The following is a 114444-nucleotide window of genomic DNA, read 5'->3' as shown; positions in this document are numbered from 1 at the left end:
CGACCCGCATCTGGCACGCAAGGCCGCGGCAGACCGGCCGGACGATGTGCGCGGGTGCATTTCCTGCAACCAGATGTGCTGGGGCCGCCGTTCACGCGACTACTGGATCAGCTGCCTTATCAATCCCTCGGCAGGACGCGAGTTTGAATGGGGCGGTGACCGGTTCACGGCCGCCGCCATCAAAAAACGGGTACTTGTCGTCGGCGGCGGTCCCGCTGGCCTCGAGACGGCACGCGTTGCCGCCGAACGGGGTCACGACGTGGTGCTGGCCGAAGCCTCCAGCAGACTGGGCGGGAACTTTCTGCTCGCCGGGCTGCAGCCGCGCCGGGGGCAAATCCTCGACCTTCTTGGCTGGTATGAGCGCCAGCTCAGCAAGCTGAATGTCGACATACGGCTGAACACCTATGTCGAGGCATCGGAAATCCCCTCATTCCAAGCCGACACCGTCATCCTGGCCACAGGGTCGGTGTCTCCAGAAACCGGATTTCAGAAGGCGCTGCCGGCAATGCCGAGCCTGCCAGGCATCGAAAAGGGCAATGTCTTCTCGATCGAAGCCGTGATGGCCCGCCATGCGCGACCCGGCAAGCGCGTGCTTTTGCTCGACGAGGGCGGAGGCTGGCGCGGCGGTGGCACAGCCTGGAAACTTGCCGAGGATGGCCATCAAGTGACCATTCTCACGCCCGATCCGCTGGTCGGCAAGGAACTGCAGCGGACAGCTGCCGATTTCCCGCTGCGACGGACATTGCGCCAGCTTGGCGTCAAATGGTTCGTGGACGTCAGCGTTCTGGAGTGGCACGGGGACGGCGTGACCGTCGTCGACCACAACACCCGTGAAGAAAGTTTCGTACCGGGCGATTGCCTTGTTCTCGCAACCACCAACGTGGCGGCGGATTGGCTGGCGAAAGAGTTGAAAGGCACATCGCAACCTTTCACGGAGGTCGGCGATGCCGCCGCTCCACGCCAGGCGCCCTACGCATTCCACGAAGGGAGGAAGGTCGCCTTGCGGCTGTGATAGGCACGCTAGACGGGCCGGATCGATCCAGACAAGCGAAAGACGACGATAGTTACTATGATTAGCGATCCCTCCGAAGCCGGTCTGTCGCTACTTGATGATGCCAATCTTCTTACGATCGATGGTGACGAATACTGCGCAAACGAGAACCGTACCCTTGACGATATTCTGGAGGTATGGATCGACACCGGTCATGTTCATGCCGTTCGACAGAAGCGTGATGATCAGAACGCCAAGCGCGGTACCAACAACACTGCCCACGCCTCCGGTTAAAGGCGTTCCGCCGACCACGACGGCAGCAATGACATCCAGTTCAAGCCCTTCCCCGAGCTGCGCTGTGGCGGCCATGGCGCGCGCGCCCTGCAGCAATCCCGCGATGCCGCACAGGGCCCCGAGAAGCACATACATGTAGATTTTCACGCGGGCGACCTGAATGCCGGTCAAGATGGCGACGCGTTCCCCACCGCCGATGGCGCGGACCTCGCGTCCGAACACCGTCCTGTTGATGATGCCATAGGCAAGGACCATCAGCACCAGGCCAATGATCACCGAATTGGGAATGCCCAAAGTACGTTCGGCATAGGCGTTGAGGAATTGCTCGTCGTCTATCGACACTGGAGCGCCGCGGGTGAACAGAAGCACGATGCCGCGATACACCACCATCGCCCCCATGGTGGCTATGAAGGACGGGACCTTGCCCTTGGCGAGGAGCACGCCATTGATCAAACCGGCAACCGCACCAACAGCAATGGCCGGAATGATTGCCGCAGCGCCGAGACGATCGGCCGTCAAGGCCGTTGCCAATGCCGCGAGGGCGACGATTGAACCGACCGAAAGATCGATCGAGCCCGCCATGATGACGAAGGTCATGCCCAGCGCCGCGACCAGCAGCACAGTGCCCTGCTGAAGCACGATGAGAAAGTTGCTGAAGGTGAGAAAGCGCGGCGACGACAGAGAGAATATGACGACGAGCAGAACGAGCATCGCGAGCGGAAAAGTGCGCTTGAGGAGTTCGAAGCTGCTCGCGCTGCGGATTTTTTCGCCGCTTGCGCTCGGCGTCATGGCGGTGCTCGCGGTCTCGTTTGTGTCCATGGTCAGGCCATATGTCCAATGATGTCGTGTTCGGTGGCATCGGCTGCAGTCTCGATGCGATGCGTGACATGTCCTTGCCGGAGCACCAGCAAGCGGTCCGACATACCGATCAGTTCAGGCATGTCTTCCGAAGAAAGGATCACGGCGAGGCCTTCCGCCGCCTTCTGCCGTATGATTCGATAGATCTCCGTGCGAGCGCCGATGTCGACGCCGCGCGTTGGGTTGTTGAGCAGGAGCAGGCGTGGCTGTACGGCCAAGCATTTGCCAATCACCACCTTTTGCAGATTGCCTCCCGAGAGAGAACGGCAGGACGCGTCGATGCTCTGCGTCTTGATTCCGATCCGAGTGATGAGATCGGCCGCAATGGCGATGGCAGCGGGGCGGTCGAAGAATGGCCCATGCCGGGGCGGGCGGACCATCACCAGATTGTCGAGGACACTGAACTCAGCGATCAGCCCTTCATTGTGACGGTCGCCGGGCAGATGGGCTACGCCCTGCCGCCAAGCATCAGTCGGGCTCGATGGCGCGAATGGAACATCCGCAAGCCTCATCGTGCCGTGGCCTAAAGGCAGGTCGCCGCAAATGGCTGCGAACAGCGCTTCGGCGCCAGCGCCTTTCAATCCGGCAAGGCCGAGGATTTCGCCGGCATGAACATCCAGGCTGACGCCGTTGAGTTCGCGCCCAACGGCCACGTCGCAGGCTTGGAAGACAACAGGGCCCCGCGCGGGCTTGCTTGGGTCTGCCGTCAGACGAGACGGATAGATACCTTTCGCGAGGTCGCGTCCCACCATGCGGCGATGAATCTCATTGGGCTCGATCTCGGCTGTACGATATGTTCCGACATATTGCCCATCCTTCAGGATCGTCAGTCCATCGGCGACGGCAAGCACCTCGTCGAGATGATGAGAAACGAAAGCTACGGTCATCCCCTGAACCTTGAGTTCGTTGATGACGCCAAGGACCGCCTGAACCTCGCGGTGATCCAGATAGGCGGTGGATTCGTCGAGGAGGAGAATTTTCGGATTTGTAGATAGAGCTCGGGCGATCTCGATGCATTTCAGCTCGCCGAGATTGAGGCGGCCTGTGTCTGCAGAGACTGGTATTTGCGCGCCGATCCGCTCGAGGATCGCTTGCGCCGCCGATTCCATACGTCTGCGATCGATGAGACCGAGGCGACCGGCGAACCTTCGCAGGCGATCGATAAAGATGTTTTCAGCAACCGACAACGACCGGTTGATCGTGATTTCCTGGTAAACAAGCGACACACCAAGGGCCGCCGCACCGCTGACACTCTGTGGGGCATATCGTGCTTCGTCCAGCGTCATCACGCCGCTGTCAGGCCGTTCGGCACCGGCGAGCATCCGCAGGGTCGTCGATTTGCCAGCTCCGTTTTCGCCGACGATGGCGTGAACCATACCAGGCAGAAGCACCACCGACACGCCATCCACGGCACGTGTCTGGCCGTAACTCTTGCGCAGATCGCTCGCGGTAAGCGTCATGGATCGAATACGTCCAATGCCCTGGGAGAAGCCTGCCCGCAACCGTGCGGTTGCAGGCAGGCCGAACCTTGCGTTCAGTTGCTGTATTGCATCTCGAAAACGGCTGGCTTGGCGTCCTTGTTGTAGAAGCGGGAGTGCTGTCGGAAATCATAGGTGGGCACTCCGCCCGGAAAGTCCTTTTCAAACTGCGCAACGCGATCCTTGGTCAACGGCAGCAGCTTCAGCTTGACATTGTCAGCGCCCGCGGGAACCGGAACGCCCTTGATCTGGTCGAAGAGGGCGACAAGGGCGAAGCCGCCCTGAAGCCAATGACCGCCGATGTCGAAGAGCAGATCGCCGGACTTTACCGCTTCGACATTCTCAGGGTTGAGATCCATTCCGACGACCATGACCTCCTTCCCCGGCGTTTTCCCGTGGTTCTTGAGAGCGGCCATCACGCCGGTCGCAGTGCCGCCGTTCGCAGCCCAGACGCCGGTGATCTCCGGATTCCCCTGGAAGAGCGATTCAAATGCCGTCTGCGAAGTATCACGGACGAAATTGCCATCGACCTCACCAGCGACACGCACATCGGGAGCTTCCTTGAGAGCGTCTTCCAGACCCTTGCGACGATCAATGGCGACCGAGGTGCCGGCGGTGCCGTTGACCACGCCGATCACTTTTTTACCGTCCGGCCCGGGCTTGATCGCAGCGAACAGCGCCTTGGCCATTTGGTATCCGGCGTCTTCATCGCTCGGCCCGATAAAGGCGATGTAGTTTGGGAAACGCTCGGTTTGAGGCGAAAAATCCGGGTAGCTGTCAGTGAGGATGACCGGTATGTCGGCTTCCTTCGCCAAGGTAAGTCCACGAGCGGCAGTGGCCCAATAGGGCGTGAAGATTATGCCATCGACTTTCTGGGCCACCAGATCCTCGAGCGACTTGACCATCTGGTCGGGCTTGTTGTCGGCGTTGAGCACGACGAGATTCACGCCGAGTTCATCCGCTCCCTTTTTCATGAAGGCGACATAGCTGTTCCAGAATTGCGCATCCAGGGTCGGCACGACAACGCCGACCGTGGGGCCGTCGGCAGCGACAGCCGCCGTTGACAAGAAGGCCGCAGCAGCGACGCCGATGACGGCCGATTTCAGCCTAGACAAGAAAAACATGGTTCCTCCAACCCGGTTCGCAATGGAGCCCACTGGCCCTTTGCATTGCTGATTCATTTAGACTTTTTGACCAGAACTGCTCGTTCTCCAACCACCAGATGACGACGATTGACGACACTTGATTACCATATGCGGTCAAAATCAGTCAAAATAATTCTAAGTCAGCCAAAAACGATAGCAATTCGCCCACCAAGGTGACAAATCATTGGGCTCGCCTGAGGGATTCGTGATATTCGCGATGCAGAGCGCTGTGATTCAGGCGAGCGCGTTGCGACACCATGCGGAGATGCGAACGTGGCAAGGAATGTTCGAAAATCAGCGGCGGAGGACATGGCGCCTGTCGTGTCCGGCGGGTCATGGGAAGACGACGGCGGGCGCGGACGGGTCGATCTGATTCCGGCCAAGCGTCACGCCTTCATTCTCGAATGCCTGAAACGAGAAGGAGCCGTCGGCGTCCAGGAACTCATCGATCTCATCGGCGCGTCGCCTTCGACGATCCGTCGCGATCTCGAGACGCTTGAAAGGCAAGGAGCGTTGGAGCGAACGCATGGCGGGGCGATGCTTCAACGCACGGAACTGGCCACCTTCGAGCCGGATCTCGCCACTGCAGCGCATTTCGCCAGGGCCGAGAAAGAGGCCATAGGCGCTGCCATGATGTCGGAGCTTCGAGCTGGCCAGAGCGTCATTTTCGACGCAAGCACGACCGTTCTGGAAGTCGCCCGCGCCATCGCTGCGGCGCCTATCCCGCTTACGGCCGTGACCAACAGCCTTGCGATCGCGCAGATCCTTGCACCTGTGCCGGAAGTACGCCTGGTCATGCCTGGAGGCACCTGCAAGCCTGGTTCGCTGACCCTTATCGGCCAGCCTGGCGAGAATTTCCTGCGAACCATTCACGCCGACATAGCCATTCTGGGGACGCATGCCATCACCGGCGACATGCTCACGGAGACCTCCCTGGAGGTTGCGGCAATGAAGCAGGCGATGATCGCCGCGGCGCGCCGCGTCGTCGTGCTTGCCGACCATTCGAAGTTCACTGCGCCCAATTTTTGCACCATCTGCCGTCTGGCCGACATCCACCAGATCATTACCGACGAGGGCATCGATCAGGCTCACCTCACCAATCTTCGAACGCTCGATGTGGACGTCAGGGTCGTGCGCGTCAGCCGTTCGGGTTCTTCAGTTGAGCGCTCTTGAGGCTATGGATATCCGGGTCGTCGCGGACGACCTGACCGGGGCCCTGGACAGCGCGGTTTCCTTCGCATCGCCTGGGAATGGCATTGGGGTCAGCTGGCAGCTGGACCGTACGTTTGCGGGGCGTATGGCTATCGATGCCGCCACCCGGGAGGGGCCAGTGGCGACGGCCGTCGAGCGACACCGGACGCTTGCGCCATGGCTTGCCGCCGGACACCTGAGTTTCAAGAAGATCGACAGCCTCTTGCGCGGCCACGTCATCGCCGAAATCGAGGCCTGCATCCTCAACGGGGCGTACCAGCGCGTTGTTCTGGCACCTGCGTTCCCATTTCAGGGACGTGTTACGCGCCTTGGGCGCCAATGGCGACTCGATCAACCCGAAATGGTAGGTCCCGACCTTGTTGCCGGTCTAGGCCAGCGCTTTCCGGCTGGGCGTTCAACACCAGGGTCACGCCCAGTTGATTTCATCACACTCTATGACGCCGAAACGGATGCGGACCTGGACAAGATCGTCGCGACGGTGCCGGAGGGCGCGACGTTGTGGGTCGGTACTGGCGGCTTGGCGGCGGCACTTGCACGGCACATGAATGCGCCACACAAGCCTGTTCCTGCGTTTTCCGCCCCATTCCTGGCCCTTGTCGGCACAAATCATGAGGTCACGGCGGGACAGGTAGCCCTCTTTGCCGCCAGGCATGCAGATGCGCATATCGTCGTGGAACACGACGTCGACAAAGCGAAAATGCGTTTGGCGAAACGGATGATGCGCGGGGAGCCGTCGGCTGTCAGCGTCGTTGCATCGGGCGATCGCCACGTCGTGGCAGATCATATCGGCAAGGTGTTTGCCTCGCTTCTCGCGGGCTTGCCAAAGCCCGGCACCTTGCTCGTCACTGGCGGTGAAACATTGCGATCGGTGTGCGACAGCCTGGGTGCCGTCGAACTCACGGTCGAATGCGAGATTGAGCCAGGGCTTCCGGTTTCCAGAGTCAAAGGCGGCGTTTTCGAGGGGCTAGCCACAATTTCGAAATCTGGCGCATTCGGCGACAGTGCCCTGCTCTGCAGGCTCGCGGCTCTCGCGCGTCGCTGATCAAGACAATCGCCGGCCAAGCACCGGCGGGTCCATCCCCGCCGGTCAAATGGCGTCAAACGATGTCTCAGCAGCCGAATACACCGGGATCGCACCCACGGAGAGGCAGGCAAACAGCCGGATTTTCACCATTCAGGTGATTACGAATGACTGAAAAAGAAAACTATTGCGCATTCATGGTTAGAAGGATTAGAAGATGATCACAATTGACCGATTAGGGGCGTTTATGTCTGGTCCAAGACTCGGCATCACAATGGGTGATCCTGCGGGCATCGGCCCTGAGATCATCGCAAAGGCATGCGCACGGCTGAAACCGCGCCTTGCCGAAGGATCGTTGTCGCTTCTCATTATCGGCAGCGTCACCGCGATGCGTGCAATGGAGTCGATTTCCGGGCGCATCGAGGAGGAAGATCCGTCGGCTTCCGCCGCTGGGACTTTTCCGCCTGTAGCCCTTCTCGAAGCCGGCCCCGAACGGACACCCATTGAAACGGGCGTCATGTCGGCCGAAGGCGGGCGCCTCGCCTATCTGGCGATCGAAAAAGCTGTTCGCCTTGCACAGGCCGGTTCAATTGCAGGCATCGTCACGGCTCCCCTCAACAAGGAAGCGCTCAATCTGGCCGGCTATCACTATGCCGGTCACACCGACATGCTGGCAGATCTGACAGGCGCCCGCGATTCCGTGATGATGCTGGCCCATGGCGACTTTCGCGTCAGCCATGTCTCGACCCACGTAGCGCTCGCACAGGTTCCGTCGAAACTGACCGAACCTCGGTTGCGGCGGGTAATCCAGTTGACGGTCGAGGCGTTGCACGGCCTTGGCATTGCCCATCCCCGCATTGCGATTGCCGCGCTCAATCCGCACGCCGGCGAAGGCGGCATTTTCGGTCGTGAGGATATCGACATCACGACCCCCGTCGTCGCTTCCTACACGCCCGCCGATTTTACGGTGTTTGGGCCTGTTCCGGGCGATACGGTTTTCGTCAAGTTGCGCGCCCGCCAGTATGACGCGGTGGTCGCGATGTATCACGATCAGGGCCATGTCCCGGTGAAACTGCTCGGCTTCAACGTCGATCCCGCGACCGGTCAGTGGAAGGCGCTCTCCGGTGTCAATGTCACGCTCGGCCTTCCGATCATCCGCACCTCCGTCGATCACGGCACGGCCTTCGACATCGCCGGCAAGGGCATCGCCAACGAGGACAGTCTTATCGAAGCGATCGAGTTCGCGGTCCAAATGGCCGCGGCAAAATCCAACCCTTAGGCGTCGGCACGCCTGCAACGCACGCAGAAGCGGATTGAACCATGGCTGTAGAAGACAAAAAGTCCCATCTCATGTTGATCGACGGGAGGTTTGTCTCCGGCGAAGCCGGCACGCGCCCGGTGATCAATCCGGCCAACGGCAAGGCCTTTGTCGACGTGCCCGAGGCAAGCCCAGGTCAGGCTCGCCAGGCGATAGAAGCCGCCCGCAAGGCGCAGAAGGCTTGGGGGCTCAAATCACCTCTTGCCCGTGCGGCGATCATGAAGCGGATCGCGGTCTTGATCCGGCAGAACGCCCGACACCTGGCCGAGGTGGTGGTCAGGGAACAAGGCAAACCGATCAATGAAGCAATAGGTGAAGTCGGCGGCGCGGCCGAGTTCTTCGACTACTACGCCGAGTTTGCCCGTCGCATTCAAGGTGAGATCCTGCCATCCGACTATGCGGGAGAGCAGGTCTGGATCCAGCGCGTGCCTGTAGGCGTCGTCGCCGCCATTATTCCGTGGAATTACCCGAGCGCCCTGGTCAGCCGAAAGGTGGCGCCCGCCATGATCGCCGGCGACACCATCGTCCTCAAGCCGCACGAAGACACGCCACTATCGGCACTCGAAATGGGTCGCATCTTCGTCGAAGCGGGCGTGCCCGCCGGCGTGGTCAACATCATAACAGGACGAGGTGAAACCATAGGCGAAGTGCTCTGCACGGAACCCGGAATCGACCTCATCACCATGACGGGAAGCGTGCCGACCGGCAAGCGCATCATGGCCAACGCTTCGCGCAATCTGACGCCGGTTTCGCTGGAGCTCGGCGGCAAGGCGCCATTCATCGTCCTGGCCGATGCCGATCTCGACCTGGCAGTGCGTTCGGCAGCCACCTCGCGCTACATGAATTGCGGACAAGTCTGCATCTGCAACGAACGCACGCTCGTACATCGTTCGATTTACGATCAGTTCGTCACGCGCTTCGTGGAATTCTCCAAGTCGCTCGTCGTCGGTGATCCGATGCAGGCAAACACCGATATCGGCCCCAAGGTCAGCCGTGAGGAGTTGGAAAAGGTCGAGGCGGTTCTTGCCGAAGCCGTCGCAGGTGGCGCCAGGCTCGCTCTCGCCGGTGGCCGCCCGACCAAGGCGCCGATCGATGGCGGCTACTGGCTCAATCCGACCGTATTGACCGATGTGACGCCCGACATGCCGATCATGACGCGCGAAATCTTCGGCCCGGTCGTGCCGATCATGCCCTTCGACACCTTCGAGGAAGCGGTCAGCATCACCAATGCCAGTCGCTATGGCCTGTCGGCCTATCTTTTCACCAATGATCTGAGCCGCGTCATGAACGCCGTCAACGAGGTTTCGTTCGGTGAGATCTACGTCAACCGGATTGGACCGGAAATGCTGCAGGGTTTCCATGTCGGCTTCCGCGAAAGCGGACTGGGCGGTGACGACGGCGTGCATGGGCTCGAGAGCTACATGCGCAAGAAGACGGTCTACGTGAATTACTCGGGTGCCGCCACGGCGGCATTGATGCCTTACGGGCGCTGACACCGCCCAACCAGCACGACCAGCCAGGTCGCCACCCGGCCGATACGGCCGTTTCATATGATCGGGAGGAATGAAATGCACTATCGTGGAGTTATGGCGGCCGCTTTGGCCGTGGCGCTGTCAGGAATGGCCGCATCCTCGGCGATCGCCGATGACACCATTCCACCTGAGGCAAAGGCCTTGCTCGAGCCGCTGCCCCTGTCGCCGAGGGGCCAACCCGTCCCGGGCTTTCCGGACGGCCCGCCGGCGGTGTCGCCAGATGTGCTAAAATTTTCGGCCGACGACCTTGCCAAGCTCAAGGCCGGAAAGTTCACCGCAGGACTGGTGATGCATACCATGGATGCGGGCTGGCCCCAGTTGCAGGTCGCCGGAATCACCAACACACTCAAGGACTTTGGCATCGAAGTTGTCGGAACCACCGACGCCAAGTTCCAGCCCGGCCAGCAAATCAGCGATCTCGAGCAGATGATTGCCCGTAAGCCGGATGTGATCTTCTCGATCCCGATCGATCCGAAGTCTGAATCCGAAGCTTACAAGAAGGCGGCAGCGGCCGGCATCAAGCTGGTTTTCATGGACAATGTCCCGGTCGATATGGCGCCGGGCAAGGACTATGTGTCCGTCGTCGCCTCCGACAATGAGAAGAACGCCTATTTCGCCGCGCAGGAACTTGTAAGTGCGATTGGCGGCAAGGGCGAGGTCGGCGTCATCACGCTGGTTTATGACTATTACTACTCCGTTGCGGCCCGCAAGGTCGGCGCACTGAAGGCCTTCGGCGAACATCCCGACATCAAGGTCGCGGATGTCGGCACCTTCACCGCGCCGGAGAAGGCCTACGAGGTTGCCACCGCCATGTTGACGGCGCATCCCGACATGAAGGGCATTTTCGTTGCCTGGGACACGCCTGCCCAGCAAGTCGTGGCCGCGGCCAAGACACTCGGACGCGATATCGTCGTCACCACGAATGACATCGCCGCGGACAGCGCGCTGAACGTTGCGCGTGGCGAATTTCTGGCCGTAGGCGCGCAGCGTCCCTACGACCAGGGCGTCGCCGAGGCCAAGGCGGCCGCGCTTGCGTTGCTTGGACATGAGGTCCCGCCATACATTTCGGTGCCGACATTGCGCGTCAAGAAGCTCGACCTCCTCAGTGCCCTCAAGCAGGTCACAAAGGAAGATGCGCCGGCTTCGGTGGTGAAAATCTGCAACGGCGGGTGCTTCTAGCTCCTTCTTTCGCCGGCGGGCCGCAGCAGTCCGCCGGCGCTCCCCGAGCGATCGAGAAATCGTCATGCCCGAAGTGACAACTTCAACGTCCCAGAACGCTATCGTAACGATGCAACGCATCGGCAAGTCGTTTGGCGCCAACCGCGTTCTTTCGGACATCTCGTTCGATGTCATGGCCGGTGAAACGCATGCACTGCTCGGCGAAAACGGCGCGGGCAAGTCGACGCTCATGAAGATTCTCATGGGAGCGTATCGAACGGATGAAGGCCGGATTCTGTTTGACGGACAGGATGTCACCGCCTTGTCGCTTCGAGAGAGGATCGATCGCGGGATCGCGATGATCTTCCAGGAACTGAGCGTCTTGCCGAACCGTTCGGTTGCCGAGAACCTCTTTATCCTTCGCGAGCCCCTCGCCTTTGGCCGGCGTGTCGACAGCAGAAAAATGGTTCGCGACGCTCGGGCTTTGATCGAGCGCTATGCATTCTCACTCGACGCTTTGGCGCGGGTGGGCGATCTGGCCTTCGCCCAACGCCAGATGGTCGAGATCCTCAAGGCGATTTCGCGGGGCGCCAAGCTGCTCGTGATGGATGAGCCGACTTCATCTCTGACCATCCACGAGGAGGAAACGCTCTTTCGCACCATCGGCCAGCTCAAGCAGAACGGGATCGGCATCGTCTACATCAGCCATCGCATGGCCGATGTGCTGCGGCTTTCGGATCGCATCTCGATCATCAAGGATGGACGACTGGTTGGCCCGCTTGATCCGAGCAAGACATCCATCGAAGATATCGCCGCGATGATGTCGCGGCCAAAGGGCCAGACGCCTTTGCCAGCCGCCGCAGCGCCCGCGACGCGCCGTCCGGCAACGGCTGCGGGAACCCCTGCCCTGGAAGTCAGCAATCTTGCCACGTCACGCAAGCTGGATGGCGTATCGCTTTCGATCGACCCAGGTGAGATCGTCGGCCTTGCCGGGCTTGTCGGCAGCGGACGGTCGACCTTGGCCAAGGCCTTGTTCGGCGTCCTTCCCGATGTATCGGGCGACATCGCCGTCGCGGGTGAACCGGTTCGGCTGGGCAGTGTCACCGGGGCCATCGCTGCCGGTATCGCGCTTGTTCCGGAAGACCGCCGGCTCGAAGGTCTTGTAGGCGGGCGCTCTATCGAGGAGAACCTCTCGCTTCCCCGCCTTTCCGATTTCTCGCTGGCGGGTCCGTTCGGGCCGATGGCGAAGGCCCGGATGACGGCTCTGTTCAGACAATGCCGAGACGATCTCAATATCCTGTGTCGCGGTCCCTTGCAGAAAGCCCAGGAACTTTCGGGCGGCAATCAGCAGAAGATCGTCTTCGCCAAATGGCTGGCAATGAAACCGAAGCTGTTGATCCTCGACGAACCCACCTCGGGCGTCGACATCAATGCCAAGCGCGATATGCGCGAACTTGTGCGTCGTACAGCCGGCGAAGGCGTCGCCGTGCTGCTCGTTTCTTCGGAACTCGAGGAACTCCTGGATCTGTCCGATCGCATTCTTGTGATGGCGGATGGACGGATCACGCGCAGCATCGGTCAAGCGCATGACGAGACAGGACTTCGCGCGATGCTGCAGGCCGAGGCCGCCAGACAAACCAGCATACGCGCCCAGGGAGTTGCAGCATGAACCAGTCGTCGATGCCCTTGCGCGCAAGTGCAATGAATTTCTTACGCGATCACATCACCTATGTAATCTTCCTGGCTATCACCCTCTATTTCGTCCTGTTTGCTCCCCACTTCGCTTCTGTCTCAACTGCAGGCGCGGTTTTGCGCATCACAGCCATCGTCTCCGCAATGGCGATCGGCATGACGTTCGTGATCATCTGCGGTGAAATCGACCTCTCGGTCGGATCCCTCGCCAGCTTTTCAGGGATGATCGGAGCGCTGTTGCTCGAGCAGAATGTCCCGACCTATGTCGCCGCAGTTCTGGTCCTGGGCGCCGGCGCGGCGATAGGAGCGACCTCGGGCATCCTTGTTACAAAATTGCGCATTCCCTCGTTTCTCGTAACGCTTGGCATGCTCTCCATCTTTTCCGGATTGGCACTAACGATCACCGGCACTCGGCCGGTGTCTATTGTCGATGATGATTTTTCGAACCTGTTCTGGAACGGCAGTTTTCTAGGCATCCAGGCGCCAATCTGGTGGACCATCGTCCTGACCGCGGGCGGCTACTATCTCTTGCACCAGATGCCCTATGGCAGGCGTGTTTATGCGACTGGCGGAAATGCCATAGCCGCCCGCTTTTCCGGAGTGCGCACGGACGGCGTCAAGATCTTTGCCTTTGTCCTGTCGGGCATGACCGCGTCCCTTGCAGGCATGATGCTCGCGGCCCGCTCGACGGCCGGCAATCCCAGCCTGGGAGCGGGTCTTGAACTCGACGTCATCGCGGCCGTGATCATAGGCGGGACAAGTCTCTTCGGCGGCTATGGATCAATTGTCGGTTCCGTCGTCGGTGCAATCTTCATTGGAATTCTCGGCTTTGGTCTTCTCGTGCTCGGTCTTTCCACCAGCATCCAGGAGGTGATCAAGGGAGCCATCATCATCATTGCCGTCTCGTTGAACCGGCGTTGAAGGCAGCAGAACCCATGATCCGACCATGTGCGCTCATTCCAAGAATTCGGCCTCCGCGGCGGTAACTGCGGGGGGATCAATTTGAAAACCGGCGATGGTCGCCGACAGACGGGAGGAAAATGAAATGAAAAGACGTATTGCACTTCTGATGATGGGCGCTCTTGCAGCATCCACCGCAATGTTCACAAGCGCCTGGGCGCAGGACACCTACAAGCCCGACTGCTACGCTTCTGCGCCAGACAGTGCTTCGGTGATCTCGTATCCGAAGAAGTCCGGGCCCTACAAGATTGCCTTGGTCAACGGCTATGTCGGCAACGATTGGCGTGCCAACTCCATCCAGACCGCCAAAGCCTGGGGCGCCCGTCCCGAGAACAAGTCCAAGCTGTCCGAACTGAAGATCATATCGGTAGGCAACGATTCCACGGCGCAGATCTCTGCGATCGACAACTTCATCGCCGCCGGCTACGACGCCGTGATCATCAATGCCGTCAATCCCACCGCCTTCGACGCAGTCGTGAGGCGTGCCAAGCAAGCCGGTGTGGTGCTGGTCACCTATGACAACGTCCTCGATTCCGACCAGGTCGTGCAGATCAATGAAAACCAGGTCGAACTGGGCCGGATCAAGGCGCAGGCCGTGGTCGATGGCATCAAGGCCAAGAAGGGCAATGTTTCGGGTCAGGTTCTGGAAATCGATGGCGTCCCCGGCAACAGCGTCGACCGCGACAACCAAGCGGGCTTCAGCGAGGTCTTCTCCAAGTACCCCGATCTAAAGGCGGTCAAGGTCGAGGGCGACTGGGACGTGGGTACGGCGTCGAAAGTGACGTCCGACGCCATCGCCACCAACGGCAATTTTGACGGCATCGTTGTCCAGGAGGGCTCCGTTGGCGCGCTCGAGGCGCTGGCCGCAGCGAAGCACCCGGTCGTCCCGGTCGGCTTCGACGCCGGCAACGGCACGCGGATGCTGGTCAACAAAGGCAAGTACCCGGGGATCACCGCCGCCCAGGCGCCGGCGTTGGCCGCGATGGCGCTGGAGGCCTCGGTCGTGCTGCTGGAAGGCAACGCGCTGCCCCAGAAGGTTTTCCTGCCTATCCCGCAGAAGAACAATGCGGACCTGGCGGAGGGCCAGGATTTCTACCCCAACCTGCCTAAGACCTTCTACACGGCCACCGGCTTTCCGCAGTGCTTCCCCGTATTCACGCCGGATGAGCTGAACGGCCAGACGGCCGATAACGCCAACTAGGCAATGACACACGAACCTGGCCGGCGTCTGCGCCGGCTAGGTCGACGGCAGGGAGCGCGCATGGCCGACCGCTATGTTGAACTGAAATCGGTGTCGAAATCCTACGGTGGCGTTCCGGCGTTGACCATGGTGGATTTCCGCTGCGAGCCGGGACGCGTGCACGCCATTCTCGGCGAAAATGGCGCCGGCAAATCAACACTGATGAAATTGTTGGCCGGTGTCATCCAGCCGGACTCAGGAACGATCTCCATCGGCGGGCAGACGGTGCGCTTTTCCTCGCCGCGCGAGGCGGCCGAACAGGGCACTGTCTGCATGTTCCAGGAACTGTCGCTGATGCCGCACCTTTCGGTCGGCGACAACATCGTGCTTGCCGCCCCACGCACCCGGATGGGATTGATCGAGCGCGGCGTTTATCGTGAGGCGCGCGAGGCGCTGGACCTCGTAGGGGCCAAGTCGATCCCGCTCGGCGCCCGAGTCTCGGGCCTGTCGCTGTCCGAACGCCAGCTTGTGGAAATCGCCAAGGCCGTGTTCCGCAAGCCCAAGCTTCTTATCCTTGACGAGGCGACCTCGGCGTTGACCAGCGAACTCGTCGAAACGGTGTTCGGTGTCCTCAGAATGCTGAAGGAGCAGGGCGTCGCGATCCTTTTCATCTCGCATCGCATGCACGAGGTCGACGCCATCGCCGACCGCATATCCGTCTTCCGCAACGGCAAGCATATCGAGACCTTCGACGTCGGCGCGCGCACGACCGATGAGATCGTAGGCCTGATGATCGGCCGCTCGCTGGAAGAGCTGTTTCCGCCGCGCCGCCCGCCTGTGCCCGACACGGCGCCGATCGTTCTGGATGTGTCGAACGTCAGTTGGCAAAGCCAGCTTGTCGACGTGTCGCTTGCCGCGCGCGCCGGCGAAATCGTCGGGCTCGGCGGTTTGGACGCGCAGGGACAGCAGCAGGTCATGCATGCTGTCTTCGGTGTGCTGCGCGGCGTGACGGGCCGCATCACGCTCAATGGCAAGCGACTGAATGGTCTGCAGCCGCCGAGGGTGAAGCAATCCGATATCGGTCTGGCGCTCGTGCCTGAGGATCGCAAGACCGAAGGGTTGATCCCCAGCATGTCGGTGGCGCAAAACCTGCGCTTGGCGTTTCTCGGGCGCGCCCCCTTCGGCCTGCTCGACCTGAACGGCAACAACGAGGCCCGGCTCCAAGAACTGATCGAACGGCTGGCACTGACCTACGGTTCGCTCGACGACCCCGTCTCGACGCTGTCGGGCGGCAACCAGCAGAAGGTGGTGCTGGCCAAATGGCTGGTGTTGTCGCCCAAATGTCTGCTGCTGATGGACCCGACACGCGGCATTGACCTGCCGACCAAGGCTCAGATCTACAGGCTGCTCACCGACCTGGCGGCCGAGGGGATGGCTGTGATCCTGCAATCGACCGACTATGAGGAACTTATCCACTTGTGCGACCGGGTCTATGTCTTCTACCGGGGCAGTGTGGCCAAGGAACTAAAGGGCGATCAGCTATCCGCCGATGCGCTCATCGCCGCCTCGATGAACGTGCACCTTCACGCTGAGGCCCGAGCATGATGACCTGGCTACGCCAAAACGCAAAGGAAGCGATTGCTGCGCTCGCGCTGGTGATACTTTTCGCCGGCTATATAGCCATCCATCCACGCGGCTTTTCAACCTATGTGGTTACCATCTGGTCGAACCAGGGGACATTGCTTGGGCTTGCCGCGATCGCTCAGTTCTTTGTGGTTCTGGTCAAGGGAATCGATCTGTCGGTAGGGTCTATTATTGCGCTGACCAACGTGGTGGCCTCGTTCCTTCTCAATGGATCTCCGACCTCGATTGCCCTTGGTATGATTGCAGTGCTGGCCGTCGGGGTGGCTTGCGGGCTGGTGAATGGGATCGTGGTTGTCTATGGCCGGGTGCAGCCTATCGTCACCACCCTTGCGACGGGTGGCATCTTCGGCGGCATCGCTCTGCTTCTGCGGCCTACGCCCGGAGGCAGCATCAATGAGACGATGTCAGATGCGCTCACCTATGCAGTGGCGGGCGCCCCGGTCTCGGCGATCATTCTTGTCATCGTTCTTGTCGCTCTGATGGTCCTTCTGCGCCGGTCGGACATCGGTCTCGGCCTCTATGCTGTCGGATCGTCGGAACAGTCGGCTTACATGACCGGCCTTCGCGTGAACCGGCTCAAGCTCATCGCCTACGGCAGCAGCGGCTTTATCGCGGCCCTTGCCGGCATCTATGTCAGCATGGTCACGCTTACTGGCGATCCCAATATCGCGCCGTCCTACACGCTGAACTCGATCGGCGCCATCGTGTTGGGCGGAGTGGCGTTGAGCGGTGGCGTCGGCAGCCCCATCGGCGCCGTTATCGGTGCTTTGATCCTCAAGACGATCTCGTCGCTGATGTTCTTCTCCGGGCTGCCGCCGTTGGCGCAACCGTTCTTCGAGGGATTGATCCTCGCAACCGCAATTGCACTCGGCGCGCTCGGCGTTTTCCGGGTGCGCAGCCGGCTTGAGTTGTACCGCTGATGACTGATGCAGCCGCACGAAGCGCTACGTCCTACAAATCCCGTCGCTGGCTAAGCCGGGACCACGTATCGGTCCTGCTGATTGCGCTGGGCTGCGTCGCTCTGCTGTTGGGCGGTTCGCTGTTGTACCCCGGCTTCCTGAAGCCCGGCTACATTCTACAGCAGCTTCAGATCGCCGCCTTTCTTGGTATCATCGCAACCGGTGCCATGCTGGTGATCCTGCTGGGCGAGATCGACCTTTCGGTGCCGTGGACGATCACTGGCACGGCGATTGTCGTCATCTCGGCCTCTGGCAGCTCCAATCCCGTGATCGCCAGCCTGGCAATTCCGCTGGGCCTATGCTTTGGGATGGGTGTTGGGCTCTTGAACGCCATCGGTGTTGCCGTTTTTCGCGTACCCGCGATGGTCTGGACGCTAGCGGTCAACGCCATGCTGCTTGGCGCCACGGTTTTCTACACCGGAAACAGCCGTCCCAACGGCGAGGTCCCCTGGCTGGCGACGCAGGCGGCGATCGGTCGGACCTTCGGCATCCCCAACGCCTTTCTCGTATGGCTCGGTGTCGCCGTGATCACAGTCTGGATGCTCCGGCGTACCGTCTATGGCAACTACCTCTATGCACTGGGCAATTCGCGACGTGCAGTGTTTCTTGCCGGGGCGCGGGTGCGTCTGGTAACAGTGGCGACCTTCGTCCTTGCCGGAGTGTTTTCGAGTTTCGGCGCTATCCTGCTGCTCGGCTACACCAACCAGGCCTATCAGGGCATGGGCGACCCTTATCTTATGCCGGTCATCTCGGCTGTGGTGGTCGGGGGAACCTCCATTCAGGGTGGTCGAGGGAACTATGTCGGCACCTTCGCCGGTGCGATCTTCATCACGCTTCTGTCGTCGATCCTTTCGGTGATGCAGATGCCCGCTGCCGCGCGCGAGATGATCTTCGGTGCGATCATCCTGGTCATGCTGCTTGTCCACGGTCTCACCAATAAGAACCAGGACATCTGAACGCTCCTGGCGGAGCCGGAAGCTGCATGTCGCCAATCCGACCTACAGCAGCGATGTGTTCACCGATCGCCGGCCTGAAAAACTGGAGCAGCCTCCTTTGCCGCGGCAAGCGCTCCCCAGATCCTTGATGGTGTCGCCGGCATTTCCAGTTGCTGAACACCCATCGGCAGCAGGGCATCCTTGATGGCGCTCATGACCGCGGGCAGCGCGCCCACCGTCCCGGCCTCGCCCGCTCCCTTGACACCAAGCGGATTGGTCGTGGTGGGGACGGAATGGCTTTCGACGTTGATAGAGGGAAGATCGTCGGCGCGAGGCATGCCGTAGTCCATAAACGACCCCGTCACGATCTGGCCGTCCTCGCTGTAGACGACCTGCTCGCTCAATATCTGTCCAGCACCCTGGGCAACGCCGCCCTGGATCTGTCCCTTGACGAGCATCGGGTTTATCAGCACGCCGACGTCGTCGACGACGTTATAGGCGACGATGTCGGTCATGCCCGTCTGCGGATCGATTTCCACTTCGCAGATGTGGCATCCATTGGGATAGGTGGCCTGCTCGAGCGCAACGATTGCCGTCTCCTGAAGGCCGATTTCCAGTCCCAAAGGCATTCTGGACGGCACGAAGGACGCGATCGCTACCTCGGCCAGGGAAATGTTCCGGTTAGTGCCGGCAACTGAAAAATAGCCATCCCTGAATTCAATGGCACTTCCCGGCGCATTCAGCAGGTGTGCTGCGATGAGGCGGCCTTTCTCGATGACCTTCTGCGTCGCGCGCACGAAGGCCGCTCCAAACGCCATCATGGTTCGCGATCCGAATGTTCCGCGCCCGTGCGGCACGGCGTCGGTATCTCCAAAGATGATTTGCACGTTCTCGCACGACAATCCGAGGAACTCCTGCGCCATCTGGAGGTAGGCAGTCTCATGACCCTGTCCCTGCGAATGGCTGCCGGCCAGGATCGTCACATTGCCCGACGAATCGAAGCGGATTTCCGCGGACTCTTCGAAAGGACGCTCGAATGGTCCGCCGGCGATCTCGATGACGCAGGCGATGCCGATTCCTCGCAGAAAACCGCGGGCTTTTGCGTCCTCCCGGCGTTCCTCGAACCGGCCCCAGTCGGCGGCGGCGACACATTTGTCCATGACGGCCTCGAACTCGCCGCTGTCATAGGTAAACACAAGCGGGGTCCTGAAAGGCATTGCGCTTGCAGGGATCATGTTCAGTCGCCTGATCTCGACCCTGTCAATGTTCAGCTGTCGAGCCGCCTTGTCGATGATCTGCTCTATGCAGAACGACGCCTCGGGGCGGCCCGCGCCACGGTATGGGCAGGTCGGCAGCGTGTTGCTGAAGACGCCGCGCACGACCACGTCGAAGGCAGGGGTCGTGTACTGGCCGGCCAGTCCGCCGATATTGTTGGTCGGCGAGTGAAGCCCATTGGATGCGACATAGGCTCCGAGATTGGCCAAAGTCGAAACGCGAAGACCCAGGAACTTGCCGCTCTCATCCAGGGCAAGAGATACGTCGGAGACGTTGTCGCGTGATTGATGGTCGGACAAGAAACCCTCCGACCTCTCGCATATGTGCTTGACCGGGCTGCCGACCAGTTTGGATGCCCACAGCACAAGAATGAGTTCGGGATGCAGACTGGCCTTCATGCCGAAGGCACCGCCAACGTCCGGCGCGACAATCCTGAAACGGCTTGGTGGCAGACCGAACACCTGAGCGATCTCGCGGCGCATCGCATGAGGCGACTGCATGCCGGCGTAAAGTGTGAATCTCTGCGTTCGTCCATCGAACGCGCCCAGGGCCGATCGCGGCTCTAGCGCGTTAGTGGCGACGCGGCTGATGACGAAACGCTCCGACACGACATGAGCCGCCGTGGCGAAGGCGGCGTCGCAGGCCGACGTGTCCCCGGATCGTTGCTCGAAGCAGATGTTGCTCGGCTGTGAGGGCCAAACGAGCGGGGCATCGAGGTTCGCCGCTTCGGCGGTGTCGACCACGAAGGGCAGGCTTTCGTACTCGATTTCAATCAGCTCTGCCGCATCTTTCGCTTCGTTGAGCGTGTCGGCGACGACGGCAGCAACCGCGTCACCGACGTGGCGCGCGCAGCCGTCAGCCAGCGGAAGGTATGGTGGAACGAAACTCGGCTGGCCATCGGGCTGATTGCGCCGCACCCGCGTTGGGAAGGGATGAAAATTTTCTGTCGCCATCTCCTCGCGCGTGAGCACCGCCCTGACGCCCGGCGCGCTTCGCGCCTGCGAGGCATCGATGGAAACGATCCGCGCCGCCGCATGGGGCGAGCGGACGACGACGAGATGAAGCACCCGCGAAAATTCGGTCGACACGTCGTCGGTGTATCGGCCAAGGCCGCGAATGAGGCGCAGATCCTCCTGCCTTTCGACGGATGCTCCGATGCCGCGATTTTCCATCAGCTGTTTGCCTCTTATACCGTCATGGTCGGCTCGGGATGCCGTTACGGCGTAGCTGCGGTCGAACGGCCCTGCTTGGCGCTCGTGACACCCTCGCGCGAGCGTTCGTGATGCAGGAATGGCCGCTGAAGCAGGGAAAAACCGGAATTCACAAGCGACGTGACCGCAAAGATCACAACGATCACTGCGTACATCGCGCTGATGTTGAAGGCATCGGAATAGTGGATCAGGCGCGCACCCAGACCGATATTGGCGTAGGCGATCTCGGCCGAAAGCACGCCGATGATCGACATCGCTATGCCGAGTTGGAACCCTACGAACAAGGGGCGCAACATGGCAGGGAGATAGATCATACGGCCCATTTGCCAGAGACTCAGATTGAAGCTGCGCCCGACATTCAGCAGCGCCTTGTCGATCAGGAGGAAGCCGGTGATGGTGCTGAAAACAACCGGAAAGAAGGCCGACATGGCGGCCTTGGCGATTTTCGATTCGATGCCCAATCCGAAGACCAGAAACAGGATGGGCAGGAAGATTATCTTGGGCGTGCTTCCGAGGGCATGGATGTAAGGCTCGAAGGCCCTGCGCATGAACGGATTCGAACCGAGCCATATGCCGACCACGACAGCGATAGCCGACCCCGCAAAGAAGCCTGTGAAGGATTCGAAAAGGGTAATCGCCAGGTCGCGATAGAAAGTCGCGTCGCCGAATTCGGCCACAAGTGCGCTCAAGACCGCCAGCGGCTGCGGAACAACGCCTTGGTAGAGCAGTCCCGATATGGCGATTGCCTGCCAGAACGCGAGCAGGAGGACGACGGTGGATATCCTTATCACAGCGACTTTGGACAAGAACGTGGTTCCCGAGGAGGGGATGGCGATTCTCATGTCACCTCACAAGCTTCTCGAGCCTGTTGACGATTGCGTTTGCAAGGATGCTGACGAGCGCAATGGCGATGATTGCGGTATAGGTGCCTATGACGTCGAAGCGGTAGTAGCGATCGGACACGATGCGCCCTAGGCCGCCGGCATCGACGAGATATTCCACCGCTACAATGTTGATCAGCGTGTAGAGGAGCCCGAGCCGGATTCCGGCGAAGATTGTGGGCGCCCCGCTAGGCAGGATGATCTGGCGGAATATGGCAGCGTCCGAAAGACTGAAGCTTTTCCCGACCTTTATCAGCGTTTCGGGAACGGACATGAAGGCCGCCCTCACATGCGTGATAATGGGAATCACGCCCGAGGCGAAGCCCATGAAGATCAGGGTGAAATCGTTCCTTCCGAAGATGACCATGAAAAGTGGGTAGAGAAGAAAGATCGGTGCCGCGAACAACGCCGCCAGCCAGCCTTCGTAAGCCAGCCCAAAATCGCGATAGCGGTAGAGAAAGTAGCCTAGCGGCACCGCAGTGCAGATCTCCAGGATGAGTGCAGCGCCGACCAGGGCAAAGGTCAGTTCTGCGCCGTGGAACAATTCGGCGCGCAGGTCCCCCACGAAGAGCCCGGCAATGGCATCGCTCGGCCGAGCAATGATCACCGGCGAGACGATATCCAATCGCACCAATCCTTCGACAATGGCCAGGGCCACCAGCACGCTGGCGATCCCGAACAGGGTCGCGGGATCGAGTGTGCGGGAAATGATCCTTCCGATACCATACCGCGGCCGGCGTCCATCCGGGCGGCCGCCGCCAGCGTTTCCCGCGGTGACTGCGGTCACCGACGTCGCGTTGTCCGGTCCTGCGGAATTTTCCTTCACCAAAGACATTGCGGGCTGATCATCCGGTTCAAGCAGGAGACCTCCTAGTGATGGTTGAGCCATTCGAGGCTGGACCCTTCTGACGAGTCGATGGTGATGTCGAGAAGGTAGCAGTGGCCGGCCTCGACCGCGTTCAGCCCGCGCTCAATGGCAGCGCCAAGATCGGCAACATCCGCGACGGTTGGTTCAGATGAGAAGCCGAAATCCCTGGCGATGCCCGGAATATCGATGGGCGGATCGTCTATGCGTTGGCCGATCCACTTGTTCTCCACGGGTCGGTTGCGCTGCTTTGCGACCGATTCCTGTTGCACCTCGTCGGTGTAGTAGCTCCGGTTGTTGGCGACGACGATCAACACCGGGATCTTATAGTGGGACGCAGTCCAAAGCGCGGTCGGTGAGCCCAGGAACTCGCCATCTCCCATCAGGCCAACCGCCAGTCGGTCCGTGTCCTTCAGGGCCAGCGCCGTCCCGATCGTCATGCCCGGGCCCGAGCCGACACCCCCGCCACCGTCATAGCCCAGGTAATCGAGCGGTTCGTGGAAGACGTAGGATCCGGCCGGCCAGTTCAGCGGCACGCGCGCCAGGCATAGTTTGCGCTCTCCGCGTGCCGCCGACAGCGCCATGCCGATATCCTCGAGGCGCGGTGTGCCCTTGCTGCGTCGTTGACCGGACCGTTCGGCGGGGCTCGGCACCGGATAGGGCGTTCGCTGCATGCCCAGCCGCTCGAGTGCATCCGAGAGCGGCCTCAGCAGGGCGTCCGGATCGACAGCCACGCGCAAGTCCGCGCCGACCAGTCGCTGGTGATCGCCAGACCATCCATTGTGGACGTGGTGGTCGATGGAAACTTGGATCAATTTGGCCCGGTGCTTTCCGTCCACGGCAGCCTGGCGCATGACATCCGCGGTATCGCCCCAATCCAGGCTGAGGACGACATCGGCTTCGGCCAGAATCTGCCGGTTCACCGGCGTCAGGAAGAGGTCGGGCGGCGCGCCGTGAAGCGGATGGTCGGTCGGAAAGCTGGCACCCATCCTGAGGTCGGTGATGACGCGGGCGTCGAGCAATTCGGCGAGACGAATCCTTTGTTCCCAATCTTGCGGCGAACGCGAGGCGCGGCCGACCAGCAATACAGGTTTCCGCGCGGCGACGAGCAGACCGGCAATCTCGCCGATCGTCTCATCGGCAGCGCGCGATGGCGCGGGCGTGCGGAACAAGTCGAAATCCGGAAATTCCACGTTGCCGGTCAGCGCATCTTCCTGCAGGCGCCGATCCAGCGCGACATAGGACGGCCCGCAGGGCGCCGTGCAGGCCGACATGTGGGCGCGCAACATTGCCTCGACGATGGCGGCGGGCGACGTCGGCTGGTCGTCCCATTTGACGAAATTGCGGATCAATGCGCCCTGGTCGCGGCTGGTGTGTAGCCAGTCGATCCAGTTGCGACGAACCGCGGTGTCGACCGCGCCTGTTGCACCGAGCATCATGATCGGCACACGATCGCACCAGGCATTGAATATCGACATCATGCCGTTCATCAGCCCGACATTGCTGTGCAACACCACGGCCATCGGGCGACCCGTCGCCTTTGCATAGCCATGCGCAATAGAGACGACGCTTTCCTCATGAAGCGCCAGCAGCATCGCCGGCGACTCGTTGGCGAGATAGTTGATCAGACTGTCATGCAGGCCGCGAAAGCTCGATCCGGGATTGACGCATACATACTCAATCCCAAGCCGACGGAGCATCTCGGCGGCAACGTCGCTCCCCCAGACCATCCGGGCGTCTTGAGCGGGAAGCGGAATGTCGGGTGTCATTTGAGGTCCCTGCCGTCCGTCAAGCGAACGTTTCGACGATGGTTTTGATGTTGGTGTGCTCGAGTAGCCCCTCAATCCCGGCTTCTCGGCCCAGGCCACTGTCGCCAACGCCGCCGAAAGGTGCTTCGGGCGCCGTCACGGTCACACCGTTCACAGCGACGACTCCCGCTTTCAGCCCATCCGACAGAACTGCGGCGCTGCGGTGAGAACGCGTGAATGCATAGGCGGCCAAACCGTAGGGAAGGCTGTTTGCCCTTTTCAAGACTTCGCCCAAATCGTCGAACGCTACGATCGGTGCGACAGGGCCGAACGGTTCCTGCTGCATCACGTCGGCGCCATCGGGGACGCCGGTCAGAACGGTGGGCGAATAGAAAAAACCGCGATTGCCGACGCGGGCGCCGCCGGCGGCCACCTGCGCGCCGCGGTCGACGGCATCCTGCACGAAGCCTTCCATGGCCTCCAATCTTCGACGGTTCGCCACCGGCCCCATCTGAAACCTGTCTTCCGCGCCGTCGCCGACGGTGATCTTGGCTGCCGCTGCAACGAAACGCTGCGAAAAGTGCTCCATGACCTCGGACTGGACGAAGAAACGTGTCGGTGCCGTGCAAACCTGTCCGGCATTGCGGAAGCGGGCCTTGACGCATTGTTCCACGGCGCGATCCACATCCGCATCGGCCATGACGATCGCCGGCGAGTGGCCGCCAAGTTCCAGCGTCACCTTCTTCAACGCGCGCGCTGCCATCTGCGCCACATGTTTCCCGACCGCGACAGATCCCGTCAGGCTGACCTTTTTGATCACAGGGCTGGAAATGAGATAGTCGGAAATCTCGGCAGGATTGCCGAAGACGATATTGACGACATCCTTCGGGATCCCGGCTTCAAGGCACAGCCGGCCCAGAATGACTGCCGCGCCAGGCGTTTCCTCGGACGGCTTCAAGACGACCGAGCAGCCCGCCGCGACAGCATGCGCGATCTTACGGGCCGCCATCATGCAAGGGAAATTCCAGGGCGAGAATGCTGCGACTGGCCCCACCGGCTCATGCGTGACAAGGATCCTGCTATCTTCGTAGCGGGATGGAACCACTCGCCCATAAATCCGGCGCGCCTCCTCTGATAGCCACTCGATAAGTTCAGCGGTGGCGGCAACCTCGGCCTTTGCCTCCGTAAGCGGCTTGCCCTGTTCGGCTGTGATCGTCGGCGCGAGAAGTGCTGCATTCTCACGGATCAACGTCGCAAAGCGCCGCACGACCTTGGCGCGCTCCTGCGGCAAAACCTTGCGCCACATGACAAATCCGAGTTCCGCAGATTCCAGCGCGCGATCCAGGTCGGCCATCACTGCGACAGGAAGGCGTCCGAGTTCGACTTCTGATGCGGGATTGACAACTGCCAGCGTCTCGCGCCCGCTGCCCTTGGTCCACTCTCCTGCAATCAGGTGCGCGAGCTGATCATGCATGGCTTGTTCCTCAGACCAAACGATCTTTGAGATGGTAGAAAGTGCTGAGCTCATGCGTGGGTCCGATGACATCGGCCTTGCGCACGTAGCTGGCGGTCAGCTGCGAAAAGTCATTCACGCCCAGGAGACCCAGGGCGTTGATGATCTCCCGCTCGATGAGTTCCAGGCAGCGCACCAGACCCGCTTCACCGCCAGCGGCGAGCGCCCAGCCCTGAAGACGACCGATCGCCACAGCACTGGCGCCAAGGGCAACGGCTTTGATGACGTCGGTGCCTCGCAGAAAACCGCCGTCGACAATCAGTTCCGCCCTGCCCTTCACGTGCGGCGCGATTTCGGCCAGCGTGTCCAGCGCACCCAGGCAATGGTCCAACTGGCGTCCGCCATGGTTGGAAACATAGAGCGTGTCGACGCCGCGTTCGATCGCCATCTGGGCATCCTCGGCCGAGGCGATCCCCTTCAGTATGAAGGAGCCATCCCAGAAATCCCGAATCCGGGCCATCAGATCCCAAGTGATCGCTGCCTGCAGATGACGGTCCTTCTGGGCCTTCACACTGGGCGGCAACCACCGGTTCATAAGCTGGCGCTCGCGGATTCCGTAGTAGGCGGAATCGACCGTCAGCGCGAGCGAGGTGTAGCCGGCATTCTTCACACGGCTAAGGATCGCCTTCACCCAATCGAAATCACCGCGTACGTAGAGCTGGAAGATCTTGGGCTCGTCCGTTGCTGCGGCGATCTCTTCGAGCGACGGCTCGGTTATCGAGCTGATAATCGGGATGGTTCCGAAAGCCGCGGCCGCACGTGCCGCACTGACACCGCCGCCGACAGATATCGCCTGCAGCGAACCGATCGGCGCCAGCAGCACGGGAATCCGGACCTTGTTGCCAACGACCGTCGTCGACACATCGATCTCGGACATGTCGCGCAAGACGCGAGGAATAAAGGCGTAGCTGTCGAGTGCGTGCCGGTTGCGTCGCATCGTCATTTCCGATTCCGCGCCGCCGGTCAGATAGTCCCAGACATCCTGGGTTAGATTGCGCCGTGCGAGCGTCACGATTTCCTGATTGCACGTAAATTCGCTCACATTTCCCTCGCTACACCCGGCAGACTTGCTCTTCTCTTGACACTGCGGCCCCTCAGTGAAGGGACGTCGCTTCCACCTCGGCCACTGCGGCGGCGAATATGCGTATCCCTTCCCACAGGTGAGCCTTCGTGGTGACCAGCGGCGGCATAAGACGAATGGTCGAACCATAGCGACCACACGCCATGACACGTACGCCGAGCTGCTCGCAGCGCTGGAGGATCGCTCCGACCCGTTTGGCGTCGAGGGGCGTGCGGGTCGCCTTGTCGGAAACGAGTTCAATACCGATGAAGAAGCCACGACCGCGCACATCGTCCATGAACCGGCTTTTGGCGGCAATTGCGGTCAACTCCGCCTTCATTTCGGCCCCCACGATGGCCGCGCGACCAATGAGGTCGTCCGCGGGGTCGGTCAGGATTTCCAGGTTGGCCAGCGCGACGACGTTGGCGACAGCATTTTCAGCAGCAGTTAGAACCTGGGAGCCGAGTGGAAGTTTGTCTCGATACCGCTCGTGAATCGTGAGGCCGGAAAGGGGCATATCGCCGCCGATAGCCTTGGCCCATACGACCATGTCGGGAACAATGCCGAAATGCTCGCTTGCCCACATCTTGCCAGTCCGCCCGCCGCCCGCTTGCACTTCGTCGACGATCAGCAGAATCCCTTTCTTGGTGCAGGTCTCGCGCAACATCTGCATGAATTCGACAGGCGGATCGATGTAGCCGCCGTCCGCTTGCATGGATTCGATGATCACGGCCGCGACGTCGTCGGCGCCCGTGTTCGGAGTGGTGAGCTTGTAATCGAGGTACTTGGCACAGCGCACCTCGCATTCCGGATAGCGCAGGTCGGCGAAGCAACGGTAGCAATAGGCATACGGCATGTGGATTGCGCCCGGCATCAGCGGACCGAACCCAGCCCTGAAGTTCTCGCGGGTGGTGAGTGCCAACGATCCATGGAATACGCCATGGTAGGCTCCCTCGAAGGCGACAATCTGTGACTTGCCGGTGATCGCCTTGGCAAATTTTAGAGCCGTTTCGATCGCACCCGAACCGCTCATCCCGAACCAGGTGAAGCATTCGTCGCGCAAACCGCGCGGCATCGTCGAAGCCAGTTTCTCGGCCAGCGCAACGGTTGTCTCATTGATCAGGCCGGCCGAATGCATCAACTTTTCCGACTGGCTTTTGATCGCAGCCACGACCTTTGGGTGGTTCCGTCCCACGCTCGACACCGCAACGCCGGCGGACATGTCGAGGAAGATGTTGCCATCGGGATCCTGGATTCCGGCGCCCTTGCCGCCCTCCACAACCAGGCGCCCGCGAACGGAAGGCCTGGTGGGACTCTGGGCTTTGAGAGCCCGCTCGATCAGCGTGCGTGCGATCGGTCCCGGAAATTCGTTGGTTACGATCCTCGGCATGATCGGATAGGACAGGGCTGCCAAGCTTTCTTCCGAAATCATCAAAGCGCTCCACTTTGTTACCGCCAGACCGTGCGGCGGCTGGCAACGACACGATTGGCCACAGCCGAGTTATTGCCAGACGACGACTTGAGGCGGGTTGATCGCGCCATAGACTGACTTGTTGCCGAGGATCTCAAAGGCATCGGGAACCTTCTCAATCCCCTCCAGTTTGTGCGTGATTGTCGGCTCGATCTGCACTCGCTTCGAGGCGACCAAGTCGATCGCGTATCGCACCATCTTCGGGGACGGCAACCGGCGTCCGTAAACGCGCAACCCCTTCTTCTCGATCAGGCCGTAGACGACCTCGGTGCCCACTGGCAGATGGCCGACCTCCATGATGCGGCCTTCATGCCGCAGCATCTGGAGTCCCTGCTGGAATGCGTCTGTGCCGGCATGCCCCTGCTCGCGGCTGCCACCGGCACACTCGATGACCACGTCGCAGCCAAGGCCATTTGTCGCCTCCATTACGGCAGCGACCGGGTCGGTCGTAGTCACGTTGACGGTAATGTCGGCGCCGAGCTTTCTTGCCAGCTCCAACACCGGCTCGCGACGCGCCATGGCGATAACCTTGCCTGCCCCCGCGGCGCGCGCAACTTGGAGCGAATCGAGCCCCATGGGCCCGAGCCCGATGACCGCGACCGTGTCGCCCATGGATATGCCCACGCCCTCGATTGCACCGACGATCGACACGAGAGGCTGAAGGGCCGCGCACTCAAAGTCCGACACCTCATCGGGAACCGCAGCAAGCATCCGCGCCGGCGCCGCAAAATACTCGGCGAGACAGCCGGGCGTATCTTCGCCGACGTTGATGACCGATCGGCAGAGCGTAGACAGTCCAGCATTGCAATATTTACAACCGCCGCACGGAACGCCGCGATGGTAGAACACGCGCTCGCCAAGCTTGACGTTCTCGACACCCTTGCCGACCTCGACGACCTCAGCACAGAACTCATGCCCGAAAAGCGGGACCGGGCGCTGCTTGGCAAACATAGCCTTCAAGGTTTCGTGCCCCGAAACCGGCAGGCCGCGAAACTCGGCCACTTCCGTCACGGACAATTCCAGCACGCGCGTTCGCAAAACCACCCAGCCAGGATCCGCCGATGGCATGGGCGCGTCTTCCAACCGCATATCGTTAAAGCCATAGGACAACCAGGACTTCATTCTCGCACTCCGTCGTTGGTGGGATTAAACCCTGTCTGCCAATTTAGGTCAATCAAAAAGCTACATAATTAAGCTATTTAATTATTATTTCTACGAGGACTGAACTGCGGTCCACCATCTGCATTGCGCTTCAACCGCGCGGCGACGCCGCAACCTTGCCGGAAGCATGCTGTCCCACCTGCTCGCCAAAGTTCTCGAAGAACTCCAGAGCCAATTTCCTGCTGGTGGAATCAATGAGCCGCGCACCGAGTTGCGCGAGCTTGCCGCCAATCTGAGCATCGACCTCATAGGCGAGCGACGTGCCACCATTGACGGGCGTCAGACGAACCCGCGCGCTGCCCTTGGCAAAGCCCGCGATGCCGCCACTGCCCGTGCCGGAGATCGTGTAGCCGAAAGGCGGGTCGAGATCCGTCAGTTCGACATCGCCTTTGAATTTGGCGCTGACCGGACCGAGCTTCACGGACACGACGGCGTTGAACGACGTATCCGACGTGCGCGTGAGAGACTGACAACCGGGAATGGATTTCAGCAGGGTCTGTTCGTCGTTCAGGTAGTGCCATACCACTTCGGGAGGAAACTGAAGTGGATAGTCTCCGCTCAACTTCATCGCTCAACCTTTTCCTGTATCGATGACTTCGCTGCTGCTCACCCCGGCCAGAATCGGGCTAGGCGCCGGCCTGTTGCTTCACTTCCGCCTCGGCCATCCCCAGGCTCGCTTCGGTGCGAAGATCCGCCCAAATGCCGCCGACGATCCGGCCGAATCTTTCGCTGCCGATGATCTCCGACGTACGCGGGCGCGGCAGGTCGATTTCCACGATGCGTTTGATACGACCTGGCCGATAGGTCATTACAATCACGCGATCGCTGAGCTGAACCGCTTCGGTGATGTTGTGCGTGATGAGCAACGTGGTCTGCTTCAGCGACTGCTGAATTTGCAGGACCTTGTCGCCGAGGAGCATGCGCGTCTGCTCATCCAGCGCCGCGAAGGGCTCATCCATCAGGAGAATCTTTGGTTTCGCCGCCAAAGTTCGCGCGATGGCGATACGCTGGCGCATGCCGCCAGACATTTCTGACGGATAATGGTTCTCGAAGCCGTTGAGACCCACCAAGGCGATCAGGTCTCTCGCCTGCTCCAACCGCTCGCGCTTCGGCACGCCAGCGGCCTCGAGCGGAAAGGCGACATTGTCGAGGGCGGTTCGCCAGGGAAATGTGGATTCTTCCTGAAAAACGCTGCCGATCGATTTCCGGATCTGTGCACCAGTTTGCCCTTCGACGAGAACCTCGCCGGAATAGCGCGAGAAGAACCCGCCTATGATGCTGAATAGCGTTGACTTACCGCAGCCGCTTGGCCCGATGATCGAGATGAATTCACCAGGCTGCACATCGAAAGAGAAATCCCGTACAGCCCAGGTTTCAGTAGCACCTTCACCGTAGGATTTTCCGACGTTCCGCAGGGCGAGTGCCGGAATGGGAGCGTCGGCTGCGGCAGGTGGAGTGACGAGCGTTTGAGGCACGTTCATGGGTGTCAAATCCCTGTTTGTGGCTGGCGGCTCTTGGCCCTGGCTGGGAACACTCTCATCCCTCCGGTCTTCGATCTTCAGAGCGCGGCCCAATTGCGGATCGCTCTTATGGCTTCGGCTCGATAACGCATCTCAGCGGCCTACCAAACATAAGGTACCTTATCATTGAAGAGGATAAAAGCGTTGTCAACATCTGAGACTTAAATATTCAGGCGATGATTTCATCAAACAAAGGACATGTGGATGGATCGTCTTTCAACGATCCATCCATTTCTAAAGTTATCATCCGTATTTAGGGCACCTATTCGTAAAGCCTTCTTTCGAAGGCCTACTTCGGAGTCGAATAAACAATGTCGATTAGTTGTTTCTGCTCATCGTCTGTTAGACGCCTGCTGATCGACTTTCCTGCGACAGCCTGATCAATAACCCGATCCAGATGGGCAATCGGTCCGAAGGCCAGGGCAGGCCGTTTGTAGAAGGCGAGGCCCTTCGCAGCGATGTTCGCATCTACCTTGTTGAGTTCGCCGTAGAACTTCGCAGACGGCTCAGGGTTCGCGTAGGCCCAATCGATGCACCCATCCAGGACCTTGAGGAACTTTTCGGCAACATCCCGGTGGCCGGAGACAAAATCCGCATTCGCGATAATTACACGGCCGGTCAAATCGGCCTGGGATTTGATGTCATCGCCGGAGAAGAGCACGCGCACCTCGCCCTTCTCGACCGAACCGAGCACGGACGGAGGCACTGAATAACCCACGTCGATCTGACCAGTCATTATCATTGTGAAAGTAGCATCCATGCCGCCGGTCGCTGTCGGCTTGAAGTCGATACCCTTCTCGGTCTTGAGAGCGAGCAGAGCCGCCTCGGTGGCGCCACCCGGACGCGAGAAGGCGACCGTCTTTCCTGTCAGGTCGTCGATGCCTTTGATGGGACTTGCCGCAGGAACATAGAAGAACGTGTCGTTCTGGCCCATGAACTCCGCACTGATGATCTTGATTTTCGCACCCTGCATCGACGCGGCCAGAACGGCGTTGATGCCGGGCGAGTAACCGATATCCATACCGCCGGCCACTACGGCCTGCACGTTCTCCGACCCCCCTCGTGTGGAAATGACCTCAACATCGAGGCCCGCCTTCTCGAACTCGCCGCGCTGCTTGCAAAGCGTTGGCTGAGACGTATCCCAAAGCCCAAGGAACGTCGTCGCGACCTTAACCTTCTCAAGTTGCTGCGCTGCCGCCGGATTTGACGCAAATAACATCGCGCCGACGGCGAAGAGCGGCAGAACCCTCATATTGAGCATATCAACCTCCATTGATGGGCGCCGTCGAGGCATCGGTGGCCAAGACTTTCAGCGCAGATAACAGTCATCCGTTCCCAACAGAGCGACCGCGCCGTGAGCACGCTCGCCTCGCGGATGCAGCCCTTGCGATCAACCGATGGTCGTCGAGGCTCTATGGCCTAATTTAGCTACATCAGAAACTAACATTACATAGATACAAAATGTATTCAAGACCTCGAATGGCACATAATTTTGGCCAACCCGCAGCCCGGATTCCTCGAGGCGTCGGCTCGCCGTGCAGTTTCGTGTGAACCCGCCTGATGGCGCTTCAGATCTTCAAGGCCTCGGCTGATGAGACTGGCCAGGGCCATGAACGCTGTCCGCCTGGGATACGCGATTGGTCGATGCGCGCTTTGTTCTCGGAGAGGCTTGACATGCAGGGAAATAGCTTCACTATTCATCTACATACTGAACGTAAATCGAGTTGGCCGCGGCCACGATATTCGAGTTGGTTTGCCATGACAGATGACGCCGGAAACGAACATTCATCGCGTACGCGGCCGAACCGGCCAGAGGTTCCGGCGTCGTTCCAGGCGGGGAATGAGATGTGGGGTAGCGATCGGGTCGCCAGTCTGCTGGCTGCCTTCGATCTGAAATATTTGTGTCTCAACCCGGGCTCGAGCTTCCGCGGGCTGCACGACAGCGTCGTGAATTTCGGCGGCAATGCCAACCCACAGATGCTGGTCTGCCTCCATGAGGAGCATGCCGTGGCGATCGCGCATGGATATGCCAAGGTTACCGGAAAGCCGCTGGCGGTCGCTCTCCATGCCAATGTCGGACTGATGCATGCAACGATGGCCATCTTCAACGCCTGGTGCGACCGCGTGCCGATGCTCATTCTTGGAGGAACCGGTCCTGTCGATGCGGCCAAGCGGAGGCCGTTCATCGACTGGATCCACTGCGCACGCGACCAGGGATCGATGATCCGCGGCTACGTCAAATGGGACGACCAGCCTGCCTCCCTGGCGGCCGCCGAAGAGGCGATCCTGCGTGGTATGCAGCTTGGGATGACGGCGCCTCAGGGTCCGATCTATATCAACCTGGATTCAGAGATTCAGGAGGAGGCCATTATAGCAGGTTCTCCCTTGCCATCGCTCGATCGCTATCAGCCGGTTGCGGCGTCCGCGCCAAATGAGGCTATGCTGAAAGCTGCTGCTGCGGCCCTGGCTGGCGCCAAACACCCGGTCATCCTTATGGGGCGCGTTTCGCGTGACATGCAGGCCTGGGCGGAGCGCGTCACGCTGGCCGAGCGGCTTGGCGCCATGGTGATTACCGACCTCAAGGTCGGCGCCGCATTCCCGACCGCGCATCCCCTTCATGCCGGTGCTCCTGGCATGTCGGTTACCAAGGCGGCTGCAACAAGGCTGAAGGAGGCCGATGTCATCCTGTCGCTTGATTGGGTCGATCTGGCGGGCGTACTCGCCACGCATTTCCCAGGCAAGACCTGCCGGGCGCAGATCATTCAGGTTTCAGTCGATCATCAGTTGCACAACGGATGGAGCTTTGACCACCAGGCACTGCCACCCGTCGACATTCACCTGGCGACAACACCCGAAGCATTCGCTTCGAGCTTGTTGCCGCTCCTTCCCACCACCAAGCAGACGTATCAAGCGCTCAACCGCCAGCCGGCAAAACCCAGCAAGGCCGAGGAACTTGGCCTTGCCGACATCGCCTTCGCAATGGCCAGTGCAGCACGGGAAACGCCGATATCGCTCCTGCGCATCCCGCTCGGCTGGGACGGCGCACTCACCGATTTCGACCATCCGCTGGATCAGCTCGGCCATTCCGGCGGCGGTGGTGTTGGCTCCGGCCCGGGCATGGCCGTCGGCTCGGCCCTGGCGCTGATGGGAACCGACCGCTTGCCGGTCGCCGTCCTGGGCGATGGCGACACCTTGATGGGCATCACAGCATTGTGGACGGCGGTGCACTACGGCATCCCGCTGCTCGTTGTGGTGGCCAACAACCGCTCGTACTTCAATGATGAACTGCACCAGGAACGGGTCGCACGTCGAAGAGACCGGCCGGTGGAAAACAAATGGATTGGGCAGCGCATCGATGACCCCGCTCCCGATATTGCAATGATGGCGCGTGCCCAGGGCGCGGAGGGGGTCGGGCCGATCCGCGAGGCGGAAACACTGGATAGCGAAATGCGCAAAGCCGTCGCTGCGGTTCAAGCCGGCAAGGTCGTGGTTCTCGACGTGCATATCGGCGCCGGTTACGCCGCCGGCGGCGCCTCATAAAGCGCGCTTGGCGCCTAACAGACTGTTTTACAGGCGGAACCCGTCGGCCATGGCAAAACTCAGGATACTGGTTCCCGATACATACGTGAAGGTCCTCGACATCGAGCGGTCGGTGACCGGAGACAGCTTCGAATACGACGTTCACGACGAGAACGATGCCAGGGCGATTCCGGAAGCTGTATGGCGATCCTGCGATGCACTCCTTGTCTGGCATCGCGTGCGGATAGACGCAGGCATTGTCGCGATGCTGGACAACTGCCGGCTTATCGTGCGGGTCGGCGTTGGCTTCGACAACATTGATCTCGCCGCTTGCACCGGGCGTGGCATCCCCGTTTGCAACGTGCCGAACTACGGCACAACGGAAGTGGCCGATCACGCCCTGGCATTGTTGCTGCATTTGGCTCGGGGGCTTGGAAGCTATGAAGCTCGGCTGAGGGCGAACCCTGTGGGCGAGTATTTCGCCGAGAACGTTCCGGTGGTTCGCCGTCTGCGTGGAACCACCTTTGGCGCGGTCGGCCTTGGCCGCATCGGAACCGCCGTGGCACGGCGCGCAAGCGCATTCGATATGAAGGTCGTCTACTATGACCCGCTCTTGCCGGAGGGCCACGAGCTGGGCATAGGCCTCAAGCGGGCGGGTTCGCTTGAGGAATTGCTAGCCGCCTCCGATGTGGTGAGCCTTCATACCCCACTGACGCCAGAGACGCATTCGCTCATGAATGCGGAGCGGCTGGCGCAGATGAAGCCCGGCGCCATCCTCATCAACATCGCAAGAGGCAAGCTGGTCGACTTGAATGCCGTGGAGGCCGCGCTGCGGTCGGGCCATCTCGGCGCTGCCGGCTTGGATGTTCTCCCCAGCGAACCGCCGGATGTCGCCTCGCCGCTGCTCGCCGCGTGGCTGAGGCGGGAGCCATGGCTTGCAGGTCGCTTGGCACTGACGCCGCACGCGGCGTTCTTTTCCGAGGCTTCCTACGTCGACATGCGCACACTCGCCGCCGAGGTCATTCGAGACTTCTTTTTGCGCGGAAAGCTGCGAAACAATGTGAATACGGGCTGGCAGTCGAATGCAACCGAGCGCGAGCAAGCCGGGCTCGTCATGTCGACCAGTTGACGACGCGATCATGACCGATGACCAGAACGCATTGCTTGGCACCCGTAGCGTGAATGCCGGCAACTCGCCAAAACAGGAACTCGACCTGCGAACCACCGGGGTGGCTGCCTCGACCCCGGCAGGCGACCTTCCCGGCAACCCCGCGAAAATGGCTACAATTGTCACCGAACGAAGACGGCAATCGTCGAGATCCGCGCGGGCTCTTACTTCCGTTCTGAACCTCGACGATTTCCAGACCATCGCCCGCCGCAGGCTACCGCGTCCGATCTACGAATATTATGCCGGCGCCGCGGAAACGGGCCAGTCCTTTGCCGCCAACCGCAGCGCCTTCCTCGATGCCGCGTTGGTGCCAAGAGTGCTCGTGGATGTTTCGGCCCGCAGCCCGGCCACCACGCTGTTTGGCCGCGCGTACCGACTTCCGATCGGCATTGCCCCGATGGGCTTGAGCGGCTTGTCGACGTTCGAAGGCGACCTCGTGCTTGCGCGGGCCGCCGCCGACGAGAACATTCCGATGATCGTCAGCGCAACATCGATCATGCCTCTCGAGCGGCTTGCCGCCGAGGGTTCGGCCAGATGGTTTCAATCTTACCTTCCTGGCGAGCCCGAGCGGATCAAGGCGATGGTCGACCGGGTCGCGGCGGCCGGCTACGAAACCTTGGTGCTGACCGTCGATCTTCCAGTGCCGGCCAACCGGGAAAACAACATCCGGACCGGCTTCAGCATTCCGCTCCGCCCGAGCATTCGATTGGCACTCGACGGCCTGCTTCACCCACGCTGGTCGATTGGGACTTTTGCACGGACTATGACAACCGGCGTTCCGCGTTTCGAGAACATGGACGCTTTCCGCGGCCCGCCGATTCTCTCACGCAATCTGGTGCGATCGATCGGTGCGCGCGATCAGCTGAACTGGAACCATGTCCAGTCTATCCGCGACCGTTGGAAAGGCACCTTCGTTCTCAAGGGCATCCTTGCCGCTCAGGATGCGGCCAGGGCACGTGAATGCGGCGTCGACGGCATCATCGTTTCGAACCACGGAGGGCGTCAGTTGGACGGCGCGATATCGCCCTTGCATGTGCTTCCGCAGATCGTTCAGCAAGCCAACGGCATGCGCGTCATGCTCGACGGCGGTGTGCGACGCGGAACCGACGTGCTGAAGGCACTGGCCGCAGGTGCGGACTTCATCTTCATCGGCCGGCCATTCCTGTTCGCAGCCGTGCTGGGCGGCGGGGGCGTGCGCCATGCCATCCAGTTGATCGGCCAGGAGATCGACCGGGACATGGCGATGCTCGGCGCAAACACGGTCGGCGAAATCGACAGTTCGTTCCTGACGAAGCCTTGAGCACAGCCCCTGCCGGGCCGGCATCCAAGGTTGAGTACCAATCGCAAAATCCTCGCTCGGAAGGGAGATAACATTGTTCATCGCCATCATGAAAAGTCGGCCTAACACGATTGACCTGCGGGCGGCCAACCGCGCTGCGCATGACGCATACTGGATCACCAGAATGGAAAAGCTCTGGCTGGCTGGGCCGATGCTTTCCGACGACCAGTCCGAGCGTTTCGGCCAGGTGTTGATCATCGATACCGACAACAGGCAGGAGGCAGAAGAACTCATTGGCAACGACCCGTTCGTCCTTGCCGGCCTGTTCGAAGACTATCCTGTCCGCTTCTTTCGCAAATCAGTCGAAAAGGGCCGGTCGATCTGAGCTCTCCGGAATGACCCTGCGCTTTGACGTGGGGATGAGGCGATCGACGCCGCGTGTGCGCGGTCGCACCCAGCCTCATGGCGCGTCTTATCGTTGGAATTCGTCAGAGCGCATGCAGCCCGGGTCGAAAAACTTCGCCTCGCGGGAGGCGCCGGCACTTGACGCTTGGTGATACTGGAATATAGTAAGGTACCTTATCAATTTGAGGTCGAAAAATACATGGCTGAGCATTTTGTTTGCAACATCGACGAACTGCCTGAGGGCACGACGCGCGTCATCAAGCACGACTTGCTGGAGATTGGCGTCATCCATCAGGGCAACGCCTTTTATGCGTACCGCAACCTGTGTCCGCACCAGGGCGGGCCGGCCTGTGAAGGTCTCAAACTCCCCCAGGTCGAGGACGTCATCGACGGCGCCGGCCTGTTCACTGGGCAGCGCTTCAACACGGACGACATGCACATCGTCTGCCCCTGGCATGGCTATGAATTCCACTTGGCAACCGGAAAACATGTCTGTGACGCGCGATTGCAACTGCGAAAATTCGACGTCGTGACCCGTGACGGCGGCATCTATGTCGACATCTAGCGCACCCGCACCAAATTTCGAGGATCTGGCGGGAGACCTCATCCGGCACTGCGAACTGGCAGTCGATGCCGACCATCTGGAGACCATCTCGGAATCTCAGCTCGCTGGCACCATTACCGCGCTGCTTCGTGTCCTCGCGGCCAAAGCGCAGAGCAATCTCCCGATACGGCTGGCAGTCGGCAACAGTCGCCTCTCGGCCACCGATGCGGTCATTGCCAGTACCGCTATCCTCGAAAGCGCGGGAATCGAAGTCTTCGAACTCGCGGCCTGGCAGGCGATGACGAAGGTCGGCTCCAGCCGGCGTGACAACCAATACATCCAAGACGGAGATCCAGAGCCATGACCTTCACGCCCGGAAACCATCTTATCGAGCCGTCTCGCGAAAATTTCGATACTGAGGTTCACCTCGATCATGCCAAGCAGCAGGCGCTTGCCCGCGGCTATGAGGATTTCCTGATCGTTGACGTCGATTCCCACCACTACGAAACGGAAGCATTCCAGGAGATCGCCGAGTATATCGACGATCCGGTGTTGCGCATGGAGGCAAAATACCAAGGCATGGCCCGAGGCGGAGTGACGTCGGTCGACGGTTCCTATCAGGAGATGACCGGCCGCGTGGCGCGCTATCCCCTGCGCAGCCGCGAAAAGGTTCCGCCAACGATCCATCGCGACATCACACTGATGCGGCGGTGGATGGATTCGATGGGCGTGGACATGGCCTGCATGTTCCCCACGCCGATGCTCAACATTGCTACCTGTCCGCGCATCGAGGTCGAAACCGCCCTCGCCCGAGCCTACAATCGCTGGCTATGCGACAATGTTCTGGCCGAAGAGCCGCGCCTGACTTCCATGCTCTACCTCCCCTTCAACGATCCCGACGCCTGCCTGAAGGTGATCGAGGAATTCGGGGACCGGAAGGGGGTGATCGGTTTCATGGTCACCTCAACCCACTACAAGGGCGTTCACGACAACGCCTACATGAAGGTTTACGCGGCCCTGCAGGAACGCGACCTGCCGCTCGGCTTTCACGCCGCCTACACTTGGGGCGACAAATCGACTGCCCTGATGAACCGGTTTATCTCGGTTCATGCGCTGGGCTTCGTCTGGCACAATATGGTCCATATGACGAACTGGCTGGTCAATGGTCTGCCAGAACGCTTTCCGCGCTTGAAAACGGTATGGATCGAGAGCGGACTGGCCTGGGTGCCCTTCCTGATGCAGCGGCTGGACAACGAGTATATGATGCGCAGTTCCGACGCGCCTTTGCTTAAGCGCAAGCCCAGCGACTACATGCGCGAGATGTTTTACACGTCTCAGCCAATGGAAATGGTCGAGAATCGAGAAGCGCTTGAACTGACCTTCAAGATGATCAAGGCCGAAAGCCAGTTGCTTTATTCGTCGGATTATCCGCACTGGGATATGGATCTGCCGAGCACGATCTATGACTTGCCGTTTATCTCCGAAGGCGCCAAGCGTGCCATCCTTGGCGGCACTGCGCAATCGCTCTTCAAGCTGGAGCCGAGCTACGCCCCATGGAAACATGCCCGCAAGGCCGAGAAGATCGCCTCGCCTGCTGCATGAATTGAAAGGGACTGGCGCCAATTTTCGTGTAGTCGGGTCGCGGCATTTGGTAGACCGTCGAATGCCGACGTCAACCACGATTGGTGCAGGAGGACAACCGTTGCCAGACACGAAATCGGAGATTGGCCTGGGTAAGCGACTCAGGTTGGCGCACATGGCGTTTAGTCGTGCGCTTCGCTTGGAATTGGCGAAGGAGGACGTAACATTTGGGCAGTTCGTCCATCTGGAACGGCTCTGGGAAGAGGATGGCCTGACGCAGACGGAGTTGTCTCGGCGGGTTGGCGTCGAAACAGCATCTTCCACCACCATCCTGGATGAACTCGAGCGCCTTGGCTTCGTCGAGCGCCGGCGAAATTCGTCGGATCGGCGAAACATCAACGTCTTCTTGACGTCTGCAGGTGCTGGGCTGCGCCCGCGTCTTCTCGATCGAGCTTCGATCGTGAATGTCACGGCCAAGCAAGGCATGTCAGCACAGGAAATCAAGTTTCTGTTCTCTGCACTGGATCGAATTGCGGACGCTCTATCATCGGAATATCCGCAAACAGGACGGTCGAGCGGTAAGGACCGGCTTCAAGCCTGAAAGTGGCGCTTGAAAGGCATCGCGACTGCAACGACACCGCCGCCTCGGCCGAACGTGCCGCGATCAAAAGTCGACAACAAAAAGCAACAAAACATAGCTATGGATTTATATATTTGTTGTATTAATGTTGACTCTGATCGTGGTCACGCGCTGAACCGGCAGGCAATTTGACAAATGACCGGTCCACCGAAACTGGGCCGGGGCGAACAGAAAAAGACCGAGGTTTGAAATGGCCGTTGCATACAGAGATCTACGCGACTTCGTTTCGCTCGTTGAGGCAATCGGCGATCTGCGACGTGTCTCCGGCGCAGCGCTAGAGCATGAAATCGGTGCCATCACGGAGGTTGCTGCCGGGCACCCGCGTTGCCCGGCACTGCTGTTCGATGCAATTCCAGGTCAGCCAGCGGGCAATAGGATCTTCACCAATGCGACAGTCAGCGCACGCCGTGCTGCTCTGGCCCTGGGCATCGATCCGAACCTGCCACCGCTGGAAGCCCTGAAGGCCTGGAAGACCATGCGCGGCGGTCTCAAACCTGTTTCACCGAACCAGATCAAGGATGCACCCTATCTCGAAAACTCCGTGACGGGCGATGATGTCGATCTGTCGCAATATCCCAGCCCGATTTGGCATCGAAACGACGGCGGGGCCTACATCGGATCCGGTAGTGTCGTTATCACCCGCGATCCTGACACGGGTTGGGTCAACTGTTCGATCTACCGCGTCCAGGTCCACGACAGGAACCGGGTGACGGTCCAATTCGATCATAACGGCCGCCATGGGGCGATGATCTCGAAGAAGTACTGGGATCGCGGTCAGCCCTGTCCAATCGCAATCGTGAATGGTGAAGATCCGGCGATTTTCATCGCCGGCTTCGAGTATCTTCCAGAAGGGGCGTCCGAACTCGACTTCGCCGGCGCGATCAAGGGTGCCCCGATCGAGGTATACCCGGGTCCGGTCACGGGCCTGCCGATCCCGGCGCATGCCGAAATCGTCCTGGAAGGGATGCTGCTGCCGTTCAGCGAGACGAACTTGCCTGAGGGGCCGTTCGGAGAGTTCACCGGCTACTACGCCGCGGAGAAGCGCCCGGCGCCGGTTATGCGGGTCGACGCCACGCATCATCGCACAGACCCGATCCTGCTCGGTTCGCCGCCAATGAAGCCACCGCGTTTCCATTTCGGGCTGCCATTCCGTGCGGCCAGCATCTGGGGCAACATCGAGGCGGCCGGCGTAGCCGATGTCGTCGGCGCTTGGCAGCACGTGTCGCAATTGATGACCGTCGTCTCACTGAAACAGCGCTACGCGGGGCATGCCAAACGAGCTGGTCTTATTGCTGCGGCCAACAGCTATATGGGGCGCATGATCGTGCTGGTGGACGATGATGTCGATCCGTCAAATCTCGCCGATGTGATGTGGGCGGTGACCACGCGCGCGGAGCCGTCGGAGGATGTCGACATCGTGCGCAATGCCTGGAGTTCGTCACTTGACCCTCGCATCTCCGCCGCGGATCGCGACATCGGTCTGACCTCCAACTCCAAGATGATTATCGACGCCTGCATTCCGTTCCAACATCTTGCCAGCTACCCGCGTACATCCGCACTCAGCATCAAAGAGACCAATGACATCAGAGAGCGATGGAACCACCTCTTCGAAGGAGCCTAAGCGATAGCTCACGCGAAGCCTTCGTTGCGCGCTGAGTTGGTAAGACGTGGTCATGGTCCAAACATGCGAAGATACGGAAATTGGCTACGACCGAGAACCACTTGGGCGCTTCTATATGGATCGTTCCTCGCGACCTACTGTTGTTCACAGATCCGCCATCTACAGTTTACGATGGCAAGATGACATGGCAGATCGGGTTCATGAACGCTCAATCCGAACGCAGACGCAAGTCGGCTGGGACACGGCGAAACCGTGACAGTGAGGTTGCTGTTCTCAGAGCCGCCGAAGCGCTACACGTTGAGGCGGTACGCGGGGTTTTCGATCTTGGACGGCGACCTTTTCAACACCGCTTGGCTTGGTTGGTGGAACGCCTGGCCTCGACGCGCCCGGTGCCGGTCACATCTTACCAACCGTGTAGCCACATCGCCTCGTCAGGCACCCTGTCGCCTTGCGTATGCGGCGCGACGCTCCGATAGGCACCGCCGAAGAACAGCAGCGGCGTCGCCGCCTCGCAATTGCGCATTGCCGCGACGACCCTGCCCAGGATCATTATGTGATCGCCACCATCGTATCGGTTGTAGACCTCGCATTCGAACCAGAGGAGTGCGCCCGAAATCAACCGAGCGTCGATCGACCCGGCCGGGAAGGTGCTGACGCCCGTCCACTTGTCACCGAGGCTTCGGGCGAAGCGCGTCGACAGATCCGCCTGCGATTGCGCCAGGACGCTGACAGCAAATTGGTTGACGTTGTTCCAGCCATGCACGGCCTTGGCATTTCGCGCGATGCTGAACGAGATTAGCGGCGGATCGAGCGAGACCGAGTTGAACGAACTGACGGTCGCCCCCAGCCTCTCTCCCGCGTGATTGGCGGTTACGATGACAACCCCGGTCGCGAACGTGCCGAAAGCGTCACGCAATATTCGTGCTGAATCCACACTCAGATGTTCGTGCGCCATCGTGCGATCCCCGCTTTCGGTCATGCAGCGTCAGACCGCGGACAAGGCGGCGTCGACGAGATCGGTTGCACGTTTCATGTCGTAGCTCCTCAGCATGTTCTGTTTCACAATGAAGGATGCACCGCCGTAGAATTTCTCGTACTGATGATGGCGGTTGCCGAACTCTGATCCGACGAAATCCCAGGCCAGACGCATAAGCTGGATCCGATCGCGCGCGCTGCTCACGCCGGACGCCATGTAGCGGTCCATGTCGGCCGCGGTTGCCGGGCTCTCCAGATCCTTGACCGACGATGGCATCGTGATCATGGCGGAGCCTGTCAGCTCACGGATGATCTCGATCATCCGTGGGTTGATTTCCGACTGCAGTGCCATCACGGAATACAATGCAGTCTTGCTCGGCCAGAGGACGCCCTTCTCGTCGACCGTGGCGAGTGTCTCTTGCGCCTCCAGCATGTTCTCGACGATCGAGACCAGCGCCGCCAATTCGCCCATCTGCACCATAACTGGCGGCAAATTGGCATTCCCGGTCGATTCGTTCATCCGCGCTGCCAGGCCGATCATGAAGCGCAGCTTGGTCGCATATCGCGCCTGGGCCTGAAGGTTGCCGTAGAGATGGGATGGCGTCTTCCACCACTGATCCCTGCAGATTTCGAGGTTGCGGTAGATGAAGACGTGCTCCCAGGGAATGAACACATTGTCGAGGACCACGAAGCAATCCGACTCGTCGAAGCGGCTGCTCAAGGGGTGGTCGAAAGTGTTGCTCGCCTGCAGGGCGAAGGGCCGCCTTGGGTAAAGTTTCAAGCCTGGCGCATTCATCGGGATGGCAACGCCGATTGCGTAGTTCTCGTCGCCTGGCTGCAACGGGTGGATACAGCTCAGGTAGAGATAGTCGGAATAGATCCCCGCGGTGGCCAGCTGTTGGGCGCCGGCCACAACAATGCCTCCGTCCTTCTCCTTGACAACGCCGGCATAGAGGGTCGGGTCGCTCTGTTTGTGTGCGGGCTTGGATCGATCGATCTGTGGCGGAACGATTGCATAGGTGGCCCACAGATGGTTTTCGCGCATCTTCTCGTAGAAACTGACGACCCGCTCGCCGAATTCCTTGCCAGCTGACGCGAAGACTTCCGGAACGGCTGCATACCCGCAGAAGAAGCCCGCGACATGGTCGGGCGTCCGTCCCATCATGCCGTACGACGCTTCCGACCAAGTTTCCGAAGCGAGCCGCTTGGCGCGCAGATCGGCGTGGGTTCGTGGAATCTGGTAGGCGCGCAGGACGCGTGCGCCAGAGCTCGGAGAGATGTATGTCATGCGCTCGGCCATCGAAGGGTCCGACGCAATGTCGTAGAGGCGCGCTGCCGAATGGGCAGCTGCGGCAAAGGCCGGATGCGTTACAACGTTGGCCACCTTTTCGCCGTCGACGTAGACAACGCGCCCGTCATTCAAGGAACGCAGGTATTCATCGCCTGTGCGCAGCCCAGATGACGCCGGGGTGGTAGCCTCCGAAGAGGCACGGGTAGCCGCAATCATCGTCTTTTCCTCCATCTGCAGAGACCGTTCCAGTCCGACTATAAATACAACAAGTAGCTATATGTTGTACATTTATCCGGTGCTGTCAATCTGCGCCTGCCCTAAGCGGGAGGAAATCCGCTCGCCCGAGAACCGGATTTCTCGCGCAGAAAATCGAAAGCCAAGGCCGGGTTCATCCGGGCGCAGTGCGTCGTTGGCACATTGCCTTGACACCATTACAAACCTAATAGATTATCTACAGACTGTATGCTTTATCGAAGCCTGACAGCAGACCTTTTGTATCGGAAAACGCCCCGGGAACGACAAGAAATAATAACGTAAAACAATGACATAAGCCTTGGTCTGGTATGTGGAAGACGGTCGCCTTGCGGCGAAACAATGGGAGAATGAAATGAACCGAAATGATGCAGTGAGTGCGAAAGCGCTCAAGCTTGGTATTGCGCTCGCGTTTGGTGCGGCGCTGTTGTCTTCTCAGGCCAGCCGCGCAGAAGACCTGACCGTGGCGGTCAGCCTCGGACCGTTGGGTGAGACGCTCAAGAAGGCCGTACTGGCCCCTTTCAAGGAGCAGAGCAAACTCGACGTCGCCGTCGACGATCGTGACGCCGGCATCGGCGCCGTTCGCACCAAGCTGGAGGGCGGCGGCAACACCTGGGATGTTGTGGCGGCTGAGGATATCGAGGTTCTGCAGGGCTGCGATGAGGGGTTCTTCGCAAAAATCGACAGATCGAAGCTTCCCAATCTCAAAGACTACAATATCGCAGACCCGCGCTTCGAATGCGGTATCCCGTACGTGGTTTACAACACAGCCCTCGGCTACGATAAGAACGTGGTCAAGACCGAGCCGACATCCTGGGCCGATCTCTGGGACACGCAAAAGTGGCCTGGGAAACGGGCTATGGCCAAATCGCCGGTCGATGCACTGGAGATAGCACTATTGGCTGATGGTGTCGCCGGAGCAGATGTCTACAGCGTTCTTGCAACGCCAGAGGGCGTGGACCGCGCCTTCAAGAAGCTCGACGCACTCAAGAAGGATATCGTGTGGTGGACCAATGTCGGCCAATCCAGGCAGATGCTGGCATCGGGCGAGGTTGTCATGACGGTTACCTTCGACAACGGCATTCGTTTTTTCAACAAGACACAGAAAACAAATCTGGGCGCGGTGCTGAAGGATGCCATCACTCATGTGGACTATTGGGCGATCATCGCGGAGAGCCCGCAGATCGACAATGCCTACAAGTTCCTCGAATATGCTTCGCAGCCCGAACCGCAGGCCGCGGTCACCAATATGCTCGCCATTTCGGTTCCCAACCGCAACGCATTGCCGCTGACCTCAGACGACATCCGTCCGTTCGTGTCGACCGATCCTGAGAACCTGAAAAGCACCTTCAAATCGGATGCCGATTTCTGGATCAACAACTATGACGCTCTCGCCAAGAGGTTCGATACCTGGGTGGCAGGTCAGTGACATTGTACGGTTCGGGAAATCAAGTGCTTGTCGAGGTCGATGCCACGGTCTCCGACGATACAAAGCACCTGATCCGGGATCTCAAAAGATCGCAGCGCGCGGGCAAGATCCGCGCGTTTGCCCTCATTGCTCCGCTCCTTGTTTTTCTGGTTCTGGTCTTTATCGGGCCGGTCGCAAACCTGCTGACCCGCAGTGTCGTGGACAGCGGGGTCTCCGAGGCCCTTCCCGCAACCATTGCCGCGCTCGCCGACTGGAACCCCAGCAACGCCGAGCCCATTCCCGATGCCGCCTTCGTGGCGCTCGTTGCTGACCTGAAGAGTGGCGGAGCAACGCAAATCGTCGCGCGCGCCGGGACGCGTCTCAACTACGGCCTGCCAGGCATGCGCGCCCTGCTGATGAGAACGCGTACGGCTGTCCAAGGTACCTCGCCCTCCGCTGACGCCCGGCACGTTCTGGCCGGCATCTCGCCCAAATGGGAGGAGGTGGCGACTTGGTCGGTCATTCGGCAGGCCGGTGGCCCTCTGACTGATTTCTATCTTCTCTCATCACTGGACCTGAGGCGGGATCCACAGGATCACGTCCGGCTGGTGGACGTATCGGATCGTGTGTTTGTCCCCACAATCATGCGCACCTTCGAAATATCGCTCGTCGTCACAGTCCTGGCATTCCTGTTTGGATTTCCGTTTGCCTATCTAACCGCGAGCGTCTCAGACCGCGTGGCCCGATTGCTGATCTTCATGGTCCTGCTGCCGTTTTGGACGGCCGTCCTCGTTCGCACTTTGTCCTGGATGGTGCTGTTGCAGCGAAATGGCATCATCAACCAGGCGCTGATGGACTTCGGATTGATCAACCAGCCGCTTGAGCTCCTGTTCAATCGCTTCGCGGTCTACGTCTCGTTGTTGCACATCTTCGTTCCCTACATGGTGCTGCCGCTCTACAGCGCCATGAAGTCCGTGCCGCAATCGCATATGCGCGCCGCAGCATCGTTGGGTGCGCCCCCCTGGATTGCCTTTCGTCGCGTTTATCTGCCCCAGATCGGACCGGGTGTCGCTGCAGGCGCTCTGCTGGTGTTCATACAATGCCTCGGCGTCTTCGTTATTCCGGCCATTCTTGGCGGCCCGAATGACCAAGGCATCCCCTACATGATCGTCTTCTACGTCAACCGCAGTTTGAACTGGGGCCTTGCAGCGGCGCTGTCCGTGATCCTGCTCGTCGCGGTGTACCTCTTTTACTGGCTGTTCACGAAGTTCGCCGGCACCACGAAACTAAGTGTGGGGTAAGTCCTATGTCGACGCGTCCCTTTGAAACGAATGGGCAAAAATTTGCCTTCTGGGCCCTGCGTGGTTTTGGCGTGCTGTTTTGCCTGTTCCTGATCGGACCGATCTTTGTGTTTGTCCCCCTGTCCTTCAATGACCTGGCGCTCTTCCATTACCCCATCGAGACGTACAGTCTCCGATGGTACCGGGAATTGATCGGGTCGCTCGAGTGGCGCCGGGCATTGATCAACAGCGTCGTGGTCGCAACAGCCTCGACATTGCTCGCGACTGCATTGGGCGTGAGTGCCGCGGTCGGCCTTTGGAAGGCAAAGTTCGCGGGCAAGAATGTCTTGATGGTCATTTTCCTGACACCAATGATCGTGCCTAGCGTCATTGCCGGCGTAAGCATGTATCTGGCACTGGTACAAGTCGGGCTGGACAACAGCTACACGGGCTTGATCTTCGCACACACGGCGCTCGCTTCGCCCATGGTCGTCGTTACAGTTTCAGCGACGCTCGCCCGCTTCGACGCCACGTTGCTTCGCGCCGCCGGAAGCCTGGGTGCCGGACCGCTGACTGCGTTTCGTCGCGTCACCTTCCCACTCATCCTCCCTGGGATCGTCACCGGGGCCATTTTTGCCTTCGCAATCTCTTTCGACGACGTCATCGCCGCCCTGTTCATCGCTGGGCCGAGCCAGCGCACCCTTCCCGTGCAGATGTACAGTCGGGCGACGGATCTGTTCGAACTCACGATCGCTGCCGCGGCGACAGTGATGCTGGTCATCGCGGTGCTGCTGATGACGGCGCTCGAATTCCTCAAGAGGCGTGAGAGGCTTCCGCCGACCGCGAACGGCTCTCGGTGAAACAAGCCAAATCCACATCTCTGACCCAAGGTCCCCCGGCCGGGATCGGAATGAAAGAACCGGAGACTTCCTTGGACACGATCGTCGAATTCCTCAACATCACGAAAACCTACGACGGGCGCACGAGGGTCGTTCGCAACCTCGATCTCAAGGTTGCCAGAGGCGAATTCCTGACCATGCTCGGACCGTCAGGCTCGGGCAAGACGACGTCCCTGATGATGCTGGCGGGATTCGAAGCGCCCTCCTCCGGCGAAATCCTGCTCGAAGGCAAGTCGCTTTCCAGCCAGCCCCCCTACAGGCGCGACATTGGCGTGGTGTTCCAGAACTACGCCCTGTTTCCGCACATGACCGTCGGCCAGAACATCGCCTTTCCCCTTGTCATCCGAGGCATGTCGCGCAGCGAGATCGATGCCCACGTTGCACGTGCCCTTGACATGGTCCGCCTTCCGCAGGTGTCGGGACGGCGCCCTGCCGAGTTGTCCGGCGGCCAGCAGCAGCGCGTGGCCCTGGCCCGTGCTCTCGTCTTCGAGCCCAAGATCGTCCTTATGGACGAGCCTTTGGGCGCGCTCGACCGGCAGCTGAGGGAGGAGATGCAGCTTGAGATTCGGGCCATCCACAAGCGGCTTGGCGTGACCGTTGTCTACGTCACGCATGACCAGGGGGAGGCGCTGACAATGTCCGATCGAATTGCCATCTTCAACAACGGCGTCGTTGAGCAATTGGCAGGCCCGGAAACGCTGTACGAGCACCCTGAGAATGCCTTCGTGGCGCGTTTTGTTGGCGAGAACAATCTGCTCCCGGGATTGGCGACCCAATTTCGCGGCGACGCGTGCGAAGTGGAGGTATCAGGATCCGGGCGGCTCGTCGCGCGGGTCGGCGATATCCGCAACAACTACGTGAATGCCGTCGTCTCAATCCGGCCGGAGAAGGTCAGGTTGGCCTTGCCCGAAGACGGCAGCGAGTCGGCGAACAGTTTTCCGGCCGTGGTGGAAGAGGTCGTGTATCTCGGCGACCAGACGAAGCTCATCATGCGGCTCAAGGGTGGCCAGGCCCTCATCGCCAAGATGCCGACGAGCAGTCAAAGCCGGGGCCACCGCGCGGGACAGGACGTCACGGCGCATTGGGACTGGACAGATTGCGTCGCGTTTAAGGAGGAGCCGCGCCCCGTGCTTGCCCCAAACGAGGTGCTCAAATCCCCGAAGCCCGTGGAACGGGCCCGCAATCAACTCGAGCTAACGGGCTTTGGCCACTACTCTTGATTGGGGCAAACCTATTCCTGTGACGGCCGTGCGCGGGTCCATCGCTCTCGACGGATCCAACGCAGAACGACAGATCCAACATTTCGCTCAAGGACCAGACCATGCGGCCACAGCCCAGCAAAAACTTTCTGCGCGATAGCAACGCGAAGCACGTCTACCACCCCATGGCGCATCCCAACGATATGGAGGCCCACCCTCCCCGCATCATCGCGCGCGGCGAAGGGGTTTATGTGTTCGATGACGACGGACGCAAAGCCGTGGACGCCGGGGCAGGCCTATGGAACGTCAATCTCGGCTATTCGAACCAGGCCATCAAGGATGCTATCGCCGAACAACTGGCGCAACTGCCGTATTACTCTGCGTTCAAGGGCTCAACCAATGAGCGCCTGATCGAACTTAGCCATGTGCTCGTGGAGATGCTGCAGCCCGAGGACATGAGACGGGCCTTTTTCACGTCGGGCGGATCGGATTCCGTCGAGACCGCGCTCAGGCTGGCGCGACAATACTGGAAGATGATGGGTCAACTGGATCGCAGCAAGTTTCTGTCCATCAAGCGCGGCTATCACGGGACCCATTTCGGCGGTGCCTCCGTGAACGGCAACACTACGTTTCGCCGGGCATATGAACCACTTCTACCGGGCTGTTTCCATGTTCCGGTCCCGTTCGACTATCGCAATGCCTTCAATGAGGCCGATCCGACAAGGCTCGCGGAATTGTGCCTGGCCGCCGTGGAGGACGAAATCCAGTTCCAGGGTGCCGATACGATCGCCGCCTTTATCGCCGAGCCAGTGCTGGGTGCCGGCGGCGTCATCGTTCCGCCGGAAATCTATTGGCCTCGACTGCGGCAAATCCTCGATCGTCACGGCATCTTGCTGATCGCCGATGAGGTCGTCACCGGCTTCGGCCGCACTGGCAGCTGGTTCGGCTGCCGAGGGTGGGGCGTCAAGCCGGACATGATTTGCCTGGCTAAGGCAATCACGTCGGGATATTTTCCGATGGGCGCATTGGTCGTCAACGAGCGTCTCGAACGGGCTTTCAGAAACAACACGGACGCGATGGGCATCATATCCCATGGCTACACCTACTCAGGCCATCCGGTCGGCTGCGCTGCGGCGCTTGCGTGCCTCGAGGAAACCGTCGCGCTCGACGTGGTCACGAACACGCGTGTGCAAAGTGACTTCCTGATCCCAGCCATGCGGGCGATGGCTGATCGCCACGAGACGATCGGAAACGTCCGTGGCAAGGGTCTGATGTTCGCGATCGAGGTCGTCTGTGACCGCGCGGCCAAGACGCCCGCTGGAAAGCAGTACATGGCTGCGCTCGGTCAACTGGCCTATGACGCCGGCGCTCTGGTCAGAATCGTCGGGCACATGGTGATCTTTTCACCGGCCTTGATTATCCAGCGCGAGGAATGCGAACAAATCGTATCGGCTGTTGAAGCCGCATTCGCCAAGAACCTCGTAAATCCGGCGACGTAGATGCGGGAACCATACGCATAGGCAGCACGGGGTCGCCCTGAATACCATCGGCAGCGCCAAAGGCTGCAGCGTCATTGGATGCAGTCCGCGCTGTGCGCGCCGCAAAGGGTCAGGCCTCGGTCACCTTGACCAACTTGGTGACCATGTAGGCTTCCATCGCTTCGCTCCCGCCCTCCGAACCGTGGCCAGAATCCTTGACCCCGCCAAACGGTACTTCCGGCAGCGCCAGCAGATTGTCATTGATGCTCAACATCCCGGTCTCAAGTCGCGACCCAAGTTGCGATATGATTGTATTCGATCGCGTGAAGGCGAAGGCCGCGAGGCCAAAGGGTAGCCTATTGGCCTCGTCCACCGCTTCTTCCAGCGTCTCGAACGGCCTGAAGAGCGCGATCGGCCCGAACGGCTCCTCGTTCATTGCTCGCGCTGAAAGTGGCACCTCCGAGAGGATCGTCGGTTCGAAGTAGTAGCCGATATTTCCGTGGCGCCTGCCCCCGCTGCGGAGCCGCGCGCCTTGCTCCAGCGCGTCCTGGACGAGAGCTTCCATCGCATGCAGACGCCGCTCATTGGCGAGAGGTCCAATCGTTGTACCCGCATTCATGCCGTCGCCGATGCGTAGCGTCGATGCCTCTGCCACGAAGTGGCTCAGGAAATCGTCATAGGCTGCCTGCTGAATCAGGAAGCGGGTCGGCGAAACACAGATCTGTCCGGCATTCCGGAATTTGGCCTGCGCAAGGACCTTGGCGGCCGCCGAGATGTTCGCATCATCGAACACGAGGACGGGCGCATGTCCACCAAGCTCCATCGTCGTGCGCTTCATGTGTTGGCCGGCAAGGGCAGCAAGCTTCTTGCCGACGGCCGTCGATCCGGTGAAGGAAATCTTGCGAATAGCCGGATGGGCGATCAGGAATTCGGAAATGGCGGCAGGATTGCCGTAGACAAGATTGAGCACACCCTTCGGCAGGCCGGCATCCAGAAAAGCCCTTGCCAACTCCGCGACGCATGCTGGCGCTTCTTCTGCAGGCTTGGCTACCACCGAGCAACCGGCACCGATGGCTGCGGCGATCTTGCGGGCAGCCTGGTTCAGGGGAAAGTTCCACGGCGTCAGAACGGCCACGGGGCCAACTGGCTCCTTCAGGACAAGTTGTTGTGTTGCCGGCGCCCGCGACGGCACGACTCTGCCGTAGGTGCGCCTGCTTTCTTCGGCGAACCATTCGATCGTATCGGCCGCGACCTGCACTTCCGCGGACGATTCGGCCAAAGGCTTTCCTTGTTCGAGCGTCAAAAGCCGCGCGATAATCGCAGTACGCTCCCTCAGCAGTCCTGCCGCGGCGCGCATGATCTTCGATCGCTGGTAAGGTGCGACGGCGCGCCATTCGGCGAAGCCCAACCGTGCCGCCTCCACCGCGCGCTCGAGGTCAGTCGAAGTTGCGCTCGCAACATGGCCGATTGGTTGTCCCGTCGCCGGATTGACGACCGAATAGGTTCCTCCGTCGTCGCTGTTGCGCCATGTATTCCCGATGAACAGCTGCACTGACGGATAGGAGATGCCGGCTTCGTTCGTCATCGCTTCCTCGGAATGTATCTTGATGGTCGCGCGCCGGGCCTTATGGCCGCGGCGAATTGCGTCGTTCGGCTCGTCTACCGACTGGGAGAAGTCTGCGTTTCATCATCGCGAAAGTCAATTAAAACATACGAAATTTATGTTTTTTATGAAGCTTATGTTGAGCCAGGTCTCGCGCGAAACCGGAGTGATTTCACCACGCCGTGAAGGAGCAGCCGGTCACACGCTCCAATTCCTTGAGGTCATCCCGATCCGGCCGAATGCCGGCAAGCGTGAAGTAGTGCCGTAGGTTGCTGTGCAGTGCGGCGAGGCGGCTGTCCTCTCTCGGCGCCCTCCCTGCAGTCAGTTCCTCAGCAGTCCTCGCGATGATGAGTTGCTCGCCGTGCTCACACTCGATCTCACTGGCAAGCACGTGCCTATGCAGCCCCTTTGCCTCATCCGCAGTGAGCGACGCGGCTCCCGCCTTGCAGGCACGGCGAGCAGCGCGCAAGACAAGGACGACCTCTCTATGCCAGGCATCGGCCCTTTCGACGATGATGCCGAACGTCTCTCGGTCGAGATCTGGCCTGGGCTGCGCGCTCCACCAGGCGCAAAAAAGCAGCAGATTGACGTCGACCCCCAATTTCTCCTGCAGTCTCAGACAGGCGCTGCCGATTTCGGGCCGACCATAGGTTTCGAGCGAGAAACTCCAGAACGGATGCGGTGCGAAAACCCCATTCTCGTCGGTATTGTCGGCTTTCCCGGTCATCGATCGATAGCCTCTCTCCGGCGCAGTTGGAGGCCGGCGTCCCAACAGCAGGCGATCCGATTCTAGAGACGGCATGGAGCCGCCGCAATCGGCCCTGGCGTCGGCGCGCCGCGACCAGCCGAGCGAAAACGGCTGGACAGACCGGCCTCATGCTTTTATATGTTCAATGAAGCTATCTAATGTAGATAACAATCTAATACAAATAGGTTCGACGGAAAAGACCCATGCATAGCGGTCCAACCCTTGCAAGAGAGCGATTGGAGGAGGCACTCGTCAGGATCGGCGATCCATCGGGTGAAGGCTCCCGCGCCTGCCTGACGGTCTATGCCGACGCCGCGAGGGAGGCCGCGGATGCTGCCGACGCCCGTTCGCGCACCGGAACGCCTTTGGGTCCGCTCGATGGTGTCATTGTCAGCATCAAGGATCTGTTCGACGTCAGGGGCGAAGTAACGCGGGCGGGATCCAAGGCCCTGATGCAAGAGGGACGAGTGGCGGGGGCAGACGCTCCGGCCATCCATCGGCTCCGAGCGGCCGGCGCCGTCATCGTCGCCAAGACGAGCATGAGCGAGTTTGCATTTTCGGGCATCGGCACGAATCCCCATTACGGCACGCCGCGCAATCCACTCGACAGGAACCGCGTACCCGGAGGGTCGTCATCGGGGGCTGCGGTCGCGGTGGCGGACGGGTTCTGTGACATCGGCATCGGAACCGACACTGGTGGATCGGTCAGGATTCCAGCGGCCTTGTGTGGCCTTGTCGGGTTCAAGCCGACCAAGGCTCGTATTCCCACCATAGGTGCGTACCCTCTTTCGATGACGCTCGATTCCGTTGGTTCGATCGCGCGCACGATCGACGACTGCGCGGTGTCGGTGGCAATCATGTCGGGCCAGGAGCCGCATTCGTCCCGCGCGATGTCGCTGGCTGGCTTGCGTGTTGGCGTCGCTCAAGGCCTTGTTCTCGATGGTCTTGATAGTGCGGTGTCGGAGGGCTTCGAGGGAGCGCTTGCGGCGCTCTCGTGCGCATCCGTGCTGGTCAGGGATGTCGCGGCACCTGAATTCGATGGCATGCGCGCTGTCAACCAGCGCGGCGGCATAGCCACGGCTGAAGCCTTCGCCCTTCACCGGCATCGCTTGGACGGGAACCCGGACATTGATCCGAATATTCTGAGCCGCATTCAGAGAGGAAGCTCGATCAGTGCTGCCGACTATATCGACATGATCGGTGAACGGCAGGCCTTGGCGCGAAGCTTCGATCAGCACTTCGAGGAATTGGACGTGCTGGTAATGCCGACCGTGCCGATTGTCGCGCCGACTTTCGATCAAGTCAGCACGGCTGAAGGTTTCTCGGAGCGCAATCTCACGTTGCTGCGCAACACGGCGGTCGCGAACTTCTTCGACTATCCGGCCATAGCGCTGCCGCTGACGGGCATAGGCTCAAGCGCCAGCCTCATGTTGGTCGGTCGGGCCGGCCAGGACGACAGGCTTCTTTCCATCGCACGCGCGGTCGAGGCCTGCTTGGCAGGCCTTGGCTGCAATCCATCGAAGCAATCGGCCACGGGCGGAGAATTCCAATGATACAGACAAGGGCACTGGATCCGAAGAAGATCACCCACCTGACGATCGCGGGCTGGACCGGGCGCAATCAGGAAGCGGTCGAAAAGCATATCCTCGAACTTGAGGCGCTCGGTGTACGGCGTCCAGAAACAACCCCGATCTTCTATCGCGTCGCGTCGTCCCTGCTGACGACGAACGAGACCATCGAGGTGATGGGGACAGCTTCCAGCGGCGAAGTCGAACCGGTGATTTTCTCGCTTTCCGGTGAACTCTGGGTGGGGATCGGTTCCGATCATACGGACCGCAAGGCCGAGACGGTCGGCGTCACCTTGTCCAAGCAGATGTGCGCCAAACCCGTCGGGCGCATTCTGTGGCGGTTCGCCGACGTCGCCGATCGATGGGACGACCTCGAGATTCAATCTCATGTCGTAGTTGGAGGCGAGCGACGCCTCTACCAGAAGGGAACACTGCGCACGATGCGGCCGCCAGCGGAACTGATCCGACTTGGGACGGGCAAGGAAACGATGGCTGATGGTTCTGCGATGTTTTGCGGAACGCTCGCGGTGCACGGAGAGATCGGCGCATCCGAGCGTTTCGAGATGACGCTTCGCGATCCGCTGACCGGAGAGAGCCTGACCGCCTCCTATTCGACCATAAGCTTACCCGAACGAGGATAATCGGCATGTCGACGACCAAGGTTCATCAGGAATTCTTCAAGCTAGACCTGGACGAAGGCTGGCACACGCCCGAAGGCTATCCGTCGGGCATCAAGCAGAAGATCATCGCCGGCAGTCTGGACGAGGCGGCGGGTAAGGGAAACCGCACCCGCCTTCTGCGCTTCGACCCTGGTGTCTATACGACCGCCCCGTTCGTTCACGCCTATTGGGAAGAGGTCTTTCTCCTTGCGGGCGACCTGATCGTTGGCAACGACATCAATGGAGAGGGCGGAGAAGAATTCACCGGCTACACCTATGCGGTTCGCCCGCCCGGCATCTACCACGGCCCGTTCAAGTCGAAGCACGGCTGCCTGCTTCTCGAGACCCACTATTACTAGGATCCGGCCCTGGGTGACATCACCCACCTGGCTGTCGCCTCCCTGGACAGGAAATGCCGCATGTTGAAGCTCGCCGTTCCCGATCTGGTGTCGAATTCGTACTTTCCCGCAGAAGCGGCGATCGAACTCGGCTTCTTCAAGAAAGCTGGGCTCGACGTGTCGCTCGAGCTCATCTTCCCGGTCGACCGGGCCTACCGCGCCTTGCGTGACGGCGACGTCGATATCGTGGCCGGTTCCGCGCATTCGGCGCTGGCGGCATTTCCAGGATTCGAAGGCGCTAAGCTGCTCTGCGCCCAAGCCCAGGGCATGTACTGGTTCCTGGTCATGCATACGGATTTCAAGGCATCACGCCACGACTTGTCGGTGGTGAGAGGCAAGCGCATTGGCGCTGCACCGTGGGTCGAGATGGGGTTGCGTCGGCTGCTGATCGAGAGCGGGATCGAGACCGACACCGTGACCATCATGCCGGTTCCATCGAAGCCTGGTCAGACGGTGAATTTCGGATTGAACGCGGCCAAGGCGCTCGAAGAGCGGCTGATCGATGGATTCTGGGCAAACGGGATGGCCGCCGAACTGGCTGTTCGAGATGGGATAGGATCGGTCGTCGCCGATGTTCGGCGAGACGGCCCCACTTCTGCATTTGATTTCACATTTGCGTCGATCGCAACGCGGGCGTCCTTTGCCGCCGACCGGCCGCAGGAGGCGGCCGCGATCGTGTCAGCGATCGTTGAAACTCACGCGGCGCTGAAACAGGACGTCGACCTCGCAGGCAAAGTCGGACGCAGGCTTTTCCCCGGCAGAGCGGCGGACCTGATCGTCGATCTCATTCGTCGCGATCTGCCCTTTTACGATGCGTCCATTTCCAGAAGTGCTGTTGGAGGTATGAGCCGCTTTGCACGCGACCTGGGTATCATCGACACAAATCTGGCCTACGACAGCGTGGTGTGCACCGAGCTGTCCGATTTGTGGATTCCGTCCCAGCGCGCTACGTCCGATTGATGCCGTGAGGTCAATGCTGCGACAGCAAACAAACCATCACATCAATCCTTGTCGAAGAACCTGTCGTCGCGCTCGGCAACCTTGAGTTCGGCGACGGCGAATTCGCTGTTGCGTGACAGTCTGGTGAACATGGATTGCGCGGACGCCAGGTCCGCCGAAGTGATGCCCGCGAACAGCACGTCGTTTACCTGCCGGACGAACGCGGTCACCGATATGACGGCGGCTTCGCCTTCGGGCGTGAGGCTGACAAGGACGCTGCGACGGTCATCGTCTGCCGCAACCTTGTTCAGCAACCCTTTGCGAATGAGGCGTCCTACTTCCGTCGTGACATGCGTGGAAGCGAGATGGACATAGTTCGAGAGCCGCTTGATGGTGACGCCGCCTTCGCCTTGGCGGTAAGCAACCCCAACGAGTACCGCAAATTGTGACCCAGTCAGCCCGATTGCCCGGCCAAAGGCTTCCCGGCACATCGCCAGCCTGCCGAGCACCTCGACAAACAGGTAGATCACTTGCCGAAAATTGTCGTCGCTTCCGTCGACCAGCAACTCGGCATGGGAAACCGTCACAGGAGGAACGAACGAACGCTTGGTCTTCCTCTTGGGAGGCTGGCCTTTCTTCGCAGGGCGCTCGACGGAATTCTTCTTCAGCGCCGCCATTATCCAATCATCTCCATGACATTCTTCATCGCATAAGCTCTATCGTGAAAGGCAGGCTTGACCACCGCGCTCTCCGTGAAACAACAAAGAAGACAATACATTCGAAACATATGTTTATAGGGTAATCTTTCGGATAGCAATTTCGACGGCTACGGCGAGACCATTTTCCACACTGAAATTTGTTGCACAGCCAGACATGATGAAAACTCGCATGGCGTTTCCTATCTGGCCGTTCCATCTTGAGGGTGGTCAGCTTCTCAAACTGCGAGCCATTTTGTCATCAAGTCGCCTGACGACGGACCCACCATCATCAGTCGCGATCGAGCCGTCAGTTGACGCGGGTAAGCCTTATGAATTAATATACATTTTGTAGGCTATGGCGAACTCAAAAGGTTCGACGAAGCCGACATTTTTCGCCGGGACCATGTTCTGGCACGACCCAATCAGCGCGGAGTGAACCAGAATGACGTCGTACATGGCTGCTCTACCAACCCACCGAACCCTCTTTTATGGCGGCCAATGGCACGAGGCGCTGGATGGCGCTGTTGACGAGATCATCAATCCGGCTACGGGGGAAAGTTTGGGAAATGCCGCAGCGGCGAGCAAAGCGGATGTTGATAAGGCAGTCCGCGCGGCCACCGCGGGATTCAAGGTCTGGCGGCAGGTCAAATTGTCTGAAAGAGCGGCTATTGTCAGGGAGGCAGCGAGGATCATCCGCGCGAATTCGGAGAGGATTACCCTGACGGACTCGGCCGATTCCGGTGGTCCTTTCAAGAGAATGATCCGTGATGCCGAGGCAGGTGCAGCGACATTCGAGTTTTTTGCGGGACTGGCAACCGAGTTAAAAGGGAACACGATTCCGTTCAGCCACGATTCGCTCAATTATTCCGTCCGTGAGCCATTGGGCGTGGTGGTGCGTATCAATGCTTTCAATCACCCCTTCCTGTTCGCCGCGCAACGTGCCGCTGCGCCTCTCGTGGCTGGAAATGCTGTTGTCATCAAGCCGCCAGTCCAGGCTCCTTTGTCGACCCTGCTCTTCGCCGAGTTGATCGGCCACCTGTTTCCGGACGGTGTGTTGAGCGTACTTCCTGGCGGGCGTGAATGTGGCGAGGCGCTCGTCGAGAATCCACAGGTCGCGATGGTCGGACTGATAGGTTCCGTCGAGACCGGCAAGGCGATTGCCCGGTCTGCGGCCGGCACGTTGAAGAAGTTGAGCCTGGAGCTCGGCGGCAAGAACGCGCTTGTCGCGTTTCCCGACGCTGACCCGGCCAAGGTCGCCGCGGGAGCCGTCCAGGGAATGAACTTCACCTGGTGCGGCCAGTCCTGCGGATCCACATCGAGGATATTCCTGCATGAGTCCATTCACGATGCGGTCGTCCAACAAATAACCGCGGCAGTTTCCAAGTTTTCCTATGGTGTTCCCACTGACCCGACAACTGAAATGGGCTGTTTGGTCAGCCAGCAGCAATTGGAGAAAACTGAGAGATATGTCCGGTACGGACACGAGGACGGCGCCACCCTGATTGCAGGCGGTCTCGCGCCTGCTGATCCGAAATTCTCGGGCGGCTTCTTCTATCCACCAACGGTCTTCGTGAATGTGCATCCCGGAATGAGGATCGCCCGAGAGGAGATTTTCGGACCAGTGATGTCGGTGATCAAATGGCGAGACGAGGAGGAGATGTTCGAGGCCGTCAACGACTCCGACCTCGGCCTTACCGCCTCTATCTGGACCCGCGATCTATCAACCGCTCATAGAGCGGCCGCGCGCATAGAAGCCGGCTACATCTGGATCAACAACAGCAGCGCGCACTATTTGGGCGCACCGTTTGGCGGCTATAAGCAATCGGGGCTCGGCCGCGAGGAATCCATCGAGGAACTCCTGGCCTGCACGCAGCTCAAGAACATCAATGTCACCTTGGATTGATCGGCGCGCAGCTTAGGATCCGCTTGGGGACCAGTCGCGTCAATGTCCGGACCAGCGCCGAAGTCCCGAGACATCGAAACCGAACAGGTCAAGTGCTCGCCCAACAGTGTGGTCGACGATGTCTGCGATGGTCTCCGGCTTTGAGTAGAAGGCCGGGACCGGCGGCATGATGATAGCGCCGGCTTCGGTCGCCAGGGTCATGCTGCGCAGGTGCCCAAGGTGGAGTGGCGTTTCGCGCACCATGAGCACCAGTCTGCGACGCTCTTTCAGGACCACATCAGCCGCCCGGGTCAAGAGGCTCGATGTCGTGCCATGGGCAATTTCGGAAAGGCTTCGTATGGAACAGGGCGCAACGATCATACCAAGGGTCTTGAAGGATCCGCTCGAAATGGAAGCCGCTATGTCGTCAGCCGAGTGAACGACGCTGGCCAGTGCCTCTATGTCCTTGACCTTCGTTGAAGATTCATGAGCGGTTGCAATCTTGGCTGACTTCGTCATGACCAGATGCGTCTCCAACTCGAGTTCTCGTCCGAGCTCAAGTAGTCGTACACCGTACACGACTCCCGAAGCGCCACTTATTCCGATCACCAAGCGTCTCGGCGCTGACTGGCTCAATTCGCAATCTCCCGCATTCGAACTTACGCACCCCGTGGCGGCCCCGGACCTTCTATTTCCGCCATCCCAATTGCGCCGATGGACGCTCATCAAGAGGACAGAAGGCATAGCCAATTGATAAGCTACCATAGCATTTTCTCGCAAGCGAAAACTGCAGAAAGGCTGCCCTAGCGAACGCGGCGAACCACCTTCGTCTGTACTGACGGCCGCTTAGACGTGGTGCTCAAAGCACACGAACCACCGGACCAATCGCCGGCCCCGTCGGAACCGACATGCCCAACAGTCGTTTGTCCCCTTTCGCCAATTCGAAAGGAAACGCCTATGCCAGCCCCCGCCGAACTCAAATCCAAGTTCTGGGCATCCTTGAAGTCCGATATGACGATGATGATCGGACTCGATAACTCCAAGGTCATTCCTCGTCCGATGACTGCACAAATGGAGACTGACGGAAATGGTCCAGTCTGGTTCTTTACGGCGAAAGACACCGAACTCGTTCAGGGTCTGACGGATGGTAGCAAAGCGACCGCGACCTTCACGTCCAAAGGCCACGATCTGTTCGCCACAGTGCAGGGGAATCTTTGGCTCGACAACGACCGTGCAACGATCGATCGGCTTTGGAACCGCTTTGTGGCCGCATGGTTTGAGGGCGGGAAAGATGATCCGAGGCTAGCGTTGCTACGGTTCGATCCGCGGGAGGCAGAGATTTGGCTGGATGGATCGAGCGTAATGGCGGGGATCAAGATGTTGCTCGGGTTCGATCCCAAAGACGAATACAAAGACAACGTCGCCAAAGTCGAGCTTTGACTCTGACGCGCCGACCGCGCTGTGGGCTCTGATCTAGTTCGATCATTGTGTACTCCGTGTAGGCAACCCGGCTGCTGCCCTCGGCACGAAGACGCGTTAACGCAGGGATCTACGCGCTTGGGCTCGACCTTACACTGCACATGCCTCGAGCACCGTGGGCGAGTGACCGGTAGCAGGGTGACACTCGATGGTCGCTTTGCTGCCTAAAGTTGGGACTCGATCGGGAGATGGCGGACCAGGATCGCCAGGATGCGGCGGAAAATCCCCGCTTCAGGTTCGTGAGAATAATTTTGGGACCTGCCTTCGTCGCATCCATGCCAGTGGAGCGCGTTGTTTTTCAGTTCGAGCCGATAACTCGCTTCCGGTGATATCTCTGCCTGAAACCTGCGCCGCAGTTCAGCGACCAATTCCTCATCCTCAAAAAGCACTCCCATTTCCGAGTTCAACGACACCGACCGCGGATCAAAATTGAAGGAGCCGACGAAACCGGTCTTGTCATCGACGCTGAAAGCCTTCGTGTGCAGGCTGGCGCCCTTGGACCCAAATACCGAGATCGCCTGCCGCCGGCTGAAGGGCTGAAGCTCAAAAATCTTGACGCCGTTCCTGAGCAATCGCTTGCGATAATTTGCATAGGCGCCGTGGACCGCTGCGACATCAGTGGCTGCCAAGGAATTGGTCAGAACCGCAACTTCAACGCCGTTGCTGACGAGGTCCGACAAGATTGCGGAACCCCTTTTGCCAGGAATGAAATAGGGAGACACAATTTCCAGACAATTGCGCGCCGACTGAATGGTCGGAAGCAATTCCTTTAACAGCCAACTGCGACGCCTCCAGCCGCGCACTTTCTCCGGCGGATCGGAAATCACTCGAACACGTTCCACCCAGTGCACATTGTTGCCGGCCGCAATGAACTCAGCGATTGTCCAATGGTCGCCGATCCCGTTCAAAAGTTTTGACTCGGTTTCGGCATCGCTTCCTCCAAACAAGTCGGCATGCGTGGTCGCAGCGGCTGGACCGAGCGCGCCAATTGGTTTTGCGTCCTGGCACGTCCAGAAAGCCTTGAAAATTTCGGCGGTTTGCTGCACGGCGGGGCCGAGGAGGAGAACGTCGAGGTCGCGGAAATTTGTTTCTGCTGCATCAAAGTAGGCATCGCCGACATTGCGTCCCCCGACAATGGCGATGTCGTCGTCGGCTATCCACGCCTTGTTGTGCATCCTGCGCGTCAATGCAAAAAGCCGCAGGAGAACTTCCAGACTGCGCAGAATGCCGCGTGCTCTGACGCCGCTCGGATTGAACAGCTTCAGCTCGATGTTTGGATGGCTGCTCAACGCCAGATATGCAGAATCACTTTTGCGCGGGTTGACGTCATCAAGCAGCATTCGCACGCGCACGCCCCGCTGAGCGGCCCGGAGAACTTCCTGCAGAAGCAAGCGGCCGGTGTGGTCGTCATGCCAGAGGTAGTACATGAGATCGAGAGTGCGAACCGCGCTTCTTGCCGCCAAAACGCGCGCGGCGAAGGCATCATAGTTGTCTGAGATGAGCAGCAAGCCGCTCTTGCCGGTTTTGATATTGTCGTCCCATGTTCGGGCGATGCAGACATCCATAAATTGGCGACCTTTTGACGGCGGTCGAAGCCGCTAGAAATAGCCAGCGCTTCAGAGTTCAAACTGATCCACTACCGCGTTGCCAACCCATTGACTCATTTCGGCTCGCTCTTGATTGCAGCAACGAGAGCCTGGACCTGCTGGCCATGTTGTGTGGCAATCTTCAACAGGGTCACGGCCGTTTCGTGGGGTGTCCATCCCTGCGCCTGTGAGGCAGTTACCAAAGCAGCAAATGCAGTCTCCAGTGCGACTTCACAATTGATCTCCCGATCCGGGCTGCCCTCTGGCAATATTGGCGGTTCAACAGTCTGGGTCATGTCGGCTTTGCGCTACCTCCTGAGGCCAAAAAAGCTCAGAACGGCAAGGACGACGACGACGAGCCCGACGAGATAGATAATGCTGTGCACGGTTCGATCTCCTCAAAATGATTTGGCAGACCAAGCTCTCTTGCCCGGTCTTTGAGGATTTGGTGGCAACCCTCGCATCGAGTGAACACTTGGAACTGTCTAATGTTCCAATGCCCATGCCGCCTTTTCCAGATGCGAAGGTTTTCCTCGCCGGACAGATGCGCCGAGCAGCCCGTGCTTGAGCCAGTACGCGGTCTTCCGTTTCTGCCCTCGCTGAAGATGGCTCGCGCAATCAAAAGCTAATTTAGCAAATCGATGGATCGAAAAAACAAATCGCGCATTTATCACCGGGCTCAATGTCGGGCCGCTGGAGGACAACTCATGAAAAAGACATTGCTCATATTGAGCCTTATCATTCCGCTCGCAGCATGCTCGCGCACCGAGCAGGGCGCCGCAGTCGGTGGTCTGGGCGGTGCGGCAATTGGTGCCGCCGTAGCCGGTGATCCCGTGAAAGGCGCGATCGTTGGCGGTGCCGCTGGAGCCATTGCGGGCGCGGTGATCGGGCATGCCAGTGAAGCCGGTCAGTGCCGCTACAGAGATCGCAATGGGCGTGTCTACATCGCACGGTGTCCCGACGGATATTGATACTATTGGGCCGTGTGATCCCGTCAGCGGGATCACACGGCCCAAAGCTCGGCCGTTTGTCTTGGCTGCCGACAGGCTCCACATGATCCCAGTCAGAAAGCTGCGGTCTAAGGCTTCCTGTTTTTCAGCATCCGCGCTTCCCGCAAGAGCGATGCCCAATTGAGCCCGAGGAAGTCGATCAACTCACGGGCCTGTGCTTCGGTGATGCCGGTCTCTCTAGCCAGACGACGAGCCATATCGTCCGTCGCAGCCGGTGGCCTTCCTTGCTCGTCAACCATCTGTCGGATGTCCCTTCCTGTGACCCAACGGCCCGCGAGGTCGATGGTTCCTGCCGCCTGCCCAGCCCAACAGGCTCCGGCCATCTGCACAGCGTTTTGAGAAAGTCCGAACGGCGAGGACATCGTGGAACCTCCCTCTTCGGACGACGTTTGGCCTTGTGTGAAACGAAGGAGACCCTGTGTCATGGACTGGAACCGCGTCGAAGGAAACTGGAAGCAGGTCAAGGGTAAGATCAAGGAACAATGGGGCAAACTCACTGACGATGATCTTGATCGAATCGCCGGTAAACGCGATCAGCTCGAAGGCAAGATCCAGGAGCGTTACGGCATCGAGAAGGATCGAGCCCGTCGCGATATCGATGACTGGTATGGCCGGCAGGGATGGTAGGTTCGAATTCTCCGACCCGCGGAAGCGCGACTGATCATAACGCCCGTCGCTCCATTCACGGCAGCGACGGGCCGTCCTTAGGGGATAGCTTGTCGCCTAATAGAGCGCGCAGAAAGAGACGTAGCTGCGCCGATCTGAAAGGCGGTGCTGGACGGCTAAGCAAAGCCGGGTCAGGCGAGAGGTACGTTACCGCGCTGGCGGCGCCCAACGACATCTGTTGAACGCGGGATTGATTGAGGCGCGCACAGTGGCTTCGAAGGCGGAAGGGAAACAGCAGCCGACCGGAACGAAACCCTCACTCATCGATGGGGAAGCGGCCAGTCGAGCTGCATCAACCACAGAGGGCAGCAAAGCCACCCTGCGGTCGGAGCCTAGAGGCCGCGGACGCGATGCTGCCTGGCCATCACAGATCCCGGCACTGGGCTGGAAGGATATCTTCTGGCGGCTGTGGGAAGAATTCAACAAGGACCGGGTCCTGCTGGTCGCGGCAGGCGCGACCTTCTATCTATTGCTCGCCCTGTTTCCGGCGCTGGCGGCCTTCATTTCGATCTATGGTTTCGTCGCGGATCCTGTCACGGTCGCGGATCATGTCGCCTATCTGGGCGGTTTGCTGCCGTCGGGCGGGCTCGATCTTATTCGCGACCAATTGCAGGCCCTGGCCAAGCAGAAACCGGGTGCTCTCGGAACCGGCTTCTTCATCGGCCTTGGCATCGCGTTATGGAGCGCCAACAGCGGCATGAAGGCGCTCTTCGACGCCATGAACATTGCTTATGAAGAGCGCGAGAAACGCAGCTTCATCACCCTCAACCTGATGTCGATCCTGTTTACGGTCGGAGCCTTGCTAATTGGCATCGTGCTGTTGCTGACCGTGGGCGTCGTTCCGGCATTGTTGCGCTATTTCTACCTTGATGCCTGGACCGAAACGCTTGTTGCGGCGTCCCGATGGCCGATCCTGGTTTGCACCACGCTGACCGGCATTTCCCTGCTCTATCGCTTCGGGCCGAGTCGAGAGTATGCCAAGTGGCGATGGCTGAGTTGGGGAGCCTTGATCGCGACCACTGTCTGGATCGGGGCATCGTGGCTCTTCTCGTTCTATCTGCAGCATTTCGCCAACTACAACGCCACGTACGGATCGCTTGGCGCGGTGGTCGGCTTGATGATGTGGACTTGGATTTCAGTCATCATCCTTATTGCCGGCGCCGCCATCAACGCGGAGATGGAACATCAGACGGCCGTTGACTCGACCACGGGCCCTGCCCTGCCCATGGGCAAGCGCGGTGCGGTCGTCGCCGACACATTGGGCAAGACTGCGGATTGATGGTCTGACGATCCCATCTGTCGCCGTTCTTGCGACGCAGCCTGAAATCACACGGTGCCAGAAGCGACACGCCGGCAATCAACTCAAGCGAATGACTTTCCAAGGGTCCGCCATGCGCCATTGGCGCACCCGAAAATAGTTTGGACTGAACAGCGAGGTCTAAGTTTCGCTGCCTGGAAAATGTGCTTCAGCCTCATTCGGCTCAGACAGGTTCACCTGGAAAAGGCAGACCAGTCCCGATCTTTCGAAAGTCAGCACCACGCGTCCCGCGGAATCGGAGTCGAATATGCGCTCCAGGAGCTGGGTGCCAAACCCCTTGCGCTCGACGGGGCCGACGGTCGGGCCACCAGTCTCTCGCCATTCGAGTTCAAGTTGGCGTTGCTGTTTTTGACCAACAAGCTTCCAGGATAGCGAAACCCTGCCGTTTGAATTCGACAGCGCCCCATATTTGATCGCATTTGTCGTAAGTTCATGAAGTGCTAGAGCACATGAAAGGGCGACGTTGGGCGGAAGCCAAACCTTGCCTCCGCTGATTTGAAATCGTTCGATCGGAGCGTGTGGCTTGATCGAGGCTGTGACCAGATCATGGAGATCGGCGCCGCTCCAGTTCTTCTGCGTCAGGATATCGTGCGCCTTCGCCAGCGAGATGAGTCGGTCGGACAGGACCCGTCCTGCCTCGGGCAAAGTGGTTGCGTTGCGGATCGTCTGGCTTGCGATTGCCTGGACCACCGAAAGCGTGTTCTTGACGCGGTGGTTGAGTTCGTTGACCAGCAATTTGCGATGCTCTTCGCCGCGTCTGCGGTCGGTTATATCAAGGCTGATCTGCACGGCACCAATTATGCTGCCGCCCGGGCTGCGGATCGGACGCGCGCTCGAGAGCAGAAAGCGCTCCACGCCAGACGGAAGCGTATAGGCGAATTCTTCGTTGTCTGTCAGCTCGCCACGCATGGCCCGGCTCAGAGGCCGGTCCTCTCGGCTCACCGTATGCCCGTCCTTGACCGCCACGGTGTTGATCACGAGGTCGGGCGCGCCAAACGATTTGCGGGCGTCGGTCGGCAAACCCATGAGTTCCGCCGCGAAGCGATTGCGAATGACCTGGAGGGCTTGGGGGTCATAGGTGAACCAGACGGCTGCCGGCACCGTCTCCAGTACTGTCTCCAATTCATACCGGCGCTCGGCGATGGCGCGCTCGGCGTCTACCAGCGCCTGCGCAATGGCGCCGAACTCGGCAACCGTGGTGGACATGGGCTCAACTGCGCGGCCCTGACCAAGCGCCTCAGCGCGGGCAGCTAGGTCGGTGGTCGCTCCAGTGAAGCGCTTTCCCACGACGTAGCCGAGAGCGATCGACACAAGAAGCGCCAGCAGGCCGATCCCGCAAATTGCCGCGAGCGAGCGCCATAGCGGCGCCTGCACCTCGGAAAGCGGTACGTTGGCGGTATAGAACCAATCGGAAAAGGAGGATCGGTAGTAGCCCGCCAGCAGCGTGGTGCCCTCGAAGTTGCGGGATGTGAAGCTGCCGGAGCGACCAACGATTTTTTCCAGATATTCCGGCAATCCAGGCTTGCCGCTCATCTCCTGATGCGACCTGGAACGTGCCACGTAACTTCCGTGGCGATCTCCAACACCAACCGTCCACCCCTCAAGAACAGCAGGCATCATCACATCCCGGATGCGTCCGGTCGGGATGGAAATCGAAAGGACCAGATCTTCGCCCGTCGGCGCCGGCACCCGTATGGCAACGGCTATGCGGTAGTTTTTGGAATCCTTGCTGGCAAAGACGTCGCTGACGAAAATGCCGGACGCTCTGAGTTTCTCCAGATCCCCTGCCGGCATCGGTTCGACCGGCGGCAGAACTTCACCGTGCCCGATCCCTGTATTCAACAACTGATTGCGACCTAAATCGCGCAGGACGATGATCCGGTCCGTCCCTTCGACCAGGCTGAGCGCCTCGCCGCGAAAGGTTTCCAGATCGCCATTGGCCAGAGCAGGCGATTTCGACAGACCGTTGAGAGTCGTTTGAAGATTGGCTAGTTCGCCCTCGACAACGAGCGAAACCTGCCGGGCGGTTTGGCGAGCATCCTGTTCGAAGCGGGACCGCTCATGCACAGCATATTGGACCAGCAGATAGGCCGCGAAGAGCCAGACCGGTATCACCGCGGCCGCGATCAGACCAAGCAGGTGCGATCGAGCTGATCGACGAGGCAAAATGCTGTTTCCCCTGCCGCCTCAGAAACTTGGCCAACCATAATCGCAAGCCGGTGAACAGCAAGCATTAGTTCAAGCTAGAGCGGCCGCGGCAGTCGAGAGAAATTCGACCCGCCGATAAACGGACTGATCCCCACAAATAATGCGTCGGACCGGCCCCTCGGGTTTGCGTGAGAATGATCCGTTGGGGCCGGTTCGCGTCGAAGCCGTAATTTTTTACCGAGGGCCAGCCTTTCGGAATTTCATCCCTGTCTAAGTCTATAATATTAGTGGACTTTAATCCTCGGCCCCTCCCTCAGGGCTGGCAATCGAAGCTGTGCCCTCTGTTTCAAAGGATTAAGATACCATGCGAAAACTGATTTCCGCTGCCCTTGTCGGGCTTGCCCTGGCGGCCAGCTCCGCCGCAGCGCTTGCCGCCGACAAGAAAGTCGTCATCGCCTACCAGACGGGTGCCAATCCGTACAATCTCGGCATTGCCAATGGCGATCTTGCCAAGAAGACCGGCTGGGACATCGAATTCCGCCGCTTCAATTCAGGCGCCGACATCTTCGCCGCCATCGCATCCGGCGACGTCCAGATCGGTGATGTCGGATCGAGCCCGTTCGCGGCCGCCGTCAGCAGGGGCATCGACGTGAAGGCGTTCTACATCTCCTCGGTCTCTCGTGACGGCGAAGCCCTGGTGGTGCGGCCCGAGATCAAGTCGCCGGCCGACTTGCGGGGCAAGAAGCTCGCCGCAGCACCCGTCTCGACTGACCATTACCAGCTTCTCGCCGTACTCAAGCAGGAAGGCATCACGGAGAAGGAAACCCAGGTCATCGCCATTCCTCAGCCCGAAATCGTCGCGGCCTGGAAGCGCGGTGACATCGATGGCGCCTTCGTCTGGGATCCGGCACTCTCCGAACTCAAGAAGAACGGCAAGGTCCTGCTCACAGCCGGCCAGGTCGCTGATCGCGGCGCTCCGACCTTCAGCGCACTTGTCGTGACCGGCGATTTTGCCAAGGCCAATCCCGACTTCCTCGGCCAGTATGTGCGGCTGATCGACGGCTACACGACGTCATACCTGACCAACCCGGCTTCCTGGGGACCGGACTCCGAGAGCGCCAAGGCGATCGCCAAATTGCAGGGCGGCACGGCGGCCGAGAATTCGGAGCAGTTGAAGACGACGGTGGTTCCGCCGCTCGACGAACAGGCTTCCGACAAATGGCTGGGCGGTGGCGACAAGAGCGCTGTCGCGAAAATCCTCAAGGACACTGCGGGCTTCCTGAAGGACCAGAAGAAGATCACCGCCATCAAGGACAGCTACGCCTCAGCCGCCGATCCGCAATATGCGGAGGCCGCCAAGGCTTCCAACTAAAAGTCCTTGAACGACATTCGGCTCTGGCTGGCGGCAATCTCGCCAGCCAGGCTTGCCTGGAGGCCACCATGCTTCGAATTCGCGACGCCAGCGTCACCTTTCCAGCTTCCGACGGCCAGGACGTTCACGCGCTCGATCACGTCTCGCTCGACATTGCACCTGATTCCATTGTCGTCGCCGTCGGTGCTTCCGGGTGCGGCAAGTCGACATTGCTCAACGCGATCGCCGGCTTCCTGCCGCTCACCCAGGGCACGATCACTCTGGATGGAAAGGAGATTGTCGCCCCCGGCGGCGATCGTGGTGTCGTCTTCCAGAAGGATACCTTGTTGCCCTGGGCCAATGTGCTGGACAACGTTGCTCTCGGCCTGAAATACCGGGGCGTGCCGCGCAGTGAACGCCATGAGCGATCGAGGCGTCTGCTGGAACTGGTCGGGCTCGCCGATTTCGCCGAAAAGCCGCCCTATGAACTGTCCGGCGGCATGCGCCAGCGCGTCGGCATCGCGCGAGCCCTGGCCACCGATCCGAAGATCCTGCTGATGGACGAGCCGTTCGGCGCCCTCGACAGCCTGACGCGCGAGACAATGCAGCAGCTTCTGGCCTCGGTCTGGGCCAAGACCGGCAAGCAGATCCTGTTCATCACCCATTCCATAGAGGAAGCCCTCACGCTCGGCACGACCATCGTTGTGATGTCGCCTCGGCCTGGCCGTATCGTTGCCCGGTTCGAGGCCGATTTCGTCCGCGAGTTTGCCAGGAGCGGCGACATCGGGCCGATCCGGTCCCACCCGCGTTTCATTGAACTGCGTCAGGAAATCCGCTCGCTGATCCACCAGCCGGAAGGCGCCCGCACAGGAACCTTGCAATGACGCTTGCCGCCAATTCCCCGACTTCGTTCCCACCTTCGACGACCCAGCGCAGGCCTTCCCTCCGGCCACGCCGATCCGCGTCGACAGGCACGCTCGGCATAAGCCTGGTCACGCTGGCTGCACTGATCGCGTTGTGGTTCATCGCCGCGCGCTTTGGCTGGGCGTCGCCGCTGTTCCTGCCGTCGCCAGCCGAGGTGCTGACCCAGTTCAGCGCCGTCTGGGCCGACGGTTATGCCAACGGCACGCTTCTCGACCACACACTGGCAAGCCTGGGCCGTATCGCCGCGGCGCTCGGCGTCGGCATTTTCCTGGGCATTCCGCTCGGCCTGCTGATGGGCCTCAATCGTTGGGTCAAGGGCATCTTCAGCGTGCCGATCGATCTCTACTGGGGCTTGCCGCCGCTGGCCTACCTGCCCCTGCTGATCATCTGGCTGGGCATCGGCGAGACTTCCAAGATCGTGCTCCTGTCGCTGTCAACCTTTGCCCCAATCTGCTTTGCCGCACAGGCCGGTGTCCGGTCAGTGCCGGCTGAACGCATCAATGCCGCGCTGTCGCTCGGCGCCAGCCGGCTGCAACTGTTCACCAGCATCATCCTGCCGTCCGCATTGCCGGAAATCATGACCGGCTTGAAGATTGCCATCGGTGCCGGATTGTCGACGCTGGTCGCGGCCGAGCTTATCGCGGCCCAGTCAGGCCTTGGCTACATGATCATGTCGGCCGCCAATTTCCTCGCCACCGACGTCGTCTTCGTCGGCCTCATCGTCATCGCCATCCTTGCCTTTGCGTTCACCAGCGGCATGCGCTGGCTGGAGCACCGTCTCATCCCCTGGAAGGGCAAGCTCTGACGCTTGCCTGCCCACACATTCCACATCGCTGAAGGAACAATCCGATGCCCAGCAAGCCGCTCGACCTCTACTGGTACCTGCCGACGCATGGCGATGGACCGTATCTCGGCACCGACGAGCGGCACCGCCCGGCAACCTTCGGCTATCTCAAGGAGATCGCCCAGGCCGCCGACCGGCTTGGCTTCAAGGGCGTGCTGCTGCCCACCGGGACGCGGTGTGAGGACGCCTGGATCGTGGCGGCCGGGCTGATCCCGCTCACCGAACGGCTGAAGTTCCTCGTCGCGCTTCGGCCGGGCAGCGGAACACCGGCCCTGTTTGCCCGTCATGCCGCCACCCTGGACCGCATCTCCGGCGGCCGCGTCCTGCTCAATGTCGTCACCGGTGCGGATCCAGCCGACCTCGCCGGCGACGGCAACAAGCTCAGCCATGACGAGCGCTATGCGCAAACCGACGAGTTCCTGACCATCTGGCGGCGGATACTTTCGGGTGAGCCAGCGGATTTCGAGGGCAAGTACCTTTCTGCCCACGGCACCGACATTTCCTTCCCGCCGGTTCAGCAACCCCATCCGCCACTCTGGTTCGGAGGCTCTTCCGACGCCGGCATTGCGATCGCCGCCAAGCATGTGGACGCCTATCTGAGCTGGGGCGAACCGGTGGACCAGCTTGCCGAGAAGATCGATCGCGTGAGGAAAGCAACGGCTGCACAAGGCCGCACGATCCGTTTCGGCCTTCGCATTCATCTGATCGTACGCGAAACGGAGGATGAGGCCTGGGCTGCCGCTGACCGGCTGATCAGCCACGTCACCGACGACCTGATCGCCGAAGCCCAGAACGGATTTGTCCACATCTCGGAATCCGTTGGGCAGAAGCGCATGTCAGCACTTCATCAGGGCCGGCGCGACCGGCTGGTTGTCGGCCCGAATCTGTGGGCTGGACCTGGGCTGGTGCGTGGCGGCGCGGGAACGGCGCTGGTCGGCAATCCCGACAATGTTGCAGCGCGCATACGTGAGTATCAGGACATCGGCATCGAAACGATCATCGCGTCCGGCTACCCGCACCTGGAAGAGGCGTTCAACGTCGCCGAACTGCTTTTCCCCAAACTCGGGTTGAGTGGCGAAGCCGCACCTTTGGAGCGTAGCTGGGACGTCGAGTTCGGACGCGGTGTGCCTTCCAAGGTCGCAGCATCCGCATCGTAACGTCCTGTCTGCTCCGCGCTCAGAAAAGCCACACTACTGGTAACATCGAAGGACTGAGGTAGGACCGGCAGCAGACCGGCAGCTTGGGGGAATGTGGCATCCCAGTGGACAGTCCGCATCTTGCGGACTCCGTCCCGCGGTGGGACATCCGTCAACTCGTAGGCGAATGGCCCGCATTTGCCAAACCTGCCAAAGTCGAAATTTCGACCCGCCACCCCTTCCAGACCTTGACGAAAATAGGTGCGCCTGTTTGAGACCGGGGCAATGGGGATATTTGCTCCATGGGGAGAAGAGCAAGCGGTGGGCAAGCTGGTGAAGCGCGTTTTTCGATTGCTTGCCGCGATGATCATGGCGTCCGGGGTGACCGGCTGCACAAGCATTTCCTACTACGCGCAGTCCCTGGAGGGTCATGTGCAGATCATGGCGGCGCGCGAAAATGTTGGAAAACTGATCCATGATCCTTCCACGCCCGAGGCATTGCGCGCCAAGTTGACGTCGGCGAGCGCCATACGTCGGTTTGCCACAGATGAACTGGCTCTGCCCGAAAACGGCAGCTACCGCAGCTATGTTGACATCGGTCGGGACGCTGTGACCTGGGCCGTTTTTGCGGCGCCACAATTCTCCCTGACGCCGCGAACCTGGTGCTTTCCGGTTTTCGGCTGCGTTCCGTACCGGGGCTACTTTGCTCGGAAATCCGCGGCTGAAAGCGCTGTCGAACTTCATAGGCAGGGGCTGGACGTCTATGTCACAGGCATCACCGCCTATTCCACCTTGGGCTGGTCCAGTGACCCGCTGCTAAGCACCATGCTTCGTCAGGACGACACGTACCTCGCAAGCCTTGTCTTTCACGAGCTGGCGCATCAGCGCATCTATGTGAATGACGACTCCGCATTCAATGAGGCTTTCGCGGTTGCCGTCGAAACCACCGGCGTAAGGAAATGGTTGCGCGCAGCTGGCGATCGCGCCGGATTGCGCCGCTACGAAGCCGATCGCAAGCGCCGTGCCGATTTTCTTGGACTGCTGTCGAAAACGCGGGACGAGTTGGGGCAGGTCTATGCAAGTCCCCGTACCCCGGAGCAGATGGCGGCTGCCAAGGCAGCCACGATCGACAAGCTCCGGACGCGCTACAGGCAAATGCGCGACAGGCGCTGGGGCGGATACCGGGGGTACGACCCGTGGTTCGATGCCCCGATCAACAACGCAAAGCTCGCCGCGACCGCTGTCTATGGCGAACAGGTTCCGGCGTTTCTTCGCTTGTTCGATCTGTGCTCCGGCGACTATCCAAGGTTCTATGCTTCTGTTCGGCGGATCGCCGATTTGCACAAACCTTCCCGTGCCGAAGCGCTTGGGGCTGCGGCAACGTGTGATTGACTTGATCGCCCATCACGGACATCCACGATGCCCGCACAATCCGCGATGCAGAGCAAACCGATCCAGGCGTTGTTCGCCGCACTATTAGATAAGGCAGATACGGTGAAGCGTTCTGGGCGACATCCCAGGCACGGCGCCCGTGGAACAAGGGTCCAAACTTTTAGAGTAAGGGCGAGACACTAGGCAGCCGACGGCGCCCCAACTGAGGCGGGGATTTTTGGGAGGACACATACCATGAAGCGCCATTTTCCGATTGCACTCGCTGGGCCTGAACTTGCCAAATGACACTATATGCGCGAAACTTGTTATGTGCGGAACTTGGTTTTCGAAGAGCCGCTCATAGGGCGGATGTGGGAATGGCGTGGTTGTCCGCACCACCACCGTCACGACCGGGCGATCAAGGATAACGGCGAGCAAGTGGGGTTCCAATCAATGGCATATGTCGCGTCTTGGCGGAATCCTCGCGTAAGAGCAGCTTTTGCTGCCATTGCGTTATCGCAGTTTGTGGCCATCGCGCACTCCAGCGAGGGATCATTTGATGACTTTCCCTTCTTGGTGCATTGCGAGGTTAGCGGTCTGCATCGTGCTTTCTATTTGTCCACAATTAGCCAAGACGGGGTTGCCGTCTATATTTCGCCGGACAGGCTGGCCGGCACCATAACTGTAAGAGGCAAGGCCGATCCGGTGGGCGCAGACGGGTCGGGAAGTTGCGCAGGAAAAACACTTGAGCAACTACGATCGACGGGTCAAGCATATGACTTGCAGCACTGATTTTTGAGGAATGCTGTCGGCGCAATTCCACCTTCAAATGCGAACTTTTCGCCGCCTGTTGGTTCGGTCACACATTTCCGCCAGATCCCGTTTGTCAAACGGCTTCCAAAACTGCCCTCCGATCGGCGTCCAATTTTGACCCCCTTTATGTAGTGCGGAGCGGTCAACGTTCGCCCGGGCGGACCTGGTCAGGGTTGCGCAGCCCGGGCGAGCGCGGATTGCGCTTGGCAGCTGATTGGGTGATCAGGCGCGGTTCTTGAAGCGCCAGGACTCGTTGCCGGTCTCGATGATCTCGCAATGATGGGTGAGACGGTCGAGGAGCGCTGTCGTCATCTTGGCGTCGCCGAAGACGGCGGGCCATTCTCCGAAGCTCGAGCAGTTCCGCAGTGTCGCAACCCGCTACGACAAGCAGCTGGCCAACTTCACGGGTTTCTTCGTTAAACGCGCCGCTATCGCTATCTGGCTCAGATAGTTTAATCGTTACTGCGACCTAGGGTTGAAACGAAATAGTACCTTTTTTGTCACATCGTTTGGGCAATGTCGTCTCGACTGATTTCGTTGCGGCCGATTTCGATTGTGGTGACTAAGCGCGAGCGTAAATCTCGCACTTGGAAAAGAGTGTGACTCATCTCTTTCGGAGGCCGGTAGATTCACGGCACCCACTTTGAAGCTGGAGTTTAAAATGAACGTCAAGAGCCTTCTTCTCAGCTCCGCTGCGGCTCTAATCGCTGTTTCCGGTGCGCGCGCCGCCGACGCCGTCGTCGTCGCCGAGCCGGAACCCGCTGAATACGTCAAGATCTGCGACGTCTACGGCGTTGGCTACTTCTACATCCCCGGCACCGAAACCTGCCTGCGCATCGGCGGCTATGTCCGCTACGACATCGGCATCGGTGACACCGGCTCGTTCGACGGTGCGAAATCCGCGGATCATCAGGATGGAGATGACAACAGCACGTACTTCAAGAACACCCGCTTCACGCTGAAGACCTGGACCGGCCAGGAAACCGAACTCGGTACCTTGAAGACCTACACCGAGACCCGCTTCAGATTCGGCAATACCAACGGCTTCGGTGACGAGTTCGGCAACGACGCTCACAATAAGGACACCGAGCTGAACTTCGCCTGGATCCAGCTCGGTGGTCTGCGCGTCGGCAAGGACGAATCGGCCTTCGATACGTTCGTCGGCTACGCCGGCAACGTCCTCCAGGATACGCTGGTTCCGTACGGCGTCTTCGATACCAACGTCATCCAGTACTACTTCGATGCTGGCAACGGCTTCTCCGCCGTCGTCTCGCTCGAAGAAGGCTATGGCGCCTACACGATCGACAGCTACGTTCCGCATGTCGTCGGCGGTGTGAAGTGGACGCAGGGCTGGGGCGCCATCACCGGTGTCGTCGCTTATGACAGCAACTACGAAGAAGTCGCCTTCAAGGCCCGCTTGGACGTGAACGTGTCTGACGCTCTGCAACTGTGGGTCATGGCGGGCTACGGCACCGACGACAACCTCAGCGACGGGACGCTGGCTTTCCCGGCCAACGGTCGCGGCTTCTACAAGCAGTGGGGCGGCAACTGGGCAGTCTGGGGTGGTGGCACCTACAAATTCAACGAGAAGACCTCGTTCAACCTTCAGGTGTCTGCTGACGACTGGAAGAACCTCGGCGTTGCAGCGAACGTCGCTTACAACGTTGTTCCCGGCTTCACGGTCACGGCCGAAGTCGACTATCTCCATGCAGGCCGGTTTGGCGATGTTGACTTTGTCAACCCCGCGTTTACGCCTGCCGACAAGGAGAACAGCGTCGGTGGTATGCTCCGCTTCCAGCGCGACTTCTAACAGGTCTCGCTTCGGCGAAACCGAAACCCGGCGGGTTGCCGCCGGGTTTTCTTGTCCACAACAGAGTCTGCTCGGCGCGATTTGACGTCCAGGCTTAGCATTCTCTCTGCTTCTCTATTCCGCAGCTGCGTCAGAGAATGATTGTGGCATGAAGCAGCCGTGATTTGCCGCCTCAAAAATCAATGGTTATGGTGGGCCCGGAGGGACAACGTTTTCTACACAAGATCAATATGTTAGCGGATGGTTCGCCAACCCGTTTCCTTCGTATTCCCTCGTATGGTCAGGCGAACCTAAGGACCAAGAGGAGGACTAGTTTTCCATGCACGCGGACAAAAGGATCGATGAACCCGTGACAAGCTTGGCTGGTTTTGGGCTGCAGGCGGAATGGCAGCTTTCCGGCTTCGCAACGAAGGATATCAGAAGTTCAACCTGCCTCGGTCGGCGCCGCCAGCTGCTCTTGCCTTCGCAAAGTCCGTTGACGAAGTGTTCAAGCGGGAACGCGATCTGACAGAAAGCGGCGCCAGCCGCCGAATGATGAGATGTCATAAGCGCCTAGCAAGCCCACGGATTCCACCAGAAAGCCTTTGGCGGTGCTGCCGTCATCAAGCTCTATACTGCCAATGCCCAGCGGCGGCGGGATGGCGGCCACAAAGTGGCCGAAAGCGTCGGCAGGGAGCCGCCAGACCTCCACCTCGATCGCAGTGCCGCCGTTCCCGACACGAACCAGTCCCGGCTTGGGCGTCGCTTGGCCCGCGAGCTCATAAAGCTTGTATGAAGAGGCTGTCCTCATCGCCCGACAGAACCGGGCACCAGCCTCCCTGAGCTGGCCATTGAGCGGCATTCCCGAGAGGTGAGCGCCGACCACCACCAATTCGATCGTGCCGTCTTCGGCCGATGCGCCGACAGGCTGCGCGCTCGGCTGCCGCCAGCCGATCGCGCCGAGGGTGAGGCCGCTCGCGGCATGGAGATCGCGCGCGACGGACGCTACAAGGCCGTCCAGTCCGGCGGCCGCAAGCAGCGTCACGCTCATCGGCAGGCCGTCATCGCGCGTGCCGGTCGGTACGGCAATGCCGCACATATCGAGCAGGTTGACGAAATTGGTGTAGGTGCCGAGCCGGCTGTTGGTCTCGACCGGATCGGCGAGCACGCCGGCAGTGGTGTAATGCGTCGGCGCGGTCGGCACGCAGAACAGGTCGACCGAGGCGATGACCGGGGCGAGCTTCGCCTTGTAAGCCTGCAAGGCATAGAGGCCGCGAAAGGCGTCCGCCGCCGACAGACTTCTGGCGCCGCCGATGATCTTGCGCGTCACCGGATGCATGGCGGCTTCGTTGGCTTCCATGAAATCGCGGATCGCCGCATAGCGTTCTGCCACCCAGGCGCCCTCATAGAGCAGGTTGGCGGTCGCGTAGAAATCGCCGAACGGGATTTCGACCAGCCGGCAGCCGACCCGCGACAGCATGGCAAGCGAGGTTTCGAATCCGGCCTGCATCGCCGCATCGCCGAAGAATTTGAGGTCGGCTTTTGCCGGCACGCCGACAGTCAGCACCGGCTGACGCGTGGCGAGCGGCTGGATGGCGATGTCGCGCGAATAGGGATCGGCCGCATCGCGCGCGGCTGCGACCGAGAACACCCGATAGGCGTCGTCGACGGTTAGGCCGAACACCGAGACGCAATCGAGCGTTCGGCAGGCCGGCACCACGCCGGCGGCCGACAGCGCGCCGACCGTCGGCTTCAGCCCGACGATGTTGTTGAGGCCGGCCGGGATGCGGCCGGAGCCGGCGGTGTCGGTGCCCAGCGCGAAGGAGACGATGCCGCGTGCCGTCGCCACCGCCGACCCTGAGGAGGAGCCGCCCGGCACGAGCTCCGCATCGATGGCGTTGCGCGGGATCGGCCAGGGCGTGCGCACGCCGACGAGGCCGGTGGCGAACTGGTCGAGATTGGTCTTGCCGACGACCAGCGCGCCGGCGGCCCTGAGCCGCGCGACTACGGTGGCGTCACCGTCGGGCCAGTAGGTGTATTCGGCGCAGGCCGCCGTCGTCGGCATGCCGGCGACGTCGATGTTGTCCTTGACGGCGAAGGGAATACCCCAGAGCGGTTTTCCCACCGGATCGAACGGGCCAAGCGCTTCGGCCGCCGCAAGCAGATCCGCCCGGGCGGCGAGGTGGATGAAGATGCCCGGATCATCAGCTGTCTCGATGCGGGCATGGATAGTCGCAATCACATCGCCAACGCTGAGGCCGCTCCGATAGGCCGCGTGCAGGCTCGCTATGTCGAAGTGGACATCACTCATTTCGTCTCCCCCAGAATGATCACCGGCAGATCCCATTGGATCAGCACGACGCAGCCCTCCTTCGTCCACACCGAATGCTCGGTCCCGACCGGATTGAGGATCACGCTGCCGGCAGGATAGTCGCCGTTCTCGTCGCTCTGGGTCCCTTCCAGGACGACGATGGTTTCCAGCCCGGCATGGCGGTGGCGCGGCACGCCGGCGCCAGGCTGGTAGCTGAGGATCGCGACCGACGGCTCGACCGGTCCGCCCTTCAGCAGCCAGTGCACGCTGATGCCGTCGCGGAAATGCTCGAACGCCAGATCGCGCCAGCCGCTGTCGAGCAGGCCGGCAAAGGCAAGATTAGGCATTAGCAATTCCCTCGAGCACCTGGTCGGTCGTTGCCGTCCAGCCAACGATGGCGCCCTGCGCCCTGATCATGGCCAGGGCCGCTGCCTTGAATTCGGGAAAGTAGCTTTCCGTCGCATCTTCGGCGAGCAGGCATTCATAGCCACGGTCGTTGGCCTCGCGCATCGTCGTCTGCACGCAGACTTCGGTCGTCACCCCGGCAAAGACGAGTTGGCGGGCGCCGATCCACTTGAGGTCGTTGCTGAGGCTGGTCGCATAGAAGGCCCCCTTGCCGGGCTTCTCGATGACGATCTCGCCGGGCAAGGGCGCAAGCTCGTCGAGGATCGCGGTGCCGGGTTCGCCCGCGATCAGTAGACGTCCCATCGGGCCCATATCGCCGATGCGGATCGACGGATTGCCGCGGTCGCGCTTGGCCGGCGGCAGGTCCGAAAGGTCGGGCCTATGGCACTCCATGGTGTGGATCACCGGCAGGCCGGCAGCGCGAAAGCCTTCGATCAGACGCTTCACCGTCGGCACGATCGCCACGACCCGACTGACGTCGTTGCCGAGGCTGGCGCCGAAGCCGCCCGGTTCGGCGAAGTCGCGCTGCATGTCGATGACGATAAGCGCCGTGGTCTCAGGCTTGAAGCCGAAGGCAAAGGGCTGTGCTGCGATTTCTGCCATCAGTGATGCCCTGCCATGTGCTCGCCGATCGTCTGCACACTCGCCTGCGCGATCGGCGTCTCGTAGACGAGCGCGCCATCGGACATGACGAGGATGCGATCCGAGAGCTCCAAAAGCTCGTCAAGGTCTTCCGACATCAGGAGCACCGCGGCCCCCGAATTGCGCGCCTTCATGATGCGGGCGCGAATTTCGGCCACGGCCGAGAAGTCGAGGCCGAAGCACGGGTTGGAGACGATCAGAAGGTCGACTTCGCCGGTCAGTTCCCTCGCGAGCACGGCACGCTGCACATTGCCGCCAGACAGCGAAGCGATTGGCGAGGCAAGCGAGGCGGTCTTGACCTTGAACTGCTCGACCAGCCTGGCGCTGAAGGATTTGATGGTGCTGGCGCTGATCCAGCTCACCGGCTTGCCGTTGCTGTCGATGTCGAAGGTGCGGAAGGAGATGTTCTCAGCCACCGTCATTTTCGGCGCGCAGGCGTTCTTCAGCGGCTCTTCCGGGATAAGGCGGACGTTGAGCGCACGCGCCTCGGCACGCGTCGCCGCATAGGCGGTGCCGCGCACCATGACTTCGCCGGCATCGCGCGGGCGCTGCCCGGCCAGCACTTCGAGGAATTCCTTCTGGCCGTTGCCGGAAATGCCGGCGATGCCGACGATCTCGCCGGAGCGCACGCCGAGATCCTCGATCCGGATCGACTTCAGCCCGGTGCGGTCAGGCGCCTTCAGCGCCTTGACCTTGAGCACGATCTCGGCGTCCGGCTTCGGCTCGGCGCGGCTGTCGAGCGCGGCGATCGGCTGATCGCCGATCATCATCGTCGCCATGGCTTTGCGGTCGAGGTCGACGACGCGGCCGGTGCCGGTCAGCCGACCCTTGCGCAGCACGCTGACGTCGTCGGCGAACGCCGTCACCTCGTGGAATTTGTGCGAGATCATCAGCACGGTCAGGTCGCCGGCTTTTGTCATGTCGCGCACAAGGCCCAGCACTTCCTGCGCCTCGCCGGGGGTGAGCACGGAGGTCGGCTCGTCCAGCACCAGGAAGGAGCGGCCAAGATAAAGCTGCTTGATGATCTCCAGCTTCTGCTTCTCGCCGGCCGCCAGTTCGGCCACCTTGACGTCCAGCGGCAGCTTGAACGGCATGCGATCCATGAACACGGCAAGGTCGCCGCGCTCCTTGCGCCAGTCGATCACGCCGGGAACCTTCTCACGCGAAATGACCAGGTTTTCGGCACCGGTCAGCGACGGGACAAGCGTAAAATGCTGGTAGACCATGCCGAGGCCGAGCGCCGATGCGTCCCTGGGGCTGGCGATCGCCACCTCGCGGCCGTCGACCAGAATGTCGCCGGCGGTCGGGTGATAGAAACCCATTATGCATTTGACCAGCGTCGACTTGCCGGCGCCGTTCTCGCCGAGCAGTGCGTGGAAGGAGCCGGCCGGCACCTTGATGGAGACATCGCCCAGCGCCGTGAAGGCGCCGAAACGCATGGTCATGCCGATGGTCTGTACGCCGACGGCTTTGCCGGTGATCGCGCTCATCCTGGCTTCCTCACGGCAGTTGGGCGGTGAAGGACGCCGCGTTCGACACCGCACCGAAGACGCCGCCCTGCATCTTGATCATCTTGATCGCGGCGAGATGATTGCCGTAGTCGGTCGCCCCGCAGCAATCCTCCAGCATCACGCATTCGAAACCGCGGTCGTTGGCCTCGCGCATGGTGGTGTGGACGCAGACGTCGGTGGTGATGCCGGTGAGCACGATGTTTTCGATGCCGCGCTGGTTGAGGATCAACTCCAGGTCGGTGGCGCAGAACGAGCCCTTGCCCGGCTTGTCGATGATCGGCTCGCCCTCGATCGGGTAAAGGTCGGGAATGATGTCCCAGCCCGGCTCGCCGCGCACCAGGATGCGCCCGCAGGGGCCGGGGTCGCCAATGCCGGCATTGATGCGGCGCGAGCGCCAGCGCTTGTTGGCGGGCAGGTCGGCGAGGTCGGGCCGGTGGCCCTCGCGGGTGTGGATGATGGTGTAGCCTTTCGCGCGCATGGCCGACAGCACCGATTTAATCGGCTCGATCGGCGCGCGCACCAGCGAGAGGTCGTAGCCCATATGGTCGACATAGCCGCCCGGTCCGCAGAAATCGGTCTGCATGTCGATGATGATCAACGCCGTGTTGTCGGGGCGAAGTTCGCCATTGTAGGGCCATGGATACGGGTCGGCGTCGATATAGCGCTGGGTGATTTCGGCTCTGGCGTTCATGGCAAAAACTCCAGTTATTTGGTGATCGACAATTCACCCGGAGCGCCGGCAAGCGAACGGGTCGGCGACGAGGTGGCGATCATGATGATCAAGGTGAGGATGTAGGGGGCGGCGTAGAACAGGTAGTAGCCTTGCGTGACGCCGACCGACTGCAGCGCCGGTCCGAGCGCTCCGGCGCCGCCGAACAGAAGGGCGGCGGCAAAGCAGCCGAGCGGATTCCAGCGCGCGAAAATGACCAGTGCCACCGCCATCAGTCCCTGGCCAGACGAGATGCGCTCGGTCCAGCTGCCGGGATAGTAGAGCGACAGATAGGCGCCGCCGATACCGGCCAGCGCACCGCCGACACCGGTGGCGACGAGGCGCACCGTGTTCGGGTTGAGGCCCATGGCGCGCGCGGCGTCGGAACTGTCGCCGACGACGCGCACGATGAGGCCGGCGCGAGTGTTGCGGAAGGCCCACCACAGGACGAGCGAAAGTGCCGCCCCGATCAGGAACAGGACGTTGACGTCGAGCGCCGCCTGCACCTGCGGAATGTCGGACCAGGCGCCGAACGGAATGGCCGGAAGGTTGGGCGCCTTCGGCTTGATGAACGGCTTGCCGAAGAAGAAGGCGAGCCCCGAGCCGAACAGCATCAGCGCGATGCCGATGGCGATGTCGTTGACCTTCGCGAATTTGCAGATCCAGCCATGGAACAGGCCGAAGCAAAGGCCAGCGGCCGCGGCGGCCAGCAGGCCGAGCCACGGCGAGCCGGTCATCACCGCGACCGCATATGCGGTCATGGCGCCGAAGACGAGCGTGCCTTCTAGGCCAAGATTGATGCGGCCGGAACGCTCGGTGATGGCCTCGCCGAGCGAAACGAAGATAAAGGGCGTCGACACGCGGATGGCGCCGCCGAGGATGGCGAGCGGCACGCCCCAGAGGCCGATCTCGGTTGCGTCCATCAGGCAGCCCTCTGCCACAAATCGGGATTGAAGGCCTTGAAGCGGCCGTACAAGGTTTCGCTGAACAGGATGACGATGAACAGCATGCCTTGCAGCACCAGCACGGTGGCGTCGGGCAGGTCCATGCGGCGCTGGATCAGCCCGCCGGACGCGTCGATGCCGCCAAGCAGTATGGCGACCGGGATGATGGCCAGCGGGTTGTGGCGAGCAAGGAAGGCGACGAGGATGCCGGTGTAGCCATAGCCAGCGGCGAGCGAGCCGTTGGCGCTGCCTTGCACGGCCGCGACTTCCAGCATGCCGGCAAGACCGGCAAAGCCGCCGGCAAGCGCGGTAAAGCCGACGATGAGCGGTCCGACGGCCAGCCCCTGCACCTGCGCTGCCCTGACATTACCGCCGGCGATACGGGCGGCGAAGCCCCAGCGGGTCTTTTCGATCAGCACCCAGGAGAGCACGCAGGCGACGACGCCGACGGCAAGCCCCCAATGCACCTCCATGCCCGGAATGTTGCCGATGCGGTAGATGTCAGCGAGAGGCTGGGTCGAGGGCTTATTGAGCGAGGCCGGGTCGCGCAGCGGCCCTTCCACCAGCTGGTTCATCAGGGCGATGGCGATGTAGGCCATCAGCAGGCTGGAGATGGTTTCGTTGACGGCCCGGTAGTGGCGGAGCGCGCCGACGGCACCTATCCAGATGCCGCCGGCGGCCATGCCCGCCACGCCCATGGCAAGAATGACGATTGATGATGGCGCGCCGCCCAGCGCCACGCCGATGGCAGCCGCGGCGACGCCGCCGAGAACGATGGCGCCCTCGCCGCCGATGACGACGAGGCCGAGCCGCGCCGGCAGCGCCACGCAGAGCGCCGCGAGCAGCAGGGGCGCCCCCCGCGACAGCGAGTTCTGGATCGAGAACCACGAGCCGAAGCCGCCGCGCCACATGGTTTCATAGAGCTGGACCGGCGACTTGCCGACCAGCGCAATGAACAGGCTGAACAGGACCATGCCGACGACCAGCGCCGCGAGCGGAATGACAAAAGCTTCCGCCCGCCTGGCGATCCATTCGAGCGCCGCCGGATAACCCCTGGCACCGAACGTAGCCGGCGTGCCGGCACCTGCCACCGTGTCTGTCATGTTGCCGCCTCCGTCCGGTTCAGGCGGTCGAGCCGACGACGCCCTCGACGAGATAGTCCATGCTTTCGAGCTCGATGGCGGTCTCGGCGAAGGCCTGGCCTTCCGTCGCCACGACGGCGCCCTTGTTGCTCTTCAGCGGGCCCTTGATGACGGAGAACCCGCCCTTCATCATTTCGGCCAGGGTGGCGTCGAATTGCTTGCGGGCCGGCTCGCCGACGGCGGGACCGAGCGGGCTCATCTTGACGAAGCCGTCGGCCAGTCCGCCGCGGGTGAAATTGGGAAGCGGCGTGCCGGCGATGAGGTCGTCGACGAACATCTTGTAGACCTTGGCCCAGTTCCACTCGGCGCCGGTGAGGTATTTTTCCGGCGCCAGCGGGCTCTGGTTGGCGTGATAGCCGCAGACGAAGGCGCCGCGGCCGGCGGCCGTCTCGACCACCACTTTCGGGCTGTCGACATGGCAGGTGATAACGTCGGGGCCCTGGTCGACCAGGGCGTTGGTGGCTTCCGCCTCCTTGACCGCCAGCGACCACTCGCCGGTGAAGATGACCTGGCAGGTGATCGTCGGGTCGACCGAGCGTGCGCCGAGCAGGAAGGAGTTGATGTTGAGTAGCACCTGCGGGATCGGCTTGGCGGCGACGAAGCCGAGCTTTTTGCTCTTCGAGGTGTGACCGGCGACGACGCCGTTGAGATACTGGCCCATGCCGATATAGCCGAAATAGGAACCGGCATTCATCGGATGCTTGTCCTTGTTCCACATGCCGCCGCAATGGCGGAACTGCACGTCGGGGAATTTCGCGCACATGGCCAGCATGTGCGGATCGAAATAGCCGAAGGAGGTCGGGAAGATCAGCGAGGCGCCATCGAGATTGATCATCGATTCCATCGTCTTCTGGACGTCGACCGTCTCGGGAACGTTTTCCTCCTCGACGACGGAGATGCCTTCGATGCCCTTCAGCGACGCCGCCCCCTCGGCATGCGCCTGGTTGTAGCCGTAGTCATCCTTCGGGCCGACATAGATGAAGCCGACTGTGGCGGCGGCGGCGAAGGCACGGCTGATCGGTAAGGATGCCGAGGCCAGGCCGAGCGCGGCTCCCGCGGCGGAGGTCTTGAGCAGTTGGCGGCGGTTAAGCATGAATCTGTCGGTCATAGTGAATGCTCCCCTTTGGGACCCTTTTTCCGGGTCGGTTAACATGCCGTCCAGAAAGTGCATGCAATCACCGTGCCAGTTTTCGAATTGAAATTTATCCAATAAAATCAGTTATGGTATCGAAGGCTCGTGCTCACAGCAGAGGCAATTGCATGCACTTTTTGCCTTGAAAATAGCCAGTTTGACAGGCAGATTAAAATAGAGGCATAGAGGGCATATCGAGTCGAAGGACCAACGGGTCGGCCGACTCCACGAAAAGACGGGACGGAGGAAACTTGTCGGGGAAGCGCAGCTTGATCAGGTCGGGCACGACTGTTGATCAGATGGTGCGGGCGATCGGCGACCGGATCGTCACCGGCTACCTGCGCCCCGGCGAAAAGCTGGACGAGGCCTCGCTCGCCGCCCGCTTCGACGTATCACGCACTCCGGTCAGGGAGGCGCTTGGCCAGCTCAGCGCCATGGGCCTGGTCGAGAGGCGACCCAACAGGGGCGCTATTGTCGCCGTCGTGACGCAGGAGCATCTCGCCTCGATGTTCGAGAGCATGGCCGAACTCGAGGCGATCTGCGCGCGCTTCTCGGCCGAGCGCATGACCAGCAGCGAGCGCCGCGGGCTCGAGATCGAGCACCAGGCTTCAGCGCGGATGGTTCAGCTGGGCGCCGAGGTGGACTACGAGTATTTCAACACCGAGTTCCACACCCGGCTTTATCGTGGCGCCCACAATACGCATATCCACGATCTCACTGTGATGACCCGCAGCCGGTTGGCACCCTTCCGCCGCGCGCAGTTCATGCTGCCCGGACGGCTGGCCAAATCCTGGCAGGAACACGACCTAATTGTCACCGCAATCATGCGCGGAGACAGCGTGGCTGCGGGCAAGGCCGCCAGGGACCATGTCTCTATCGTCAGCGAGGCGAGCGCGGTGTTCGCGACTGATGATCGCAAGCCAATTCGGCGGGACGTAGCCTGAAAATTTCCGGACAGCCCGAATGCCCGCAGACGATGTCTGCTTCCAGGCGGCGCAAAGTTTCGCGCCAACGGCCGAGATGAAGCGCAGAGCAGCCATTCGGTATAAGGTGACCCTATTGGCGGATGGCTGAACCAGCTTCTTGTCGACCTTGGCTAACCGCCCCGTAACCTATTGGCGGATAACTATTATTTTAGTCGCGGGGAGAAACCCTGAACTGAAAATCAGGGACTGCGCCCAGAAACGGACAGCTTTTGATCAGCCCCGGCCAGTGGCGCAAAATCGGATTTGGCCAGCACCCCAGCTATCCTGGCAAAGCCGACAAATGCCTGCCGCGCCTGATCGGTTGTCATCTGACCAGCAATCGCGGCGTTGCAGCTTCTCACTGCGCAGCTGTATACCGGTCCCCGACGGGCCCTTGGCCATTGATTCAAGAATACCAGCGCCTCCCGCACCGAGTTGATGTCGTGTATCACGTCACTGGTCTTAACCTGCACGGGGGCAAGGAAAGCCAGACTGGTCATTTGTTACCTCCCTGGGATTGCAAGGGTTGATTCAGCATCACATGACGCGGCTCTTTCGTTTGAGGCTGTCGGACGCCATTTGACCATCCTCGCTATCTGCAGAGGCCAGGGGCTCGACGAGCCCCGGCCTTTCCTTCGCGAACCTCATTTGCTGCCCTTGATTGCAATGCGTTTGGCGTTTGCCTGCGCCTTTTTGGTCTTCGGCAGCGTCACCGTGAGCACACCGTTCTTGAACGTGGCCGCCACCTTGTCGTCTTCAACCTCACGGCCGAGACTGAAGCGCCGCTCAAAACGCCCATAATAGCGTTCGCTGAACTGACGGTCCTTGTCCTCGCTCTCTGCTTTCTTCTCGCCGCGAAGCGTCAGAACACCATCATCCAGCATGACCTCGACGTCGTTTTCATCGAGGCCCGGGATTTCGGCCGTCACCCGGATTTCCTTATCGGTTTCCGAGAACTCCACGCTTGGCCAAGTGCCATTGAGAGGAGGCACGCGGCCAAGAATCGAAGGCGTGTCAAAACCGCGGAACACCTCGTCGAATAGCCGGTTGACATTACGGTGCAACGACAGGAACGGATCCATGTCGTCACTGCGATAAATGCTCGGTGCCTGGCTGCCGCCACGGCTCCAGGGAATCAAGTCACGTACGCTCATTTGTCCTTCTCCTTTCCGTTTTATGGGTCGCACCCGGACCCCATCCACGAGGACGGGTGTCTGCTGCAGGCCGACCGCCAAAGATCAGGCCGCCGCGCTTTCAATGCCCTTGGAGGCCGCATTCTTGCCGGTATCGACATTAATCGCGATGCGGCGCGGCTTCATCTCCTCGGGAATTTCCTTCTTGAGGTCGATGATCAGCAGACCGTTTTCGAGCTTTGCCCCGACAATGGTCACATGATCGGCGAGTTCGAAGCGGCGCGCGAACGACCTCAGCGCCAAGCCATGATGGAGGTACTGAACCCCGTCGTTCTCTGTCTTGGCGCCCTCGATCATGAGCATATTTGGCTCGTGCGTGATCGCAAGCTCGTCTTCACCGAAACCGGCGACCGCGAGGACAATGCGGTATGTGTCTTCGCCGAGCTTGGCGATATCGTAAGGCGGCCAGTTATCCGCGTTCTGCGGGGGGCTGGCATTTTCGAGCAAGTTGAAGATGCGGTCAAAGCCGATGCTCGACCGATAGAAGGGGGAAAAGTCCAGGTTCGTTCTCATAGCTACATCCTCCTTGGAGCAACATAGTACGAGGGAACGCCAAGAAGCCTGGCGCTCCCTGACACATCGGCCCCTTGCGCGGCGACCAACAAAGATGAGTTGGGAATCGATTTCGGCCGTGTCAAGAGCAACCGCTAAAGCAGTTTCGCTACCGCCTTCGGATGGCCAGCGAATGCCCATCTACTTCGCAGGTATTTCGAACGGAGGAAAAGGATGACTATGACACGCCATGAGGCGCTGAGGAGCCAGGGACGACCATTGCCGGGGACACGGGTGGCAGCGCTAATTGACCTGATCGAGCCCGACGACGAAGGCGACCTGGCATATCCGCTTTGATGCTGCGGCGGTAGATTGCCGCAGCAGTACTAGCCCTGACTATCTAAAAGATGGTCTATTTTGCTGATCTTCGGCCCTGCCATCCACTGCGGCGCTGCGGGCAGATCCTCGATGACGGCGACCCTGCGTGCCCAGGTCGTAAAGGCCCTGTTCGCCGCCTCGACAGACTTCCGGCCATCGTACGCGGAGTAGCATGCATCCGACGCCGCAGCGTGGAGGAGGCCGCGCCTTTCAACCGGCCATTCTTCCAGAAACTCTATCGCATCCATGACACAGCAGATCTTTTGGACAACACGGCCCTCGTCTCTTACGAAAACCGGTTGTTTGAACGTCGCGCTTTCCATAGTGACCTCCCTTCAAACCTTGGGGCAACTGAATCTTGCCTCCCCGTGCGCGGCTCCCGGCAAACGATGTCGGCTACTTGGCGATCGCCACGGAAAACGGCGGAAACCGGATTTTCAAAGAGCATCGTTTCCATACGATCCTTCGGCTCCTGCTAACCCGACATCCGGCAAGCCGCGCTGGACACATAAAAAGATTGGAAACGCCAGTTTCCAGTTCAAGGGGAGCGGACCCGGCTATTGAATTGTGAAGATGCCGTCTACGGCCTGCCATTCGGAAGGCCGGATAAGGCGGTGATGGGCGACTCGCACGGAATGCAGCGCGCCTTCGAGTTCGCGCTCCCAGTAATCCAGAAACCCCTTGAGGGTCGGGAATTCCGGTGCCAGGTCGTATTCCTGCCAAACGTAGAGCTGCAAAAGGCTCGGATGATCGGGAAGGCGGTAGTGAATTTCCGCAGTTGTGAGACCGTAGCCCTCCATCTGCAGCCGGAATTCCTTGCTGACCATGCGTCTCTCCTATCGCGCGCGTTCAGGCATCAAGTCTTTGCGGGGGTTCTCGGGTCCGCCGTTCCTCGAGGTCACAGCCTACCTCGGCGCGACTATCGTCCAGTCGGCGAAGTGCCTCCATGATGGCGTCAAACGTCACCGGGCTCGCAGCACCCGGTGGCTTTCGCAGCGCAGGCATAGATTCGACGGCGCAAGCATCCGATGCCCATGAGGCAAGAATGGCGCGCTTTTCCTGAATGTCGAGCGTGCGGTCGCCCACCACCTCATCGGGGTGACTAAAGTGCAGCGCCGGGAACAGCAGGCGGTCAAGCGAAGGATCAGAGGTTTCAGGGGCGATCGAGGGGATGTTTCTCGACGAGGTTCGTTCCATCGACAGTCTCCGTTTCCTAACAATCTCCTTGGCATCGTTGTCTTCTTGGGACTCCAATCGCACAAAATTTCGTGGAGTTCGGATCGAATTTCAAGACCCGAAAGTCGCGCGCCCCTAGCGAAAATAGCTTCATGAATTCATGTCCCTAGCACTCTTGAATACAGAGTGCCAAAATTTTTCCAGCGACCCCTTGAAACCCGAAAATTCCAAAACTAGCTCGATATACGCGCGATGCCTGAAAGGGTCGCGGCGCCCCACACCGGCCCGATATTGCCGGTTCGGTGTGGAGGAACCTAAAAAATCTGTTTGTCCTGAAGGAGAACGATATGACGTTCCGTCCATTGCATGACCGTATCCTGGTCCGCCGCATCGAAGCCGAGGAGAAGACGGCTGGCGGCATCATCATCCCCGACACCGCCAAGGAGAAGCCGCAGGAGGGCGAGGTGATTGCCGTCGGCCCAGGCGCCCGCGACGAGAGTGGCAAACTCACGCCGCTCGACGTCAAGATCGGCGACCGCATCCTGTTCGGCAAGTGGTCCGGCACGGAGATCAAGCTCAGCGGCGAAGATCTGCTCATCCTGAAGGAAAGCGACGTGATGGGCGTGATCGAGCAGACCGCGACGGTCAAGAAAGCCGCCTGATCGAACTCTGGTCCAATCGCAATCCAGTCAATGAAGCTGCCTACTGAAGGAATGATCCAATGGCTGCCAAGGAAGTGAAATTCCATTCCGACGCCCGCGAGCGCATGCTGCGCGGTGTCAACATCCTCGCCGACGCGGTGAAGGTCACGCTCGGCCCCAAGGGCCGCAACGTGGTCATCGACAAGTCGTTCGGAGCGCCGCGCATCACCAAGGACGGCGTCACCGTCGCCAAGGAAATCGAGCTCGAGGACAAGTTCGAGAACATGGGCGCGCAGATGGTGCGCGAGGTCGCCTCGAAGACCAGCGACCTTGCCGGCGACGGCACCACGACCGCGACCGTGCTTGCACAGGCGATCGTCAAGGAAGGCGCGAAGGCAGTAGCCTCGGGGATGAACCCGATGGACCTGAAGCGCGGCATCGACAAGGCCGTCGATGCGATTGTCCAGGAGTTGAAGACCAACGCCCGCAAGGTGACCAAAAATGACGAGATCGCCCAGGTTGGCACCATCTCGGCCAATGGCGACGCCGAGATCGGCCGCTTCCTTGCGGAAGCGATGCAGAAGGTCGGCAATGAGGGCGTCATCACCGTCGAGGAAGCCAAGACCGCCGAGACCGAGCTGGAAGTCGTCGAGGGCATGCAGTTCGACCGCGGCTACCTCAGCCCCTACTTCATCACCAACCAGGATAAGATGCGCGTCGAGCTCGAAGAGCCCTATGTGCTGATCCACGAGAAGAAGCTGTCCAATCTGCAGGCGCTGCTTCCGGTGCTGGAAGCTGTCGTGCAGTCGTCCAAACCGCTGCTGATCATCGCTGAGGATGTCGAGGGCGAAGCGTTGGCGACGCTGGTCGTCAACAAGCTGCGCGGTGGCCTCAAAGTCGCCGCCGTCAAGGCGCCGGGCTTCGGCGACCGCCGCAAGGCAATGCTGGAGGATATTGCCATCCTCACCGGCGGCACCGCGATCTCGGAAGATCTCGGCATCAAGCTAGAGAATGTCACGCTCAACATGCTGGGCCGCGCCAAGAAAGTGGTGATCGAGAAGGAGAACACCACCATCGTCGATGGCGCCGGCTCGAAGAGCGAGATTCAGGGCCGCGTCAGTCAGATCAAGGCGCAGATCGAGGAGACTACCTCCGACTACGACAGGGAAAAGCTGCAGGAGCGGCTGGCCAAGCTCGCAGGCGGTGTCGCCGTCATCCGCGTCGGCGGCTCGACCGAGGTCGAAGTCAAGGAGCGCAAGGACCGTGTCGACGATGCCATGCATGCGACGCGCGCTGCGGTCGAGGAAGGCGTGTTGCCAGGTGGCGGCGTGGCGCTTCTGCGTGCGGCCAAGGCACTGGACAGCGTGCAGGCCGAAAATGAAGACCAGAAGCACGGTATCGAGATCGTGCGCCGCGCGATCGAAGCGCCTGTGCGCCAGATCGCCGAGAACGCCGGCGCGGAAGGCTCGATCATCGTCGGCAAGCTACGCGAGAAGCCGGAATTCGGCTGGGGCTGGAACGCCCAGACCAACGCGTTCGGCGACCTCTACAACGAGGGCGTCATCGATCCGGTAAAGGTGGTGCGCACCGCGCTCCAGGATGCGGCATCGGTTGCCGGCCTGCTGGTAACGACGGAAGCGATGGTTGCCGAGAAGCCGAAGAAGGAATCCGCCGTTCCGGCAATGCCGGCTGGTGGCATGGACTTCTGATGGTAACGGCTGTGTCCGCGCCCGGCGGGCGCGGACACAGCGACAAATGGGTAGAGCCATGAACGTGATGAACTTGAACGTAATCCCCCCGCCGTCGCGTGCGGCCACCGATCTGAACTACGAAGCGGACCTGAAGGTTGCGCTTGACCCGATACTGGTCGAGTTGCTCGACAGAGCGGAGGCCGCGGGTTGGGATCGGCGCAAAGCAGCATACACGGTGATGTTTCTGGCCGCGCGCAATCTTACCGACGGCAAAGGCTCTCCTGGAAACGGGAGTTCGGCAGGCTAAGGCGCGACGCACGCAACCTATCGCGCACGCGCCGTGGGAAAGGCTTCCGATCGAATGAGCTAACCATGTGAAACGGAGGAAAACATGGAACACAATCAATTTCAGCATCCCGTGAGGGTGTTCGTGGGTCTTGGGTTTCCGACCGACATTCAAAGCGTAAAAGACGCCTTCGTCCTGCTGGATGAATGGCCGCCATCGAAGCGGAACGCTGCTCATGGCATCGCTCTCAATGCTTGCAGGGCAGCCCTCGCCGGCGAGGTGGATGCCGAAACCGCTCGCAGCACTTTTGTTGCCTTCGCCCGTCGCATGGATTTGCTTGTGCCGGCCGCAGGAGACATCGTTGCGGCCAAGGCAGTTGGCACCTTCGGATTCGCTTCAGGAGGCCACTACGACAAATCGATGTAATCGATCTGTCGGAACGGAGAAAACCATGAGGGATGTTCGATTTCCCGAACCAGTGAGACTGCACGTGAAGCCCGCAAGGGAGCGCATCGTCGCCAGTTCCTGGGAAGCGCTCGAGTGCCTTCACGGCCAATGGCCAATAGGGGCTAGAGGTCCAAGCTATCGAGCAGCCTGCCGCGCTTGTCGCGATTCTTTAGACGGTTGGCGGCCTCCTCAAAAAGCAAGAAGGGCATTTTTGAAAGCAGCCCGTCATGCAGGTTTGGTCCAGGCCTCATAGTGAACTCAGCGCCGAGGCAAGTCTTGCTTTGCAAACGACGCAATCTGAACGATTGCACGCCTTCGTCGGACCGGCAAGGAGCGGATATGAGCCGGCGGCCGAAGTTCTGTGCCCAGCCATCAAGGCTGATTGTTGCAACTGAGTGTTCAGAGCTTCCGGCAGCAAAAAGCAATGAACTTTCTGTCCATCAAGGCGCTAGGTGCATTCCAAGGAGACATGTCGATGAACACCGCGACTCGGCCGGTAATCTCCGAATTGCTTCGCCGACGGTCATCTCCCTGAACGAGAAAAGGCCGAGGACGCGCAGCGACCAGGGGAAGAAAACGCAGCGACGTCGTTGCGGGAAGACGATCGAGACTGAGTGTAGCGAAGGCGATCTTCGGTCAGACCCAAACCATTCGAGGACGCGATGGGCGTGGCTTGGAAAGAGTACGCGGAAGGAATGCCACAGTGGCTGAGATCAGTCACGACCATTGTCGCTTGCGCCGCTGCGCTTCTCTATTTCGGTCAAAGACGCCTCGTGACGCGCCAAGGCGGTGTTGGTCCTACTCCAACCGGTGAACAAGGGACGTCCGATTTCCCTAATCTTTGGGCTGAATCGTCATCGCGTTCGGGCGGCTCCGAAGGCGACCAATTGATTGCTGAGGGCAGCGGCTCCTATTCGGCTTCGATTACGCTGCGGTCCACCTTGCGGCGACGCTCGGAATAGGTCTGCATCGCCTCCTTCCGGTATCGGCCTGGTGAGACTCCGGTTGAGCGACTGAATGCATTGCTGAAGGCACTTTCGGACCCATATCCGAGAGAACAGGCAATATCGGCGACGGAATGGTCCGTCTCGCTCAATTCCCGTTCGGCCAAGCGCATCCGCCAGTTGAGTACATAGGTCAGAGGCGGGACACCAACGACATCACGAAAGCGTACCGCGAACGATGTGCGCGACATTCCCGACATCTTCGCCAGTCCCTCCAGATTCCACGCATGTGATGGTTTAGCGTGGATTCCTCGTAGCGCGATCGAGATGCGTCTGTCGTCAAGCGCGGTAAGCCAACCAGATCGATCCGACTTGGTCGATTCGATGTGAAGCCGAAGAGCTTCGACGAACAGCAACTTTGCCAAATGGGTGATCGCTGTTGTGGAACCGGCGCGCTTGCGCTGCGTCTCCTCGGCCAACTCGGTAAGGAGCCAGCGCAGCTTCGCAGCTTCTCCTCTCTGACCATTGACGTGAACCACGGGAGGGAGACTTTCTCGCAAAAAGCCGCAGCGCTGCTCGTCGACCTCCAGTAACCCTCCGATCATCGTGAATTCGGAGCCTTCCCCGACGCGCAGGTTACCTTCTGTATCTCGCTCAAGCGGTGTGGAGGATGCGTTCGGCAGCCACTCCACAGCACTGGCCAGGATGACTGCTGGCGCTCTATTCGTGATTACGACGTCACCCGCCTCGAATAACGCCGAGGCTGCTGAGTCGGCTTCGGTCGACAGCCAGCACGTTCCTCTCACGACGGCGAGAAACTTTACCGCGTCCGAGCGCATGAACTTTCGCGCCCAGTCACCCCCAGCAACAAGCGTGCCGGTGAGAACGCAGCGAGCATCGGCGAGATCGAGGACGTCAGAGAGCGGGTCTGTGCGCATAGTTGTACCATCTCGCATAAACATCGCACGATCAAGCATTCATCATTCAGAAATGGTGACATACCAAGACACGGCGCTCGCGATCAAAAGGAGTCCCACATGCCTCTGGACCATTTCATCACGCTTGGCCGCTCAGGCTTGCGTGTAAGCCCGCTGTGTCTTGGCACCATGACATTCGGCGAAGACTTCGGTTGGGGTGCGAGCGAGGAGGACTCGCATGCGATGCTGTCCGCGTATCTCGATCACGGCGGCAACTTCGTCGACACAGCGAACATCTACACTGGCGGACACTCCGAGAGGATCATCGGCGACTATCTGTGGCAACGGGATGTTCGCCGTGACGGAATCGTGCTCGGCACGAAGTTCTACTGCAGCCTGTTTCCCGGAGACCCCAACGGCGGCGGTGCTGGGCGCAAGGCGCTCTTGCAGCAGTGCGAAGCGTCGCTGAAGCGACTCCAGACCGATTACATCGACATTTACTGGCTCCACAACTGGGATCAGACGACACCCGTCGAAGAGACGCTGCGAGGTCTCGACGATCTCGTCGCGGCCGGCAAGATTCGTTACATCGGCTTCTCGGATATCCCTGCCTGGAAGACGGCCGAAGCGCAGACGATCGCCCACTTTCGGGGATGGGCGCCGGTCATCGCGCTCCAACTGGAATACTCGTTGCTCGAGCGGACCAGCGAAGGTGAGCTTTTTCCCATGGCCCAGGCTTTGGGAATGGGCATCATGCCTTGGTCGCCGCTGAAGAGCGGATTCCTGAGCGGCAAGTTCGAGCGCGGCAGTAAAGGCGACGTCGACACGAAGCGCACCGGGTTGGTGGGCATCCCAAGCGAAGCCGATTACGATGTCATCGAAGCGGTCGCAGCCGTTGCATCGGAGCTGGGAGCAAGCTCCGCGTCGGTAGCGCTCGCCTGGGTCATGTCACGCGCGGGCGTCGGTTCCACCCTTATCGGCGCCAGGCGCGTCGACCAGCTCAAAGCCAATCTCGATTCCCTCAATGTGACACTGTCTGCCGAGCAGATCAAAAACCTCGATGACGTCTCCAAGCCAAAACTAAATTTCCCGGCCGAGAACAACGAAATGCTGGCCCCGATGATCGGCTTCCCTGGCACGACCATCGACGGACGAACGGTGCCCTCAGCATCGCGCCTTTCGGCCTAATCGCTAGATGATGGTCCACGGTTTCTGCCGTGGACCCAGGCAATCCGCGCAATCGGAGGTGTTTCGAGCGAGTTCAAAGGTGATGTCATGAAAGCTAGGAAGAACGCTCTACAATACCAGCGGCGGTGCCGGATTCCGGCAGGCTTGCGCGATCGCTTTCGCCGCTGAGAGTGCGATCATCACGACCACCGGACGGACTGAATCCACATTGAAGGAAACGACGGACGGATCGAGACCGTCGGCGGCAAGGCTCCTTGCGCAATTTGCAACGTTACAAGCGAACAAGCCGTCAAAGAAGACATCGCGGCGGCCATCGGCGACTCTGTCCGGCTCGCCGTCGTCGCTAACAGCGCCGGCATGGCGGCAATCAGAAGTACCGGCCGATAGCGAACGATCGCTCATATTTTATGAACCAGCAAGCATTCATCGTTCCGCCCTGGTCGATTATTCCATCTCCTTGAAAACGGAGATATAGCAATGAGCACAGCCCAAGCGCCAGGTTGGCAAACGCCAGCTCTCCACTTGAGTCGTCGGAATTTCGTTGCGGCGATGGGTGCCGCGGGGTTGCTGTTTCTGCCGAAGCACGCCGCCGCAGACGAAATGATAGATCTCGGCCTGCCGGGTGGCGGCGGGGAACGGCCAGTGACCACGGCCTTCCCGCAAAAAGGCAAGATGATCCTCCAGCGGACCCGGCCGCCGCTTCTTGAAACCCCCTTCGAGGTGTTCGATCAAGGCGTATTGACGCCGAACGATCGCTTCTTCGTGCGTTGGCATTGGGCAAATATTCCAACGCAGGTCGACGCCGGCAGCTTTCGACTGAATATCCGAGGCCATGTGAACGCGACACTCAGCTTGTCGCTCGCTGATCTGGTAGCGATGCCGACTTTCGAGATTGTCGCGGTCAACCAGTGCTCAGGCAATTCGCGAGGCTTATATGTTCCGCGCGTGCCGGGCGCGCAATGGGGCAACGGGGCGATGAGCAATGCGCGCTGGACTGGGGTCCGCCTCAAGGACGTTCTGGATCGGGCCGGTGTCAAGGCCGGAGCGATCAGTGTGCGTTTCAGTGGTCTCGACGAACAGGTGATCGAGGAGGCACCGCACTTCATGAAATCCCTTTCCGTCGATCACGCACGGGATGGAGAGGTAATGATCGCCTATGCGATGAATGGTGAGCAGTTGCCGCTCGTCAACGGATTTCCGCTGCGCCTCATCGTCCCTGGCTGGTATTCGACCTATTGGGTCAAAATGCTCAACGACATCGAAGTACTGGATCGGCCTGACGACAATTTCTGGATGGCGAAGGCCTACGTCATCCCGGATACACCTTTCGCGGCAGTGAAGCCTGGCGAGACCGGATACAAAACCGTTCCGATCAACCGGATGCTGCCCCGCGCTTTCGTGACCAATCTGAAGTCCGGCGCTCGGGTAAAGGCAAATGCGCCGCTCACGCTGCGCGGAATTGCTTTCGGCGGTGATACTGGCATCAACAAAGTCGATTTGTCGAGTGATGGTGGCGCCACTTGGTCTCCGACTCAACTTGAATCGGATGAAGGTAAGTATAGCTTTCGAAGGTGGGAAACATCGACGTTTCCAACACCTGGTGATCATCAGATCTTAGTTCGCTGCACCAATTCGAATGGCGAAGTTCAGCCGATGCAGACCTATTGGAACCCATCAGGTTTCATGCGGAATGTCGTTGAATCCATGAGCTTTAGCGCAGCGTGAGGAGGGGCCATGTCAAGATTTCTCGCACCTTTGATCCTCGCCACCATCATTGTCGGGGTTGGGTTCAGTGTTTCGACGGGAGCAGCGCCTGCCTCGATGCATTTCAATTCGCTGTCGCTCGACCTGCCATTCGGGGACCGGGTGTTCGACGGTCCCGATGCTGACGCGATCAACAACAACTGTCTTGCATGCCATTCGGCAGGCATGGTCCTGAATCAACCCAAGCTGCCGCGCAAAGTCTGGGAAGCTGAAGTCGAGAAAATGCGATCGGCTTACAGGGCTCCAGTCACTGAAGAGGATGTAAAAGCGATCGTCGATTACCTCACGCGGATTAAGGGATCAGATTAGGGGTTTGCAACTGCCCCTCACGCACATGCGCTTGTCCGCTCGTGATCGGGCCTGCCATTCCTCAGCGGATTCAACGCTCTCTACGCACCACTCTCAATAATTAATCAAACCTCGCGGGAGCATCTCGCCGGGGGAAGGAGAACTGATGAAATATTTGCTCGCGCTCGCCACCATCGCCGGGTCTTTGTTGATCGGCGGCCTCGCCTCGGCCGCAACCTTCGAAGTGAAGATGCTGAACAAGGGAAGCGATGGCCAGATGATGGTGTTTGAGCCAGCACTGCTGAAGATCCAGCCGGGTGACACGGTCAAGTTCATTCCGACCGACAAGACACATGACGCCGAGACGATACCGGGCATGCGTCCCTCCGGTGCACAGCCGTTCAAGGGCGCTTTGTCGCAGGAGCTTTCCGTGACGTTTCAGGAGCCCGGAATTTACGGCTACCGCTGTGCACCTCATTTCGGCTTCGGCATGGTCGGATTGATTGAAGTTGGTGAGAATACGTCAAATCTCGATGCGGCGAGACAGATCAAGCTGCCGCCGCTTGCTACGAAGCGGATGTCTGGACTGTTCGATCAAGTTTCCGCTCACTAGTGCCGCTTTGACCCTTGGCGATATGTTCGGCAAGGGCGGGGCTTCTCGGTCGGTTTCCAGAAAATCCTGACCGAGAAGCCGCGAAATTTGTGTGTACCTGCCGAGGCTGATCGTGTGATTCATAGGGATGCGGTCGCGCTACGGAAGGATCGTATCGAAGTCGTTCTCGATTGGAAGAGCGACTTGGCCCCCCATTGCCGCGGAGCGCGCGGCATATTCGGCGCAGGTCTTAGCGTACCTGCGCACCACGGCGGCCTCCTGCCGCGCCCTCGTTTAACCTCGCCGATGCCTGCTTTCGAGGAGCGGCAGAATTGACGTCAACGACCGGGCTGGGCGCTGAGCTGAGTGCCCGCAATCTGGCGATGAGCCAATGTCTTTGGAAAGGCAACTCCATCCCAATTGCCGATGAGGATCGGGGTGGCGGCAATCAGACGTATCCGGCCGATCGCGAACGATCGCTCATATTTTATGGACTATTGAGCATTCATCGTTCGACTCTTATTGCTTATTCATGTCTCCATGAAAACGGAGACATTTCACCACAGCCACGCCACGCGCAACGGTTTCGCCCTGCGCATTCCCCTCCTCTGACCCAGCCCAATCTCCACTCCAGTTCTCGAAAGGATATCCGTCATGAACACGATCAAGACGGCTGCTGCCGCTGCCGCAATGGTGCTGACCGCCTCCGGCACCGCGCTTGCCCAGGCCGCACCGCCCGTCGCCGACGACCCGAACCTCGACCCGCAGGTCCGGTCATTTCTTGAGCAGATCAACAAAGACCCATCCCCGTTTTGGGAACTGCCGCAGCCTCGCCCCCAAGAAATTTTGACAGGCCTTCAGAACCAGACGCCGGTTGACATGTCGGGCGTTTCAACGTCGGAGCTTACCATCCCGGTCGAGGGCCGGCGGGTGAAGCTCTACATCATGAAGCCCGATAAGGCTGCGAAGAAGCCCGGCGTATTGCTGTTCATTCACGGCGGCGTGTGGATCGTCGGCAATTTCGACAACCATCAGCGCCTGCTGCGTGATCTCGTCGTTAAGTCGGGCCAGGTCGGCGTGTTCGTCGAATACACCTCTCTTCCCGAGGCGAAGTTCCCGACCCAGCTCGACGAGAGCTATGCTGCGTTGGAATGGGTGAAAGCGCATGCCGCGGACTTCGGCGCCGACGGCAGCCGCATCGCGGTCGCGGGGAATTCGGTGGGCGGCGACATGACGGCCGCACTCACACTGATGGCCAAGGACCGCAATGGCCCGAAGATCAGCTATCAGGTGCTGTTCATTCCCGCGACCGACGCCAGCGTCGATAGTGCCTCCTATCTGACCTTTGGACAGGACCGATTTCTTGGCCGAGCGTTCATGAAATACGGCTGGGATCTCTACGCTCCAGATGCTGGGCAGCGCGACAATCGTTACGTGTCCCCGCTCCGCGCCACCCTTGATGAACTGCACGGTCTGCCGCCCGCACTGGTGATCACCGCAGAGAATGATCCGCTTCGGGACGAGGGCGAAGCCTATGCTCGCAAGTTGAAGGCGGCCGGAAATATGGTCTCGGCAGTGCGGTTCAACGGTACGATCCATGACTTCGTGCTACTCAACGCGCTCAAGGACCTGCCTTCTACTCAGGCAGCCATCCAACTCGCAGCGGACGGAATTCGTCAGCACCTCGATCACTGAGATCAACCCATTCACACGGCGCAGCGTCCGCGCTGCGCCGTGTGTCATGTGTACGCTTCACGGAACGTCGGATCGGGCGCTCGCTGCCATGGCGCAATTGGATGCAACTGAGCGGTAGACCTCTGCCAAGAATAAGATGCAGCGACCGTTCCTGGCTTAACGAGCCTCCGGACTTTCCCAATGGATTCTATGTCTGACAAGCTGCAATTGGCTGCGCTCCGGATCGCAATCATCGACCGGTGATCCACGCTTATTGCAAAACGGTCGCGCCGGATCACAAAGGCAAACTGGCAGGCCAGCGGTGGCGAGGAAGGCGCTCATTGCACTCTCTGTGCGCGTCCCCATCGAATGCTAGCATTCAAAGCCCCCATTTGCCGATCGGTGATAGGGAGATGCTAAGGGCCGAGCATCGATACGATCAACCGGCCTCTCAGGGAGGAATGCTTGCACGCTGCCATAGCCCACCGATAGCGAACGATCGCTCATATTTTATGGACCAGCAAGCATTCATCGTTCCGCCTTGGTCGAATATTCCATCTCCATGAAAACGGAGATACAGCAATGAACACAACACAGGCACCGATCCGTTCAGGATTTAGCCGCGCCTCCACGACCGTCGACGCCATCAAGGGAGTCGATCTCGTTGGCAAGGTGGCGATCGTTACGGGCGGCTACTCAGGCCTTGGGCTTGAGACAGCGCGCACGCTCTCGTCGGCGGGCGCACGAATCATTGTGCCGGCACGTGACGTCGAGCGTGCGCGCAAGGCCATAGCCGCAGCGGGTGGCGGCATGGAGGTTCAGCCGATGGACCTCGCCGATCCCGGCTCGATCGATGACTTCGCACGTGACTTCGTCGAGACAGGCCTGCCGCTTCATATGCTCATCAACAACGCCGGCATCATGGCGCTGCCCGAACTGAAGCGCGATGCGCAAGGCAACGAACTGCAGTTTGCCACCAACCATCTCGGCCATTTCCGGCTGACCCTGCGGCTCTGGCCGGCGCTGAAGCGCGCTCATGGCGCGCGCGTCGTGTCGGTCTCGTCCGCGGGGCATCGCTTCTCGCCGGTGGTTTTCGACGACATCAATTTCGAGCGTCGCGCCTATGACCCTTTCAAGGCCTATGGTCAGTCCAAGACGGCCAACATCCTCTTCGCGGTCGCCCTCGACCGGCGAGGCAAGGAAGAAGGCGTCCGCGCGTTCGCGCTTCATCCCGGCGGAATAGCGGCAACGAATCTTGGTACGCATGTCGGGGTAGAAATGCTGAAAAAGACCGGGTTCGTCGACGAGAATGATCGGCCGGTCGTCGATCTGAGCCGTGACCTAAAATCGGTGCCGCAGGGAGCGGCCACCCACGTCTGGTGCGCGGTCAGCCCGCAGCTCGACGGCAAAGGCGGGGTGTACTGCGCCGATTCAGACATCACGCCCGTATTGCCGGAGGGCGGTTCTTTCGCTTTGACTGAAGATCGTGCCAATCGCGGCACCGGTGTCCTGGCCTATGCGGTCGACCCGAAAGCCGCCGAAGAGCTTTGGCGCAGAAGCGAGGAGATCACCAATATCTCCATCCAAAGCCAGTCGTGACGCGACAACGTTGCGCTGCCTCCCCGTCCAGTGGTTCGATCGCATGGGCGCGCGCGCTTCAGTCCAAAAGGGCCTCGCCACCTTTCGGAGAGACTGAGGCGGGAGCAGCCGATCTTGGTCGCGATCGACATGATCGCTGCCTCTTGGGACGGCTGATCATGCTCGTGATCCAGAACCCGCCGCGCGCTGGCGTACTTGTCTTACTCATATCGACTAGCCTTCTCAGGAATTGAAGCCTCCGGCAAACCCGGCGTGTTCAGGGCAGTTGACGATTAGGCCTCGCCCTGCACCTGCCTGCGAATATCGTCAGCGAGTGGGTGCAGCGCTTCAGAGGGCAATGAGCCTACAAGACTGTAGCCCATACCGTTCGACGCCCAAGCCCAGCCGTCAACCCTACCTTGGGAGTGGGGCGTCATCGTCCGCGTCTGGTCCACGGCCATCGGTCTTGTCAACATGACAAGGCGCGTGCCCTGGTCATTGTCATACATCAGCATCAGGCCGGCGCCGTGAGGTGTGGAAACGACGCGGCCACCCATCAGCCGATAGCCGGACTTCGACAGGTCTGGCAGGACAGGCTTGCGCCCCATCCGTTCAGTCGCCCAGCTAGCCAGTTCGACTATATTGTCGGCCCGGAGCTCCACCGGCCTCGTCCTGTCTCCGGCATAGGTGGCGAAACTGTCGGAGGCTTCGCGAGCGAGGGCGACCACACCTTCGCTTGGAGGGACCGTCATATCTCGCATGTACCAGCCGCCGGATCCGCCGGCGAACAGAAGCACCGCGGCGGCGGCGGCAAGCCGCCAGCTGGAGACCCTGCTTTGCCGTCTGGTGGCAATGATGTGGTTGAGATTGAGCCTTGATGGCACAGGCTCGCCAGCGATGGGGTCAAAGGCGCCCTGCAAAAGGGTGCGCTGGACGGAATAGGAGGCAAAACGATTGGCGACATCCGGGTGCTTGTCGAGATACGCGGAGACTTCCTCGTTTCGGGCAGCGTCAAGCCGGCCGTCGACATAGGCGTGGAGATCGTCTTCGGTGATTGGCCTATCCGTCATTTCACTCTCCGCAGATGCGAGCCCGGTCTAACGCCCCTGGCGGGGCTTTCCAAGATCTGCCGCAGGCGCTCACGCGCGCGCGACAGTCGCGACATCACGGTTCCGATCGGGATCGTCAGTACTTCGGCGACCTGGGCGTAGCTAAGGTCTTCGACAGCTACCAGCAGCAGCACGCTACGCGGTTCCTCCGGCAGTTGTTGGATCGCCGAGACGATGTCCGCTCTTGCAAGGTCGTCCTCCTGTGTCGGCGGATGCGCCATGAGATCATCTGCGATCTCTTCTATGGCAACATGCCGACCACGCCGGGCCGCCTGCCGCAGTCGGCTGACTGCAAGATTATGCAGGATCGCGAATACCCAGGTGCGGGCGTCATCATTTCGGCGCCGGTGCCAGTGAGAGATCACACGCTCAAGGCAGTCCTGCACCAGATCGTCAGCGGCGACCGCGTCGTGAACGAAACCGCGGGCATAGCGTCGCAATGCCGGGATCATCGGTTCGACCTGGAAAAGAAGATCATCCATCGCACTGCGTCCCGTGGTTGGCCCGCCTCGACCGAGGCGGGCCATTTTCACTTACTCTGCCTGAACCTGAACAATCTTACCGGGCTTGCCATCGGCAGAGGTGGTGGCAATGACCAGATAGCGCCTCTCATCCTTATGCTTGGCTTCGACGATCTGTCGGATCGGACCGACCGCGTTAACAATAGCCGAACCGGCGGGATTGGTCATGAATGCTGCCAGGCCCTGGAGCTGACCGGTGCCATCGGGCTTGTCGGAAAGCGCAAGCACGTAAGGCATCTTCGGAACGAGGCCAGCGACGGCAGCCTGCAGAACCTGCGTCAGCCCCTGATTGAAGAGCGTGACGCTCGTCGACTGCTGCTTGTCCTTGTCACCCTTGGCCGCGAGCTTCAGGTGAGCGGCGTCCCCCGCCCCGCCGAGCGGCACGAGGTTTTGCATCCCATCGCCTTCGGGAACTGCGTTTGGAACGTAGGCGACCGCCTGCGGCGCCTGGCCGATCGGGATGTTGGCGATAACCTTGTTGGTCAGCGTATCGATGACGGCGAACTGGTCGGCATTCTCGAGGCCAACATACACTCGTGTGCCATCGCCAGACGGCCAGATACCGTGCGGCAGGTTTCCGACCGGGATGGTCGCGACCTGCTCGAAATTATCCGTGCGGTACACCTTCACTTCGTTCAGGCCACCCACGGTCACGTAAGCAAAACTGCCGTTTTTGTTGACGACGAGATTGACGTGGTTGGTGATCGGTCCGGTGTCGATGGTCTTGATGAGGTCAAAGGGCGCCTCGGCATTGAAGACCTGCGTCTTGCCGACATCCTTCAGCGTGAACCACACCTGCTTGCCGTCGGCGGAGGCGGCAATGTTCGGGCAGAAGGGGCTATCCTGCTTCACATGGCCGACGATCTGATGGTCTGCGACGGTGACGACGGCGACATCCGGATTGAAGGAAGAGCAGACATAGCCGTATTTGCCGTCCGGCGAGAAGATCTGCATGCCGGGGCCAGGAGCGACCTTGATGCGGGTCTTTTCTTCGAAAGTGCTCGCGTCGATCACGGAGATATAGTCTTCGCCGCGGACCGTCACCCAGACTTCCTTGCCGTCGGGCGTAAAAAAGGCCTCATGCGGGGACCGGCCGACATAGGTCGTGTGCTTCACGGCATTGCTTGCCGTATCGATGAAAGTCACAGAATTGGAGCCGATCGACACGATCGCGAGGGTCTTGTGATCCGGGGAGAAACCCATGCCGTGGACCAGCACCTGACCCTTGTAGAGGGGGCTCAGGTTGCCGGGCTGTGGATCGCCGAGCTTGATGACGCCGAGAAGTTTGTTGTCGACCGGATCGGAGACAGAAACCGTGTTGGAGAACTGCTCGGCCGCATAGACGCGGTCCTTGTGGCTGATCGGAATGTCCGGGTCGGAGGCGAGGCCGGGCGCCTGGCCGGCAAAAGCTGCCACGGGGGCAATTAAGGTGCTTGCCAGAAGAGCAAGGATCTTCAGGTTGGTTCTCATGTCTCGGTCCTTTTCAGTTGGCCGGTTTCATCGTCATCATCTGCATGGCCGGGGCCTTTGATGACGTCTCTTCGTAAGGGCTCTGTGTTGTCTTCGCGTCGTTGGGATCGACCTGCGTCGGCACCGCGTCCGAGGCGGGAAGCGGATCGCCCAGCGCCATGCGCATGGCCGCGATTTCCTGTTGCTGGTCGACAATGATTTCTTGCGCGATCCGCTTGAGTTGCTCGTTGTTGCCGTAGCGCAGGTAGGCGACGGCCATGTCGATCGCTCCCTGGTGATGCGGGAGCATCATCTCGACGAAATCGCGATTGACATCGCCTGTCGGCTTGGCCGCCATGTCGTTCATCATTTTCACCATGGCAGCGTCGTTTTCCTGCAGAAACGGTGCTTCGTCCGTCGTGCCGGAAACCGTTTCATGGTGGGCAGGCACATCCTGGGCAAAGGCCCACACCGAGACGACGGTGAGCAGCGATGTGGTCACCAGAATGCTGGTACTGCGAAAAAAGGCGGTCATTGTTATCTCCTGATCTCTCTCGAAGAGTTCAGAAGCGTAGACACCGGCGAGGGCGGATTATTCCGGGCGAACTGAAATTTTCTTGGCGATGCCGTGCCGGGTCGCGGCGGCGTGGGATATTGAGATGATGATGCGACATCGGCGGCCTTGGGTGCCGTCATCTGGAATCCATGCAGGCCGCTGGGAAGCTTTACCTCTTAGTCGGCGCTTATCTCGCCTTTCGCGCAATCAGGCAGCGCTAGCGACGCATGCCCTGTGATACTTCGAAGGGCATTGCCCTTCCGGGTGAGCAATCTGTTCGATAACAAATCCCTGATAATCGTTTCGGAAGCCTGAGAAACGCGATCACGACGGGTCCATGGTTCCGAATGCGGCTACAAGCGCGATAACGACGGCGCCAAGCAAGAGCTCGAAGGTAGCGCCGGCCAACAACGCGGTTTCTGCCTCGCTGCGCTTTCTACGCAAGAGGGGAACGAATACATAGCGATTGACGATGGCCGCGAGCGCCATGATCGCGACAAGTCCGATCTTGATGAGGAGCCTTGCCTGATAGGGCGACCGCCAATCTGTCGGCAAATGACCGAGGATGAGCAAGCTATTGGCCACGCCGCTCAAGATCGCCAGTGCGACTGCGACGTGGCCGAGCCTGGAGAATCGGGACAAAGCGACCAATGCTTGAGGACGATCAGCAACGTCGCGTGCCGCCCGCATGACAAATACAAAGCCAACAAGACCGCCAAACCATGCTCCGGCGGAAAGAACATGGACGATGTCGATGGCGGCATGAAGAGTGCGTCCAAAGCCCGTCCTCATTGCTGCGTGCCCTGTCAGGGAAAGGCTCGCCAGGGAACACCCGGCCAAAGCGGCCGCAAGAATATGGCGACGTGGCATGAGCCAACGGGCCAGTCCAAGCAGTAACGAACCTGCGGCGAGTATGTCCCATGCCCGTCCACTGGTTGTCAGCGTGAGAAACGACCACAGCGTCTGCGGGTCAACGGTCGCGCGCCAATCATCGGTCACGACAGCAATCTGCGCCGGAAGGACCGCCAGGACGCCTACCGCCACCATCATCGTGCATATTGCGGAAACCCCTGAAAAGCGCCGCACCAGGAGGGCGCGTATGGGCGCCGGCGCAGCGGCAGAAAACAACCCGCAACACCCCCAGAGCAACATGAGGGCCATGTCGATAACGGCGCGACCCAAAATCCAAAGCCCTTGCGGATCGATCAAGGCTTGACCGTGAAGCTGTAGCTGCCGTCGGTCTTGTGACCGTCGGCCGAAAGAACATGCCATTTGACTGTATAGTCGCCAGGCCTGAGCGCCGATTGCAGAGGAATGGTAAGGGTTTCGTCTTCATTCGACAGCTGCGCCTTGCCCGACGAAACCTGCGAACCCGAAGCGTCCTGCAGATTGGCACCGGAAAAAGCTAGGTTCAGTCCCTCTGTAAAGTCGAGCGTCAGCACCATCGGCGAGGTCGATATGATCGCCTTGTCGGCGGGCGTGACGCTCTTGAGATGGGCATGCGCGAACGCCGGCTCGGCTGCAAGAAAGGAACCGAGGCCGGCGAGTGCGAGGAAAACGGAAGCATGTTTCATCGATATGTCCGTGGAGTGATTTCCACCCATGTGGACATCCTGGAAGCGCGATTATTCCATCGGACAACGAAAATTGCCGCAGGTAATGTTGCAAGAGAGACAAGGCGTTCACGCAGAAATTCGCTTAGGAGAGCCAGACATTAAGGGGTCCAAGAAGATGGTCTTCATGGACACGTGAATGTCGGATTCTCCAAACCCATCAATTTCGACAGCTTTTGTGGGTGATACCTTAGTTGGATGCCGATTGGCGGAAAACAAAGTATGCATTGGCTCTCGGCCCAGGGATTCGTCCTGAATGCGATATGCTAGCCGGCTCTCCAGGAACTTGCGATTGTACGGTGGCGGTTCCGCGGCAAACAGGTCGCGCCACGTTGCCTTCAGCGCGACGATATCCATCGTCTTCAATTCGGCCACGCGAACCGTGGTTCGAGACGACGATGGCATCGGCACCGGTTCCGATCGCCTGCTCGGCATCGTCAGGATCGAGGATGCCCTTCAGGATAAGCGGCAGGGTGCGGAAGGCGAAGTGACCCGCCTATCGATCGCCGAAGAGCTTGAAAGCGCCGCCGATCGCATCGCGGACATGTCGCGGGCGGATCTCCAGATCATCCTTCGCCGCGCTGCCTTGATGCTGCGTAACGTCGCTGGCGTGCCCCTGGAGCCGGCAACAGAAGACGCCCTCAATTCCATAGCCGGCGAGATGGGGATCGGTAAGTCGGATCTCATTCAGATCGTGCTGCGGGAGTGGCTGGAAACGAACGCCTATCTGCCGGTCCGGATGATCGATGACGACAGCGAGACTGACGGGAGCGCGTAGACCGGGCTTCGGAGATTGTCCACGTGTACCGTGGCGCGAATCCGGCTAAAGTTGGCATTTGCGTTTAGATGCGTCGGGTCCGCTGCCGACAGCGGACTCAAACTAGGGCCGAGAGGGGCAAGGCCCTTTATGATCCCTATGCGGGGACCAGAGCTACAAACGTTCCGTCGGCTGATAGATATATCCCAAACTCCGCTCCACGCCCGATTTGACTCGCTAATCCGTGACTAAAGCTTACTGAAGGAACGTCGCTGGCCAATTTGAACGGGCGCCTGGCGCTTGGAAGAGTCGATCACGCTTTCGCCCCCACGAGGGATAAAGCGATGTCATTCGACGATCATCTCGATTCGGTGCAACTTGCAATGCTGACAAAGGTTCTCAACGACTATTGCACAGAGGCAGGAATTCCAGAAGGCCATCCGGCATGGGAACACTTCGGCCGGCGCCTCAAGAGCCTATTCCAGTCCGGGATACATGATCCCGATGAACTGGTGTCCAAAATGAACACTGGCTACGAGGATTGGCTAGGCGAGATCGGCGCTACGGGTCCTTTCATACCGCCCAAACTATCTTCCGAAGACCGTCTCGTAGGCGACAATCGCTTGCCAGGGTCAGACCTAAGAGGCAGGCCAGCCGCGAATACGAGATGATGCACCAGCGAGTCACTTATCTACGGAACTAGAAGCCCTCGCTACGTTGCGCCCTTAGCATGACCGAAGTACCGATAAGCGCTGAAACCGTGCAGTTCAGCGCTTGGTCAAAGAGACAGGCATCACCGAAGAACAAGCTCGCGCGCTTATCGCCTTCCTTGGGACTCACAATTGGTCATCGCTCATACGAGAAGCGCGCATTCTAACCCGAAAGCCCTAGTAGAAATCGCTGTCACGCATGGGGATCATCGCCGCCACCATGCTTGCTGGCGCCATCTGGCGCTGCGAAACGGCATGGCAGCCTGCTCCTCATGGGCAGGTGACGATGGCCAATCCGCCGTCGCCTTAGATTGATAATCGGTCCTTATCCATCCGTAGAGTGATGATCGCGCCTTCGTCCGACCAATTGTGATGGACCGAACCATTGAGCTGAGAGGTTATGCTGCGCCGAAGAAGCTTGCTCCCGAAACCGCCAAGCTCTGCGGGCGATACGACGGGCGGCCCGCCCCTCTCAGTCCACACAACTGTCACGTCAGTTTCGTCGACAGTGCTGGAAACGTCGAGCGTTCCGGTCGCGGCAGATAATGCACCGTACTTCATCGAGTTAGTCGCAAGTTCATGGATGATCATTGCCAACGTGGTGGCGCCAGCTTCCCCAACCGACATTCGCGGCACAGACACCCGCACGCGGCCGCTAAAAGCGCCCATATCGTCGTACGGTGCCAGCAGGATCGTCAGGAGATCCCCAAGCAGGGCGCCATTTTCATTACGTCCCGGCACAGGGCGCACCAGATCGTGAGCTCTGCCCAACGCCGAGAGCCTACTGGTTAGTTCGTGCGCCATCTCCTCCGTTGACTTGGCTGAGCGCGATGTAATCGTGGTGAGCGCGGTCGCGATACTCAACAGGTTCTTGACCCTATGGCTCATTTCTCCCGCAAGCAGTTCGTTGGCCTCTTCGGCTTGCTTGCGACCGGTGACGTCGAGAAAGACTCCAAACATCGTTCGGCCCTCGATGTCGGCATCATCTCCCTGGCCTCGAGCCGAAATCCATCGCACATCGTCTCCGACCATAATCCGAAAGTCGATCTCGTATGCGCCAACTATCGCGCGCGTTGCAGCAAACGCTGCACGAACCCTGTCCCGATCCGCAGGATGAATTTTTGCAGAGAGATCTTCGAAAATCACGAACGGACCGAACGGCAGATCCCAAAGACCATAGCCGTGCTGGTCCATAGTGAAATGATCTGTGTCAACGTTCCAAGACCACAGCGCGACACCCGCCGCGTCGATGGCAAGCCGGAGGTGTCTAGCATCCCATTTTATGAGTGGACGGGCATCAGTGGGCAATAGCGAGCGGTTCCTTCGCCTGTGTTTATAGCATGTATCGCGGCTCAAGACTCCGTCAATTCGCATAGCCGCCGGATGACGCGCGGCGCTATGAGGCTCATTCCGGCAAGCCAGCGTCGTAGTGGACGATGGCATCGAGGATCGTTCGATAGAGGCTGACTACTTCTTCGTCGATCTCCTCCCGCTTGATCCCCACCGATTTCGCATCGGCAAACAGCTTGTGCGTTAGCTCGTCAATGGAAATGGCATCGGCGTTCGTCGTCTCAGGGACGTTGTTGGCAATCCACCGATCTAGGAAGTTGATTCCGCGTGTGCTCACCGATCCATAAGCTCGTGCTCGGGTTCAGTTGATAGCGCTTTCGACACCAAGCGCGGCGCCGGCCGCTGCGAGGTCACGATATTTCGACGTCCAGTCGAGACCGCGCCGGGTGTAGATCCGCGTGCCGTCGTCGTCGATGATCAACTGCGACCGGTAGCCGTCGAACTTAACCTCGTGAATCCATCCCTCGCCTTCGGGTGGCTTCTCCACCAGAGTTGGCATCAAGGGGGGATGAACTTCAAACGCATGAACTGTCTCGCAAAGCCGCGATTAAATTAGCATGCGCTGAAATGGTTCCGGAAGGCGAATTCAAAGTTTCACGCCGATGACGAAGTTATCTGACCTTGGGCCGCCGATCGTCGGCCGACGCCATGGCGATCAGCCAAATGATGATGGTGACCATTTTTATGCCTGCCCGACCTGCGACCAGTGCGTCGACCGACGCGATTTGAGGCAAGTCATCTGGCAAAATCAGTCTGAACACGAACCGCTAGAGATGGACGCCTGCACGAGCTGAAATGGTTCCGGAGCGGCAAATGGATTTCGGCTGCAACAAACTCGCCGGCTGCACGTTTCCGGCATCATCAACCGCCAATAGAGAGGAACCGAAATGGCCGACGATAAGACTAAGCGCGATTTCCGTGATCGTGACCGAGTGGCGGGCAGTGAGGACTACGAGGTCGAGTACTTCGCCAAGAAGGCAGGCATTACAGTCCAGCAGGCAAAGGAACTGAGAGCTAACCACGGCAACGATCGGGCGACACTGGAACCGGAAGCCAAAGCACTCGGCAAGCGGTGACGACTTCCGATGAGCTACTCCAAGATCAGACGAACGATCAAGGAAGCACTCGTCTACAGGTTTTCCCGCCCCAAGCCCCCGCGTCATCCGACCCGGTTCATCGGGCCAGTGCTCGTCGTCGGCTCCGCCCCTGGATCTAACCTGCCCAAGGGATTCGACGAGAATTTTTCGGTTCTCACCGTCAACGGTTCCCAGTCGGTGGCGAGGAAATGGGGCATCGCCAAACCTGACGCGACCTTTCTCCATTTCAACCAAGTCGACGGCACGAACGACAATGCCGTAGCCGTACGGCGCGTTCTCAACGGCGAAGAGACCGGCATCTTGTATGTGATGCGCTGGCCGTTCGGAGAGCAGCGCCTACGCGATGGCCTCGCGGCATTTAACTATCGCTACGACCAGCTCCGGATGGTTAGCACGTACCAGCGCATTGCCCTGCACGAGGCGGTCATGGGCGCGCGCCACAGCGAGTTGGACAATGCACGGAAGTTTTCGAACGGCATCACCGCTGTGCTCTATGCATTCAACAGCGGCGCGTCGACTGTCGTCATATCGGGCATCAATCCCGGCTCGACCGGCCATGTCTACAACGAGCTCGGCTTGAGGAGGCTTCATAGCCACATGGACAGCTCGATCTTGCTGAAGCTACGCGGCCGTGGCGCCAATCTCTTCACGGCCGATCCTGAAGTCGCGGTATCAACCGGGCTCACGCTGTGGCAGGGCGCCGGCGGCCGATCGGAACCTTTACCGCAACTGTCTCGCAAGCCGCGGTTCAATGTTTGATAGTGATGACAGACCGGAACGAACTCGGGCCGCCCATTCCCGGCCAGCGCCAAAGTGGCAAACCGGGGCATGAGCGGGAGTATTTCTACCCTTGCCCGATCTGCGGCCAGTCGGTCGATATGCGCGACCTTCGGCCAATCATGTGGCATTCAAGGCCTGGACACAAACCGTTCGATCTCGGGGGCCATGAACGCAAAAGGCCCGCCAGAGGAAGCCATGACGGGCCCCGAAAGATGCCGAAACAACTTTCGTGCACCCGCGTCACACAGGTGCGTACGCAAAACGAGCCGAAAAACAGACCGTTCCAGCATGCACAAAAAAGCCCGCCACCATCGGCAACGGGCCAAGCGCCTCACGCTTCACAATACAGCGTCGGCTGCCGCTAGTCGGCGCCGCCGAGTTGCTTGGTCATTCTACAGAAATTGTCATGCTCCTTGGCAATGGCCTCGTCGCCACATTCCTTCATCATGCCGGGGGCAAATTGAGCCGTGGCTGTGCCTTACCCGCCCTGCCATGTTCCTGACTGGTGGATTAGTTTGGAATTCTGATTGGAAGCGGAAGAAATGCGGGCGATAGCCGACACGCTCATGCGTAAGGCATTTAAAGAGGCTCAGCCGTGTGGCTTAGCCGACGGGGCGGAGTATTCCCTCAAAAGGCGTGACCTCTATATCGGGCAGTCGCGGCCTCCACAACCATCGCTTGATCTAGGGGGGCATCGCGCTGTGCAAGCACCGGCCACATATCAAACGCCGTTGTCAGGCCGGTTGTCGGGGCGACAGCCATTGCTAACTGATCGCACGCCGTCTCGGTCGCTATTTGCCTGTCCTCATACTGTCTGGTCTAGGTTGGCCCCGTGTGATGAAATAGTCTTAGGTTTCCGAGTATGCGGGCGCGAATTGATCGCTCGCCAAGGCGGGCGATGCGCCATGGCGAGTTGTGGGTTAGAGAGGCTTGGAGTCCCCGGCGATGATGATCATTTCTTCCAAAATGCTTCGCTCCCTCGTCGGCGCATGGGTGGCACTGGCTGTGGTGTCCATATCACCTCGCCATTCATTTGCAGCGCCCAAAACGGCCGTTGCGACGAACGACTTTCTCAATAGCATCGGCGTCGTTACCACGTTCCCCGATCGAGGCCAGCCTTTGGCTAGGACTGTCGAAATGGTCCGCTATTGCGGCTTTCGATGGGTAAGGGCGGGAATAGAAGGTCTGAGCGACAAGGGCCCAACAACCATCCAGACCTTTCTGGATCTACATCGCGAAACCGGCGTGCGCCTGAGTTGGGGATTGGTCAGTGGTGGGACTGATGTGAAGAGGTTGGTCGAAACAGGTAAGGTGCTTGCTAAAGCTGGCGCGCTACTCGCGTTCGAGGGCGACAACGAGCCGAACAACTGGGGTGTCACCTATCAGGGCGAGAAAGGCGGCGGTGGGGAGCCTTCATGGATGGCGGTCGCAAAGCTTCAGCGCGATCTTTACCAGGTTGTCAAAAGTGATCCGGTGCTTGCGACGTATCCTGTCTGGTCGATCTCCGAACCCGGCGCGCAGCGAGACAACGTTGGCCTTCAGTTCCTTACGATCCCGCCCGGCGCCCAAACCAAGATGCCGGACGGCACGACGTATGCCGACTACGCCAATGTGCACAACTACATCTATCACTCACATTCGCCGTATCCAGCGGACAACAAGACGTGGCACGCTGGCGATCCATCCGCTGTATCCAAAGTGGACGGGCTATTCGGCAACTTCGGCGTCACGTGGGCGAGAGGGTTTCGAGGTTACACCCAGGAGCAACTCAATACGCTGCCGCGTGTCACTACCGAGACCGGGACCACCATCGGAGGTCCGGTCACGGAGCAAATGCACGGCTTGAATTTGATGAGCTTGTACCTCGCGCAGTATAAGCGCGGCTACGCCTATACATCGGTCTATCTGTTGCGGGACCGTACCGACGAAGACGGCAACCAATCTTTCGGCTTCTACAAGGCTGATTATTCACGCCGCTTGGCCGCGATCTACCTTCACAACCTTACGACGATTTTGGCGGATAAAGGCATCCCCGCCAGACCCGGCCAACTCGACTTCACGATCGCAGACCAACCCGAGACCGTTCACGATCTACTCCTGCAGCACAGCGACGGCACGTTCCAACTTATTGTGTGGGGCGAACGGTTGAGCGGTCAAGATCGTGTGACGGTCCATTTTGGCGAGACGCGCGCGTTGGTAAGAACCTACGATCCAACAATTGGCGTTGAGCCTGTCGGAACACTGAGCAACGTGCGTTCGGTCGAAATTTCGCTCAGTGACCATCCGATTGTCATCGCGCTTTCACCCAGCCTGTAATGATGGAGCCGTCTGCGTGAGGACTGTGTCAGCGGCGGTAGCAGAATTCTGCTCTGGAAGTTCTCCCGGATCTCCTTCGCAATGGCCAAAGCCTTCGCCCTGTCCTTAGTGGTCAGCACCGTGCGCCATGGTTCACCTCGCTGCTGAAGCGTTTGGTCGTTGAGCAGCAACCAAGACAATCAGCGACTACTGGGGCGAGCAGTGGCGTGCTGGTCCGATCAGGAGATAATTCCCCGAGGGCCCCGGCGTAGCCGGAACTGGCGGGTACCGCAGCATTTCTTGAACTTCACACCTGAACCGCAAGGACATGGATCATTGCCGCCGCGTTGCAGCCGGCCGATCAGGGGGAGTATCGCTGCTGAAGGCAGGAGCGCCGCCGCAAGGGCAGCCAACTTGGCCGAGATTCCAGGTACGACGAGGCGACGACCGGATTTGAACCCTCGCCACGCGCGTTCGGCCACATCCTCCGGATCCAGCGTGGGCAAGATACTGAAGAGTGGCGTCTGATAGGCGCCGGACCTTTCGAGAAACTCCGTCGACACCGGCCCTGGTGCTACACATGTGACAGTCACACCGGTTCGGCGCAATTCCTGATGAAGCGCCTCTGAGAAGAAGCGCACGAAACCCTTGCTGGCGAAGTACAAAGCCATATAAGGCCCGGGAACGAACCCGGCCACGGAACTGAGATTGAGCACCCCGCCCCGCCCGCGCGCCACCAWTCCCGGCAGAAAATGGAGGGTCAATTCGCTGAGGGAATGTATGTTTAGATCGATGATGCCGAGCTGGCCATCAATAGGGAGCGCCGTCGCCGCGCCCCGTAGGCCATAGCCTGCGCTGTTGACCAGGACATCACAGACCAGGCCGTGTGCGGACAGAAAGTCCTCTAGGCGCGTTGGCGCATCGCCTGCCACGAGATCCAACTCGAGCGTGAATGCCTCGCCACCCCCCTTCCGAACCTCAGCCGCCGTGGCGGCCAAACCCTCGGGCGAGCGGGCAACGAGCACAATCGCACCGCGCTCTCGTGCAGCGACGCTCGCAATCGCCCGGCCAATTCCACCCGAGCCGCCAATTACGACGACGGCTGGCCGGAATTCACGGTGCGAAATCATCTCGCGTTCCTCTGTCTTGAAGGAGTGGCAACACCTAGACCGAGCAGCAACACTTCATCGGCGATAGCGCCGTTCAGAATCTTTTCGAACCTCTCCAGCGCTCGTGCGACGTTCGCTCCATCCATTACCCGGTGATCGTAGTGGATGCGGACATTCACCGATCCATCTTCGCCGATCGGACCGTAGTTCAGAAGCGTGGTCAATGGTGTGAGCGGGTTGAGCGATTCCGCACCGAGGCCTGAATAAACGGACAGTTGGAAGGTACCGAAGTAATTTGCCCTTTGCCGGGCGATGTTCAATCCCAGCCACATAAGCAGCCACCTGAGAGGCGCGGGCGCACGGGCCATGCGCAACGCACGCCGGAACTCCGTGACCTCCAGGATCGGCCGTGACCGAGCTGCGTGGATGGACGCCTCAAGTTCTGTGATAGAGTAGCGCTCAGGGCCCTTGATGCAGCTCAACAGAACGGCCAGCTCGCCCTCATATTCGCGCTCGTGGGCAATCGAGGCTACGCTT

110 protein-coding genes and 3 pseudogenes (2 of these 113 running past the window's edge) are annotated in these 114444 nt (G+C 60.1%); 59 read left to right on the top strand and 54 right to left on the bottom strand.

Annotated elements, in window-relative coordinates:
- Positions 1-1012, top strand: partial view of an oxidoreductase gene (locus tag AC1DYW_RS13960; RefSeq protein WP_457154038.1) — the 3' portion only. Its footprint begins 974 nt before the window's first position; 1012 of the gene's 1986 nt are visible here — the last part of the coding sequence; the start codon falls outside the window, past its left edge; its stop codon occupies positions 1010-1012.
- A 90-nt stretch (positions 1013-1102) separates the two neighbouring features.
- Here the strand turns inward: AC1DYW_RS13960 and AC1DYW_RS13955 are convergent, their stop codons facing one another.
- The 3 genes from AC1DYW_RS13955 to AC1DYW_RS13945 all read right to left on the bottom strand — a co-directional run bounded on the left by AC1DYW_RS13955 (position 1103) and on the right by AC1DYW_RS13945 (position 4802).
- Positions 1103-2104 carry an ABC transporter permease gene (locus AC1DYW_RS13955; RefSeq protein ID WP_477226587.1) on the bottom strand — a complete coding sequence of 334 codons (1002 nt, stop codon included), beginning with the start codon at positions 2102-2104 and terminating at the stop codon, positions 1103-1105.
- Between the two features lie 2 nt (positions 2105-2106).
- Entirely contained in the window at positions 2107-3603 is a 1497-nt protein-coding gene (locus tag AC1DYW_RS13950; RefSeq protein WP_477226586.1) for a sugar ABC transporter ATP-binding protein, read from the bottom strand.
- A 74-nt stretch (positions 3604-3677) separates the two neighbouring features.
- Positions 3678-4802, bottom strand: coding sequence for an ABC transporter substrate-binding protein (locus AC1DYW_RS13945; RefSeq protein WP_477226585.1), 1125 nt, complete (start codon positions 4800-4802; stop codon positions 3678-3680).
- A 237-nt stretch (positions 4803-5039) separates the two neighbouring features.
- Here AC1DYW_RS13945 and AC1DYW_RS13940 point away from each other — a divergent pair, with 237 nt between their 5' ends.
- From AC1DYW_RS13940 to AC1DYW_RS13890, 11 genes are all read left to right on the top strand, one after another.
- A complete protein-coding gene (locus AC1DYW_RS13940) occupies positions 5040-5939 on the top strand; it encodes a DeoR/GlpR family DNA-binding transcription regulator (RefSeq protein WP_477226584.1) in 900 nt (299 codons plus the stop codon).
- Positions 5881-7020 carry a four-carbon acid sugar kinase family protein gene (locus AC1DYW_RS13935; protein WP_477226583.1) on the top strand — a complete coding sequence of 380 codons (1140 nt, stop codon included), beginning with the start codon at positions 5881-5883 and terminating at the stop codon, positions 7018-7020. The genes AC1DYW_RS13940 and AC1DYW_RS13935 overlap by 59 nt, the downstream gene beginning before the upstream one ends.
- Positions 7021-7246: 226 nt before the next feature.
- On the top strand, positions 7247-8278 hold the full coding sequence (gene pdxA / locus AC1DYW_RS13930) for a 4-hydroxythreonine-4-phosphate dehydrogenase PdxA (protein WP_477226582.1): 1032 nt from the start codon (positions 7247-7249) through the stop codon (positions 8276-8278).
- A 41-nt stretch (positions 8279-8319) separates the two neighbouring features.
- Complete coding sequence (aldA, locus tag AC1DYW_RS13925; protein WP_477226581.1) at positions 8320-9810, top strand: aldehyde dehydrogenase; 1491 nt, start codon at positions 8320-8322, stop codon at positions 9808-9810.
- Between the two features lie 75 nt (positions 9811-9885).
- Positions 9886-11028, top strand: coding sequence for a substrate-binding domain-containing protein (locus AC1DYW_RS13920; protein ID WP_477226580.1), 1143 nt, complete (start codon positions 9886-9888; stop codon positions 11026-11028).
- Between the two features lie 64 nt (positions 11029-11092).
- Positions 11093-12676, top strand: a complete 1584-nt coding sequence (locus AC1DYW_RS13915; RefSeq protein WP_477226579.1) for a sugar ABC transporter ATP-binding protein — start codon at positions 11093-11095, stop codon at positions 12674-12676.
- Positions 12673-13620, top strand: coding sequence for an ABC transporter permease (locus AC1DYW_RS13910; protein WP_477226578.1), 948 nt, complete (start codon positions 12673-12675; stop codon positions 13618-13620). The genes AC1DYW_RS13915 and AC1DYW_RS13910 overlap by 4 nt, the downstream gene beginning before the upstream one ends.
- Positions 13621-13744: 124 nt before the next feature.
- Positions 13745-14860, top strand: coding sequence for a sugar ABC transporter substrate-binding protein (locus AC1DYW_RS13905; RefSeq protein ID WP_457154889.1), 1116 nt, complete (start codon positions 13745-13747; stop codon positions 14858-14860).
- Between the two features lie 60 nt (positions 14861-14920).
- Positions 14921-16444 carry a sugar ABC transporter ATP-binding protein gene (locus AC1DYW_RS13900; RefSeq protein ID WP_477226577.1) on the top strand — a complete coding sequence of 508 codons (1524 nt, stop codon included), beginning with the start codon at positions 14921-14923 and terminating at the stop codon, positions 16442-16444.
- Positions 16441-17403 (top strand): ABC transporter permease, encoded by a 963-nt coding sequence (locus AC1DYW_RS13895; protein ID WP_477226576.1) that lies wholly within the window; start codon positions 16441-16443, stop codon positions 17401-17403. Before AC1DYW_RS13900 ends, AC1DYW_RS13895 begins: the two co-directional genes overlap by 4 nt.
- Positions 17403-18398, top strand: coding sequence for an ABC transporter permease (locus tag AC1DYW_RS13890; RefSeq protein WP_477226575.1), 996 nt, complete (start codon positions 17403-17405; stop codon positions 18396-18398). The genes AC1DYW_RS13895 and AC1DYW_RS13890 overlap by 1 nt, the downstream gene beginning before the upstream one ends.
- Before the next feature lie 59 nt (positions 18399-18457).
- On the opposite strand, the gene AC1DYW_RS13885 is transcribed toward AC1DYW_RS13890, so the two are convergent.
- The 11 genes from AC1DYW_RS13885 to AC1DYW_RS13835 all read right to left on the bottom strand — a co-directional run bounded on the left by AC1DYW_RS13885 (position 18458) and on the right by AC1DYW_RS13835 (position 32343).
- Complete coding sequence (locus tag AC1DYW_RS13885) at positions 18458-20824, bottom strand: xanthine dehydrogenase family protein molybdopterin-binding subunit (protein ID WP_477226574.1); 2367 nt, start codon at positions 20822-20824, stop codon at positions 18458-18460.
- Between the two features lie 44 nt (positions 20825-20868).
- Positions 20869-21669 carry an ABC transporter permease gene (locus AC1DYW_RS13880; RefSeq protein WP_477226573.1) on the bottom strand — a complete coding sequence of 267 codons (801 nt, stop codon included), beginning with the start codon at positions 21667-21669 and terminating at the stop codon, positions 20869-20871.
- A 37-nt stretch (positions 21670-21706) separates the two neighbouring features.
- Complete coding sequence (locus AC1DYW_RS13875) at positions 21707-22579, bottom strand: ABC transporter permease (RefSeq protein ID WP_477226572.1); 873 nt, start codon at positions 22577-22579, stop codon at positions 21707-21709.
- A gap of 35 nt (positions 22580-22614) precedes the next feature.
- Entirely contained in the window at positions 22615-24378 is a 1764-nt protein-coding gene (locus AC1DYW_RS13870; protein WP_477226571.1) for a thiamine pyrophosphate-binding protein, read from the bottom strand.
- Between the two features lie 19 nt (positions 24379-24397).
- Positions 24398-25885 (bottom strand): NAD-dependent succinate-semialdehyde dehydrogenase, encoded by a 1488-nt coding sequence (locus tag AC1DYW_RS13865; protein WP_477226570.1) that lies wholly within the window; start codon positions 25883-25885, stop codon positions 24398-24400.
- Positions 25842-26912, bottom strand: a complete 1071-nt coding sequence (locus AC1DYW_RS13860) for an alpha-hydroxy acid oxidase (RefSeq protein ID WP_477226569.1) — start codon at positions 26910-26912, stop codon at positions 25842-25844. Before AC1DYW_RS13860 ends, AC1DYW_RS13865 begins: the two co-directional genes overlap by 44 nt.
- 52 nt (positions 26913-26964) lie before the next feature.
- Positions 26965-28362 (bottom strand): aspartate aminotransferase family protein, encoded by a 1398-nt coding sequence (locus tag AC1DYW_RS13855; RefSeq protein WP_477226568.1) that lies wholly within the window; start codon positions 28360-28362, stop codon positions 26965-26967.
- A gap of 69 nt (positions 28363-28431) precedes the next feature.
- Positions 28432-29523: a zinc-dependent alcohol dehydrogenase gene (locus AC1DYW_RS13850; RefSeq protein WP_477226567.1), complete on the bottom strand. Its 1092-nt coding sequence runs from the start codon at positions 29521-29523 to the stop codon at positions 28432-28434.
- Positions 29524-29653: 130 nt separating this feature from the next.
- Positions 29654-30130, bottom strand: coding sequence for an SRPBCC family protein (locus AC1DYW_RS13845; RefSeq protein ID WP_477226566.1), 477 nt, complete (start codon positions 30128-30130; stop codon positions 29654-29656).
- 58 nt (positions 30131-30188) lie between these two features.
- The gene (locus AC1DYW_RS13840) at positions 30189-31043 is read right to left on the bottom strand and encodes an ABC transporter ATP-binding protein (protein WP_477226565.1); all 855 of its coding nucleotides are present in this window, start codon (positions 31041-31043) and stop codon (positions 30189-30191) included.
- Between the two features lie 328 nt (positions 31044-31371).
- Positions 31372-32343 carry an ABC transporter substrate-binding protein gene (locus AC1DYW_RS13835; RefSeq protein ID WP_477226564.1) on the bottom strand — a complete coding sequence of 324 codons (972 nt, stop codon included), beginning with the start codon at positions 32341-32343 and terminating at the stop codon, positions 31372-31374.
- A gap of 584 nt (positions 32344-32927) precedes the next feature.
- Between AC1DYW_RS13835 and AC1DYW_RS13830 the strand changes: the two genes are divergently transcribed.
- The 9 genes from AC1DYW_RS13830 to AC1DYW_RS13790 all read left to right on the top strand — a co-directional run bounded on the left by AC1DYW_RS13830 (position 32928) and on the right by AC1DYW_RS13790 (position 41839).
- Entirely contained in the window at positions 32928-34622 is a 1695-nt protein-coding gene (locus AC1DYW_RS13830) for a thiamine pyrophosphate-binding protein (protein WP_477226563.1), read from the top strand.
- A gap of 49 nt (positions 34623-34671) precedes the next feature.
- On the top strand, positions 34672-35730 hold the full coding sequence (locus AC1DYW_RS13825; RefSeq protein ID WP_477226562.1) for a C-terminal binding protein: 1059 nt from the start codon (positions 34672-34674) through the stop codon (positions 35728-35730).
- 148 nt (positions 35731-35878) lie between these two features.
- Complete coding sequence (locus tag AC1DYW_RS13820; protein WP_477227074.1) at positions 35879-37069, top strand: alpha-hydroxy acid oxidase; 1191 nt, start codon at positions 35879-35881, stop codon at positions 37067-37069.
- Between the two features lie 73 nt (positions 37070-37142).
- Positions 37143-37433: a YciI family protein gene (locus AC1DYW_RS13815; protein ID WP_477226561.1), complete on the top strand. Its 291-nt coding sequence runs from the start codon at positions 37143-37145 to the stop codon at positions 37431-37433.
- 219 nt (positions 37434-37652) lie between these two features.
- On the top strand, positions 37653-38018 hold the full coding sequence (locus tag AC1DYW_RS13810; RefSeq protein ID WP_457153350.1) for a Rieske (2Fe-2S) protein: 366 nt from the start codon (positions 37653-37655) through the stop codon (positions 38016-38018).
- A complete protein-coding gene (locus AC1DYW_RS13805) occupies positions 38005-38361 on the top strand; it encodes a hypothetical protein (protein ID WP_477226560.1) in 357 nt (118 codons plus the stop codon). The genes AC1DYW_RS13810 and AC1DYW_RS13805 overlap by 14 nt, the downstream gene beginning before the upstream one ends.
- Positions 38358-39599: an amidohydrolase family protein gene (locus AC1DYW_RS13800; protein ID WP_477226559.1), complete on the top strand. Its 1242-nt coding sequence runs from the start codon at positions 38358-38360 to the stop codon at positions 39597-39599. The genes AC1DYW_RS13805 and AC1DYW_RS13800 overlap by 4 nt, the downstream gene beginning before the upstream one ends.
- A gap of 100 nt (positions 39600-39699) precedes the next feature.
- Positions 39700-40179 carry a MarR family winged helix-turn-helix transcriptional regulator gene (locus AC1DYW_RS13795; RefSeq protein WP_477226558.1) on the top strand — a complete coding sequence of 160 codons (480 nt, stop codon included), beginning with the start codon at positions 39700-39702 and terminating at the stop codon, positions 40177-40179.
- A gap of 229 nt (positions 40180-40408) precedes the next feature.
- Positions 40409-41839, top strand: coding sequence for a UbiD family decarboxylase (locus AC1DYW_RS13790; RefSeq protein WP_477226557.1), 1431 nt, complete (start codon positions 40409-40411; stop codon positions 41837-41839).
- Positions 41840-42242: 403 nt separating this feature from the next.
- Here AC1DYW_RS13790 and AC1DYW_RS13785 read toward each other — a convergent pair whose 3' ends face one another.
- Both AC1DYW_RS13785 and AC1DYW_RS13780 read right to left on the bottom strand, forming a co-directional pair.
- On the bottom strand, positions 42243-42794 hold the full coding sequence (locus tag AC1DYW_RS13785; RefSeq protein WP_477226556.1) for a flavin reductase family protein: 552 nt from the start codon (positions 42792-42794) through the stop codon (positions 42243-42245).
- 30 nt (positions 42795-42824) lie between these two features.
- Entirely contained in the window at positions 42825-44321 is a 1497-nt protein-coding gene (locus tag AC1DYW_RS13780; protein WP_477226555.1) for a 4-hydroxyphenylacetate 3-hydroxylase family protein, read from the bottom strand.
- A 391-nt stretch (positions 44322-44712) separates the two neighbouring features.
- Here AC1DYW_RS13780 and AC1DYW_RS13775 point away from each other — a divergent pair, with 391 nt between their 5' ends.
- The 5 genes from AC1DYW_RS13775 to AC1DYW_RS13755 all read left to right on the top strand — a co-directional run bounded on the left by AC1DYW_RS13775 (position 44713) and on the right by AC1DYW_RS13755 (position 50642).
- Complete coding sequence (locus AC1DYW_RS13775) at positions 44713-45786, top strand: extracellular solute-binding protein (RefSeq protein ID WP_477226554.1); 1074 nt, start codon at positions 44713-44715, stop codon at positions 45784-45786.
- A 23-nt stretch (positions 45787-45809) separates the two neighbouring features.
- Complete coding sequence (locus AC1DYW_RS13770) at positions 45810-47066, top strand: ABC transporter permease (RefSeq protein WP_477226553.1); 1257 nt, start codon at positions 45810-45812, stop codon at positions 47064-47066.
- A 5-nt stretch (positions 47067-47071) separates the two neighbouring features.
- Positions 47072-47905 carry an ABC transporter permease gene (locus tag AC1DYW_RS13765; RefSeq protein ID WP_457154294.1) on the top strand — a complete coding sequence of 278 codons (834 nt, stop codon included), beginning with the start codon at positions 47072-47074 and terminating at the stop codon, positions 47903-47905.
- Positions 47906-47976: 71 nt separating this feature from the next.
- Entirely contained in the window at positions 47977-49164 is a 1188-nt protein-coding gene (locus AC1DYW_RS13760) for an ABC transporter ATP-binding protein (protein WP_477226552.1), read from the top strand.
- A 101-nt stretch (positions 49165-49265) separates the two neighbouring features.
- Positions 49266-50642, top strand: coding sequence for an aminotransferase class III-fold pyridoxal phosphate-dependent enzyme (locus AC1DYW_RS13755; RefSeq protein WP_477226551.1), 1377 nt, complete (start codon positions 49266-49268; stop codon positions 50640-50642).
- Between the two features lie 109 nt (positions 50643-50751).
- Here the strand turns inward: AC1DYW_RS13755 and AC1DYW_RS13750 are convergent, their stop codons facing one another.
- Both AC1DYW_RS13750 and AC1DYW_RS13745 read right to left on the bottom strand, forming a co-directional pair.
- A complete protein-coding gene (locus AC1DYW_RS13750; RefSeq protein WP_477226550.1) occupies positions 50752-52206 on the bottom strand; it encodes an NAD-dependent succinate-semialdehyde dehydrogenase in 1455 nt (484 codons plus the stop codon).
- Between the two features lie 190 nt (positions 52207-52396).
- Positions 52397-52951: a TIGR02444 family protein gene (locus AC1DYW_RS13745; RefSeq protein WP_477226549.1), complete on the bottom strand. Its 555-nt coding sequence runs from the start codon at positions 52949-52951 to the stop codon at positions 52397-52399.
- Between the two features lie 224 nt (positions 52952-53175).
- Here AC1DYW_RS13745 and AC1DYW_RS13740 point away from each other — a divergent pair, with 224 nt between their 5' ends.
- The 4 genes from AC1DYW_RS13740 to AC1DYW_RS13725 are packed head-to-tail and all read left to right on the top strand — an operon-like array spanning position 53176 to position 56557.
- Complete coding sequence (locus AC1DYW_RS13740) at positions 53176-54525, top strand: amidase (protein WP_477226548.1); 1350 nt, start codon at positions 53176-53178, stop codon at positions 54523-54525.
- Positions 54522-55181 carry a DUF2848 domain-containing protein gene (locus tag AC1DYW_RS13735; protein ID WP_477226547.1) on the top strand — a complete coding sequence of 220 codons (660 nt, stop codon included), beginning with the start codon at positions 54522-54524 and terminating at the stop codon, positions 55179-55181. The genes AC1DYW_RS13740 and AC1DYW_RS13735 overlap by 4 nt, the downstream gene beginning before the upstream one ends.
- Positions 55182-55186: 5 nt before the next feature.
- On the top strand, positions 55187-55558 hold the full coding sequence (locus AC1DYW_RS13730; protein ID WP_477226546.1) for a cupin: 372 nt from the start codon (positions 55187-55189) through the stop codon (positions 55556-55558).
- A 60-nt stretch (positions 55559-55618) separates the two neighbouring features.
- Positions 55619-56557 (top strand): ABC transporter substrate-binding protein, encoded by a 939-nt coding sequence (locus AC1DYW_RS13725; RefSeq protein ID WP_477226545.1) that lies wholly within the window; start codon positions 55619-55621, stop codon positions 56555-56557.
- A 41-nt stretch (positions 56558-56598) separates the two neighbouring features.
- On the opposite strand, the gene AC1DYW_RS13720 is transcribed toward AC1DYW_RS13725, so the two are convergent.
- Entirely contained in the window at positions 56599-57213 is a 615-nt protein-coding gene (locus AC1DYW_RS13720) for a MarR family winged helix-turn-helix transcriptional regulator (RefSeq protein WP_477226544.1), read from the bottom strand.
- A gap of 463 nt (positions 57214-57676) precedes the next feature.
- On the opposite strand from AC1DYW_RS13720, the gene AC1DYW_RS13715 reads away from it, so the two are divergent.
- On the top strand, positions 57677-59137 hold the full coding sequence (locus AC1DYW_RS13715; RefSeq protein WP_477226543.1) for an aldehyde dehydrogenase family protein: 1461 nt from the start codon (positions 57677-57679) through the stop codon (positions 59135-59137).
- A gap of 39 nt (positions 59138-59176) precedes the next feature.
- Here the strand turns inward: AC1DYW_RS13715 and AC1DYW_RS13710 are convergent, their stop codons facing one another.
- Complete coding sequence (locus tag AC1DYW_RS13710) at positions 59177-59752, bottom strand: UbiX family flavin prenyltransferase (RefSeq protein WP_477226542.1); 576 nt, start codon at positions 59750-59752, stop codon at positions 59177-59179.
- A 321-nt stretch (positions 59753-60073) separates the two neighbouring features.
- Between AC1DYW_RS13710 and AC1DYW_RS13705 the strand changes: the two genes are divergently transcribed.
- Positions 60074-60556 carry a pyridoxamine 5'-phosphate oxidase family protein gene (locus tag AC1DYW_RS13705; protein WP_477226541.1) on the top strand — a complete coding sequence of 161 codons (483 nt, stop codon included), beginning with the start codon at positions 60074-60076 and terminating at the stop codon, positions 60554-60556.
- Between the two features lie 203 nt (positions 60557-60759).
- Here the strand turns inward: AC1DYW_RS13705 and AC1DYW_RS13700 are convergent, their stop codons facing one another.
- Positions 60760-62160 carry a phospholipase D-like domain-containing protein gene (locus tag AC1DYW_RS13700; protein WP_477226540.1) on the bottom strand — a complete coding sequence of 467 codons (1401 nt, stop codon included), beginning with the start codon at positions 62158-62160 and terminating at the stop codon, positions 60760-60762.
- Between the two features lie 95 nt (positions 62161-62255).
- Positions 62256-62477 (bottom strand): hypothetical protein, encoded by a 222-nt coding sequence (locus tag AC1DYW_RS13695; protein WP_095091060.1) that lies wholly within the window; start codon positions 62475-62477, stop codon positions 62256-62258.
- A 411-nt stretch (positions 62478-62888) separates the two neighbouring features.
- On the opposite strand from AC1DYW_RS13695, the gene AC1DYW_RS13690 reads away from it, so the two are divergent.
- On the top strand, positions 62889-63152 hold the full coding sequence (locus AC1DYW_RS13690) for a YMGG-like glycine zipper-containing protein (RefSeq protein WP_095091059.1): 264 nt from the start codon (positions 62889-62891) through the stop codon (positions 63150-63152).
- Between the two features lie 107 nt (positions 63153-63259).
- Here AC1DYW_RS13690 and AC1DYW_RS13685 read toward each other — a convergent pair whose 3' ends face one another.
- The gene (locus tag AC1DYW_RS13685) at positions 63260-63553 is read right to left on the bottom strand and encodes a hypothetical protein (RefSeq protein ID WP_477226539.1); all 294 of its coding nucleotides are present in this window, start codon (positions 63551-63553) and stop codon (positions 63260-63262) included.
- A 61-nt stretch (positions 63554-63614) separates the two neighbouring features.
- Here AC1DYW_RS13685 and AC1DYW_RS13680 point away from each other — a divergent pair, with 61 nt between their 5' ends.
- Positions 63615-63818 carry a CsbD family protein gene (locus tag AC1DYW_RS13680; RefSeq protein WP_095091057.1) on the top strand — a complete coding sequence of 68 codons (204 nt, stop codon included), beginning with the start codon at positions 63615-63617 and terminating at the stop codon, positions 63816-63818.
- A gap of 247 nt (positions 63819-64065) precedes the next feature.
- Entirely contained in the window at positions 64066-65136 is a 1071-nt protein-coding gene (locus AC1DYW_RS13675; protein ID WP_477227073.1) for a YihY/virulence factor BrkB family protein, read from the top strand.
- 159 nt (positions 65137-65295) lie between these two features.
- Here AC1DYW_RS13675 and AC1DYW_RS13670 read toward each other — a convergent pair whose 3' ends face one another.
- The gene (locus AC1DYW_RS13670; RefSeq protein WP_477226538.1) at positions 65296-67341 is read right to left on the bottom strand and encodes a sensor histidine kinase; all 2046 of its coding nucleotides are present in this window, start codon (positions 67339-67341) and stop codon (positions 65296-65298) included.
- 346 nt (positions 67342-67687) lie between these two features.
- On the opposite strand from AC1DYW_RS13670, the gene tauA reads away from it, so the two are divergent.
- From tauA to AC1DYW_RS13645, 5 genes are all read left to right on the top strand, one after another.
- Positions 67688-68695 (top strand): taurine ABC transporter substrate-binding protein, encoded by a 1008-nt coding sequence (tauA, locus tag AC1DYW_RS13665; protein ID WP_457153789.1) that lies wholly within the window; start codon positions 67688-67690, stop codon positions 68693-68695.
- A gap of 68 nt (positions 68696-68763) precedes the next feature.
- Positions 68764-69558 (top strand): taurine ABC transporter ATP-binding protein, encoded by a 795-nt coding sequence (locus AC1DYW_RS13660; protein WP_477226537.1) that lies wholly within the window; start codon positions 68764-68766, stop codon positions 69556-69558.
- On the top strand, positions 69555-70403 hold the full coding sequence (locus tag AC1DYW_RS13655; protein WP_457153791.1) for an ABC transporter permease subunit: 849 nt from the start codon (positions 69555-69557) through the stop codon (positions 70401-70403). The genes AC1DYW_RS13660 and AC1DYW_RS13655 overlap by 4 nt, the downstream gene beginning before the upstream one ends.
- A 44-nt stretch (positions 70404-70447) precedes the next feature.
- Positions 70448-71599 (top strand): FMNH2-dependent alkanesulfonate monooxygenase, encoded by a 1152-nt coding sequence (gene ssuD / locus AC1DYW_RS13650; RefSeq protein ID WP_477226536.1) that lies wholly within the window; start codon positions 70448-70450, stop codon positions 71597-71599.
- Between the two features lie 348 nt (positions 71600-71947).
- Entirely contained in the window at positions 71948-72970 is a 1023-nt protein-coding gene (locus AC1DYW_RS13645; RefSeq protein ID WP_477227072.1) for an aminopeptidase, read from the top strand.
- 1014 nt (positions 72971-73984) lie between these two features.
- On the opposite strand, the pseudogene AC1DYW_RS13640 reads toward AC1DYW_RS13645, so the two are convergent.
- A pseudogene (locus AC1DYW_RS13640) lies at positions 73985-74113 on the bottom strand (ATP-binding protein); the annotation flags it as partial.
- Between AC1DYW_RS13640 and AC1DYW_RS13635 the strand changes: the two are divergent.
- Both AC1DYW_RS13635 and AC1DYW_RS13630 read left to right on the top strand, forming a co-directional pair.
- Positions 74109-74213, top strand: a pseudogene (locus AC1DYW_RS13635) (IS5/IS1182 family transposase); the annotation flags it as partial. The pseudogenes AC1DYW_RS13640 and AC1DYW_RS13635 sit on opposite strands and share 5 nt — an antisense overlap.
- Positions 74214-74423: 210 nt before the next feature.
- Positions 74424-75572, top strand: coding sequence for a porin (locus tag AC1DYW_RS13630; RefSeq protein WP_477226535.1), 1149 nt, complete (start codon positions 74424-74426; stop codon positions 75570-75572).
- Positions 75573-76059: 487 nt separating this feature from the next.
- Here AC1DYW_RS13630 and atzF read toward each other — a convergent pair whose 3' ends face one another.
- Genes atzF through AC1DYW_RS13590 form a run of 8 tightly spaced genes read right to left on the bottom strand, consistent with a single transcriptional unit; the run spans position 76060 to position 84323 of the window.
- Positions 76060-77862, bottom strand: a complete 1803-nt coding sequence (gene atzF / locus AC1DYW_RS13625) for an allophanate hydrolase (protein WP_477226534.1) — start codon at positions 77860-77862, stop codon at positions 76060-76062.
- Positions 77859-78209: a cupin domain-containing protein gene (locus AC1DYW_RS13620; RefSeq protein ID WP_477226533.1), complete on the bottom strand. Its 351-nt coding sequence runs from the start codon at positions 78207-78209 to the stop codon at positions 77859-77861. The genes atzF and AC1DYW_RS13620 overlap by 4 nt, the downstream gene beginning before the upstream one ends.
- Positions 78202-78870 carry a cysteine hydrolase family protein gene (locus AC1DYW_RS13615; protein WP_477226532.1) on the bottom strand — a complete coding sequence of 223 codons (669 nt, stop codon included), beginning with the start codon at positions 78868-78870 and terminating at the stop codon, positions 78202-78204. The genes AC1DYW_RS13620 and AC1DYW_RS13615 overlap by 8 nt, the downstream gene beginning before the upstream one ends.
- The gene (locus tag AC1DYW_RS13610) at positions 78870-80399 is read right to left on the bottom strand and encodes an ABC transporter ATP-binding protein (RefSeq protein WP_477226531.1); all 1530 of its coding nucleotides are present in this window, start codon (positions 80397-80399) and stop codon (positions 78870-78872) included. The genes AC1DYW_RS13615 and AC1DYW_RS13610 overlap by 1 nt, the downstream gene beginning before the upstream one ends.
- 10 nt (positions 80400-80409) lie before the next feature.
- Entirely contained in the window at positions 80410-81111 is a 702-nt protein-coding gene (biuH, locus tag AC1DYW_RS13605) for a biuret amidohydrolase (protein ID WP_477226530.1), read from the bottom strand.
- 14 nt (positions 81112-81125) lie between these two features.
- Entirely contained in the window at positions 81126-82052 is a 927-nt protein-coding gene (locus AC1DYW_RS13600; protein WP_477226529.1) for an ABC transporter permease, read from the bottom strand.
- On the bottom strand, positions 82052-83176 hold the full coding sequence (locus AC1DYW_RS13595) for an ABC transporter permease (protein ID WP_477226528.1): 1125 nt from the start codon (positions 83174-83176) through the stop codon (positions 82052-82054). Before AC1DYW_RS13595 ends, AC1DYW_RS13600 begins: the two co-directional genes overlap by 1 nt.
- A 19-nt stretch (positions 83177-83195) precedes the next feature.
- Positions 83196-84323, bottom strand: a complete 1128-nt coding sequence (locus AC1DYW_RS13590) for a BMP family ABC transporter substrate-binding protein (RefSeq protein WP_477226527.1) — start codon at positions 84321-84323, stop codon at positions 83196-83198.
- A 293-nt stretch (positions 84324-84616) separates the two neighbouring features.
- Between AC1DYW_RS13590 and AC1DYW_RS13585 the strand changes: the two genes are divergently transcribed.
- Complete coding sequence (locus AC1DYW_RS13585) at positions 84617-85291, top strand: GntR family transcriptional regulator (RefSeq protein ID WP_477226526.1); 675 nt, start codon at positions 84617-84619, stop codon at positions 85289-85291.
- A gap of 221 nt (positions 85292-85512) precedes the next feature.
- On the opposite strand, the gene AC1DYW_RS13580 is transcribed toward AC1DYW_RS13585, so the two are convergent.
- The 3 genes from AC1DYW_RS13580 to AC1DYW_RS13570 all read right to left on the bottom strand — a co-directional run bounded on the left by AC1DYW_RS13580 (position 85513) and on the right by AC1DYW_RS13570 (position 87018).
- Positions 85513-85812, bottom strand: a complete 300-nt coding sequence (locus AC1DYW_RS13580) for a DUF982 domain-containing protein (protein ID WP_192259614.1) — start codon at positions 85810-85812, stop codon at positions 85513-85515.
- A 144-nt stretch (positions 85813-85956) separates the two neighbouring features.
- Positions 85957-86466, bottom strand: coding sequence for an Hsp20/alpha crystallin family protein (locus AC1DYW_RS13575; RefSeq protein WP_477226525.1), 510 nt, complete (start codon positions 86464-86466; stop codon positions 85957-85959).
- Between the two features lie 84 nt (positions 86467-86550).
- The gene (locus tag AC1DYW_RS13570) at positions 86551-87018 is read right to left on the bottom strand and encodes an Hsp20 family protein (protein ID WP_477227071.1); all 468 of its coding nucleotides are present in this window, start codon (positions 87016-87018) and stop codon (positions 86551-86553) included.
- A gap of 213 nt (positions 87019-87231) precedes the next feature.
- On the opposite strand from AC1DYW_RS13570, the gene AC1DYW_RS13565 reads away from it, so the two are divergent.
- Entirely contained in the window at positions 87232-87354 is a 123-nt protein-coding gene (locus tag AC1DYW_RS13565) for a hypothetical protein (RefSeq protein ID WP_477226524.1), read from the top strand.
- A gap of 29 nt (positions 87355-87383) precedes the next feature.
- Here the strand turns inward: AC1DYW_RS13565 and AC1DYW_RS13560 are convergent, their stop codons facing one another.
- The 3 genes from AC1DYW_RS13560 to AC1DYW_RS13550 all read right to left on the bottom strand — a co-directional run bounded on the left by AC1DYW_RS13560 (position 87384) and on the right by AC1DYW_RS13550 (position 88572).
- The gene (locus tag AC1DYW_RS13560) at positions 87384-87698 is read right to left on the bottom strand and encodes a DUF982 domain-containing protein (RefSeq protein WP_477226523.1); all 315 of its coding nucleotides are present in this window, start codon (positions 87696-87698) and stop codon (positions 87384-87386) included.
- 234 nt (positions 87699-87932) lie between these two features.
- On the bottom strand, positions 87933-88202 hold the full coding sequence (locus tag AC1DYW_RS13555) for an usg protein (RefSeq protein ID WP_477226522.1): 270 nt from the start codon (positions 88200-88202) through the stop codon (positions 87933-87935).
- A gap of 22 nt (positions 88203-88224) precedes the next feature.
- Positions 88225-88572, bottom strand: a complete 348-nt coding sequence (locus AC1DYW_RS13550) for a hypothetical protein (protein WP_477226521.1) — start codon at positions 88570-88572, stop codon at positions 88225-88227.
- Positions 88573-88898: 326 nt separating this feature from the next.
- On the opposite strand from AC1DYW_RS13550, the gene groES reads away from it, so the two are divergent.
- The 5 genes from groES (at position 88899) to AC1DYW_RS13525 (ending at position 91869) form a co-directional block, all read left to right on the top strand.
- Positions 88899-89213, top strand: a complete 315-nt coding sequence (gene groES, locus AC1DYW_RS13545) for a co-chaperone GroES (protein WP_477226520.1) — start codon at positions 88899-88901, stop codon at positions 89211-89213.
- Between the two features lie 59 nt (positions 89214-89272).
- Entirely contained in the window at positions 89273-90901 is a 1629-nt protein-coding gene (gene groL, locus AC1DYW_RS13540; protein WP_477226519.1) for a chaperonin GroEL, read from the top strand.
- A gap of 58 nt (positions 90902-90959) precedes the next feature.
- Entirely contained in the window at positions 90960-91190 is a 231-nt protein-coding gene (locus AC1DYW_RS13535; RefSeq protein WP_477226518.1) for a hypothetical protein, read from the top strand.
- Positions 91191-91274: 84 nt separating this feature from the next.
- Positions 91275-91595, top strand: a complete 321-nt coding sequence (locus tag AC1DYW_RS13530; protein ID WP_477226517.1) for a DUF982 domain-containing protein — start codon at positions 91275-91277, stop codon at positions 91593-91595.
- Between the two features lie 25 nt (positions 91596-91620).
- Complete coding sequence (locus AC1DYW_RS13525) at positions 91621-91869, top strand: DUF982 domain-containing protein (protein ID WP_477226516.1); 249 nt, start codon at positions 91621-91623, stop codon at positions 91867-91869.
- Between the two features lie 657 nt (positions 91870-92526).
- Here AC1DYW_RS13525 and AC1DYW_RS13520 read toward each other — a convergent pair.
- Positions 92527-93537 carry an AraC family transcriptional regulator gene (locus tag AC1DYW_RS13520; protein ID WP_477226515.1) on the bottom strand — a complete coding sequence of 337 codons (1011 nt, stop codon included), beginning with the start codon at positions 93535-93537 and terminating at the stop codon, positions 92527-92529.
- Positions 93538-93597: 60 nt separating this feature from the next.
- On the opposite strand from AC1DYW_RS13520, the gene AC1DYW_RS13515 reads away from it, so the two are divergent.
- The gene (locus tag AC1DYW_RS13515) at positions 93598-94665 is read left to right on the top strand and encodes an aldo/keto reductase (protein ID WP_477226514.1); all 1068 of its coding nucleotides are present in this window, start codon (positions 93598-93600) and stop codon (positions 94663-94665) included.
- A gap of 108 nt (positions 94666-94773) precedes the next feature.
- Here the strand turns inward: AC1DYW_RS13515 and AC1DYW_RS13510 are convergent, their stop codons facing one another.
- Entirely contained in the window at positions 94774-95067 is a 294-nt protein-coding gene (locus AC1DYW_RS13510; RefSeq protein ID WP_477226513.1) for a hypothetical protein, read from the bottom strand.
- Between the two features lie 75 nt (positions 95068-95142).
- On the opposite strand from AC1DYW_RS13510, the gene AC1DYW_RS13505 reads away from it, so the two are divergent.
- The 5 genes from AC1DYW_RS13505 (at position 95143) to AC1DYW_RS13485 (ending at position 100582) form a co-directional block, all read left to right on the top strand.
- The gene (locus AC1DYW_RS13505; RefSeq protein WP_477226512.1) at positions 95143-96390 is read left to right on the top strand and encodes a molybdopterin-dependent oxidoreductase; all 1248 of its coding nucleotides are present in this window, start codon (positions 95143-95145) and stop codon (positions 96388-96390) included.
- A 9-nt stretch (positions 96391-96399) separates the two neighbouring features.
- On the top strand, positions 96400-96738 hold the full coding sequence (locus AC1DYW_RS13500) for a c-type cytochrome (protein ID WP_477226511.1): 339 nt from the start codon (positions 96400-96402) through the stop codon (positions 96736-96738).
- A 145-nt stretch (positions 96739-96883) separates the two neighbouring features.
- Positions 96884-97330, top strand: a complete 447-nt coding sequence (locus AC1DYW_RS13495; RefSeq protein WP_477226510.1) for a pseudoazurin — start codon at positions 96884-96886, stop codon at positions 97328-97330.
- A gap of 633 nt (positions 97331-97963) precedes the next feature.
- A complete protein-coding gene (locus AC1DYW_RS13490) occupies positions 97964-99004 on the top strand; it encodes an alpha/beta hydrolase (RefSeq protein WP_477226509.1) in 1041 nt (346 codons plus the stop codon).
- 561 nt (positions 99005-99565) lie between these two features.
- Positions 99566-100582, top strand: a complete 1017-nt coding sequence (locus AC1DYW_RS13485; RefSeq protein ID WP_477226508.1) for an SDR family NAD(P)-dependent oxidoreductase — start codon at positions 99566-99568, stop codon at positions 100580-100582.
- Between the two features lie 272 nt (positions 100583-100854).
- Here AC1DYW_RS13485 and AC1DYW_RS13480 read toward each other — a convergent pair whose 3' ends face one another.
- The 8 genes and pseudogenes from AC1DYW_RS13480 to AC1DYW_RS13445 form a co-directional block, all read right to left on the bottom strand.
- Entirely contained in the window at positions 100855-101631 is a 777-nt protein-coding gene (locus tag AC1DYW_RS13480; protein WP_477226507.1) for an anti-sigma factor family protein, read from the bottom strand.
- Positions 101628-102152 (bottom strand): sigma-70 family RNA polymerase sigma factor, encoded by a 525-nt coding sequence (locus AC1DYW_RS13475; protein ID WP_477226506.1) that lies wholly within the window; start codon positions 102150-102152, stop codon positions 101628-101630. The genes AC1DYW_RS13480 and AC1DYW_RS13475 overlap by 4 nt, the downstream gene beginning before the upstream one ends.
- A 51-nt stretch (positions 102153-102203) precedes the next feature.
- On the bottom strand, positions 102204-103661 hold the full coding sequence (locus AC1DYW_RS13470; protein ID WP_477226505.1) for a YncE family protein: 1458 nt from the start codon (positions 103659-103661) through the stop codon (positions 102204-102206).
- 13 nt (positions 103662-103674) lie between these two features.
- Positions 103675-104175 (bottom strand): DUF305 domain-containing protein, encoded by a 501-nt coding sequence (locus tag AC1DYW_RS13465; protein WP_477226504.1) that lies wholly within the window; start codon positions 104173-104175, stop codon positions 103675-103677.
- A gap of 345 nt (positions 104176-104520) precedes the next feature.
- A complete protein-coding gene (copD, locus tag AC1DYW_RS13460) occupies positions 104521-105405 on the bottom strand; it encodes a copper homeostasis membrane protein CopD (protein ID WP_477226503.1) in 885 nt (294 codons plus the stop codon).
- A complete protein-coding gene (gene copC / locus AC1DYW_RS13455) occupies positions 105402-105770 on the bottom strand; it encodes a copper homeostasis periplasmic binding protein CopC (RefSeq protein ID WP_477226502.1) in 369 nt (122 codons plus the stop codon). The genes copD and copC overlap by 4 nt, the downstream gene beginning before the upstream one ends.
- 108 nt (positions 105771-105878) lie before the next feature.
- Complete coding sequence (locus tag AC1DYW_RS13450) at positions 105879-106166, bottom strand: DUF2924 domain-containing protein (protein WP_477227070.1); 288 nt, start codon at positions 106164-106166, stop codon at positions 105879-105881.
- A gap of 16 nt (positions 106167-106182) precedes the next feature.
- A pseudogene (locus tag AC1DYW_RS13445) lies at positions 106183-106278 on the bottom strand (alpha-hydroxy-acid oxidizing protein); the annotation flags it as partial.
- Between the two features lie 18 nt (positions 106279-106296).
- Here AC1DYW_RS13445 and AC1DYW_RS13440 point away from each other — a divergent pair.
- Positions 106297-106587 (top strand): hypothetical protein, encoded by a 291-nt coding sequence (locus AC1DYW_RS13440; protein ID WP_477227069.1) that lies wholly within the window; start codon positions 106297-106299, stop codon positions 106585-106587.
- Positions 106588-107582: 995 nt separating this feature from the next.
- On the opposite strand, the gene AC1DYW_RS13435 is transcribed toward AC1DYW_RS13440, so the two are convergent.
- The 3 genes from AC1DYW_RS13435 to AC1DYW_RS13425 form a co-directional block, all read right to left on the bottom strand.
- A complete protein-coding gene (locus AC1DYW_RS13435; RefSeq protein ID WP_477226501.1) occupies positions 107583-108584 on the bottom strand; it encodes a sensor histidine kinase in 1002 nt (333 codons plus the stop codon).
- A gap of 97 nt (positions 108585-108681) precedes the next feature.
- On the bottom strand, positions 108682-108903 hold the full coding sequence (locus AC1DYW_RS13430) for a DUF768 domain-containing protein (protein ID WP_477226500.1): 222 nt from the start codon (positions 108901-108903) through the stop codon (positions 108682-108684).
- Between the two features lie 24 nt (positions 108904-108927).
- A complete protein-coding gene (locus tag AC1DYW_RS13425; RefSeq protein WP_477226499.1) occupies positions 108928-109125 on the bottom strand; it encodes an ATP-dependent DNA ligase in 198 nt (65 codons plus the stop codon).
- Between the two features lie 388 nt (positions 109126-109513).
- Here AC1DYW_RS13425 and AC1DYW_RS13420 point away from each other — a divergent pair, with 388 nt between their 5' ends.
- The 3 genes from AC1DYW_RS13420 to AC1DYW_RS13410 all read left to right on the top strand — a co-directional run bounded on the left by AC1DYW_RS13420 (position 109514) and on the right by AC1DYW_RS13410 (position 112819).
- Positions 109514-109702, top strand: coding sequence for a DUF3606 domain-containing protein (locus tag AC1DYW_RS13420; protein WP_477226498.1), 189 nt, complete (start codon positions 109514-109516; stop codon positions 109700-109702).
- Positions 109703-109711: 9 nt separating this feature from the next.
- Complete coding sequence (locus AC1DYW_RS13415; protein WP_477226497.1) at positions 109712-110482, top strand: membrane-anchored protein; 771 nt, start codon at positions 109712-109714, stop codon at positions 110480-110482.
- Positions 110483-111448: 966 nt separating this feature from the next.
- Positions 111449-112819 carry a glycosyl hydrolase gene (locus AC1DYW_RS13410; RefSeq protein ID WP_477226496.1) on the top strand — a complete coding sequence of 457 codons (1371 nt, stop codon included), beginning with the start codon at positions 111449-111451 and terminating at the stop codon, positions 112817-112819.
- 218 nt (positions 112820-113037) lie between these two features.
- On the opposite strand, the gene AC1DYW_RS13405 is transcribed toward AC1DYW_RS13410, so the two are convergent.
- Complete coding sequence (locus AC1DYW_RS13405) at positions 113038-113928, bottom strand: SDR family NAD(P)-dependent oxidoreductase (protein WP_477226495.1); 891 nt, start codon at positions 113926-113928, stop codon at positions 113038-113040.
- Positions 113925-114444 carry the 3' portion of a hypothetical protein gene (locus tag AC1DYW_RS13400; RefSeq protein ID WP_477226494.1) on the bottom strand. The gene runs 260 nt beyond the window's last position, so 520 of the gene's 780 nt are visible here — the last part of the coding sequence; its start codon lies off the right edge, out of view; it ends in the stop codon at positions 113925-113927. Before AC1DYW_RS13400 ends, AC1DYW_RS13405 begins: the two co-directional genes overlap by 4 nt.

The organism is Mesorhizobium sp. P2_D5 (genome assembly GCF_056404355.1).
The sequence above is the reverse complement of the archived record's forward strand: the minus strand, read 5'-3'. Positions and strand labels throughout refer to the sequence as shown.

Coding starts and splice junctions, on each gene's coding strand:
- AC1DYW_RS13835 (WP_477226564.1), bottom strand. CDS start 32,343: ATGCTCAATATGAGGGTTCTGCCGCTCTTCGCCGTCGGCGCGATGTTA.
- AC1DYW_RS13705 (WP_477226541.1), top strand. CDS start 60,074: ATGCCAGCCCCCGCCGAACTCAAATCCAAGTTCTGGGCATCCTTGAAG.
- AC1DYW_RS13410 (WP_477226496.1), top strand. CDS start 111,449: ATGATGATCATTTCTTCCAAAATGCTTCGCTCCCTCGTCGGCGCATGG.
- AC1DYW_RS13580 (WP_192259614.1), bottom strand. CDS start 85,812: ATGACCAGTCTGGCTTTCCTTGCCCCCGTGCAGGTTAAGACCAGTGAC.
- AC1DYW_RS13530 (WP_477226517.1), top strand. CDS start 91,275: ATGGAACACAATCAATTTCAGCATCCCGTGAGGGTGTTCGTGGGTCTT.
- AC1DYW_RS13690 (WP_095091059.1), top strand. CDS start 62,889: ATGAAAAAGACATTGCTCATATTGAGCCTTATCATTCCGCTCGCAGCA.
- AC1DYW_RS13920 (WP_477226580.1), top strand. CDS start 9,886: ATGCACTATCGTGGAGTTATGGCGGCCGCTTTGGCCGTGGCGCTGTCA.
- AC1DYW_RS13820 (WP_477227074.1), top strand. CDS start 35,879: ATGGCTACAATTGTCACCGAACGAAGACGGCAATCGTCGAGATCCGCG.
- AC1DYW_RS13955 (WP_477226587.1), bottom strand. CDS start 2,104: ATGGACACAAACGAGACCGCGAGCACCGCCATGACGCCGAGCGCAAGC.
- AC1DYW_RS13875 (WP_477226572.1), bottom strand. CDS start 22,579: ATGTCTTTGGTGAAGGAAAATTCCGCAGGACCGGACAACGCGACGTCG.
- AC1DYW_RS13700 (WP_477226540.1), bottom strand. CDS start 62,160: ATGGATGTCTGCATCGCCCGAACATGGGACGACAATATCAAAACCGGC.
- groES (WP_477226520.1), top strand. CDS start 88,899: ATGACGTTCCGTCCATTGCATGACCGTATCCTGGTCCGCCGCATCGAA.
- AC1DYW_RS13505 (WP_477226512.1), top strand. CDS start 95,143: ATGAGCACAGCCCAAGCGCCAGGTTGGCAAACGCCAGCTCTCCACTTG.
- AC1DYW_RS13685 (WP_477226539.1), bottom strand. CDS start 63,553: ATGTCCTCGCCGTTCGGACTTTCTCAAAACGCTGTGCAGATGGCCGGA.
- AC1DYW_RS13745 (WP_477226549.1), bottom strand. CDS start 52,951: ATGACCGGGAAAGCCGACAATACCGACGAGAATGGGGTTTTCGCACCG.
- AC1DYW_RS13415 (WP_477226497.1), top strand. CDS start 109,712: ATGAGCTACTCCAAGATCAGACGAACGATCAAGGAAGCACTCGTCTAC.
- AC1DYW_RS13870 (WP_477226571.1), bottom strand. CDS start 24,378: ATGACACCCGACATTCCGCTTCCCGCTCAAGACGCCCGGATGGTCTGG.
- AC1DYW_RS13855 (WP_477226568.1), bottom strand. CDS start 28,362: ATGATTTCGGAAGAAAGCTTGGCAGCCCTGTCCTATCCGATCATGCCG.
- AC1DYW_RS13535 (WP_477226518.1), top strand. CDS start 90,960: ATGAACGTGATGAACTTGAACGTAATCCCCCCGCCGTCGCGTGCGGCC.
- AC1DYW_RS13780 (WP_477226555.1), bottom strand. CDS start 44,321: ATGATTGCGGCTACCCGTGCCTCTTCGGAGGCTACCACCCCGGCGTCA.
- AC1DYW_RS13910 (WP_477226578.1), top strand. CDS start 12,673: ATGAACCAGTCGTCGATGCCCTTGCGCGCAAGTGCAATGAATTTCTTA.
- AC1DYW_RS13450 (WP_477227070.1), bottom strand. CDS start 106,166: ATGGATATCGTCGCGCTGAAGGCAACGTGGCGCGACCTGTTTGCCGCG.
- AC1DYW_RS13600 (WP_477226529.1), bottom strand. CDS start 82,052: ATGGACGCAACCGAGATCGGCCTCTGGGGCGTGCCGCTCGCCATCCTC.
- AC1DYW_RS13845 (WP_477226566.1), bottom strand. CDS start 30,130: ATGAAGTTGAGCGGAGACTATCCACTTCAGTTTCCTCCCGAAGTGGTA.
- AC1DYW_RS13425 (WP_477226499.1), bottom strand. CDS start 109,125: ATGCCAACTCTGGTGGAGAAGCCACCCGAAGGCGAGGGATGGATTCAC.
- AC1DYW_RS13740 (WP_477226548.1), top strand. CDS start 53,176: ATGCATAGCGGTCCAACCCTTGCAAGAGAGCGATTGGAGGAGGCACTC.
- AC1DYW_RS13550 (WP_477226521.1), bottom strand. CDS start 88,572: ATGGAACGAACCTCGTCGAGAAACATCCCCTCGATCGCCCCTGAAACC.
- AC1DYW_RS13830 (WP_477226563.1), top strand. CDS start 32,928: ATGTGGGGTAGCGATCGGGTCGCCAGTCTGCTGGCTGCCTTCGATCTG.
- AC1DYW_RS13785 (WP_477226556.1), bottom strand. CDS start 42,794: ATGGCGCACGAACATCTGAGTGTGGATTCAGCACGAATATTGCGTGAC.
- AC1DYW_RS13755 (WP_477226551.1), top strand. CDS start 49,266: ATGCGGCCACAGCCCAGCAAAAACTTTCTGCGCGATAGCAACGCGAAG.
- AC1DYW_RS13565 (WP_477226524.1), top strand. CDS start 87,232: ATGACTATGACACGCCATGAGGCGCTGAGGAGCCAGGGACGACCATTG.
- AC1DYW_RS13660 (WP_477226537.1), top strand. CDS start 68,764: ATGCTTCGAATTCGCGACGCCAGCGTCACCTTTCCAGCTTCCGACGGC.
- AC1DYW_RS13735 (WP_477226547.1), top strand. CDS start 54,522: ATGATACAGACAAGGGCACTGGATCCGAAGAAGATCACCCACCTGACG.
- AC1DYW_RS13775 (WP_477226554.1), top strand. CDS start 44,713: ATGAACCGAAATGATGCAGTGAGTGCGAAAGCGCTCAAGCTTGGTATT.
- AC1DYW_RS13645 (WP_477227072.1), top strand. CDS start 71,948: ATGGCGTCCGGGGTGACCGGCTGCACAAGCATTTCCTACTACGCGCAG.
- AC1DYW_RS13715 (WP_477226543.1), top strand. CDS start 57,677: ATGACGTCGTACATGGCTGCTCTACCAACCCACCGAACCCTCTTTTAT.
- AC1DYW_RS13570 (WP_477227071.1), bottom strand. CDS start 87,018: ATGAGAACGAACCTGGACTTTTCCCCCTTCTATCGGTCGAGCATCGGC.
- AC1DYW_RS13805 (WP_477226560.1), top strand. CDS start 38,005: ATGTCGACATCTAGCGCACCCGCACCAAATTTCGAGGATCTGGCGGGA.
- AC1DYW_RS13515 (WP_477226514.1), top strand. CDS start 93,598: ATGCCTCTGGACCATTTCATCACGCTTGGCCGCTCAGGCTTGCGTGTA.
- biuH (WP_477226530.1), bottom strand. CDS start 81,111: ATGAACGCCAGAGCCGAAATCACCCAGCGCTATATCGACGCCGACCCG.
- AC1DYW_RS13575 (WP_477226525.1), bottom strand. CDS start 86,466: ATGAGCGTACGTGACTTGATTCCCTGGAGCCGTGGCGGCAGCCAGGCA.
- ssuD (WP_477226536.1), top strand. CDS start 70,448: ATGCCCAGCAAGCCGCTCGACCTCTACTGGTACCTGCCGACGCATGGC.
- AC1DYW_RS13810 (WP_457153350.1), top strand. CDS start 37,653: ATGGCTGAGCATTTTGTTTGCAACATCGACGAACTGCCTGAGGGCACG.
- atzF (WP_477226534.1), bottom strand. CDS start 77,862: ATGAGTGATGTCCACTTCGACATAGCGAGCCTGCACGCGGCCTATCGG.
- AC1DYW_RS13480 (WP_477226507.1), bottom strand. CDS start 101,631: ATGACGGATAGGCCAATCACCGAAGACGATCTCCACGCCTATGTCGAC.
- AC1DYW_RS13490 (WP_477226509.1), top strand. CDS start 97,964: ATGAACACGATCAAGACGGCTGCTGCCGCTGCCGCAATGGTGCTGACC.
- AC1DYW_RS13495 (WP_477226510.1), top strand. CDS start 96,884: ATGAAATATTTGCTCGCGCTCGCCACCATCGCCGGGTCTTTGTTGATC.
- pdxA (WP_477226582.1), top strand. CDS start 7,247: ATGTCTGGTCCAAGACTCGGCATCACAATGGGTGATCCTGCGGGCATC.
- AC1DYW_RS13885 (WP_477226574.1), bottom strand. CDS start 20,824: ATGGAAAATCGCGGCATCGGAGCATCCGTCGAAAGGCAGGAGGATCTG.
- AC1DYW_RS13590 (WP_477226527.1), bottom strand. CDS start 84,323: ATGACCGACAGATTCATGCTTAACCGCCGCCAACTGCTCAAGACCTCC.
- AC1DYW_RS13655 (WP_457153791.1), top strand. CDS start 69,555: ATGACGCTTGCCGCCAATTCCCCGACTTCGTTCCCACCTTCGACGACC.
- AC1DYW_RS13900 (WP_477226577.1), top strand. CDS start 14,921: ATGGCCGACCGCTATGTTGAACTGAAATCGGTGTCGAAATCCTACGGT.
- AC1DYW_RS13465 (WP_477226504.1), bottom strand. CDS start 104,175: ATGACCGCCTTTTTTCGCAGTACCAGCATTCTGGTGACCACATCGCTG.
- AC1DYW_RS13680 (WP_095091057.1), top strand. CDS start 63,615: ATGGACTGGAACCGCGTCGAAGGAAACTGGAAGCAGGTCAAGGGTAAG.
- AC1DYW_RS13890 (WP_477226575.1), top strand. CDS start 17,403: ATGACTGATGCAGCCGCACGAAGCGCTACGTCCTACAAATCCCGTCGC.
- AC1DYW_RS13825 (WP_477226562.1), top strand. CDS start 34,672: ATGGCAAAACTCAGGATACTGGTTCCCGATACATACGTGAAGGTCCTC.
- AC1DYW_RS13850 (WP_477226567.1), bottom strand. CDS start 29,523: ATGAAGTCCTGGTTGTCCTATGGCTTTAACGATATGCGGTTGGAAGAC.
- AC1DYW_RS13935 (WP_477226583.1), top strand. CDS start 5,881: ATGTGGACGTCAGGGTCGTGCGCGTCAGCCGTTCGGGTTCTTCAGTTG.
- AC1DYW_RS13725 (WP_477226545.1), top strand. CDS start 55,619: ATGTTGAAGCTCGCCGTTCCCGATCTGGTGTCGAATTCGTACTTTCCC.
- AC1DYW_RS13475 (WP_477226506.1), bottom strand. CDS start 102,152: ATGGATGATCTTCTTTTCCAGGTCGAACCGATGATCCCGGCATTGCGA.
- AC1DYW_RS13750 (WP_477226550.1), bottom strand. CDS start 52,206: ATGACGAACGAAGCCGGCATCTCCTATCCGTCAGTGCAGCTGTTCATC.
- AC1DYW_RS13915 (WP_477226579.1), top strand. CDS start 11,093: ATGCCCGAAGTGACAACTTCAACGTCCCAGAACGCTATCGTAACGATG.
- AC1DYW_RS13895 (WP_477226576.1), top strand. CDS start 16,441: ATGATGACCTGGCTACGCCAAAACGCAAAGGAAGCGATTGCTGCGCTC.
- copC (WP_477226502.1), bottom strand. CDS start 105,770: ATGAAACATGCTTCCGTTTTCCTCGCACTCGCCGGCCTCGGTTCCTTT.
- AC1DYW_RS13865 (WP_477226570.1), bottom strand. CDS start 25,885: ATGAGCTCAGCACTTTCTACCATCTCAAAGATCGTTTGGTCTGAGGAA.
- AC1DYW_RS13695 (WP_095091060.1), bottom strand. CDS start 62,477: ATGACCCAGACTGTTGAACCGCCAATATTGCCAGAGGGCAGCCCGGAT.
- AC1DYW_RS13420 (WP_477226498.1), top strand. CDS start 109,514: ATGGCCGACGATAAGACTAAGCGCGATTTCCGTGATCGTGACCGAGTG.
- tauA (WP_457153789.1), top strand. CDS start 67,688: ATGCGAAAACTGATTTCCGCTGCCCTTGTCGGGCTTGCCCTGGCGGCC.
- AC1DYW_RS13485 (WP_477226508.1), top strand. CDS start 99,566: ATGAACACAACACAGGCACCGATCCGTTCAGGATTTAGCCGCGCCTCC.
- AC1DYW_RS13765 (WP_457154294.1), top strand. CDS start 47,072: ATGTCGACGCGTCCCTTTGAAACGAATGGGCAAAAATTTGCCTTCTGG.
- AC1DYW_RS13510 (WP_477226513.1), bottom strand. CDS start 95,067: ATGAGCGATCGTTCGCTATCGGCCGGTACTTCTGATTGCCGCCATGCC.
- AC1DYW_RS13790 (WP_477226557.1), top strand. CDS start 40,409: ATGGCCGTTGCATACAGAGATCTACGCGACTTCGTTTCGCTCGTTGAG.
- AC1DYW_RS13555 (WP_477226522.1), bottom strand. CDS start 88,202: ATGGTCAGCAAGGAATTCCGGCTGCAGATGGAGGGCTACGGTCTCACA.
- AC1DYW_RS13525 (WP_477226516.1), top strand. CDS start 91,621: ATGAGGGATGTTCGATTTCCCGAACCAGTGAGACTGCACGTGAAGCCC.
- aldA (WP_477226581.1), top strand. CDS start 8,320: ATGGCTGTAGAAGACAAAAAGTCCCATCTCATGTTGATCGACGGGAGG.
- AC1DYW_RS13520 (WP_477226515.1), bottom strand. CDS start 93,537: ATGCTTGATCGTGCGATGTTTATGCGAGATGGTACAACTATGCGCACA.
- AC1DYW_RS13620 (WP_477226533.1), bottom strand. CDS start 78,209: ATGCCTAATCTTGCCTTTGCCGGCCTGCTCGACAGCGGCTGGCGCGAT.
- AC1DYW_RS13615 (WP_477226532.1), bottom strand. CDS start 78,870: ATGGCAGAAATCGCAGCACAGCCCTTTGCCTTCGGCTTCAAGCCTGAG.
- AC1DYW_RS13630 (WP_477226535.1), top strand. CDS start 74,424: ATGAACGTCAAGAGCCTTCTTCTCAGCTCCGCTGCGGCTCTAATCGCT.
- AC1DYW_RS13610 (WP_477226531.1), bottom strand. CDS start 80,399: ATGAGCGCGATCACCGGCAAAGCCGTCGGCGTACAGACCATCGGCATG.
- AC1DYW_RS13730 (WP_477226546.1), top strand. CDS start 55,187: ATGTCGACGACCAAGGTTCATCAGGAATTCTTCAAGCTAGACCTGGAC.
- AC1DYW_RS13500 (WP_477226511.1), top strand. CDS start 96,400: ATGTCAAGATTTCTCGCACCTTTGATCCTCGCCACCATCATTGTCGGG.
- AC1DYW_RS13905 (WP_457154889.1), top strand. CDS start 13,745: ATGAAAAGACGTATTGCACTTCTGATGATGGGCGCTCTTGCAGCATCC.
- AC1DYW_RS13470 (WP_477226505.1), bottom strand. CDS start 103,661: ATGAGAACCAACCTGAAGATCCTTGCTCTTCTGGCAAGCACCTTAATT.
- AC1DYW_RS13560 (WP_477226523.1), bottom strand. CDS start 87,698: ATGGAAAGCGCGACGTTCAAACAACCGGTTTTCGTAAGAGACGAGGGC.
- AC1DYW_RS13720 (WP_477226544.1), bottom strand. CDS start 57,213: ATGGCGGCGCTGAAGAAGAATTCCGTCGAGCGCCCTGCGAAGAAAGGC.
- AC1DYW_RS13800 (WP_477226559.1), top strand. CDS start 38,358: ATGACCTTCACGCCCGGAAACCATCTTATCGAGCCGTCTCGCGAAAAT.
- AC1DYW_RS13840 (WP_477226565.1), bottom strand. CDS start 31,043: ATGAACGTGCCTCAAACGCTCGTCACTCCACCTGCCGCAGCCGACGCT.
- groL (WP_477226519.1), top strand. CDS start 89,273: ATGGCTGCCAAGGAAGTGAAATTCCATTCCGACGCCCGCGAGCGCATG.
- AC1DYW_RS13950 (WP_477226586.1), bottom strand. CDS start 3,603: ATGACGCTTACCGCGAGCGATCTGCGCAAGAGTTACGGCCAGACACGT.
- AC1DYW_RS13595 (WP_477226528.1), bottom strand. CDS start 83,176: ATGACAGACACGGTGGCAGGTGCCGGCACGCCGGCTACGTTCGGTGCC.
- AC1DYW_RS13945 (WP_477226585.1), bottom strand. CDS start 4,802: ATGAATCAGCAATGCAAAGGGCCAGTGGGCTCCATTGCGAACCGGGTT.